Below are 81,207 nucleotides of genomic sequence, written 5' to 3' on the forward strand. Positions count from 1 at the left end.
AAACGCCCGGTTACATTCCGAACCCGGAAGCTAAGCCTTACAGCGCCGATGGTACTGCAGGGGGGACCCTGTGGGAGAGTAGGACGCCGCCGAACTCCTTTTAGAGCTCTGGCTCTTGGGCATGCAGCCCAAGAGCCAGAGCTTTTTTGCGTTGAGGTAAGGTCAGGGGGCATCGTTGGCACGTTTCCCACAGGAGGCCCCCGGGTGGAGGTTCAGGAGACTCGCGTCCAGACGGACCGTGTGCTCACCATCCCGAACATCCTCAGCATGGCTCGCCTCGTCGGCGTACCCGTTTTCCTGTGGCTGATCCTGTGGCCTGAGTTCGGTGGACCCAAGAGTGACGGCTGGGCCCTTCTGATCCTGGCCCTGAGCGGCATCAGCGACTATCTGGACGGCAAGCTGGCGCGTCGCTGGAATCAGATCAGCAGCCTCGGCCGACTCCTCGATCCCGCGGCCGACCGGCTCTACATTCTCTCGACCTTGGTCGGCCTCACCTGGCGTGAGATCCTGCCTCTCTGGTTGACCGCTGTACTTCTGGCGCGAGAGCTCGTCCTGCTGGTCATGGTGGGCATCCTCCGCCGGCACGGCTATCCGCCACCGCAGGTGAACTTCCTCGGTAAGGCCGCCACCTTCAACCTGATGTACGCCTTCCCCCTGCTTCTGCTCAGTGACGGAACTGGCTGGATCTCGTCACTGGCTGCTATTTTCGGATGGGCGTTCGCCGGATGGGGTACAACGCTGTACTGGTGGGCAGGAGTCCTCTACGTGGTACAAGTCCGCCGCCTGGTCCGTGCGGATGCCACGGCCGATTGAAGCCCCGGATGGTCCTGCTGCCACGGCGGAGCGATGGCCCGTGCTGGGTAAGTGCGGGACAATCCTGGCGGGGGAAGTCGGCTAGACCGTCTCTTCGAGGAGGACGCTTCCGACATGAAGGCCGTTGTGATGGCCGGAGGCGAAGGCACGCGCCTTCGCCCTATGACCTCAAGCATGCCCAAGCCGCTGCTGCCGGTGGCGAACCGGCCGATCATGGAGCATGTTCTGCGGCTGCTCAAAAGGCATGGGCTCAATGAAACAGTCGTGACTGTCCAGTTCCTGGCCTCACTGGTCAAGAATTACTTCGGTGACGGCGAAGAGCTTGGTATGGAGCTCACCTATGCCAATGAGGAGAAGCCACTCGGCACCGCCGGAAGCGTCAAGAACGCCGAAGAGGCGCTGAAGGACGATGCCTTCCTCGTCATCTCCGGCGATGCTCTGACGGACTTCGACCTCACCGAGCTCATCAATTTCCACAAGGAGAAGGGCGCGCTCGTCACCGTCTGCCTGACGCGTGTGCCCAACCCTCTGGAATTCGGTATCACCATTGTCGACGAGGAAGGCAAGGTGGAGCGCTTCCTCGAGAAGCCCACCTGGGGCCAGGTCTTCTCCGACACCGTGAACACCGGCATCTACGTGATGGAGCCGGAGGTCTTCGACTACGTCGAGCCCGACGTGCCCGTCGACTGGTCCGGCGATGTCTTCCCGCAGCTGATGAAGGAAGGCAAGCCGGTCTACGGCTACATCGCCGAGGGCTACTGGGAGGACGTCGGCACCCACGAAAGCTATGTCAAGGCGCAGGCCGACGTCCTCGAGGGCAAGGTCGACGTCGACATCGACGGTTTCGAGATCTCCCCGGGCGTATGGGTCGCCGAGGGGGCCGAGGTCCATCCGGACGCGGTGCTCCGCGGACCCGTCTACATCGGTGACTACGCCAAGGTCGAGGCCGGCTCGGAAATCCGTGAGCACACTGTCGTGGGCTCCAACGTGGTCGTCAAGAGCGGCGCGTTCCTGCACAAGGCCGTCGTCCACGACAACGTCTATGTGGGGCCCCACAGCAATCTGCGCGGCTGCGTGGTCGGCAAGAACACCGACATCATGCGCGCGGCGCGGATCGAGGACGGGGCGGTCATCGGCGATGAGTGCCTGATCGGTGAAGAATCGATCGTCCAGGGCAATGTCCGGGTCTACCCGTTCAAGACGATCGAGGCCGGCGCCTTCGTCAATACCTCGGTGATCTGGGAATCCAGGGGCCAGGCGCACCTCTTCGGTGCGCGCGGTGTCTCAGGCATCCTGAACGTGGAGATCACTCCGGAACTCGCGGTGCGTCTCGCCGGTGCGTACGCCACGACCCTGAAGAAGGGTTCGACCGTCACCACCGCCCGTGACCACTCGCGTGGTGCCCGTGCGCTGAAGCGGGCGGTGATCTCCGCGCTGCAGGCCAGCGCGATCGACGTGCGGGACCTGGAGAACGTGCCGCTGCCCGTGGCCCGGCAGCAGACCGCCCGAGGCAGTGCGGGCGGCATCATGATCCGCACCACTCCCGGAGTGCCGGACTCCGTCGACATCATGTTCTTCGACGGGCAGGGCGCCGACCTGTCGCAGGGCAGCCAGCGGAAGCTGGACCGCGTGTTCGCGCGGCAGGAGTACCGCCGTGCCTTCCCCGGGGAGATCGGCGACCTGCACTTCCCGGCCAGTGTCTTCGACTCGTACACCGGGTCGCTGCTGCGGAACGTCGACACGACCGGGATCGCCGAATCCGGGCTGAAGGTCGTCGTGGACGCGTCCAACGGAAGCGCCGGACTCGTGCTGCCGAGCCTGCTCGGCAAGCTCGGTGTCGACTCGCTGACGATCAATCCCGGTCTCGACGAGTCGAGGCCGACCGAGACCGCCGACATGCGGCGCTCGGGGATGGTGCGACTCGGTGAGATCGTGGCGTCCTCGGGGGCCGCGTTCGGCGTGCGGTTCGACCCCGTCGGTGAACGGCTGTCCCTCGTGGACGAGAAGGGCCGGATCATCGAGGACGACCGGGCGCTGCTCGTGATGCTGGACCTCATCGCCGCCGAGCGGCGCAGCGGCCGGGTCGCGCTGCCGGTGACCACGACCCGGATCGCCGAGCAGGTGGCGGCGTACCACGGGACTCAGGTCGAGTGGACGACCACCTCTCCCGACGACCTCACCCGCGTGGGCGGTGAGGAGGGGACGATCTTCGGCGGTGACGGCAAGGGCGGTTTCATCGTCCCGGAGTTCAGCAGCGTGTACGACGCCACCGCGGCGTTCGTGCGGCTCATCGGGCTCGTGGGGCGCACGCAGCTCACGCTCAGCCAGATCGACGCGCGGATCCCGCGGGCGCACGTCCTCAAGCGGGATCTGGCGACCCCGTGGGCCGTCAAGGGGCTTGTGATGCGGCGGGTCGTCGAAGCGGCCGGAGACCGCTTCGTGGACACCACGGACGGTGTGCGGGTGGTGGAGACCGACGGCCGCTGGGTGATGGTGCTGCCCGACCCGGCCGAGGCCGTCACTCACCTGTGGGCCGAGGGGCCGGACGACGCCTCCGCGCAGGCTCTGCTGGACGAATGGTCGGCGGTCGTGGACAGCGCCGGCCGGTAGAACGGGCCGCACGCGTGCGTGCTGGACAGGTGTCCCCAACGGGGCCTGTCCAGCACGCCGGTGGGCCCGTTCGGAGGTAGTGCTCGCGACATGCGACGATGTGCGGCATGCCGCAGCAACCCCCCATTCGGAGCACACCCGCGCGGCCCCGGCGCCCGGACGCGTCCATGTCATTGCTCACCAACGTCATGGACCACAGCCTCGACGACGGTTATGCCGAGGCCGCCGAGCGCAAGAAGGCCGCGGGCGACAGCGGCATGCCGAAGACGCTGAGGGCGAAGCTCGGGCTCGCCGCCGGCCTGGTGCTCGCGGCTCTCGTCGTCACCGTCGGAGCGGCGCAGGCGCGGGTCGCCGCTCCGGTCGTCGCCAAGGAACGGGGAGAGCTGGTCGACCGCATCGACCGGGAGACCGAGGCGGCGGACAAGCTGGAGGACTCCGTCGACGAACTGCGCGCGGACGTGAGCGCGCGCCAGCGCGAGGCACTGAAGGACAGCGGCGGCAGCGCGGACTCCGACCTGGCGGGCATCCTGTCCGGCGCGGTCGCGGTGCACGGCCCGGGCGTGAAACTCGTGGTGAACGACGCCAAGGAAGCCGGTTCGGGTGGTGACGGCAACCCGCGGGGGACCTCCGGGTTCTCCGACACCGGCCGGGTGCGTGACCGGGACATGCAGCGCGTGGTCAACGGGTTGTGGGAGTCGGGCGCCGAGGCCGTCTCCATCAACGGGCAGCGGCTGACGGCGCTGTCCGCGATCAGGGCCGCGGGGGACGCCATACTGGTCGACAACAAACCGCTGGTGCCGCCGTACACGGTGCTCGCGGTGGGGGACGGGCAGCGGCTGAGCACGCGGTTCCAGAACAGCGCGGACGGGTTGTATCTGAACGCGCTGCAGGAAAGCTACGGCATCAGGACAGGCATCTCCGTGGAGGACGACCTCCGGCTGCCTGCCGCGCCGAGTGTGACCGTACGTACAGCACAGCCGAGCATTGAGAAGAGCGAGAAGGGCACATCGTGATCGCCGTACTGGGCCTCGTCGTGGGAGTCGTGGCCGGCCTGTTGGTCCGGCCTGAGGTTCCGGCGGTGGTCGAGCCTTATCTGCCGATCGCTGTCGTGGCGGCGCTCGACGCCGTCTTCGGGGGCCTGCGGGCCATGCTCGACGGCATCTTCGACGACAAGGTCTTCGTGGTGTCGTTCCTGTCGAACGTGGTCGTGGCCGCGTTGATCGTGTTCCTGGGCGACAAGCTGGGCGTGGGTGCCCAGCTGTCCACCGGTGTGGTGGTCGTCCTGGGCATCCGGATCTTCTCCAACGCCGCGGCGATCCGCCGGCACGTGTTCCGGGCGTGAGGCCGATGAGCGACCACGACGAGACGCCCGCCGGGGAGCGGGACGACGCGCGCACGAGCCGGGGCGATGGGTCCGAATTCGGGAACAGGCTGCGCAAAGAGCTGCCCCAGGAGGTGCCTGCCGCCGAGGAGGTCCCGCAGGAGCCGGAGCCCGAGCCCGATCGGGCACCGGAACCGCAGCCGGACCCCGAACCCCGGCTGACCGGCCGGCAGCGGCTGGCGCAGGGACTGTGGCCGCCGCGTGTCACCCGGGCCCAACTCATCGTCGCGGTGCTGCTGTTCGGCCTCGGGTTCGGGCTGGCCGTGCAGGTGGCCTCGAACAGCGACAGCGACAGCGCCCTGCGTGGTGCGCGGCAGGAAGATCTTGTCCGCATCCTCGATGAACTGGATGACCGTACTCAGCGTCTAGAGGACGAGAAGCAAGGTCTCGAGAAGCAGCGCGACGAGCTGGAGAACAGCTCCGACCAGGCTGAGGAGGCCCGGAAGCAGACGATCGAGAAGGAGAGGCAACTCGGCATCCTCGCGGGCACGGTGGCCGCGCAGGGGCCCGGCGTCACCATGACGATCCAGGACACGAAGGGAACGGTCGAGGCGGACATGCTGCTCGACGCGATCCAGGAGCTGCGCGCGGCGGGTGCCGAGGCGATCCAGGTCAACGGCGTACGGGTCGTCGCCGGCACGTACCTGACGGATTCGGGCAAGGGCGTCGGCGTCGACGGGAACAAGATCAACGCGCCGTATCGTTTCAAGGTCATCGGCAAGCCGCAGGATCTCGAGCCGGCGCTCAACATCCCCGGAGGCGTGGTGCAGACTCTCGAGAAGGAACAGGCCACCGTGACGATCGAAAGGTCGACCAAGATCGTCGTGGACGCCTTGCGAGCAGCGAAGCGGCCTGACTACGCTCGGTCGTCCTCGCAGTGAACCGGGGGTGCATGGGCGGCGTCGGGCGAGGGCATGAGGTTGCGGGGGGTCGGCGCACCGAATGGGCGGTGCGTGGTGGAAACTGTCTGGTGCAGACGGACGTTGTCAGGATGTCCGGGTCCGCCAGAGTGTTCAGTCAGGGTTCGTCCTGCCCCACGGGCGGGTCTGTTTCGGTCAAGGGGAATCGCCCGTGAAGTTGTTTGCGAAGTTGTTCGGCAAGAGCGCGCGAGAAGGCAGCGACAACGCCACCGCTCGTCATCGCGCACAGCCTGACGCGGAAGGCCAGCGGCCGCTGTTCCGGGACCAGGTCGGCGGCCCGGGCGGCGATGTTTCCGGTGGTCAGGGCGCGCCGTCGGTTGACCCTGCGCAGCCCGGCGGCATAGGTTTCGGGCAGCCGTCAACCTCAGGTGCGGGTGGAGGGTTTTCCGGCCCGTACGCGTCCAACGCCCCCGGTGGGCAGCCGCGGCAGGAGGATCCGATGTCGGCCCTGGTGTGTACGAGGTGCGGTAACCGCAACGCGGAGAACAGCCGTTTCTGCTCCAACTGCGGCGCGCCGCTGCGGGCGGGTGCGGCGCCGGAGCGTCCCTCCGAGACGACCTCCACGATCTCCATTTCCGGTCTCGAGGCCTACGACAGCGAGACCACCGGCCAGACGCCGATGCCGACCCTGTCCCCGGAGGCGCAGGCGGCTGTGGACGCGCTGCCGCTGGGCTCCGCGCTCCTGGTCGTGCGCCGCGGTCCGAATTCGGGCAGTCGCTTCCTGCTGGACGGCGATCTGACCACGGCCGGCCGCCATCCGCAGAGCGACATCTTCCTGGACGACGTGACGGTGTCCCGGCGGCACGTGGAGTTCCGCCGTGGGCAGGACGGCTCGTTCACGGTGGCCGATGTGGGCAGCCTGAACGGCACGTACGTGAACCGGGAGCGGATCGACCAGGTCGCGCTGAGCAACGGCGACGAGGTGCAGATCGGCAAGTACCGGCTGGTCTTCTACGCCAACCAGCGGGGCTACTGACCGGGCTGGCCCCAGCGAAGGTCCGTCCGTCAGGGAAGGTCCATGCTTCAAACACCGAGCGGCGGTGCCGGGCACGGCGCCGCCGCCACGGACAGTGGGCTGATGAGCATCGGCACGGCGCTGAACGTGCTGCGCGACGAGTTCCCCGAAGTGACCATCTCCAAGATCCGTTTCCTGGAGTCGGAGGGGCTCATCGAGCCGCAGCGGACCCCGTCGGGGTACCGCAAGTTCAGCGCCCGCGACGTCGAGCGTCTCGGGCAGGTCCTGAGGATGCAGCGGGACCACTATCTGCCCCTGAAAGTGATCAGGGAGCACCTGGAGGCCATGGAGCGCGGCGACGCGGTCCCACTGCCGGTCGTGTGCCGTCAGCGGGACGGTGAAGCCGCGCGCGAGCCGTCCGGGGGGCCCACGGTGGCCAGGATCGGGCGTGCGGAGCTGCTCGCCGCCGCCGGCGTCGACGAGCAGGAGCTCAAGGAGTGGGAGTCCTACGGGCTGCTCACTCCACTGGAGGACGGGGCCTACGACGTGGAGGCGGTCACGGTCGCCTCACTCATCGGCGAACTCGGGCGGTTCGGGATCGAGCCGCGGCATCTGCGGGTGATGAAGGCCGCAGCCGACCGTGAGGCCGGCCTCGTGGAGCAGGTGGTGGCCCCGCTGAGGCGGCACCGGAATCCGCAGACCAGGGCTCACGCCGAGGACCGTACGAGGGAACTGGCGGGGCTCACGGTGAAGCTGCACGCCGCACTGGTGCAGACGGCGCTCGGGGTGCGGCAGCCCTGACGAGGCCGGGCGTTCGGGGGCCGGATCAGGCGCTCGGTCCGGGCCCGACTACCCAAACGTCCCGAGCACGGCCTAGGGTTGCTGTGTGAACGAGCTCGATGTCGTAGGTGTCCGGGTCGAAATGCCCTCCAACCAACCGATCGTGCTGCTGCGTGAAGTGGGAGGCGACCGTTACCTCCCCATCTGGATCGGACCGGGGGAGGCGACGGCGATCGCCTTCGCCCAGCAGGGCATGGCTCCCGCGCGGCCGCTGACCCACGACCTTTTCAAGGACGTGCTGCAGGCGGTAGGCCAGGAGCTCACGGAAGTGCGCATCACGGATTTGCGTGAGGGCGTCTTCTACGCGGAGCTGGTCTTCGCCAGCGGCGTCGAGGTGAGTGCCCGCCCGTCCGACGCCATAGCGCTCGCGCTGCGCACCGGGACGCCGATCTACGGCAGTGACACGGTGCTCGACGACGCGGGTATCGCGATCCCGGACGAGCAGGAGGACGAGGTGGAGAAGTTCCGCGAGTTCCTCGACCAGATCTCCCCGGAGGACTTCGGCAGCAGCAGTCAGTGAGCTCCGCGGTCGGCGGCAGCGGTCGGTGAGTCGTGTGGGGCGGCCCGGCGGACGACGTGGTCCGCGGCAGGGTCGCCCGCCGTGCGTGACGGGGTGAAATGCCCGCATGTGCAGGTGGAGAGTGAGAGCGTCACGCGGTCCGTGCCGACCGCATTCGGCTAGCCTTTCCCCGCAGTGGGGCACGGGAAACCACTCTCAGGGTGATTATCACTCGGCGTGGCGAGTGTGGCGATCGTTGACGCACCCCTGGTGACTGCCTACCGTCGAGAAGGCAGGTCAAGGACGGAGGTCGGCGTGAGAAGCAGCGGCGACGGTACGGCCGGGGGCGGCCCCGAGCGCAGTCTCAGGGCGAGCGGTCCGTACCCTCCCCCCGGCTCACGGCCCCTCCCGGGTGGGGGGTGCCCCCAGCCCGGTGGCGCGGCCGATCATGCTCCGCAGCGACCGACGGCGGTGCCGAGCAGCGGAGGGACGGCGTCCATGGCGTCCGAGCAGATCGGCTATCGCGGCCCCACGGCCTGTGCGGCCGCCGGTATCACCTACCGGCAACTGGACTACTGGGCCCGCACCGGGCTCGTCGAGCCGAGCGTGCGCCCCGCCTACGGCTCCGGGACGCAACGGCTGTACAGCTTCCGTGACGTGGTCGTCCTGAAGATCGTCAAGCGGTTCCTCGACACCGGGGTGTCGCTGCAGAACATCCGCACGGCCGTACAGCACCTCAGGGAACGCGGTTTCAGCGACCTGGAGCGCATGACGCTGATGAGCGACGGTGCGACGGTCTACGAATGCACCTCGCCCGACGAGGTTCACGCCCTCCTCCAGGGCGGTCAGGGCGTGTTCGGGATCGCCGTGGGCGTGGTGTGGCGTGACGTCGAGAGCGCGCTGTCCCAGCTGCACGGCGAGCGGATCGACACCGGCGAGACCCTGGTCGGGCCCAACCCGGCGGATGAGCTGGCGCGTCGCCGGAACCGGGCCGTCTGAGCCGTCGGGCAGAGGCCGGACGCATGGGGCGGGACGTTTCCGCACCGGGCCGTGAGCGGTCTCCCGCGGGGCGATCCGGGCGGTCGCGCGAGGTGTTGTCAGTGGCGTAGGGCAGCATCGGAAGTGTGAGAACCGCGCCCACGATTCTGCATCTGGACATGGATGCCTTCTTCGCCTCGGTGGAGCAGGCGTCCAAGCCGAGTCTGCGCGGGAAGGCCGTGGTCGTGGGCGGGCTAGGGCCGCGAGGCGTGGTGGCGACCGCGTCGTACGAGGCGCGGGTTTTCGGGGTGCATTCGGCGATGCCCATGGGGCAGGCCCGGCGGCTCGCGCCCCATGCCGCGTACCTGGTGCCGCGCTTCACCTTCTACCGGTCGATCAGCGAGCGCGTCATGGAGCTGCTGCGGGCGCTGTCGCCGCTGGTGGAGCCGCTGAGCCTGGACGAGGCTTTCGTCGACCTGGAGGCCGGCCAGGTGGCCTGGGACGAGCGGTCGGCGCGGCTGGCCGGGGTGAAGCTGCGCGCGGACATCCGGGCGGTCACAGGGCTCACGGGGTCGGTGGGGCTGGCCGCCTCCAAGATGCTCGCGAAGATCGCGTCGGAGGAAGCCAAGCCGGACGGGCTGGTGGTGATCGAGCCGGGGACCGAGCGGGCGATGCTCGCGCCGATGTCGGTGCGGACGCTGCCGGGGGTCGGGCCGGCTACGGGTGACCATCTGCGGCGGGCCGGGATCACCACGGTCGGCGAGATCGTCGAGGCAGGGGAGGACGAGCTGGTCCGGCTGCTGGGAAAGGCGCACGGGCACGGTCTGTACGCCATGGCGCTGGCGCGGGACGACCGGCCCGTGGTGGCGGAACGCGAGGCGAAATCGGTGTCCGTCGAGGACACCTACGACGTGGACATCCACGACCGGACGCGCGTCGGGCTGGAGGTGCAGCGACTGGCCGAGCGGTGCGTGCGGCGGCTGCGCGAGGCCCGGTTGTCCGGGCGGACCATCGTGCTGAAGGTGCGGCGCTACGACTTCTCGACGCTCACCCGGTCCGAGACACTGCGCGGCCCGACGGACGATCCCGCGGTGATCCGGGAGGCGGCGGCCAGATTGCTGGACTCGGTCGACACCACGGGCGGGGTGCGGCTGCTCGGGGTGGGGGTCAGCGGGCTCGCCGACTACACGCAGGAGGACCTCTTCGCGCAGGCGGCGGGGGAGCGGGCGATCGAGCAGGGCCCGGTCGAGGAGCACGTGGCGGCGCCGGCCGAGGAGCAGCCGGCGCTCGCCGAGCGCAGATGGCCCGCCGGGCACGACGTGCGCCACGCCGGATTCGGGCACGGCTGGGTGCAGGGCAGCGGCCTGGGACGGGTCACGGTGCGGTTCGAGACGCCCTCCTCGGAGCCTGGGCGCGTGCGGACCTTCCGGGTCGACGATCCGGATCTGGAGGCGGCGGATCCGTTGCCGTTGGTGTTACGGGAGCCGGATGGGGGAGGCGCGGCGCTCGGCACGGGGGGTCACGCCGTTTCGTCGGTGCCCGCCAGCTTGCCGAAGTCGTGGTCCGGGAGCGGGGGCGGGGCGGCGACGTCGAGACCGTAGTGGTGGTAGAGCTGCAGTTCCTGCTCCGGGGAGAGGTGGCGGCCCACGCCGAAGTCGGGGGCGTCCTTGATCAGGGCGCGCTCGAAGGGGACGTGGAGGGCGCCGTCGATCAGTTCACTGGGCTCCAGGGGGACGAAGGCGTCCCTGCTGAACAGGCCGGTCCGTATGGCCGCCCACTCCGGTTCGCCGGTGGCGTCGTCGAGGTAGACCTCGTCGATCGTGCCGATCCTGGTCCCGTTGCGGTCGAACGCCTTGCGGCCGATCAGGTTGCGCGGATCGATATCGGTTCGCACGGGCCCTCCACTGGTCGCACCTCATCAGTAAGCACTACAAAACGGTACAAGCGGGGATGCGGCCACTCGAAGGTTCGTGCGTTGACCGCGCTGGTACGCTGGCAGCGGCTGTTGACCCCGTGCGGGAGAGTCCTCCAGAGGTCATGGAGGCGCCGAAGGAGCAAATCCTCCCCGGAATCTCTCAGGCTCACGTACCGCACGGACGAGGTCACTCTGGAAAGCAGAGCGGGTGTCGACGGCTTCCGCTCTCACCGACGGTGAAAACCGGAGGCCTTCGGGCGATCCGGTGAAGCTCTCAGGTTGAGATGACAGAGGGGGAGGCCGTTCGGGTACCCGTGCCGTGGTGCCCCTCGAAGGTCGTGTCGACCAGGAGGCCTCCGTAATGACCGCCCACCGCATTCCGCTCTCCGAGCTCGAAGAGGCAGTCCCCTTCGAGCAGCGCCACATCGGCCCCGATCACGAGGCCTGCGCCAAGATGCTCGCGCACGTCGGCTACGGCTCGCTGGACGAGCTCACCGCCGCCGCGGTCCCGGCCGTGATCGCGAGCGCCGAGGCACTGGACCTGCCGGGCGCCCGCAGCGAGGCCGAGGTGATCGCCGAGCTGCGCTCCCTCGCCGACCGCAACCAGGTCCTCAACTCCATGATCGGCCTCGGCTACTACGGCACGTTCACCCCGCCGGTCATCCTGCGCAACGTCATGGAGAACCCGTCCTGGTACACGGCCTACACGCCGTACCAGCCGGAGATCTCGCAGGGCCGGCTCGAAGCACTGCTCAACTTCCAGACGATGGTCGCGGAGCTCACGGGGCTGCCGACCTCCGGTGCCTCGCTGCTCGACGAGGGCACCGCGGCCGCCGAGGCCATGGCGCTGTCGCGGCGCCTGGGCAAGAACAAGAAGGGCCTGTTCCTGGTCGACGCGGACGCGCTGCCGCAGACCATCGCCGTGATCCAGACCCGTGCGGAACCCACGGGCGTCGAGGTGGTCGTCGCCGACCTCAGCGACGGCATCCCCGCCGAGATCGCCGAGCGCGAGATCAACGGCGTGCTGATCCAGTACCCGGGCGCCTCCGGTGCCGTGCGTGACATCAAGCCGGTCATCGACCGGGCGCACGAGCTCGGCGCGCTCGTCACCGTCGCCGCCGATCTGCTGGCGCTGACGCTGCTGAAGTCGCCCGGTGAGCTCGGGGCGGACATCGCGGTCGGGACGACGCAGCGCTTCGGTGTGCCCATGGGGTTCGGCGGGCCGCACGCCGGTTACATGGCGGTCCAGGACAAGATGGCGCGCAGCCTGCCCGGGCGTCTCGTCGGCGTGTCCGTGGACGCCGACGGGAACAAGGCCTACCGGCTGGCGCTGCAGACGCGCGAGCAGCACATCCGTCGTGAGAAGGCCACCAGCAACATCTGCACCGCTCAGGTGCTGCTCGCCGTCATGGCCGGCATGTACGCCGTCTACCACGGCCCGGAGGGTCTGAAGGGCATCGCGCGGCGCACCCACCGGTACGCCGCGGTCCTCGCCGCCGGGCTGGCGAACGGCGGTGTCGAGGTCGTGCATGGCTCCTACTTCGACACCGTGACCGTGCGCGCCGAGGGCCTGGCCGCCGAGGTCGTGGCCGCCGCCCGGGACCACGGGGTCAATCTGCGCCTCGTCGACGCCGACCACGTCTCGATCGCTTGCGACGAGACCACGACGCGCGCCCAGGTGCGGGGCGTGTGGGCCGCCTTCGGCGTCGACGGCGTCATCGAGGCGCTGGACGCGGCCACGGACGAGCCCCTCCCGGACGCCCTGCTGCGGACCGACGACTACTTGACGCACCCCGTCTTCCACCAGCACCGCTCCGAGACCGCCATGCTGCGCTACCTGCGCAAGCTCGCCGACCGGGACTACGCGCTCGACCGCGGCATGATCCCGCTGGGCTCCTGCACCATGAAGCTCAACGCGACCACGGAGATGGAGCCGGTCACCTGGCCCGAGTTCGGGCAGATGCACCCCTTCGCTCCCGCCGAGCAGGCCGCGGGCTACCTCACCCTCATCCACGAGCTGGAGGACCGCCTCGCCGAGGTCACCGGCTACGACAAGGTGTCCCTCCAGCCGAACGCCGGGTCGCAGGGCGAGCTGGCCGGTCTGCTCGCCGTCCGCGGGTATCACCGGGCGAACGGGGACGAGCAGCGCACCGTGTGCCTGATCCCGTCGTCCGCGCACGGCACCAACGCCGCCAGCGCGGTGATGGCGGGCATGAAGGTCGTCGTCGTGAAGACCGCCGAGGACGGCGAGATCGACGTCGAGGACCTGCGGGCGAAGATCGAGCAGTACCGCGACGAGCTGTCCGTGCTGATGATCACCTACCCGTCCACCCACGGTGTGTTCGAGGAGCACGTCGCCGACATCTGCGCGCAGGTCCACGAGGCGGGCGGGCAGGTCTACGTCGACGGGGCCAACCTCAACGCGCTCGTCGGGCTGGCCAAGCCCGGGCACTTCGGCGGCGACGTCTCGCACCTGAACCTGCACAAGACCTTCTGCATCCCGCACGGCGGCGGCGGCCCCGGCGTCGGCCCGGTCGCGGTGCGCGAGCACCTCGCCCCCTATCTGCCGAACCATCCGCTGCAGCCCGAGGCGGGCCCCGAGACGGGCGTCGGTCCCGTCTCGGCGGCTCCCTGGGGCTCGGCCGGCATCCTGCCGATCTCGTGGGCGTACGTCCGGCTCATGGGCGGTGAGGGGCTGAGGCGGGCCACGCAGGTGGCCGTGCTCAGCGCCAACTACATCGCCAAGCGGCTGGAGCCGCACTACCCGGTGCTCTACACCGGCCCCGGCGATCTCGTGGCCCACGAGTGCATCATCGACCTGCGGCCCCTGACCAAGGCGACCGGAGTGAGCGTCGACGACGTCGCCAAGCGGCTGATCGACTATGGCTTCCACGCGCCGACCATGTCGTTCCCGGTGGCCGGGACGCTGATGATCGAGCCGACCGAGTCGGAGGACCTGGCCGAGCTGGACCGCTTCTGCGAGGCCATGATCGCCATTCGCGCGGAGATCGAGAAGGTCGGCTCCGGCGAGTGGCCCGCTCAGGACAACCCGCTGCGCGCCGCCCCGCACACCGCCGGCGCCCTCGCCGGGGCGTGGGAGCACGCCTACAGCCGCGAGGAGGCCGTCTTCCCGGCCGGGGTGTCGGCCGCCGACAAGTACTGGCCGCCGGTGCGCCGTATCGACCAGGCCTTCGGCGACCGGAACCTCGTCTGCTCCTGCCCGCCGCTGGACGCGTACGAGGACTGACCGGCCGACCGGTCACCGGGAGGGGCTCCGCGGTGCGGGGCCCCTCCCGCCGTTCACCGCCGCCTTCACGCGGAGGCGAGCGCCACTTCGGTCGCCTTGAACAGGGCGGCGACGGGGCTCCCGGGCGAGCGTGAGGTCGTCCGCGGCGCCCCTGGTGATCATGACGGTCGGCTCGCCCTCCTCGACCGTGACGCGGACGGACGCCATCGCGTCGCCGGCTGTGATGCCCGTGACCGTACCGGGGAGCCGGCTGCGGAGCGGCAGGCCCTCGACGGGGCCGTGGCCGGCGAGATCTCCGTGGACTTGGTCAGGGCGCCCACGGCGGTGCCCGGGGCGGGACGGAGGCCTGAGCCGCTACACGGGTGATCGCCGCGGTGAGGTCCCGGCGGACGGTGAGGCGGACCCTGACCGTCGCCATGGCCTGACCGGGGCCGACGGGTGACGGTACCGGTGAGCTGGTTGCGGATGCTCAGGCTCACGGGTGCACGCCAGTCCGGCGGTCCCGTCGAGCCGGGGACGCTCGGGCTTGCGTCGGCTGCGGTCACTCCCGGGCTCAGACGCGGTCGATGTGAACGTTCGTCGACTTCACGCGGGCCGTCGCCTCCATGCCGACCTCGAGGCCCAGTTCCTCCACCGCCTCGCGGGTGAGCAGCGAGACGAGCCGGTGCGGACCGGCCTGGATCTCCACCTGGGCGGCGACGTCACCGAGCTTGATCGCGGTGACGATGCCGGGGAAGGCGTTGCGGGCCGAGGTGTACGGGGTGTCCTCTTCGGCAGCGCCGGACCGGGCGAGTCCGGCCGAGAAGGCGGCCAGGTCCCGTCCGTCGATGACGCGTCGCCCGGCCTCGTCGCGGTGGGTCGTGATGCGGCCCGCGTCCGCCCAGCGCCGCGCGGTGTCCGGGCTCACGCCGAGCAGTCGTGCTGCCTGGCCGATCGTGTAGGACTGCATGCCGGTCACGATAGGGGTGAGGACAGGGAACGGCGGATGCGGGGTTGGCCGTTGGGTATAACGCGATATAGCGTTAGTGGTCGAGCGGGCGGGCCGGGCGGCGCGCCCGGGAGATCGGGGGTGGAGTGATGGCGGCCGAGATCGCGCGGTCCGGTGGATCGCCCGAGGTGAGGGCGTCGCACGCGGACCGGGACCGGACCGTGGACATGCTGCGTGTCGCCGCGGGCGACGGCCGCCTGACCCTGGAGGAGCTGGACGAGCGGCTGGAGGCCGCGCTGTCCGCCCGCACGATCGGCGAGCTCGTCGTGCTGACGGCGGATCTGCCCGCGCCGGCCGGCCAGGCGCCCGTAGGGGCGGAGGACGTCGACCGGATCCGGCAGGAAGGGGCCTCGACCCGGCGTGGCGACGGCTGGACGGTGCCGCGGCGGCTGGAGATCCGTTCGGCGTGGGGCGAGGTGACGCTCGACCTGACCGACGCGGTGATCACGCACGACACGCTGGACATCGACCTGGACCTGCGCGCCGGCGCCCTGAAGCTGCTGACCCGGCCGGGTGTCGTGGTGGACACGGGCGGTCTGGTGCTGCGCTACTCCGAGATCAAGGCCCGCCGGCCGGCCGACGCTCCCGTCCTGCTGCGAATACGGATCACGGGTGCGATCCACTACGGGCAGGTCGTGGTGCGCCCGCCGCGCAGGGTCCTCGGCCGCAGAGCGACCGCCTGACTCAGCCCACGTGCACCCTCGGCCGCCGCTTCCGGTCCGGCTCCGCCTCGCGCAGGACCTCACGGGTCACCGGGGCGACCTCGCCCTGGCCGAACAGGAAGAAGCGCAGCAGGTTGGCGAAGGGCCCGCCCTCGGTCCACTCGAAGTAGATGTGCGGGATGCGGCCCGTCGCGTCGCGGACATACAGCAGGAGCGCGGCCAGGGCGTTGGGAATGGAGGACGACTCCAGGGTGAGCACCCGATAGCGGCCGTGCAGCACCTCGCCGCGTACGGTCAGGCCCGCTTCGAACTCGGACGGGTCGGTGACCGTCACCTCGACGAAGACGAAGTCCTCCTGGCCGGGTACGTCGTTGTCGTGCCGGATCTGCTCGATCTTGTCGCGGTACTCCGTGAGGTCGCGCCGGTCGGGCTCGTTGGCGATGAACCGCATCCGGCGGCCGGACAGGTCCCGGACGAAACGCTCCGCCGTGTCGTCCAGCGTCACACCGGTCACGCGCAGTTCGAACGCCCGGGCCAGCCGTGACAGCAGGGACACCAGGATGATGCCGGCGATGAAGCAGGCGCCGATCTTCACACCGTCCGGGCGCTCGATGACGTTGAGCACGGTCGTGTAGAGGAACACCGCGGAAATCACGGCGAAGGCGATGGTCCAGTTCCGCTGGCGGGCCTTGCGGGCGGCGATGGTCACCGCGATCGCGGCGGAGCTGATGAGGATCAGCACACCGGTGGCGTATGCGCCGCCCTGGGCGTTGACGTCGGCGTCGAAGATCCACGTCACCAGAAAGGCGACCAGGGTGAAGACGATGACCATGGGCCGTACCGCGCGGGCCCAGTGCGGGGCCATGCCGTAGCGGGGGAGATAGCGCGGCATCAGGTTGAGTAGGCCGGCCATCGCGGAGGCGCCGGCGAACCACAGGATGGCGATCGTGGAGATGTCGTAGACGGTGCCGAAGGTGTTGCCCAGGTAGTCGTGCGCCAGGTAGGCGAGCGCACGGCCGTCGGCCTGGCCGCCCGCCTCGAATTCCCTCTCCGGAATGAGGAGGGTGGTGATGAAGCTGGTGCTGATCAGGAACACGCTCATGATCAGTGCGGCCGTGGTGAGCAGCTTCTTAGTGTCGCGGGTGCGGCCGGCCGGCCGTGCCTCCGTGTCGTCGGGGTCGCCCTTGACGTGCGGCATCACGGCGACGCCCGTCTCGAACCCGGAGAGACCGAGGGCCAGTTTCGGGAAGACCAGCAGGGCGACGCCGATCATCGCGAAGACGTTGCTGTGCTGGGCGGTGAGGGCGCTGGACCAGTCGGCGACCGCATGACCCGCGGTGACGACGTGACAGAGGCCGACGATCACCACGACCACGTTCAGCGCGAGGTAGGCGCCGACGAGGGCGACCGCCACGCCGACCGCCTCCAGGAAGCCCTTGAGGAACACGGCGCCCAGAAGGGCCACCAGGACCAGGGTGATCAGCATCTGCCGGTCGTGCAGGACGCCGGTCAGATGCGGGTTCTCCACGAGGTGGGTGGAGGCGTCGGCGGCCGACAGGGTGATGGTGATGAGGAAATCGGTGGCGGCGAAGCCGAGGAGGGTCAGGACGAACAGCTTGCCCTGCCAGAAGGAGAGCAGCCGTTCCAGCATCGCGATCGAGCCCTCGCCGTGGGGGCTCTCCTCGGCCACGCGGCGGTAGACGGGCAGGGCGCCGGCCAGCGTGACGACGACCAGGACGATGGTCGCGACCGGAGACAGCAGGCCGGCGGCGAGGGCCGCGATGCCGGGCTGGTATCCGAGGGTCGAGAAGTAGTCGACACCGGTCAGGCACATCACCCGCCACCAGGGCTGACCCCGGTGCGGGGACCCCGGTTCGGCGTGGGGCCCGGTGTGGCCGCCGCTCTTGCCCATGTCGGACAGCCCTTCCAGCATCCAGGCACGCAGGCGGCCGGGTGGCGTGGGCTCAGGGCGGCTCGGTGCCGGGTGCTCGGTGGTGGCCATCGACGTGCTCCCGATGTGCGGTTCAGCGTGTTTCCGGCCATCACTGGGCGGCCCGATCAGCGTAAGCGGAGCGTGATGCCGTGGCCCGAGGATGAGAGGGCTGGGAGCGTCAAGCTTCCGTTAAGTCTGCCCGCCGGGGCCGCCGCATCTGTGGAAAGGCGAGCTGAGAGTGGGGGACGGCCCTGCGCCGCGGAGGGCGGCGCCGATCCGGCGGCCAGTCGACGGCCACCGTGTGTGATGGCCATCACCCCGTCCGTAACGTTCGTCTGGAACTTCGAATGTTTCGCATCCTTCGTCCGGTGCATGCATCGGGTGAAAGATTCCCCCTGCCCAAGGGGTTGCCACCGTTTGGCTGCTGTCTCTAGGGTGCGGCATCAACGAAGCTTTCTGGATCTCATTCGAAACTTTCGAGGAGCGCATGATGGGCGACCCCGCACTGTCCCGCCGCGGCTTCCTGGCGGCCTCCGCCGCGGCCGGTCTGGGGATGACGGCACTGACCGCATGCGGCGGGGAGTCGGACGGAGGGGCGTCGGGGACGACCACGATCGAGTGGTGGAACATCTCCACCACTCAGCCCTCCAAGGATGTCTGGGCCGCCCTCGCCCGGAAGTTCGAGGCGCAGAACCCCAAGGTCAAGATAAAGATCGTCCAGATGGAGAACGACGCCTACAAGTCGAAGATGACGGCGCTGACCGCTTCCGGGAAGCTGCCCGACATCTTCCACACCTGGGGCGGCGGTGTGCTGAAGCAGCAGGTCGATGCCGGTCTCGTCGAGAACCTCACGGACCGCACCAAACCGTGGGGCGAGGCCCTGCTGCCGGTCGCCAGGGAGCCGTACCTGATCGACGACCAGGCCTACGGCGTCCCGTTCGATATCGGCATGATCGGCTTCTGGTACAACAAGGCGCTCTTCGAGAAGGCCGGCATAGCGGAGCCGCCGGCCACCTGGGACGGCTTCCTCGACGCCGTACGCAAGCTCAAGGCCGCCAAGGTCACCCCGCTGGCACTGGCCGGCAAGGAGAAGTGGCCCGGCATGTACTACTGGGCCTACCTGGCGATGCGCACCGCCGGCGCCGAGGCGCTCCAGAAAGCCTACGAGGCCAAGGACTTCACCGGTGCGCCCTTCGTCGAGGCAGGCGAGCACCTGAAGGAACTCGTCGGCCTCCAGCCGTTCCAGAAGGGATACCTGGGCGCCGCCTACTCCACCCCCACCGGCCAGGCCGCCACCGTCGGCAACGGCAAGGCGGCGATGGAGCTCATGGGCCAGTGGGCCCCGACGGTGCAGGCCGACGCGGGCAAGGGCCTCGGCAAGGACCTCGGATTCTTCCCGTTCCCCGCGGTCGAGGGCGGCAAGGGCGCCCTCACCGAAGTGTTCGGCGGAGGCGGTGGGCACGCACTGCGCCGGGGTGCCCCGCAGGAGGCCGTCGACTTCCTCAAGTTCTTCGCGTCCGAGGCCACCGACCTCGAACTGGTCAAGAAGACCGGTGTCCTTCCCGTGGTGCCCGCGGCCGAGAGCGCCATCGCCGACCCCAACATCAAGGCCGTCCAGGCCCAGTTGAAGGCGGCGACCGGCTTCCAGCTCTACCTGGACCAGGCGTACGCGCCCGCCGTCGGCCAAGAGGTCAACGACAGCGTGGCCGCGCTCATCGCCGGCTCCAAGTCGCCCGGGCAGGTCGCCCAGTCGATCACGAAGACCGCGAAGGAAGAGCAGTAACCGGCGATGACCTCCACGTTCCTGCCGGACAAACGGACCGGTACCGGCGTCGGTGTCCCGCCCCCGGCCGCGGACCCGCCCACCGGGCGGTCCCGGCGGCGCGCGCTGCACTGGCTCACCGCGGCCGGCTTCCAGCTCCCGGCCCTGGTGCTGTTCACAGGGCTCGTGCTGCTGCCGATGCTGTTCGCCCTGTACGCCGCGTTCTTCCGCTGGGGCGGCTTCGGCATGCCCTCCGACTACATCGGCGGCGAGAACTTCATCCGGCTCTTCCAGGACGACGTCTTCCTCGGCGACCTGTGGCGCTGCCTGGTCCTCGTGGTGCTGTCGATCGCCGTCCAACTGCCGTTCGCGCTCGCCATGGCCGTCCTGCTCAACCAGCGGATGCGCGGGCGGGCGGTGTACCGGATGCTGTTCTTCGCCCCGTACGTCCTGTCGGAGGCCATCACCGGAATCCTCTTCGGCATGATCTTCGCCCCGGACGACGGTTTCGCCGACCAGGTCCTCGGCAGGATCGGGCTGGAGGGGCTGGGCGGTGAGTGGTTCGCGGATCCGTCCACCGTCATGGCGACCCTGTTCCTGGTGATGACCTGGAAGTACTTCGGCTTCCACATGATGCTGTACCTGGCCGGACTCCAGGCCGTCCCCCGGGAACTGACCGAGGCGGCGCTCATCGACGGGGCGAGTGCCTGGCAGCGGTTCCGCAACGTCACCCTGCCACTGCTCGCGCCCACCCTGCGCATCAGCGTGTTCCTGTCGGTCATCGGGGCGATCCAGCTCTTCGACCTGGTGTGGGTCACCACCGCGGGCGGCCCCGACCACCACTCCGAGACCATGGCCGTGACCATGTTCCAGTACGGCTTCAAGCGCTACCAGGTCGGCTACGCCAGCGCGATCAGCGTGGTCATGTTCGGCATCAGCCTCGTCTTCGCCCTCGCCTACCAGCGGTTCGTCCTCCGGCGCGACCTGGAAGGAGCCACCACGACCATGCGGGGTGACGCAAAGTGACTACCCGTCAGAAGACCCGTCGGGGCGGCAGCACCTGGGGCCTGCACCTCGTGCTGACCGTCGTCGGAGCGGTCATGGCCGTCCCCCTGCTCTACGCCGTGCTCTCCGGCTTCAAGTCCACCGACGAGCTCTCCCGCAACCCGGTCGGTCTGCCCGAGTCGTGGGTGACCTCCAACTACACCCAGATCCTCGGCTCGGGGGACTTCTGGCGGCTGATCGGCAACAGCACGCTGATCGCGGTGGGCACGACCGTCTTGATCGTCGCGGTCTCCGCCCTGTCGGCCTTCTCCTTCGCGCGGTTCGCCTTCCGGGGGCGCGAGGCGCTGTTCACGCTGTTCACCATGGGGCTGATGTTCCCGTTCGCGGTGGCGGCCCTGCCGCTGTTCCTGCTGCTGCGCTCCCTGGACCTGCTGGACAACCCGCTCGGCGTGATCCTCCCGCAGGCCGCCTTCGGACTGCCGATGACGATCATCATCCTGCGGGGCTTCTTCCGGCAGATTCCCGGCGAGCTGGAGGAGGCGGCCACGCTCGACGGGTGCAGCTCGTTCGGCTTCTTCTGGCGGGTGCTGCTGCCCATGGCGCGGCCCGCGCTCGGCACCGTCTCCGTGCTGGCCGTCGTCACCAGCTGGAACAACTTCTTCCTGCCGCTGCTGGTGTTCACCGACGCGCAGTGGTGGACGCTGCCGATCGGCGTCCAGCAGTTCCAGGGGCAGTACTCCGCGGAGTACGCCAAGGTCTTCGCCTATCTGGTGCTGGCCATGGTCCCCGCCCTCGCGTTCTACTCCGTCGCCGAGCGCCAGCTCGTCGGCGGCCTCACCGCCGGCGCCACCAAGGGCTGACGCGCGCCGCGAATGTACGGCTCTGTTCTCCCCGTTCCTGTCGTGAGGAGTCGCACCATGCGCAAGAACCGTCTGAGACTCGTCGGCGCCGTCACGGCGCTCCTGGTCGCCGCAGGCATCGGCGCCGGCACGCCCGCCCAGGCGGGTCACCAGCAGCCCACGCTCGCCGACCTCGCCCAGCGGCACGGCCGCTACTTCGGCAGCGCCACCGACAATCCCGAACTCGTGGACGGGCCCTACAAGGCCCTGCTCGGCAGCGAGTTCGACCAGACCACACCCGGCAACGGCATGAAGTGGTACGCCACCGAGCCCCAGCAGGGCGTGTTCGACTTCTCCCAGGGCGACGAGATCGTGAATCTCGCACGGGCCAACCGGCAGAAGGTGCGCGGCCACACCCTGGTCTGGCACAGCCAGCTGCCCGAGTGGATCACGGGCAGGGAGTGGACGGCCCCGGAGCTGAGAGCCGTACTGAAGAAGCACATCCAGACCGAGGTACGGCACTACCGGGGCAAGGTGTTCGCCTGGGACGTCGTCAACGAGGCGTTCAACGAGGACGGCACGTACCGGGAGTCGGTCTTCTACAAGACGCTCGGGCCCGGCTACATCGCCGACGCGCTGCGCTGGGCGCACCAGGCCGATCCACGCGTCAAGCTGTACCTCAACGACTACAACATCGAGGGGATCGGCCCGAAGAGCGACGCCTACCACCGGCTGGCCAAGGAGCTGAAGGCCGCGGGCGTCCCGCTGCACGGCATCGGCCTGCAGGCCCATCTGGCCCTGCAGTACGGCTATCCGGACACCCTGGAGGACAACCTCCGCCGCTTCTCCCGGCTCGGCCTCGACACCGCCCTCACCGAGGTCGACATACGGATGCAACTGCCCGCCACCGAGGAGAAGCTGGCCCAGCAGGCCCGGTGGTACGCCGACCTGACCGAGGCGTGCCTGGCGGTCCGCCGGTGCGTCGGCATCACGCTGTGGGACTACACCGACAAGTACTCGTGGATCCCGGCGGTCTTCCCGGGCGAGGGCGCGGCCCTGCCGTGGGACGAGGAACTGCGGCCGAAGCCCGCGTACTTCGCGCTGCGTGAGGCGCTCGGGGGGCGGTAGCGGGGGTGGGCGGCGCCCTGCCGGACAGGGGGTGGCGGGGCGCCGTTCCTCGTACGGGAGCTCAGGCCGGTGGTGCGGTGCTCGCCCGTACCACCAGGTCGGTGCCCAGCTCCACGCGCGGTGAGTCCGGCTGCTCGTCGCGGGTCAGCCGGAGCACCGTGCGCACGGCCAGTTTGCCCATCTCGGCCAAGGGCTGGCGGATCGTCGTCAGGGGAGGGGCAGACCACCGGACTTCCGGGAGGTCGTCGAAGCCGACCACGCTCATGTCCTGCGGCACCCGCAGCCCGCGCCGGCGCAGTGCCTCGATCGCGCCGAGTGCCATCTGGTCGCTGGCCGCGAACAGGGCGGTCGGCGGCTCGGGCAGGCCGAGCAGGGTGGCGCAGGCGGTGAAACCGGACTCGGGGTGGAAGTCGCCGGTGACCACGAGGGACGCGTCCGGCGTGATGCCGGCGCGCTCCAGGGCCGCGCGGTAGCCGTCCAGCCGGGCCCGGGAGCACAGCAGGCGGGGCGGGCCTGCGATCAGGCCGATCCTGCGGTGGCCGAGGGACAGCAGGTGCTCGGTGGCCGCCAGGCCGCCCGACCAGTTCGCGGCGCCGATCGTGGGGGCGTCCAGGGAGGGCGACCCCGCCGGATCGACGACCACCAGGGGTACGCCGAGGATCCGCAGCTCTTCGTGCAGCGTCGGGTCCAGGGCGGAAGTGACGAGGATGACGCCGTCGGAGGCGCGGGCCCTCAGGTTGCGCATCCACTCGCGGGCGTCCCCCGACCGCCCGTGGATGGCCGACACCACCGTGCCGACCCCGGCCGCGTGCGCGACCTCCTCGACCCCCCGGATGATCTCCACGGCCCAGGGACTGTCGAGGTCGTCGAAGACCAGGTCGAGCAGGGCGGCACGGGTCCCGGGAGTCGCGGGGCGCTTGCGGTAGCCGTGCCGGCGCAGCAGGTCCTCGACGCGGGCCCGGGTCTGCGGCGACACGTCGGACCGGCCGTTGACGACCCGGGACACGGTCGGTACGGACACGCCGGCCTGCCGGGCGATCTCCGTGATCGTGACCTTGCTTCCGGCATCGGCCTCACGTGCTCCCACTTGCCCCACCTCCGTCGACGGATGACCGCGGAACTTCAGGAGTCTTCCGGAAGACGGGCACCTGTGGGAAGCGTACGAGCCGGAACGGGGCGTGGCCGCGGGTGACGGAAAGTGACGACTCCCGGACATGCGCCGGGGCCGGTGCGCGGGGTGTTCCGCGGCCGGCCCCTCCTTCTCTGCCGGCGGGGCGTCACCCCGCCCAACGGCCTCAGGCGGCCGTCATCACCTGGCCCGCGAGCGGACGGTGCGGGGCGATGGCCCGACCGTCCGGCAGGAGCTCGCCGGTGTCCTCGAAGAGCACCACGCCGTTGCACAGCAGGCTCCATCCCTGCTCCGGGTGGTGCGCCACGAGGCGGGCGGATTCCCGGTCGGCGGAGTCGGCTGAGGGGCACTGGGTCTGGTGCTGGCACATGGGTGGGATCTTTCGCTGGGTAGAGATGGACGATGAGGCTGCGTCGGCTGAGTCGGTCGTGTCTGTTCCGCGGCTAGAAGTGTCGTTCATGGCCGCCCCCCGTTGTGATAAGTCGTTGGAACCCAGTGTTGCCCCACGGGCGTCGATCCGCAGGGATTTCGCGGCACCGCTTCTCACAGGTTCATGACGCATCACCCGCGTGGACAGTTCATCCCAACTGAGCCGTCCCTTCGGGTGGTTCGCGGTGGCCGGATAGGGCTAGTCCGCTCGGGGTGTCGGCAATTCCGGCTCGTACGAGCCACGAAGTGCTCTTAAGAGCGATCGTGTGAGCGAAAAGACGTTCGTGTGAGCGGGCGAGTGCCAAAAGGACGACCCCGCCGCCGAAATGCGGCGACGGGGTACGGGCCACTCGTGGCTCTTCAGGCGGGCGAGCCGAGCAGTCTGGTGGGAGCCGCCCGGTGGGTCAGCACCGGAAGCAGTTCGTCGACGCGGTGCGGGCGGTGGGCCGCGATGCCGGGAGGCGCGGGCGCCAGCGGGACGAGCAGGTCGGTGGCGGCGGGGTGTCCGGCGGCACCGTCCGCGGTGCAGTCCTCGTGCAGCCAGAGCGTCAGCATGTACAGGCCGGGCACCGACAGCAGGCGGGGCTGGTACGGCTGCGGCAGCGTCTCCGCCTGCCGCAGGGCGCGCTCGGTGGAGGTGATGTACGGACCCTCGAAAAAGTGCGAGAAGGCCCAGCCGTCGGGAGTCAGCATGGTCTCCGCCGCGGCCACGGCGCGGTCGCCGCAGCGGATCAGGAAGCGCCACCCGGCCAGCCGGGTCGCGGAGACACCCTCGGCGGTGACGTGGTCGAGAACGTGCACGGGCAGCGGGAGCTCGGGTGTGGCGGGTCCCTGCGTGCCGAGCAGGGAGGGAGTTCGCGCCTCGCGGACCGCGGTGGGAGAGGAGAGCGCAGTCAGGACGGAACGGAGTGCGGGCGCGGGAGCCGGAGGGACATGCAGCGGCATGGTGGGTCGCCTCTCATTCAAAGGCACGGTGGCGCGAGGGCGGGGGCGGACGGCGCTGTCAGCTCACGAGGGTCAGAAGGGCGGGGGCCGGGTCTTGAACGAGAGGGGGGTGGGGTCCCGCGTCGCCTCGGCGGCAGGATCCATCGACCGTGGGCGCCAGCCTTCTGCCTTGTTCGCGGAGTTTATACGACACGGGTTCAGACTGTGTTTCGTCTAGCCGTTTCCGGTGAGTAGAACAAGGGTACATTCGGTCGGCGATACGCGAGAATCATCCCGATTCCAGTGAGGGTGCGCGGCGATGACCTCGGTGAATGTCCGCGAGCCGGTCGGCGTATTCTTGTCGGCGTTTTTCACGAGTTCGCGAGATCCGAAACCTGTCCGGTGCGCCATGCCGAGTGAATGTGCCACCGGTCACACATGGCCAGCGTAGCGGCCGACGGACCCGTCCGGGACGTTATCGATCGCTTTTGCTGGGCATCCTCCACCTGACCGGGACCCAGGCAGCCGGATCCCGGCCCGCACCACCGAGAAGGGACGCTTCGATGGGGGAGAAGGTCGTGGCAGGCCGGTTCGACCTGTCCGATCGCCAGCGCTACCGCGACAAGCTGCGTCAGTGTCTGACGGGCTTGGAGCGACTCCTGGCGGAGAAGCGGTTCGATCGCCCCCAGAACCTCATGGGGCTGGAGATCGAATTGAATCTCGCAGGCGCCGACGGCATGCCGAAAATGTTGAACGGGCAAGTCCTCGAACGCATCGCGAGTCGCGATTTCCAAACAGAACTCGCCATGTTCAACCTGGAAGTGAACATCCCCCCACACCGTCTGGGGGGCCGGGTATTCGATCGGCTCGCGGAGGAACTCCGTACGTCGCTGGCATATGCCGACCGAAAAGCGGGCGAGGTCGACGCCGGTATTGTGATGATCGGTATTCTGCCGACTCTGGACCGTGACGACCTGGTGTCGTCGAACCTCTCCGACGTCGACCGCTACACCCTCCTCAACGATCAGATCGTGGCCGCCCGCGGCGAGGAGTTCACCCTCGACATCGACGGGGTGGAGCACCTGAGCTGCACCTCGAAGTCCATCGCGCCCGAGGCCGCCTGCACCTCCGTGCAGCTGCACCTCCAGGTCACCCCGGCCCGCTTCGCCGACGTGTGGAACGCGGCCCAGGCGGTCGCCGCCGCGCAGATCGCCGTCGGCGCCAACTCGCCCTTCCTCTTCGGCCGCGAGCTGTGGCGTGAGTCGCGGCCTCCGCTGTTCCAGCAGTCCACCGACACCCGCCCGCCCGAGCTCCAGGCCCAGGGCGTGCGGCCGCGCACCTGGTTCGGGGAGCGCTGGGTCACCTCGGCGTACGACCTCTTCGAGGAGAACCTGCGCTACTACCCGGCCCTCCTGCCGATCTGCGACGACGAGGATCCGCTGAAGGTCCTCGACCAGGGCGGCACACCCTCGCTCAGCGAACTCGTCCTGCACAACGGCACGATCTACCGCTGGAACCGCCCCGTCTACGACATCGCCGACGGCGTCCCGCACCTGCGCGTGGAAAACCGCGTCCTGCCGGCCGGTCCCACCGTCGTCGACGTCATCGCCAACGCGGCCTTCTTCTACGGTGTCGTGCGCGCGCTCGCGGAGGAGTCCCGGCCGGTGTGGTCCCGGCTGCCCTTCGAGGCGGCCGCCGCCAACTTCGACGCCGCCTGCAAGGACGGCATCGACGCCCGCTTCACCTGGCCCCGGCGCGGCCGCTACAGCGGCACCGCCGAGGTCGACGCCGTGAGCCTGATCCGTGACGAGCTGCTGCCGCTCGCCGAGGCCGGGCTGGACGCCTGGGGTGTCGAGCCGGCCGACCGCGATCTGTACCTGGGCGTGATCGAGGAACGGTGCCGCCGCCGGGTGAACGGGGCGAGCTGGCAGGCGGCCACCTTCCACAAGGCACTGGACGCCGGCCTGTCCCGGGAGGACGCCCTGGCCGCCACGACCCGGCGCTACCGCGAGCTGATGCACAAGGGAGAGCCGGTGCACACCTGGCCGGTGGGGCTGCCGGAGCCGGTGTCGCTGGGATGACGCCGCCGCCGGGGTGACATTCCGCTGCCGCCATACTGATCCGACAGGTCGGTGAAGTGGAGGCGGGTGTGCAGGCGGAGGCGAGCCCGGTGGGCGATTCCATTCCCCAGCAGGGGCTCTCACGGCGGATGCTCCGCCACGAGACACTGCTCGTCCTCGCGCTCTCGCTGGGCGCGAGCGGAGTGTCCGCTCTGATCAGCTTCGTCGGGTCGGTCACCAAGCCGGGCGGGCTGAGGGACCAGGCGGCCACGATGAACGCCTCGGCCGCGCCCGGCCGGCCCTGGCTCGACCTCGCCTGGCAGCTCTTCGGCATCACCACGGCCCTCGTGCCCGTCGCGCTCGTCGCGCACTTCCTGCTGCGCGAGGGCGCGAGCCTGCGCACCATCGGCTTCGACCGCACACGCCCCTGGCCCGACCTCGGACGCGGAGCGGCGATCGCGGCCGTCATCGGCAGCACCGGCATCGCCTTCTACCTCGCCGCCCGCGGTCTCGGCTTCAACCTCACCGTGGTGCCCGAGGCGCTGCCCGAGGTGTGGTGGAAGTACCCGGTGCTGATCCTCTCCGCGATCCAGAACGCCGTGCTGGAGGAAGTGATCGTCGTCGGCTATCTGCTGCGCCGCATGGGTCAGCTGGGCTGGACTCCGACGGCGGCGCTGGCCGGCAGTGCCGTGCTGCGCGGCTCGTACCACCTCTATCAGGGCATCGGCGGCTTCATCGGGAACATGGTCATGGGCGTCGTCTTCGTCCACCTCTACCGCCGCTGGGGGCGCGTCGGCCCGCTCGTGGTGGCCCACTCGCTGCTCGACATCGGGGCGTTCGTCGGATACGGGCTGCTGGCGGGCAAGGTGGGCTGGCTGCCGACGGCCTGAGGCGGTGCGGGAGGGGGCGTACGACGGTGTCGTACGCCCCCTTACTCGTCTCAAGCCATCAGGTCGCCCTCGATGACGGTGACCGCCCTGCCCGTCAGCAGGGTGCGCTCGCCCCGCAGTTCCGTGCGGACGCGGCCGGAGCGGGGTGAGGCCTGGAGTCCGGTGAGGCCGGGACGGCCCAGGCGCTCGGACCAGAACGGGGCGAGTGCGGTGTGGGCGCTGCCGGTCACTGGGTCCTCGTCGATGCCGACGTTCGGGAAGAAGCAGCGCGAGACGAAGTCGTAGCCCCGGGCCGGGTCCTCGGCCTCGGCGGTGGCGATGACGCCGCGCTCGCAGTGGGCGGCGAGGGCCTTCAGGTCGGGGCGGAGGGCATGCACCGCCTTCTCGTCGGCGATCTCGACGAGCAGGTCGCCGACGTTCGGGCCGGTGTCGTAGACGGTGAGCGGCTCGGTGCCGAGGGCCTCGGCGATGCCGCGGGGCGGGTCGAGGCGGGTGAGCGGGGCTGTCGGGAAGTCCATGGTGACGGAGCCGTCCGCGGCGGGGGTGGCGACCAGGACGCCGCTGCGGGTGGCGAACCGCACCGGGCCCTCGTGGGCGCCGGTCGTGTGCAGGACGTGGGCGGTGGCGAGGGTCGCGTGGCCGCACATCGCGACTTCGGTGGCCGGCGTGAACCAGCGCAGCGCCCAGTCGGCCCCGGCGCTCTCGGGCAGCGGGTGGGCGAAGGCGGTCTCGGCGTGGTTGACCTCCAGGGCGACGTTCTGCAGCCAGGTGTCGTCCGGGAAGGCATCCGCGTCGGTCAGGAGCAGGACCCCGGCCGGGTTGCCGGCGAAGGGGCGATCGGTGAAGGCGTCGACGATTCGGATCCGCATGGCGCCGACGTTAGGGCTCCGCCGAAGCCGCAGGCCAAGGCCAATTCGCGAGTGGCGGCCTGGTTCCGTCGGCCGGGTTCCGCGAGCAGATCCTTGCCAGCCCAGCACTACCGATATATCGTTGAAGCATCGCGACAGATCAACGATGGAATGGAGAGTGGTTGCGATGCGTACCCACGGATTCGAGCGTGGACATGGAAACGGCGGCCCCCACCACGGCCGGGGCGGCTTCGCGGGGATGCGTGCGGCCTTCGGTCCCTTCGGGCCCGGCGGCCCGGGTGGACCCGGCTGGGGCGGACCCGGTGGGCCGGGCTTCGGCCCGGGCCCCTGGGGCGGACGGGGGCGCGGGGGACCGAGAGGAAGGGCGCGGCGCGGTGACGTACGCGCCTCGATCCTGACCCTGCTGAAGGACCGGCCGATGCACGGCTACGAGATGATCCAGGAGATCGCCGAGCGCAGCGGCGGAGCGTGGAAGCCCAGCCCCGGCTCGGTGTATCCCACCCTCCAGTTGCTGGAGGACGAAGGGCTGATCGTCAGCGCCTCCGAAGGCGGCAAGAAGCTGTTCTCGCTCACCGAGGCGGGTCGCGAGGCGGCCGGGGAGGGGCCCGAGGCCCCCTGGGAAGAGGCTTCCCGCGGGGTCGACTGGGAGGCCCTCGGTGAGATCCGCCAGGCCGGCTTCGGTCTGATGGAGGCCTTCGGCCAGGTCTGGAAGACCGGCAGCAAGGAGCAGCGCGAGAAGGCGCTCGGCGTCATCAACGAGGCCCGCAAGAAGCTGTACCTCATCCTCGCCGACGAGGACTGAACCGCGCGGGACACGAGGCACCCCCGGATCCCTCCGGGGGTGCCTCGGCGTGCCGGGGTGTCAGGTCGCCAGGCCGTCCAGCCTGCGCAGCGACTCGTGCAGGGCCGCCGTGGCCGAGTCCTTGAGCTTGCCCGCCATCAGGGACACCGTCGCGCCCGTGAACTCACCGTCGATGCGGACCGTCGTGGCGTCGCCGTCGGGCGTGAGGGTATAGCGCGTCGCGACCGTCACCGCCATCGGTCCCTTGCCGCGGATGGCGAGCACTCGGGCCGGTTCCAGCTCCTCCACGGTCCAGGCCACCTCGGCCGGGAAGTTCATCAGCCGCATGTTCTCCTGGAAGGTCGCACCCACTTCGAGAGGCTCCGGGCCGCCCGCCGGGAAACTCGTGTGGGTCGCGTTCCACTCGCCGTACGCGGACCAGTCCGTGAGTCTCGCCCACACCTTCTCGGCCGGGGCCCCGATGCGTGCCTGCGCGCTGACTTCGGCCATGCGACCACCTCTTCGTATCGGGCTGGGTGTCGCGGAACGTAGCCGTGGCGGCCGCGATGTTCAATACTGACGAACCGTCAGCGAGGTTGGGGCGCACCCCGGATCCGCCTGATCTCCTCCGCAAGGAGGAGATTCCGGCCTCCGGGGTCCACTTCCCGTGGGACGCGAAGATGCTTCCCTCCGGGGATGACCCGGGCCCGCGGCACTGATGGGGTAGGGGATGTGCAACCCCGTATCCCCCGGCAGTCGGCCCATGAGCACGGCATTCAGCGCGTGGACAACGATGCCAGGCTCAGTGACGAGCTGGCATCGGTGGTCGGCGGCGCCCGGCGGCGGGCGGTCCGGGACGGGGACCGGCAGATCGACACCGCCCATCTGCTCCACTCGCTGCTGGAGTCCGACCCGCAGGCGCGTGCCGTCATCGGTGAGGGACCGCAGATCGCACGGCTGCTCGGTTATCTCGTCCAGCGCAGCATCGGCTACGGCCTGCGCTGGCAGAGCGGTGTGGAGGACTCCGGCGCCGTCCCCCTGGCGACGGGAACGGCGGGCTTCTCCCCGCTCGCCGCCACGTCCATGGAGTACGCCTGCGAACGGGCGGCCGAGCGCGGCGGGCCGGCCCGTGGCACCGACCTGCTCGCGGCGATCGTCGTCGACCCGCAGGCCCGCGCCGTAGAAGTGCTCGAACGGGCCGGCATCGACCCGCGCGAGGTGTACGCCCGGCTCGACGGCCGGCCCGGCATCACCGAGGAGTGCGGCGAAGCCACGCACTGAGCCGCCGCGTGGCCCGGGGCCGTTCGTCCCGTCCAGGCTGTGAGACAGGTGTCATAGGGGATGACGCTCCTGTCAAGTCCTGCCATCATGTGCCGGTGCGTACCACTGACAGCAGCGCGAGCGGGCGCGGCAGGGGCGTGGGGCTCGGCCTCGCGCTCCTGTCCGCGGTGGCCTTCGGCGGATCCGGTGTCGCGGCCAAGCCGCTGATCGAGGCGGGCCTGGACCCGCTGCACGTGGTGTGGCTGCGCGTGACCGGGGCGGCCCTGGTCATGCTGCCGCTCGCGGTGCGGCACCGGGTGCTGCTGCGCAGGCGCCCCGGGCTGCTCGCCGGGTTCGGCCTGCTCGCCGTCGCCGGTGTCCAGGCCTGCTACTTCGCCGCGCTCTCCCGGATCCCCGTCGGGGTCGCGCTGCTCATCGAGTACCTGGCGCCCGCGTTCGTGCTGGGCTGGGTGCGGTTCGTACAGAAGCGGCCCGTGACGCGTGCCGCGGCCGTCGGTGTCGTCCTCGCGGTCGGCGGACTCGCCTGTGTCGTCGAGGTGTGGTCCGGCCTCGGCTTCGACGCCCTCGGACTGCTGCTCGCGCTCGGTGCGGCCTGCTGCCAGGTCGGCTACTTCGTGCTGTCCGACCAGGGCAGTGACGCCGGGGACGAGGCCCCCGACCCGCTCGGCGTCATCGCCTACGGGCTGCTCGTCGGCGCGGCCGTGCTGACCGTGGTCGCACGGCCCTGGAGCATGGACTGGTCGGTGCTCGGGGGCACCGCGAGCATGGACGGCAGGCCCGTCGCCGCCGTCGTCCTGCTGGCGTGGATCGTCCTCGTCGCCACCGTCGTCGCGTACATCACCGGTGTGCTCTCCGTGCGCCGGCTCTCCCCGCAGGTCGCGGGAGTCGTGGCCTGTCTCGAGGCGGTCATCGCCACCGTCCTGGCCTGGATCCTGCTCGGCGAGCACCTCTCGGCGCCGCAGATCGCCGGTGGGGTGATCGTGCTGGTGGGCGCGTTCATCGCGCAGTCCTCGACGCCTGCCAAGGGGTCCGGGCAGCCGGTGGCGAGCGGCGGCCCGAAAAGGGAATTGTCCCGGCCCGGGACCAGCGCCTAAGGTGCCGATCATGCCTTCGAACGCACTCGTTCTTCCGCCTCCGGCCGCCTGAGGCGGGCCCTCCGGAAACCGCGCCCGGCAATGAGCAGCCGGGCCGAACGGTGCTGCCCGCAGACGAAGTCCGCGGACCCCGCTGATCCCAACCGATCCGGGGCCCTTCCCGAACTTCCGCGCATCCGGCCGCCACCCGACGCGGGTGCGGCACGCGTGCGCGTCTGCGGAGAGAACACGTGTCGAACATCGCATCCGGCCTGCCCATCGGGCGAGGCCTCCTCTATCTGATCGTCGCCGGTGCCGCCTGGGGCACCGCGGGCGCTGCCGCCTCCCTGGTCTACCGGGCCAGTGACATGGGGCCCGTCGCCCTCTCCTTCTGGCGCTGCGCCGCCGGTCTCGTCCTGCTGCTCGCCGTCCGCCTGCTGCGGCGGCGGGCCTCGACGCCTGCGCGGGAGCCGTTCGGCCGCCGGGCGTTGCGGTCCGGGGTCATGGGGCTCGGGCTCGCCGTCTTCCAGACCGCGTACTTCGCGGCGGTCTCCGCCACCGGCCTGGCCGTGGCCACCGTCGTCACCCTGGGCGCGGGTCCCGTTCTCATCGCGCTCGGGGCCCGGCTGACCCTGGCCGAGCGCCTGGGCCGGGGTGGCGCCCTCGCCGTCGGGGGTGCCCTCGCCGGGCTCGCGGTTCTCGTCCTCGGGGGCGGCGGCGCGACCGTACGCCCGGTCGGCGTGCTGCTCGCGCTGCTGTCCGCGGCCGGGTACTGCGTGACGACGCTGCTCACCCGCCGGTGGGGCCGCGACGGCGAGGCCGACGCCTCCCGGACGACCACAGGGGCCTTCGCCGTCACGAGCCTGTGCCTGCTGCCCCTCGCCCTGACGGAGGGACTGCTGCCGCACACCGAGGAGCCCGGCCGGCTCCTGCTCCTGCTGGCCTACGTCGCCGCCGTCCCCACGGCACTCGCGTACGGCCTCTACTTCGCGGGCGCGGCCGTCGTACGGTCCGCCACCGTCTCGGTGGTCATGCTGCTGGAACCGGTGAGCGCGGCGGTGCTCGCCGTCGTCCTGCTCGGCGAGCACCTCACGGCGGCGACGCTGGCCGGGACCCTGCTGATGCTCGGCTCGGTGGCGGGCCTCGCGGTCGGGGAGGCGCGGGGTGCGCGGACGGACGAGGAGCCGGTGATGGCCGTGTAGGGCGAGCCCCCCGCGGCCTACGCCCGCTGTCTGCGCAGGAGGTGGTCGCGGGCCTTCGCGTCGCCCGGACCGCCGCGGGCCGCGAGGCCCGCGGCGATCCGCTCGCGGACCTCGTCCGTCCTGTGGTCGGCGTACTTGAACTTCGCCCGCACGTCCCTCACCTCGAGGCGCAGGCCACGGATCCCGGCGAGCATCCTGCCGTAGGGTGCCTCGCCCGCCGCGGCCCGTGCGGAACCGCCCCGTGGCTGGAAGTGGTCGACCTGGCGGTTGAGGAGTGCGGCCTTCTCCGCCGGGTCGTCCACGACTTGGGCGCGGCAGCGGAGCTGGACGGCCGCGTAGAAGCTTGTCGGGGTGCCGTGCTCGGGCGGGACGTCCGGGGCGGCCTGCCAGGGGCCGGGCACGTACACGTAGTCGTCGACCACGCTCAGCACCACCTCCGGGTCGGCCTCCAGCGCGGGCCAGAGCGGGTTCGGGCGGGCGAGGTGGGTGACGACGACGGCGTGCTCGGGGTCGTAGGCGAAGTGCAGGGGCTGGACGTGGGGCGGCTCGCCCGGCAGGCCGTTGACGGCGAGCTGACCGAAGTCGTGGTCGGCCAGCCACCGTTGCCATTCGGTGTCGTCGCGGGGCGCGTCCCAGGGGTGGATCAGCATCACAGGGCCTCGAGGTAGCCGGGCCGTTCGGTGCCCGGGACCAGACCCGGGTCGGGAACCGGTGTGCCGTAGGTGCGCCGCACCGGGACGACACCGGCCCAGTGCGGGAGGGCGAGGTCCTCCGGTTCGTCGTTCACGCCGCCGGTGCGCAGCTTCGCGGAGACCTCGTCCAGGTCAAGTCGGATCACGGCGGTGGCAGCCAGTTCCTTCTTGTTGGCGGGCCGCGAGTCGGCGGAGCGGCCGGGTACGACGTGGTCGACCAGCGCGTCCAGGGCCTGCCGCTTCTCCTCGGGGTCCGTCACGTCGTGGGCGACGCCGTGCACCACCACGGAGCGGTAGTTGATCGAGTGGTGGAAGGCCGAGCGGGCCAGGACCAAGCCGTCGACGTGCGTGACCGTCAGGCAGACCGCGAGGCCCGGGTCGGCCTGTCCGGCCGCCCGCAGCGGGCGCGAGCCCGTCGAGCCGTGCACGTACAGGCGCTCGCCGACCCGGGCGTACAGCGTGGGCAGGACCACCGGCGCCCCGTCGCGGACGAAACCGAGATGGCAGACGTAGGCCTCGTCGAGTATCGCGTGCACCAGTTCCCTGTCGTACGAGGCCCGGTCCGGGGAGCGGGTGGGGACGGTGCGGTCGGTCGGGGTGTAGCCGGTGTCGGGCTGCGACGGCGTCTGCGCGGTTCCCTGCATGGCGCTCTCCATTGCACTAGTGCATAATTGGCTTTGTGCTAGGAGAGTATCGGATCAGTGGGCGTCGCGCGGTGGACATTTCCGCGAGCATCGAGCGCGCGGTGGGGACCGGTGAGCTGCGGCCCGGTCAATCGCTGCCTCCCCTGCGGGAGTTGGCGGAGCAGCTGGGGGTGAACGCCAACACGGTCGCGGCCGCGTACCGGACCCTGCGCGAGCGCGGGGTCATCGAGACCGCGGGCCGGCGCGGCAGCCGGGTGCGGCCCGCACCGGCGACGACCGGGCGGGACCACATCAGGGTGGACGTTCCCGACGGCGTGCGGGACGTCGCGCAGGGCAATCCGGACCCGGCGCTGCTGCCGCCGCTCGCGGGCGCGTTCGCTGCGGCCGTCGCCGAAGGCGACCGGGCGCCCGTGCTCTACGGGGAGATGGCCGTGGAGCCGGAGCTGGCCCGGATCGCCCGGGCCGGACTCGACGCCGACGGGGTGCCGGACGGGCCGCTCGCCGTGGTCTCCGGGGCCCTCGACGGCGTCGAACGGGTGCTGGCGGCTCACCTCAAGCCCGGTGACACCGTCGCCGTCGAGGATCCCGGCTGGGGCCGCACCCTCGATCTCGTGCCCGCCCTCGGGCTGCGGACCGTCCCCGTCGGCGTCGACGACGAAGGGCCGCGCGCACAGGACGTGCGCCGGGCGCTGGAGGCCGGGGCACGGGCCCTGATCGTCACGGACCGGGCGCAGAACCCGACCGGCGCCGCGGTGAGCGCTCCACGCGCGCGTGCCCTGCGTGCCGTGCTCCGCGAGTTCCCGGAGGTCCTGCTGATCGAGGACGATCACGGTCACGGCATCGTCGACGTGCCCCTGCACCCTCTGGCCGGCACCACCCGGCACTGGGCGTTGGTGCGCTCGGCCGCCAAGGCCTACGGCCCGGATCTGCGGCTCGCCGTGCTCACCGGGGACGCCGTCACCGTCGACCGGGTCCGCGGAAGGCAGCGGCTCGGCCCGGGCTGGGTGAGCCGGCTGATGCAGCGGGCCCTTGTCCGGTTGTGGGCCGACGGCGCGGTGGACACGGCCGAGGTGGCGGCGTCGTACGGACGGCGGAGGGACGCGCTGATCGGCGCGCTCGACCGGCGCGGTGTCGCGTCGTACGGGCGCAGCGGCATGAACGTGTGGGTGCCCGTGCCGGACGAGACCGGCGCCGTCGCCCGGCTGTTGCACGCCGGCTGGGCGGTGGCCCCCGGCGCCCTCTTCCGGCTGAGCGCGCCGCCCGGCATCCGGGTCACCGTCTCGACGCTCGCCGGGCCCGAGATCGAGGCCCTGGCCGACGCGATCGCCTCGGCCGTCGGCCCCGCCCCCGCCCGCAGCTACGACTGAGACCGGCCGCGGCGCCCCGGTTCTGGACAGTGCCCCCGAGGCACCGGCCATCAGCCACTGAGGCCCGGCCGCGGCGCCTGGACTCGGCGCAGGTACGGCGGTGACACCGGCTTCGGCCCTGGAGCCGCCGCGAGGAAGTCGTGTGAGGCCTGGTCTCCGGCCCGTGCCCCCGGCGGTGACACGGCTGAGGCACCGGGTTCGGCCGTCGGGCCGCCGTGCGCGTGGGGCTGTGTCCAGGGAACTGTCGCGGCGCCTCGGCCCGGGGATGTGCGGCTGAGGCACCGGTCGGGTCCCCCGTGCGCGTGGGGCTGTGTCCGGGGAACAGGCGCGGCGCCTCGGCCCGGGGAGGCACGGCTGGGGCACCGGTTCGGGTCCCCCGTGCGCGTGGGGCTGTGTCCGGGGAACAGGCGCGGCGCCTCGGCTCGGCGGTGACACGGCTGAGGCACCGGGTTCGGCCGTCGGGCCGCCGTGCGCGTGGGGCTGTGTCCAGGGAACTGTCGCGGCGCCTCGGCTCGGGGAGGTGCGGCTGAGGCACTGGTTTCGGCCGTCGGGCCGCCGTGCGCGTGGGGCTGTGTCCGGGGAACAGTCGCGGCGCCTCGGCTCGGGGAGGTGCGGCTGAGGCACTGGTTTCGGCCGTCGGGCCGCCGTGCGCGTGGGGCTGTGTCTGGGGAACAGTCGCGGCGCCTCGGCTCGGGGAGGTGCGGTTGAGGCACCGGTTTCGGCCGTCGGGCCGCCGTGCGCGTGGGGCTGTGTCCGGGGAACGGCGACCCCGGCGCTCCGGGTCCGTGCGGTTACGGCCGAGGCGGCGCCTGCCGGGGCTTCGGCCGCACCTGAGTGAGTGCCGCGCCCGTCAGGACGATCAGCGCCCCGACCGGTGTCGACCAGCTGAGCGTCTCGCCGAGGAGGGCGACACCGGCGGCCGTGGCGATGACCGGGATGAAGTACGTGACCATCTGGGCGGTCGTAGGGCCGACCTCGGCGACCAGGCCGTACTGGAGGAGCACGGCCAGGCCCGTGCCCAGGGCGCCCAGGGCGGCGATCGCCAGCAACGGCACGACGGACACGCGGGTGGGCAGGGTCGTGAACAGCGGGGTGACGACGGCCAGCTGGACCGTCGCGAGCAGCAGCTGGGCGCCGGTCATCGACAGGTGCGAGTGGCCGGTGCCGGCCAGGGTGCGGCGGACGTAGATCCAGCCGATGGGGTAGCTGAGGGAGGCCAGCAGGGCCAGTGCCGTTCCGGTGGCGTCCAGGCCGTGGAAGCCCTGCCAGGCGCCCAGCACCGTGAGCACCCCGAGGAAGCCCAGCCCGAGCCCCGCCACCCGCACCCGGGTCGGGCGGTCCTCCGAGAGGGCGACCAGCGACAGCGCCATGCCCCACAGCGGTGAGGTCGCGTTGCAGATGCCCGCCAGCGTGGACGGGATGGTCAGCTCGGCGTACGCGAACAGGGAGAACGGCAGGGCGTTCAGCAGGAACGCGGCGACCGTCAGATGCTTCCAGACGCGTGCCCCGCGCGGCAGCCGCTCACGTCGTATGGCCATCGCGGCGGCCAGCACCACCGTGCCGAACACCAGCCTGCCGAGCGTCACCTGGAACGGCGCGTACCCCTCGGTGCCCACCTTGATGAGGAGGAAGCTGAAGCCCCAGATCAGGGACAGGGCGGCGAACCGCAGGCGCCAGTCGAGGCGGCGGCGGGCAGGTGCGGACGGGGCCGTGGCTACGCGCCCGGACGGGGTGGTGACGGTGCTCATGCCAGCCACGATGCGGCACCAGAACCTCGTAGCACAATCGAGATTTCGCACCCGGTATTGCGTAGCATTGCTTACATGTTGAACCTGGAGCGCCTGCGTACCCTCGACGCCCTCGCCCGGCACGGCTCGGTGAGCGGAGCGGCCGAGGGGCTGCACATCACCACCTCCGCCGTCTCGCAGCAGCTGGCCAAGCTGGAGCGCGAGGTCGGTCAGCAGCTCCTCGCCAAGAACGGCCGGGGCGTGCGGCTCACCGACGCGGGGAGGCTGCTCGCCGAGCACGCCGCGCGCATCCTGTCCCAGGTCGAACTCGCCCAGTCGGACCTGGAGGCACAGCGCGGGCAGGTCGTCGGCGAGCTCAGGCTCTCGGCGTTCCCGACGGCCGCACGGGGCCTGTTCCCGCAGGCGCTGGCCGCACTGCGCGAGCGGCATCCCGCGCTCCGGCTGCGTTCCTGCGAACTCGAACCGGAGCAGGGCATCGCCGGAGTCGTGCGCGGCGACCTCGACCTCGCCGTGGTGCTCGACTGGTACAACAAGCCCATGGCGCTGCCCGAGGGCCTGGTCAAGGCGTCGATTCTGGACGACCCGGCCGAGGTCGCCCTGCCGGCGGACCACCGGCTCGCAGGGCGCGAAGAGGTGGACCTCGGCGAGTTCGCCGACGACGAGTGGATCACCTGGGGCGACGGCGAGTTCTGCCACGAGTGGCTGATGTTCACGCTCCGCTCGAAGGGCATCGAGCCGATCGTCGGCCACCGCGCGGCGGAGACGCACACGCAGCTCGGCCTCGTCGCCGCGGGCCTAGGGGTGTGCATCGCCCCGTTGCTCGGCCGCCACCCGATGCCCGAAGGGGTCGTGACCGTCCCCGTCACCCAGCGGGTCCGCCGGCACGTGTACGTCGTCTGGCGCGCGGACGCGGACCGCCGCCCCTCGATCCGGGCGGCGGTGCAGGCCCTGCGGACGGCGGGGGAGAGCGTCGGCTGACGCTCCCGGGGGGAGCTACTGCCCGGCCAGCTTGCGGAAGTCCCAGGAGACGATCTTCCGCGGCGTCAGACGCAGCCACGCATGCCGGCCGTCGTGCGGCATCTCCTCCAGGCCGAAGTTCTTCCGCGCGAACAGCGTCTCCGGCACGTCGAGTTCGGCGCGCAGCTCGCCCGTGCGGGGTATCTCGCCCACGAACTCGACGGTGCCGGACAGCTCGGCGCCGCGCAGCTCGTCGTACTCCTCGCCGGTGTCGACCACGATCGCCACGCGGGGATCGCGCCGCAGGTCGGTCCACCGCTTGCTGCGGACGACGGAATACAGCCACATCGAGGCACCGTCCCAGGCGAACCACAACGTACTGACGTGCGGCGCGCCGTCGGCCGACACCGTGGCCACCCGGCAGGTGCGCTGCGTGGTCAGGAAATCGTCCAGCTCACCCGGCGTCATCATGATCTTCCGGCCCCTGCGCTGCTGAGTGACGGTCATGCGCCCCCTCTTTCTCCCACGTCGTGCCAGAGGAGATCCTCTGACATCACGTCAGAAAAGGATGGGTGCTCTTCCGTTCACGCGCAACGGTGGCTACGCTCACCCGCCCGGCGGCAGGCGACAGGGGGAGACGTGCCCTCGTACGAAGCGCTCAGCGAACTCCTCGAACCGCGCACCACCGTGCTGCTCACCGTCGAGTGCCAGGAGGGCGTCGTCGGGGCGGACAGCGCACTGCCCGACCTCGCCGCGCAGGCACGCGCAAGTGGCGCCCTCGCCAACGTCGCCCGTCTGGTGGCGGCCGCCCACGACGGCGGTGTCCAAGTCGTCCACGCCGTCGCCGAGCGCCGCCCAGACGGCCGTGGCGCCAACCGCAACGCCCGCCTCTTCCGCGCCGCGGCACGCCTGCCCGTCCAGCAGCTGACCGGCACGGCGGCGGTGCGGGTGGCCGCCCCGATCGAGGTCGCCGAGGAGGACCTCGTCGTACGGCGTCTGCACGGGCTGTCACCCCTGCACGGCACCGACGTCGATCCGCTGCTGCGCAACCTCGGCTGCCGCACCCTGATCGTCACCGGCGTCTCGGCCAACGTGGCCGTGCCCAACGCCGTGTTCGACGCCGTGAACCGCGGTTACAGCGTCGTCGTCCCGGCGGACGCCATCGCGGGAGTGCCCGCCGACTACACCCCCGCGATGATCCGCCACACCCTCGCGCTGGTCGCCACGGTCACGACCACGGACGAGGTGCTGGCGTGCCTGAAGCGTGCGGGTGGGGTCAGGCGAGCGTGATGGAGTCGCCGTTCACGCTGATCTGCTTCGCCTCCAGCGGCTGGACCGCCGGGCCCTTCTTCACGCTGCCGTCCAGGACGGAGAACTGACTGCCGTGGCAGGTGCAGGAGATGATGTCGTCCTTGAGGTCGACCATCGGACACTTCTGGTGGGTGCAGATCGTGGAGAAGGCCTTGTAGTCACCCGCGGCCGGCTGCGAGACCACCACCTTCTCGTCCTTGAAGATCTTGCCGCTGCCCTCCGGGATGTCGGCGGTCTTCGCGAGCGCCGCACCACCGGCCCCCGCTCCGTCGGACGGGCCGCCCCCTTCGTTCGTCGCGCCGCCACCCGTGGCGCCCTGTCCGGTGGACGGGTCGGACGCCTTGTCGTCCGACCCGCACGCCGTCAGCGCCACGGTGAGCCCCGCCGCGCCGACCGCCGCCACGACGGTGCGGCGGCTCGGTCCCGACATCGGCTGAACTGATTCGCTGGTCATGCTGACGTTCCTTCCGGGGAAGTTCGTGATCTGCCGAGAGGTACGGCCCCTGAGGACCGGCTGTTCAGACCTTGTCGAAATCCTGACCCGTTCGCGGAAGGACACGGGTAAAGCGGAGCTGTCGGTTCGCTGTCGGGTTCCGGCCCGCCGCCGCGAGGCCGTCGCCGAGACCGCCGCCGGCGTCAGTAACCTGGGGCGATGCTCAAGGAAGTGATCGCGACCCGTTTCATCGCGCCCCTGCGCGAGGGCGGTTCGCTGCCGGGCCTGGTCGAGGCCGACGACTCCGGCACCTACGTCGCAGATGGGGGAGAGGCGGTCAGCAGGTCGATGAGCTCCGTCCCTGTTCGCTCGGGCAGGAGAATCGTCGCTGCTTCCTGGTAGTTCGGGGCAGCCTGCCTCAGCCAGCCCTGCAGCGCGGAATCGGCGGCCAGTGGGCGTCCCTCGCGCAGCACGTCGATCTCGTCCTGGTGGGCAGCGAAGACCGACCGCACAACGCGGTCGTCGCCGAACGCCTGGTAGGGGAAACCGATACCGGTTGCCTGGTTGGACTTGTAGGTCCGCTCGTTGGACACCAGGCCCTGGGCGAGGAGCTGCCCGAGCATCGTGTTCGGCCACACCGTGGCTGCAGGAGCGTACGCGTCGGCAAGAGCGCGGGCTTCATCCCGCGGCAGCACAGAACGCCGTGCGTCGGCCATGAGCGAGGCCAGGGCGTCCACCGCACGGTGCACGGGCCGCTCCAGAGGATCGAGCCCGAGCCGGGAGCAGATGGTCTCTGCACGGTGGTCGATAAAGGCATCGAACACCGCGCTCCGGTCACGCGGATGGACGCCCGAGCCGCCACGCTCCAGGCTCTTGCTCAGACTGTCCGCATACAGCTTCACGAGCAAAGGGTTGATGAAGACCGAGGCCAGCAGGGGAGTGTTGGGAAGAACTGCCGCCGCACCCTGCAGATAGCTCTCCAGCCCCTCCATCTCCCGTCAGGCAAAGCCGGAGTGCACGGATGCCGGCACATCGAAACGATCAGGCACGACGATCGACTTGAAGGTCGAGCGGCAGGACACCAACAAAGCGATGTGCTGGTACCCGGCCAGACGCACCTGCAGCGCGAGCAGTTCGCTCTTCCAGTTCCCGGCGTCGTCGGAGTCATTGAGCGCATCAATGATCAACAGGAAGCGGCAAGCGCTGGCCGCGCCAGCGGCGTCCATCGCCTGGAGGAAGTCCCGCTTGGCAAGCGGCCCCAGGCCACGCTTCTGCGCGATCTCACTCAGCGTGTTGTGCCCGGTGAGCTCCTGCCCGAACACCACCAACGCCGGCCGGCCCTCGTCTACGGCCCGCCGCGCGGCGTCGACCAGCAAATGCGTCTTGCCCTGTCCTGCCTCCCCCAGGAGCAACCAGGTCTTCTTCTCCGCTGCCTGGGCAGCGGAACTCCGCAACAAGCCGTCCAGGCGTGCGCAGGCGTCGAAGGCACGAGCCAGAGCGCGCTCGCACAACCATTGCACGCTCTGCACCGCGGTCACCGGAGCGTTTACGCCCCGTCCGGCCGCAGGTGTGGCGTCGCTTTCACACTCTTCCTCGGTGAACCGGTCAGCCAGGTCCTTGAACTCACCCAGCCGCTCCAGCATGTCCTCCACCACAGCAGAACTCTGCTCGGCGGGGAAACCGGACGTTGCGGATGCAGCGGACAGGTCGTGGACCAAGGTGTGGGCGCCTTCCCGCAACGCGGGCGTCCACGCGTGCACCCACCGCGACAGCGCCTGATGGTCGGGGCTGCTGGCCGGCGCGGGATAGCTGTCGTACCAGCGTGTCATCTCGGAAAGGAGTGTCACCACAGCGGCCTGCAGATCCCGGGATCGCTGGACGTAGCGTTCATCGACGCCCACCGGCAGGTGTTCGGGGTCGAGCCGATCTGCACGAGCAGGCCGCTCCGGCGGTCTTCTACCTCCTAGGAGGCAGGCCCGATGGGAGTAGGGAGCCCTCAGGTGCCCTCGTCCGGGAACTGGGTGAGGAACCTCGGTGTCCGGCTCCTGGGAGCCCGTGTCCTGGGCGATGTCGAGGCCATGGCAGCGCTTGAGTGCGTGCCGATGAAGGTGGCGGTGTATCAGGCGCGCGTTGCCCAGGTGCCCAGACCAGCTGCCGAACTGGCGGATCTGAGGTGGATTTCCGGGGCCGAAGGCGACGTCGAGCTGGCTCCTGCTGTCAAGGACAATGTCCTGCCGTTATGGAACAGCGCGGTCTCCCGGCGGGCTGAAAGGGGCGGGCATGTTCAGCCTGACGGGTCAGGCCGGCGGCAGAAACAGGCGACGCCCGGTAGGGGGCCGTCAGCCGGTCGTGCGCCGTCCCCGCCCCCCCTCAGCCTCGCGGCGCAGCAGCCCGCGCTCGTAGGCATGGACCACATGCTGCGCTATGAGGTGCCGCACGACATCGACCGTGACCGGCACGCAGCTTCGGCATGGCGGCCTTCCGCTGGGCGCGGCGGTGACGGGTCGGGCCAAGAGCCAGTTGATGACGCCGTGCACATGGCCGTCCCGTGCAGTGCAATCTCGCACCACGACGTCCCCTGGCGCCGCCAGCCGGGGTGCTTGCTCCCTGCCGGCAGGGCAGTGGCGACGACGGTCTTCCCTGCTCTCGGACTTGACACTCCGTATGGAGTGGGGGAAGTTAGGCCTGCCTTACCTTAGTGTCGGGATTGGGGTCGTATGCGCGGCCCGGCCACTCGTAGATCCAACGGAAGGACCAGCATGTCGGTACACCGCGAGGACAGCGGTCAGGCTGTGGGCGACAGAGCCCACGACCTGGTCGGCATAGGCTTCGGCCCGTCCAATCTCGCTCTGGCCATCGCGGTCGCCGACCACAACCGTCGCGACACCAACCGCGCTCTGCGGGCGCGCTTCGTGGAACAGCAGGAGCGTTTCGGCTGGCACCGCGGCATGCTCCTGGAGGGGGCGACCATGCAGGTCTCCTTCCTCAAGGACCTCGTCACCATGCGCGACCCCAGCAGCCGCTTCTCCTTCCTGATGTACCTGCAGCACCGGGGACGACTCGCCGACTTCATCAACCAGAAGACGTTCTTCCCGACCCGGATCGAGTTCCACGACTACTTCGAGTGGTGTGCCACCCAGTTCGCCGGGAGCGTCGACTACGGACGCCGGGTCACCGAGATCCGCCCCGTGCGCACCGGAGGCCGGGTTGGGGCGGTCGATGTCGTCTCCAAGAGCGTGTCCGACCCCGCCGACCGGCAGGTGCTCAGGACCGTCAATGTCGCTGTCGGCACCGGCCTCAAGCCCCGCCTTCCCGAGGGCGTGACCCAGGGCGAGCACGTCTGGCACACCCGCGACCTGCTCTTCCGTGCGCCGGGACTGAAGAACCTCCGGCACCGCCGCTTCGTCGTCGTGGGCGCCGGCCAGTCCGCCGCCGAGGCGGTCGACTATCTGCACCGTACGTTCCCCGATGCGGAAGTCAACGCGGTCTTCACCCGCTACGGCTACAGCCCGGCCGACGACAGCCCGTTCGCCAACCGGATCTTCGACCCTTCCGCGGTCGACGACTTCTTCACCGCGCCGGAGCGGGTCAAGCAAGACCTCTACGGCTACCACCGCAACACCAACTACTCCGTGGTGGACGGCGACCTGATCGAGCAGCTGTACCGGACGCACTATCAGGAGAAGGTCAGCGGACGGGAACGGCTCCGCTTCCTCAACACGACCGAACTGTGCGGCGTCGAGCACCTGGCGGACGGCGCGCGCGTCGTCGTAAGTTCTCTGACCACGGGCCAGGAAGAGGCCCTGGACTGCGATGCCGTGGTCATGGCCACCGGTTACCGCCCCGTCGACCCCCGCGACCTCCTGGGCGAACTCGCCGATGACTGCCTCACCGACGAGCAGGGTCGGGTGCGGGTGGACCGCGGCTACCGCGTGCTGATGGCCGATCACGTCGACGTCGGTGTCTACCTCCAAGGCGGCACCGAGCACACCCACGGCCTCACGTCCTCGCTGCTCTCCACGCTCGCGATTCGATCCGGCGAGATCTGCGACTCCCTGCTGCTGCGCCAGACCGCGCAGGCGTTGCGCGCCGACCGCGGCCGGGAGATTGACACCGTGCTCGGCTGAGACACCGTGCTTGGCTGAGTGTCGGTGCCACGAACGACGCCGCCCTCCGCACCGGAAACGGTGCGGAGGGCGGCGTCGTGTCCCTGTCGGCTACCGCCACGCTCCGGTGTGCTCGGACAGTACGGTCGCGATCTTCCGCAGCGACGACGGGTCCAGCAGGCTGTCGTGGTCCTCGGCGACGGTGTGTACGACGACCTCCCCGTCGGTGTACGCCGCCCAGTCCTCCGCCGGGCGCGGCGCGTCCGATGCCCGGAAGTGCAGCAGCGTGCCCCGGTAATACGCAGGGGAGAAGGCCGACAACAGACCGGCGGCAGCAGCGCGGTTGGTACGCATCGCCGCCACCGTCGGCTCGTCCAGACCGAGGCCGTCGACCGCCGCGTTCACGGCAGCCGGGTCAGCCGGAGCGTCCCCGTCCCCGTCCTCGTCCGCGTCGCCGACGTAGGAGTCGAGCAGCGCCAGCAGCTCGACGGCCTCCCCGCGCGCCTGGAGACGGCAGGCGAGGGCCTGGGCCACGACACCGCCCAAGGACCATCCCAGCAGCCGGTAGGGGCCGTGCGGCTGAACCCGGGTCAGCTCCGCCAGATGGACGTCGACTAGCTGCTCCAGGACGTCCACCGCCGGGCCGCCGGCCAGGTTGGGGGCCTGCAGGGCGTGGATCGGCACCCCCTCCGGTACATGGGCCCGCAGGGCCGCGTAGCGCCAGCCCAGGCCGGTCGCGGGCGCCGGGCACCACAGCGGTGCGCGGTCACCCGCCGGGCGCAGCGTGAACAGCACGTCGAGGCCCGGCCCCGTATCCGCCGGGGACCGCAGCAGGCCCGCGAGCGCGGCCGCCGTCGGATGACGGAAGAGGTCCGCCACGGCCACCTGCCGCCCGGTGGCCTGCTGCAGCCGGTCCCGCAGCCGGACGAGGAGCATCGAGTGGCCGCCGAGATCGAAGAAGTCGTCGTCGATCCCGACCTCCGGAAGCTCCAGCACCTCCGCGAAGATCTCGCAGACCGTCGCCTCGGTGAGGTCGCGCGGTCCACGTCCCGTCCGGGTCTCCACCCCCTGCGGGGCGGGCAGGGCCCTCCGGTCCAGCTTGCCGTGGTCGGTGAGCGGCAGGGCGTCGAGCTCCACGAACGCCGACGGCACCATGTAGTCCGGCAGCATCCGCGTCAGCTGCGTCTTCAGCGCGGACGGGTCGAATACGGAGTCCGCCGCCGGGACGACGTACCCGACGATGTGCTTGCCCCGGGGGCCGTCCTCGCGGACGTCGACCGCCGCCTGGAGCACCGACGGGTCGGAGGCCAGGGCCGCGGTGATCTCGCCGAGCTCGATGCGGAAGCCACGGATCTTGACCTGGTCGTCGGTGCGGCCGAGATAGTCGATGGTGCCGTTCGGCATCCAGCGGACCAGGTCGCCCGTGCGGTACATCCGGGTGCCGGGCGGGCCGAACGGGTCGGCCACGAACCGCTCGGCCGTCAGAGACCGCCGGTCCAGATAGCCGCGGGCGAGGCCCGCCCCGGCCAGGTACAGCTCGCCGATCACGCCCGCGGGCACCGGCCGGAGCCGGGCGTCCAGGACGTACGCGGTGGTGTTCGCCGTCGGCCGTCCCACGAGCGGGCGTTCGCTGTCGGACACACGCGCGGCCAGGGCGTCGACCGTGCACTCCGTCGGCCCGTACAGGTTGTACCCGGCCGTGCCCGCCAGCTCCCGCATCTCCCGCCAGAGCGGGGAGGGCACCGCCTCGCCGCCGACGCCGAGTGCCAGCAGCGAGGAGCGGCCTTCCTCGATCAGGCCGGCGCCCGCCAGCTGCATCGCGTGCGACGGGGTGACCTCGATGAAGTCGATGCGGTGGTTGCGGATGAACGACACCAGCAGGTCCGGGTCGCGCAACGTGTCCTCTGTGACGACGTGCAGGGCGTTCCCGTCGAGCATCCACAGCTGCGGCTGCCACGAGGCGTCGAACGCGAACGACCAGCCGTGGGCAACCCGCAGGCTCCGTCCGCCCGCCGCCGCGACGGTGGGCCGGTACAGCAGTTCACGGTGACTGTGGAAGAGGTTGGCGATGCTCCGGTGCTCCACCACGACGCCCTTGGGCAGGCCCGTGGAACCGGAGGTGTAGATGACGTACGCCGGGTGGCCGGGCAGCGGGTGCGGCAGCACTCCCACCTCCAGGGTTTCGTCCGCCAACAGCGCCTGTATCTCCGGCGCGTCCAGGACCAGCGTCTCGGGTCCGCCGTCGCCGGCCAGCCCAGCCAGCGCCCCGGTGGTGACCAGCAGTCGGGGCCGGGAGTCGCCGAGGATGTGCGCGATCCGCCCCGCCGGGTAGCCCGGATCGATGGGCACGTAAGCGCCCTGCGCCCGCATCACGGCCAGCAGCGCGACCACGGTGTCGGCGGTGCGCGGCAGCAGCAGCGCCACCATCCGCTCGGGCCCGACATCCTTGTCCTTCAGCAGCCGGGCGAGCCGTGCCGTGCGCCGCTCCAGCTCCGCGAACGTGTACGACACCTCGCCGCAGACCAGGGCCGTGGCGTCCGGGGTGCGCTCCACCTGACGGGCGAACAGCTCGGTCAGCGTCGCCACCGGGGCGTCGACCAGGGCGCCCTTCCAGTCGACGAGCACCTGCCGGCGTTCGTCGGCGGACAGCAGCTCCAGGCTGCCGACCGGCCGGTCCGGGTCCTCGGTGACCGCCTCCAGCACCCGCAGGAAGCGGGTCGCCATGTTGGCGACGGTGTCGTGGTCGAACAGATCGGTGCTGTACTCCACGCCCAGCCGCATCCCGTCCCGGCCGTGCTCCTCGACGATCTCGAAGGCCAGGTCGAACTTGGCGGTCCCCATGTCCACCGGCTCCTGCCGGACCGCCACCTCGCCGAGTGCCAGGTCCATCGGAGGCCTCGCCTGGTGGCTCAGCATCACCTGGAACAGCGGGTGACGGGCCATGGACCGCGCCGGGTTGAGCAGTTCGACCAGACGCTCGAAGGGGATGTCCTGATGCGCGTACGCGGCCAGGTCGGTCTCCCGCACCCGGGCCACCAGCTCCCGGAAGCCCGGGTCGCCGGAGGTGTCCGTGCGCAGTACGAGCGTGTTGGCGAAGAAGCCCACCACCTCGTCCACGGCGTCGTCGCCTCGGCCCGCGATCGGCGTGCCGACGGGGATGTCCGATCCGGCCCCGAGGCGGGTGAGCAGGGTGCCCAGCGCCGCGTGCAGCACCATGAACACGCTCGCGTCGCAGCGGCGGGCCAGCGCCCGCACGGCACGGTGCAGCGAGCCCGGCACCGCCACGTCCACGGTCGCGCCGCGCAGGCTCGGCGCGGCCGGACGCGGTCGGTCGGTGGGCAGCGGCAGCTCCTCCGGCAGCCCGTCCAGCGTCTTGCGCCAGAACTCCGCCTGGCGGTGCAGCAGCCCGTCCGGGTCCGACTCGTCACCGAGCAGCGCCCGCTGCCACACGGCGTGGTCCGCGTACCCCACGGGGAGCGGGGTGAAGGACGGTGCCGCGCCACGGCTGCGCGCCGTGTAGGCGTCCGCGAGGTCCCGCAGCAGCGGCAGCGCCGACCAGCCGTCGGCCGCGATGTGGTGCAGCACCAGGATCAGTACGTGTTCGTCATGGCCGACGGCGAACAGCTCGGCGCGGAACGGCACTTCCTCGTCGATGCGGAAGGGGTGCGATGCCGCGTCCGCGAGCCTGCCGGGCAGCTCCTCCTCCGTGACCGGCGTGACCGGAAGCTCCGGTCGCGCGGACTCCGCGTCGAGGATCAGCTGCCGGGGCGTGCCCGCCTCGTCCGGGAGGACGGTGCGCAGCGCCTCATGGCGGTCCGTCAGATCACCGAGCGCCGTGCACAGCGCGGCCGAGTCCAGCGCGCCGGTGAGCCGGGCCGCGAACGCCATGTTGTACGCCGGGTTCGGCCCCTCCAGCCGGTACAGGAACCACATGCGGGCCTGCGCGAACGACAGCGGCAGCGGATCGGGGCGCTCCCCGGCCCGCAGCGGCGGGCGCGTGCTGCGCGTGTCCAGACGGTGCGCCAGAGCGGCGACCGTGGGTGCGTCGAAGACGGTCCGCAGCGGCAGTTCCACGCCCATCGTGGAGCGGACCCGGCTGGCGAGCCGCGTCGCGAGCAGCGAGTGCCCGCCCAGGGCGAAGAAGTCGTCGTCGATGCCGACCTCGGGCAGTCCCAGCACCTCGGCGAACAGATCGCAGAGGATCTCCTCCGACGGGTTGCGCGGGCGCCGGCCCGTCACGGCCGCGCCGAGCTCCGGCACGGGCAGGGCCCGGCGGTCCAGCTTGCCGCTGGGCGAGAGCGGCAGCGAGTCCAGCACGACGAAGGCGGACGGCACCAGGTGCTCCGGCAGGGACGCCGCCAGAGCGCGGCGCAGCTCCGCCGGATCGGGTGCCGAACCGGCCGTACCGGTGACGTAGGCGACCAGCACGGCGTCGTCGCCCATGCCGAGGTCGCGCCGGGCCACCACGGCGGCCTCGCGGACGCCGGGGAGCGCGGCGAGGGCCGCCTCGATCTCGCCGGGTTCGATGCGGAAGCCGCGTATCTTCACCTGGTCGTCGGTCCGGCCCAGGTACTCGATCACGCCGTCCGCGCCACGCCGGGCCAGGTCGCCCGTGCGGTACATCCGGGTGCCGGGCGGGCCGTACGGGTCGGCGACGAACCGTCCGGCAGTCAGGCCGGGGCGGCCCAGGTAGCCGTGGGCGAGCTGGGGGCCCGCCAGATACAGCTCGCCGGGCACGCCGGCCGGGACCGGGCGCAGGGCGGCGTCCAGGACGTACGCCGAGGTGTTCCACACCGGGCGGCCGATCGGCACCGTGTCGCGGCCGTCGCCGTCCGCCGGGCACGGCCAGGAGGTGACGTCCACGGCCGCCTCGGTGGGGCCGTACAAGTTGTGCAGCTCGACCGCGCCGCCGAACAGCCCGCGGAAGCCGCGCACCAGGTCGGGGGTGAGCGCCTCGCCGCTGCACAGCACCCGGGTGAGGCCCGTGCAGCCGGCGGCCTCCGGTTCGGCGAGGAAGGCGCGCAGCATCGACGGGACGAAGTGCGCGGTGGTGACGGCCTGTTCCTGGATCAGCCGCGCCAGGTACCGCGGGTCCAGGTGACCCTTGGGACGGGCCACCACCAGTGCCGCGCCGGTGATGAGGGGCCAGAAGAACTCCCACACCGATACGTCGAAGCTGGACGGGGTCTTCTGCAGCACCCGGTCGGCCGGGGTCAGGCCGTACTCGCCCTGCGTCCACAGCAGCCGGTTGACGATGGCCGAGTGCGGTACGACGACGCCCTTGGGGCGGCCGGTCGAGCCGGAGGTGTAGATGACGTACGCCGGGTCGGCCGGGGAGACGGCCGCCGCGGGGGTGCCCTCGGCGGGCGGGAGCGCCGCCGCCTCGGGGCCGTCCAGCGTGAGGACCGTGGTGGACGCCCCGGGCAGCAGGCCCAGTGTCGCGGTGTCCGTCAGGACGGCGACCGGGCGGGCGTCCTCGATCATGTAGGCGATACGGTCGGCCGGGTAGCCGGGGTCCACGGGCAGGTAGGCGGCGCCGGACCGCAGGACGGCGGCCAGTGCCACGAGCAGCTCGCTGGAGCGGGGCAGCGCGACGGCGACCGCCGCGCCGGGGCCCGCGCCCTGCCGGGTGAGCCAGGCGGCGACCCGCTCGGCCCGCGCGTCCAGCTCGGCGTAGGTCAGCTCGCTGCCCTCGAACACCATGGCGGTGGCCTCAGGGGTACGGGCCACCTGCTCGGCCAGGAGCGCGGTGAGGGTGGTGTCCGGGACGGGGTGGGCGGTGCCGGGCGCGGACAGCAGCCGTGCCTCGTCCTCGCCGAGCAGGTCGACGCGGCCCAGGGGGCTGTCCGGCGTGGTGGCGAAGGCGGTGAAGGCGCGGCGGAGCCGGTCCGCGACGGCCCGTACCTGTTCCTCGGTCAGCGCGTCGGGCCGGTAGCCCAGTTCGAGGCGCAGACGGGTGCCCGGCAGGACGGTCAGCGCGAGCGGGTAGTGCACGCCCTCGTCGCCGCCCGCGTCCTCCAGGCGCAGGCCGGGGGCGAGTTCGGCCAGCGAGTCGGGGTCGAACGGGTAGTTCTCCACGACGGCCAGGGTGTCGAACAGCTCGCGCCCGCCGACGGCCCGCTGCACCTCGGCCAGCCCCAGGTGCTGGTGCGCGACTAGCGCGGACTGCTCCTCCTGGAGGCGGGCCAGGGCCCCCGCGAACGGCTCGGCCGGGGGCAGGGTGGCCCGTACCGGCACGGTGTTGACGAAGACACCCACCATCGACTCGACGCCGGACAGTTCGGCAGGCCGCCCTGAGACGGTGGTGCCGAAGACGACGTCACCGCGGCCGAGGGTCCGCGCCAGCGTGAGCGCCCAGGCGCCCTGGACGACGGTGCCCAGCGTCAGGCCGCGCGCCCGGGCGACGACGGTCACGGAGGACGTCAGTGCCGGGTCGAGCTCGACGACGACCTTGCGTGGCGGCTCGGTGACCGACTCGGCGGCGCCGGGCGCGACCAGGGTCGGGCCGTCCAGGTCCACGAGCGCCACCCGCCACGCCCGCGCCGCGGCGTCGCGGTCCTGCGCGGCGAGCCAGTCCAGGTAGACCCGGGGGGAGGCCGCGGGCGGCAGCGGACGGCTTCCGTCGCCCGCGTAGTGGGCGAACAGCTCCTGCACCAGCAGCGGCTGCGACCAGCCGTCGAGCACGATGTGATGGTTGGTCAGCACGAGCCTGTGCAGCCCGTCCGCCAGCCGCAGCAGTCGGAACCGGAGCAGCGGCGGCTGCCCGAGGTCGAACCCGCGGTCGGCGTCCAGGGTGGTGAGCCGCCCGGCCTCCCGCTCCCGCTCCGCGTCCGGCAGCCCGGACAGATCGTCGAAGCTCCACGGCACGTCCACCCGGGACGGGATGAGCGCCGCCGCTTTGCCCTGGCGGTTGCGGCGGAAGGCGGCCCGCAGGCCGGGGCGGCGGTCCAGCAGGGCCTGGGCCGCGGCACGCAGCCGCGGTTCGTCCAGCGGTCCCCGCAGGGTGAGCGTGAGGTGCCCCGCGTAGACGTCGTGGCCGTCGCCGTCGAGCTCCGCCCGGAACAGCAGGCCCTCCTGGAGCGGGGTCAGCGGGAGGATGTCCTCCAACCGGGAACGGGCGTTCACGAAAGCCTCCAGTCGGCCTCGAAGTCGTCGATCTCGTCCTGGGTGAGCGAGATCAGGGAGAGGTCGGAGGGAGTCCAGCCCCCCGCGTCGGACGTGTCGGTGTGGGTCACCAGCGCCGACAGGTATGCCAGCCAGCTGTCGGCGAGGGACCGCACGTCCGCCGCGTCCAGTGCCTCGCCCGCGTACGACCAGGTGACGCTCAGTCGCGGGCCGTCAGGCGTGCCCGCCACATGGGCGTCGATCTCCAGCGCGTGTGCGAGGGGCAGCGCCGGATCCACGCCGTGGAACAGGCCGTCGTCCCCGGCGACCGGCTGCCACGGCTCTTCGGAGCCGCTCGTGCCGAACCGCCCGAGGTAGTTGAAGGAGATCTCGGGCACGGGCAGCCCGGCGAGTCCGGCGGAGGTGTCGGGGTTGAGGTGGCGCAGCGCCCCGAACCCGAGACCGCCGTCGGCCACGGCCCGCAGTTGCTCCTTGACGGCCTTCAGCGCCCGGCCCGCCGCCGGTCCGCCGGAGCGGGCCTCGGCGAGGTCGACGGCGCCCGGGTCGAGCCGCACCGGGTGGACGGTGGTGAACCAGCCGACGGTCCGGGCCAGATCGGTGCCCTCCGCGATCGACTCCTCGCGGCCGTGGCCCTCCAGCTGCACGCTGACGCCCTGGTCCGCGGCTCCCGCCGCCGGGGTGCCTCGGCGGCGCTCGGCGACCGCCAGGACCAGCGCCGTCAGCAGGACGTCCTCGACGTTCGCGTGGAAGGCCGCAGGCACCCGGGTCAGCAGCGCCTCGGTGTCCTCGGTGCTCACCGAAGCGGTGTGCCGACGGGACGTTGCGGCGGTGTCCCGGGCGGGATCCAGCGGACGGGCCGTCAGCGGTGCTGTGCGCCCGCCGAGGGCGCGCGCCCAATCACCGGCCTGGCGGACGGTTGTCTCGCGCCGGGCGTACGTGCGGAGCAGCTCGCTCCAGGCGCGCAGCGACGTGCCCGTGGGCGGCAGCGGCTCGCCACGCCACGCCGCGTCGAGGTCGGCGCACAGGACGCGCCAGGAGACTCCGTCGACCACCAGGTGGTGGATGACGAGCACGAGGCGGCCGGGCAGGCCGGCGCTGTCCGGCTCCCACCACACCGCCTGGACCATGACGCCGGACTCCGGCCGCAGCCGCTCTCTGGCGGCCGCCGCCTCGGTGGCCGGGTCCGCCCCGGCCCGCCGCAGCACGTCCTCGGCCCGCACCGAGCCGGGCGGCGTGGCGTCCAGCTGCCAGGTGCCGTCATCGGCGTGCACCAGCCGCGACCTCAGGGCCGGATGGTGGTCCAGGAGGGACTGGAGCACGGCGGTGAGCCGGTCCCACGTCAGGCCCGCGGGAGTGGTGAGGGTCATGCCCTGGCTGTAGCCGTCGACGGATGCCGCAGGGGCGGCCGACGTGGCGAGTTCCCGCAGCCACGCCATGATCGGCGTCTCCGGTATCCGCCCGACGCCGTCGTCCGCCGTCCGGTCGGGCGCGGACTGCGCCGGGCGGGCCACGGCGGCCAGGGCGGCCGGGGTCTGGTGGCGGAAGACGTCACGGGGACCGACGGTCCAGCCGGCCGCGCGGGCGCGGCTGACCAGTTGGAGGGAGATGATGCTGTCGCCGCCCAGCTCGAAGAAGTTGCCGTCGGCGTCCACCGTGTCCTGGCCGAGCAGCGTGGCGAACAGCTCGCAGAACAGCTTCTCCGTATCGGTGACGGGGGCGCGTCCGCCGCCCTGCTCGGGCAGTTCGGGAACCGGCAGCGCGGCGCGGTCCACCTTGCGGTTGGCCGACTGCGGCAGCCGCTCCATCGGCACCCACAGCGAGGGCACCATGTGCTCCGGCAGCAGGGCCGCCGCATGCGTGCGCCACACGTCGGCGTCGGCCGGGTGGCCCGGCGCGGGCACCACGTAGGCGACGAGGCGGCGCGATCCCGGCAGGTCGTCGCGGGCGATCACGGCGACCTCGGCGACGCTCTCGTGCCGCCCGAGGACGGCCTCGATCTCCCCGGGCTCGATGCGGAAGCCCCGGATCTTCACCTGGTGGTCGGCCCGGCCCAGGCACTCCAGTTCACCGTCGGCGGTCCAGCGGGCCAGGTCGCCCGTGCGGTACATACGGGATCCCGGCGGCCCGTACGGGTCGGCGGTGAACCGCTCGGCGGTCAGCGCCGCGCGGCCGAGGTAGCCGCGGGCGAGTCCCGCGCCCGCCAGGTACAACTCACCCGTGACGCCCGGAGGGACGGGGCGCAGCCGCTCGTCGAGGACATACGCGGTGGCGCCCCTGATGGGCCGTCCGATCCGGGGCGCGCCCTCGCCGGTGACCCGGGCGACGATCGAGTCCACGGTGCACTCGGTCGGACCGTAGAAGTTGTACGCCGTCGTGGCCGGGTGCGCGCCGAGCTCCCGCCACAGCGAGTCGGGCATGGCGTCGGCGCCGGGACCCAGCAGGGCGGGCCGGTGCCGGCCCTCGTCCAGCAGGCCGTGCTGGATGAGCTGCTGGAGGTGGGCCGGGGTGAGGTCGAGGTAATCGATCCGCTCCCGGGCGACGTACGCGGCCACGGCCTCGGCGTCCGGGTACGTCAGCTCGTCCAGGACGTGCAGCTCGTGCCCGCCCACCATCAGAACGACCGGGTCGAGCGAGGCGTCGAAGGCGAACGAGGCGATGTGCCCCACCCGCAGTCGGCGCCCGCCTACCTCGGGCACCTCGGGCGGGAACAGCGTGGAGGTGTGCGCCGCGTACAGGTTGACCAGGTTCGCGTGGGTCACCACCACACCCTTGGGGCGGCCGGTGGAGCCGGAGGTGTAGATGACGTACGCGGCGGCACCGGGCTCGGCCTGGCGAAGGGCGACAGGCTCAGTCGGCTCCTCCGCATCCACGAGGACGACGGGGAGGTCCGGCCGCTGCGGCAGGGCCCCGGCCAGCTCACGGGTGGTGAGCACACACACCGGCCGTGCGTCGTCCAGGGTCTGCGCCAGCCGCTCCGCCGGGTAGTTCGGGTCCAGCGGGAGGAACGCGGCCCCGGAGCGGAGCACGCCGAGCAGTGCGGGGACCATCTCGTGGCGGGGCAGCGCCAGCGCGACGAACCGCTCCGGTGTCGCGCCGTGCGCGGCGGCCAGCCGGGCGATCCGCTCCACCCGGGCGTCGAGGTCGGCGTACGTGAGCCGCTCCACGGCGCCGGAACCAGAGCTCAGGACCAGCGCGACCGCGTTCGGGGTCTCGCGGACCCGCCGGGCGAACGCCTCGTGCAGCGGGGGCGCGGCGGGCGTCGGCACGGGCGCGGCCACCAGCGCGGCCCGCTCCTGCCGCGTCAGCAGGTCGTGGTCGCCGAGCGGCACGTCGGGCCGGGCGACGGCGGCCGTGAGCAGCCGCAGCAGACGACTCGTCAGCTCCTGGACCGTCTCCGGGTCGAACAGGTCGGCGCTGTACTCGGCGAAACCGCTCACCTGGTCGGGGGCGCCGTCCGGGTCGAAGCCCTCGATGAACGTCAGGCTCAGATCGAACGTCGCCGTACCGGTGGACACGACCTGCGGCCGGGTCCGGACGCCCGCCACGGGCAGCTCCGAGGCCGTCCCGGTCTGGTGCACCACCATCACCTGGAACAGCGGATGACGGGCCGTGGACCGCGGTGGATTGAGGATCTCCACCAGCCGCTCGAACGGCAGGTCCTGGTGCTCGAACGCGGCCACGGCCGTGTCCCGCACGCGCCGCAGCAGCGCCTCGAACGACGGGGCCCCCGAGGTGTCGTTGCGCAGGACGAGCGTGTTGACGAAGAAGCCGACGAGGTCGTCGAGCGCCTCCTCACCGCGTCCGGCGACGGGCGTGCCGATCGGGATGTCGTCCCCGGCGCCGAGCCGGCTCAGCAGGGCCGCCACGGCCGCCTCGTAGACCATGAACGGCGTGACGCCGAGCGTGGCGGACAGCGTCCGCACCCGCCGGGCCACCTCCGGTTCCACGGTGAACCGCACCATGCCACCCCGGCCCGAGGACTCGGCCGGACGGGGTCGGTCCGCGGGCAGCCGCAACTCGTCGGGAGCGCCCCGCAGGGCCTCCTTCCAGAAAGCCGCCTGACGGGCCGTCAGGCTCGCCGGGTCCTCGGCGTCCCCGAGCAACTGCCGCTGCCAGACGGCGAAGTCGGCGTACCGGACGGGCAGCGCGGGCCACTGGGGCGCGCCTCCGGCCAGCCGGGCCCGGTAGGCGTCGGCCAGGTCCCGGACCAGGACCGGCAGGGACTGCCCGTCACCGGCGATGTGGTGCAGCAGGAGCAGCAGGACATGCTCCTCGGGGCCGGTTTCGAACAGGACGACGCGCAAAGGCGGTTCGTCGGCGAGGGCGAAGACGTGCGCGGCAGCCGAGGCCAGCTCGCCCTCCACGGCCTCGGGCGTCGTACGGCGCACCTCCAGCCGCGGTCCCCGCTCCGGCGGCAGGACGACCTGGCACGGCGAGCCGTCGCGCTCGGGGAAGACCGTGCGCAGGATGTCGTGCCGTTGCGCGACGTCGGCGACGGCGGACGCGAGGGCAGAGGCGTCCAGCGGACCGCTGACGCGGAGCGCGGTGGGGATGTTGTACGCCGCGCCCGGTTCCTCCAGCCGGTGCAGCAGCCACAGCCGCTGCTGCGCGAAGGACAGCGGCGCCGGGTCGCCGGCCGTCCCTCCGGTCAGCGCCGGGCGGCGAGGGACGTCTCGACCGTCGGCCCCCTCGACGATCCGCGCGAGTCCGGCGGGCGTCGGCGCGTCGAACAGCGCGCGCAGGACGGGCCGGGTGCCGAACTCGGCCTCGATCCGGGTGATCAGACGCGCGGCGAGCATGGAGTGGCCGCCGAGCAGGAAGAAGTCGTCGTCCGGGCCGACCGCCGGTATCTCCAGTACACCGGCGAAGAGTTCGCACAGCTTCGCCTCGGCGGCGGTGGCGGGCGCGCGCCCGGCCGACCGTTCGTACACCGGGGCGGGCAGCGCCCTGCGGTCCAGCTTGCCGTTGCTGGTCAGCGGCAGCCGCTCCAGCGCGACGATCGCGGCGGGCACCATGTGCGCGGGCAGGGTGGCGGCCAGGTCCTCCCGCAGCCGGTCCGTGTCCGGTGCGGCGGCTCCCTCGGCGGGCACCACATAGGCGACGAGGCGCAGGTCGCCGGGCTGGTCCTCGCGCGCGATGACGGCGGCCTGGGCGATCCCGGGGGCGCGGCGCAGCAGTTGCTCGATCTCGCCGGGTTCGATGCGGAAGCCGCGGATCTTGACCTGGTGGTCGACCCGGCCGAGGTACTCCAGCACTCCGTCGGCGGTCCACCGGGCCAGGTCGCCGGTGCGGTACATCCGGGTGCCGGGTGCGCCGAACGGGTCGGCGACGAACCGTTCCGCCGTCAGTGCGGGGCGGCCCCGATAGCCGCGGGCGAGACCGTCACCGGACACGTACAGCTCGCCGGGCGAGCCGGGCGGCACCGGTTGGAGCCGGTCGTCAAGAAGACGGGCGGCCGTGTTGTGCACGGGGTGGCCGATCGGCACGACCGTGCCGGAGTGGTCCGGGCGACAGGTCCACAGGGTGGCGTCGACCGTGGTCTCGGTGGGGCCGTAGGAGTTGAACATGCGGGTGGTGACCGACCAGCGCCGCATCAGCTCGGGCGGACAGGCCTCGCCCGCGACGATCAGCGTGGCACCGGCGGGCAGCGACCGCTCGTGCGGCAGCGTGGCCAGCACGCCCGGAGGCAGCGTCAGATGGGTGACCTGGTGCCGGTCGCAGAACTCGGCGAGCGGCGGGCCCAACCGCTTGTCGGTGGGGACGACGACGAGCGTGGCGCCCGTCAGCAGGGCCATGGTCCACTCCCACACCGAGGTGTCGAAGCTGAACGACGCGAACTGCAGCACCCGGCTGCCCGGGCCGGCGCCCAGTTCCTCCGCCATGGTGGACACCAGGCTGGGTATGCCCTCGTGCGTGACCACCACGCCCTTGGGGCGGCCGGTGGAGCCCGAGGTGTAGATGAGGTACGCGGCGTTGTCCGGCGCCGACGGGCGGAGCGGGGCCGTGACGCCGCGGGTGGCCCGCGACTCGTCATCGAGGAGGAGCACCGGCGTCCCGTCCTGCGGCAGTCGGTCGGTGGACGCCGAGTCGGTGACCAGGAGGTGCGGGCGGGCGTCCGCCAGCATGAGCGCGATGCGGTCGGCCGGGTACTCCGGATCGACGGGCAGGTAGGCGGCTCCGGCCTTCATCACGGCGAGAGCGGCCACCAGGAAGTCACCGGAGCGGGGCAGGGCCACGCCGACGACGGCCTCCGGACTGGCGCCGAGGGCCGCCAGTTCGCCGGCCAGCCGGTCGGAGCGCTCGTCCAGTTCGGCGTAGGTGAACCGGTTTTCGCGGCCACCGTCCGTCTCCCAGACGAGGGCGGTGGTGTCAGGGGTGCTCCGCACACGCGCCCGGAACAGCTCCGGCATGGTGGCGCGCTCCAGCGGACGCCGGTCGCTGCCCCATGTCGTCAGTACCCGCTCGCGTTCCGCGGCGTCGAGCAGGTCGAGGTCGCCGAGAGGGGTGTCAGGGGCGGCCAGCGCCGCCTCCAGGAGCCGTTCGAAGCGGCCGAGGAGCCGCTCGACCGTGTCCTGCGTGTACAGGTCGCGGCGGTAGGTGGTGTCCAGGGTGAGCGTGCCGGCGGTGTCCAGGACGGCGGACACGGCGAGGTCGAACGCGGCGGCGTTGCCCGGCACCGGACGCTCCGTCAGCCGTACGCCGGGCAGTTCGAAGCCCTCCCAGACGTCGCTGCGCAGCGAGAACATGACATCGAAGAAGACGTGGTGGCCCGCGGCGCGCTCGGGGCGCAGCTCCTGGACCAGCGTGTCGAACGGCACCGCCTGGTGCGCGTACGCGCCCAGGCAGACCTCGCGCACGTGCTGCAGGAAGGCACGGAAGGTGGTGTCCGGGGTGGCGTGGGTGCGCAGTACGAGCGTGTTGCCGAAGTTGCCCACCAGCCGCTCGGCATCGGAGTCCGTGCGCAGGACGGCGGGGGAGCCGACGAGGACGTCGGGTGCGCCGGCGGCTCGGTGCAGCAGGGTGGTGAAGGTGGCCAGCAGGGCCATGAAGGGGCTGACGCCCTCGGTGCGGCACAGCGCGTGCATCCGTTCGCGCAAGGACACGGGCAGCGTGCGCACCAGCCGCCCGCCCTCCTCGGCGCGGGCAGGGGAGCGGGGGAAGTCCGTGGGCAGCGGGAGCGGCGCCGGCGGATCCGCCAGCCGCTCGCGCCAGTGGTCGAGGTCGGCCGCGCTCCAAGGGGCGTGCCGCTGTTCGCGTACGGCGAGGTCGGCGTACTGGACGGGCAGTTCGGGCAGAGCATCACCCTTGTAGACGGCGGCGACCTCGCGCAGCAGGACCTGCCAGCTGCCGTCGTCCCAGGCGATGTGGTGGGCGACGAGCACGAGCACGTGCTCGTCCGCGGCGAGGCGCAGGATCTCCAGCCGGACGGGGGTGTCCGCCGACAGGTCGAAGGGGCGCCGGGCCAGCCGGGACGCGGCCGCGTCCACCGCGGCGTCCTGGTCCTCGGGTGCGAGCGCCGTCAGGTCTGTCTCGCCGATGACCGGCTCGGCCTCCGGGACGAGAACCTGCACCGGCTCACCGTCGTCACCGGGTCGGTAGACGGTGCGCAGTACGTGATGGCGCTGGATCACGGTGCGCAGCGCCTGCCGCAGCGCCGGAACGGACAGTTCACCGGAGAGGCGCACTGCCACACAGATGTTGTACGCGGTGCCGTGCGGCTCCAGCTGGTGCAGCAGCCACATCCGGCGCTGCGCAGAGGAGAGCGGGGCCGGGCCGTCTGCGCGGTTCACGGAAGCGTGGGGGGATTCGTCCTTGTTGTCCGGCCGTCGAGCGATACCGCGAGCAGCGAGTTGACGCCTCAGCAGCTCACGGCGTCTATCGTTCGCGTCATTACTGTGGCCGATGTTCGCACCCGACAAGAAGGCTCACGTCCCCTCAAGGCCTGACTATTGGGCCGAACCATAACTTAGGATAGCCTTATCTTGCTATCGTGATGCGCGCTCGCCGGGCAGCCCACCGGCGGGGACATAAACCCCAAGGTGGAGGACCCGGTTTGCGCATCAGAGAACTGGCCCTGGATCTGTCGCCTCTGCGGGACAAGGGTCCGCTGCGTCTGGTTCTGGCCACTCGTGTCCTCGCTCTGCTCTGCATAGGGCTGACCTCCGTCGGCGTGGTCGTGCAGGTCTACGAGCAGACCCGTTCGTCGACGCAGGTCGGTGCCGTCAGCCTCGTGCTGGGTACCGGCCTCCTGCTCGGTTTCATGGTGGGCGGTGTACTTGCCGACCGCAGGGACCGCAAGGGCCTGATCCTCGTCGGCAGCACCTGGGCCGTTGTCACCTTCACCGCGCTGGCGGTGAACTCGGCTGCCGACCATCCGGCTCTCTGGGTCGTCTATGTCTCCGGCGCCCTGTTCGGCTTCACCGAGGGCGTCGCCGAGACCGCGCTCACCGCCGTCGTGCCCGCCCTCGTGAGTGAAAATCACGTCCCCGCCACCGGCGCGCTCGTGACGGTGACCACCACCCTCGGCTCCATAGCCGGCCCCATGCTCGGCGGCGTGCTGATCGCCGGCCCGGGACTCGCCGCCACCTTCGCGATCGCGGCGGCCGGAACGGCGGCCACGACGCTGCTGCTGACCCGGCTCGGTCCCATGCCGCCGACAGGCAACCCCGGCGACGCCGGCGCCCAGGGGGAACCCGCGCTCTCGACGTGTCCTGAGCCCGGGTCGACGGCCCCGGAGCCGGTCACGGCCGTGTCCGTGGCCCAGGGCAGACCGGAGACGGGGGAGGCGTCCGCCGTCGGCTCGGTGGTGCCCACCCTCGCCAGTGGCCCTTCGAGCTCGGGCGCCACCCCCGCCGCCCCGCGGAACGACCGCCCGCAACCGGCGGATCCCGCGCCCTCGACGCCGTCTGAGCCGGGGGCGGCGACCCTGCGGGCGGAGTCCGGAATGTCGGAGCCGCAGCCAGGCGTACTCGCGTCGCTGCGCGAAGGGTTCGCCTTCATCCGGGGCAGCCGGGTCGTCGCCGCCGTCCTCGTCGTGGACCTGTGTGCCGCCCTCTTCGCCACCCCGACCGCCCTCTACCCCGAGTTCGCCGACGAACGCTTCGGCGGCGGCCCGGAGTTGGTGGGCCTGCTCACCACCGCGCCGATGATCGGCGCCGCCGTGGCCTCGCTGACCTCCGGATGGACCGGCCGAACCCGCCGTCAGTGGCGGGTGCTCTGCGCGGCGGTCGCCGTGTGGGGGCTTGCCTGCCTCGGGTTCGGTCTGAGCCCGCTCCTCGGGTTCGGACTGGTCTTCCTCGGCCTCGGCGGTGTGGCCGACATCGTCTCGGAGATCATGCGCCGCACGCTGCTGATGCGGCACACCCCGGACCCCCTCCAGGGACGGGTGAGCAGTCTCTGGCTCGCCCAGGCCATGACGGCACCGGCGCTGGGCGGTGTCCTGGCCGGACTCGCCTCGTCGGCCGTGGGCCCGGCAACTGCCGTCGCCGGAGGGGGAGTCCTGTGCCTCGTCACCCTCGCGCTCGTCGCCGTGGCCTACCGCGGCCTGTGGCGGGACGCCGACGAACCCGTCACACGGGAGAGCACGGAGAAAGGGCTGACAGGGGGGAGTAACGGAGAAGCAACGGCCACCCCTTAAGTCTTGTTAATTACTACTTAGGTATGGCTATCCTTTCCACCGTGCTTTCAGATTCTCCCCCTACGCCGCGGGGGCGTGGGGGGAACCCCCGCCGGACCGGGGTGCCCGCTCCACCACCCACGACGGCTCCGCGTCGGACCATCCCGCACAGTGTGGCCCTCCCCGCCTGCCTGATCGTGCTGGTGCTGCTCTGTGCCTGCTCCCTGGCACTCGGCACCAAGTGGATCGCACCCGACCGGGTCTTCGACCTCCTGCTGAACCCGGACGGATCCGAGGAGTCCGGAATCGTCCGTCAGATGCGACTGCCGCGAACCGAGTTCGGACTCGTCGTCGGGGCGGCGCTGGGCATGGCGGGAGCCCTGATGCAGGGCCTCACCCGCAACCCGCTCGCCGACCCTGGCCTCCTCGGCGTCAGCGCCGGAGCCGCCCTCGGTGTCGTCGTCACGACCGGACTGCTCGGCATCACGGTTGTGTACGGCTACGTCTGGTTCGCGTTCGCCGGAGCGCTGGCCGCGACCGCCCTGGTCTACGCGTTGGGCGGCGCGGGACGTGGCGGGGCGACCCCCGCCAAACTGGCCCTCGCCGGAGCCGCGGTCTCGGCGCTCCTGCAGTCCCTCGTCTTCGCTGTTCTGCTCTTCGATGCCGCCGCGCTCGGCGACTACCGCTTCTGGGCCGTGGGGTCGCTGACGGGCCAGCCCGCCGCGATCCTCGCCGACGTCCTCCCCTTCCTCGCGGTCGGCGCGCTGCTGGCGGCGTCCACCGCCCCGGCGCTCAACAGCCTCGCCCTCGGCGAGGGAGTCGCCACCGCCCTGGGCCAGAGAGTCGGTCTGGTGCGGCTGCGTGGCGCGGCCGCCGTCACCCTCCTCGCCGGAGGCGCGGTGGCGTTGTGCGGTCCGATAGCCTTCGTCGGCCTGGTCATCCCGCAGCTCGCCCGGCTCCTCACCGGCCCCGACCACCGCTGGATCCTCGCGTACTCGGCGCTGCTCGGCCCGATCCTGGTCCTCGCCGCCGACATCGCCGGGCGTCTGATCGCCCGCCCCGACGAACTCCACGTCGGCATCGTGGTCACGGCTCTCGGGGCGCCGTTCTTCATCGCGCTGGTGCGCAGCCGCCGGCTTCGGGAGCTGTGAACCATGTCCGTCACCGACACCACACGCGGTGCCGCCGCCGTCCGCAGCGCGGGCGGGATAGTGGTGCGGCTGCCCCGGACCAGGGCCTCCTGGATCGTCAGGCCGCGCAGCGTCCTCGTCAGCCTGCTGCTGGCCGCCGCGGTGGCCGCCGCGTTCGTCGTCGAACTCGCTTTCGGGGAACTGGACCTGCCCCTCACCGACGTCGTCGGCAGCCTCACCGGCGGCGGTGACTCGGCGACCGCCATGGTGGTGCACGAGCTTCGGCTGCCCCGTGCCCTTGTGGGGCTCCTGTGCGGTGCCGCCTTCGGTGTCGCAGGCGCCGTCTTCCAGACGCTGACCCGCAATCCGCTGGCCAGCCCCGACATCATCGGCGTCTCCGCGGGCGCCGGCACGGCCGCGACCGCCGGACTGCTGTTCGGGTTCGGTTCCGGCGCCGGCCTGCAGACGCTGGCACTGACGGGAGGTCTCGGCGCGGCGGCACTCATCTACGTACTCGCCTGGAAGTCGGGTACCACCGGCTACCGCATCGTGCTCGTCGGCATCGGGATCGCCGCCCTGTGCACCAGCGCCACCAGCTATCTGCTCCTCAAAGCCGGTGTCTACCAGGCCCAGCAGGCCCTGATGTGGCTCACCGGCAACCTCAACGCACGTGACTGGTCGCACGTCGGCCCGCTGGCCGTCGCGCTCGCCGCACTGCTGCCGTGCGTGGTGCTGCTCGCGCCCTGGCTGGCCGGCCTGCAGTTCGGCGACGACACCGCGAAGGCGCTGGGCCTGCCGGTGCAGACCGCGCGGATGGCCCTGCTGGTCGTTGGCGCAGCCCTGGTGTCCTTCGCCACGGCGGCGGCCGGGCCCATCGCCTTCGTCGCCCTGATCGCGCCTCAGATCGCCGTGCGCCTGGTCGGCGTACCCGGACCCGCGCTGCTGCCGTCCGCCCTGGTCGGGTCCCTCGTCGTTCTGCTGGGTGATGTGGCGGGACGCCAGTTGCTGCCGGGCACCGAACTTCCCGTGGGCGTCGTGACCGGTGTACTCGGCGCCCCGTGCCTGCTCTGGCTGCTCAGCAGGTCCAACCGCATCGGCTCAGGAGGCTGACCGTGGAAGAACGACCCCAGGGGCTCGCCGCCGAGGGCCTAACCCTGGCGTACGACGGCCGCCACGTGGTGGACGCCCTCGACGTCACGATCCCGGCCGGCCGCGTCACCGCCGTGGTCGGGTCGAACGCCTGCGGCAAATCGACGCTGCTGCGCGGCCTGTCACGGCTGCTGACGCCGAAACAGGGCGCCGTCTACCTGGACGGCACGCTCATCCACACGCTGCGGAGCAAGGAAGTCGCGCGCAGGCTCGGCATGCTGCCCCAGTCGCCGGTCGCCCCGGACGGCATCACCGTGCTCGACCTCGTCAAACGCGGCCGCAGCCCGCACCAGTCGTGGTGGCGGCAGTGGTCGCCCGAGGACGAGGAAGCCGTCCACGGTGCCCTGGAGGCGACCGGGCTGCTGGAGCAGGCCGAGCGCAGCGTGGACGAGTTGTCGGGCGGTCAGCGCCAGCGCGCCTGGATCGCCATGGCGCTCGCCCAGGGCACCCCTGTCCTGCTCCTCGACGAGCCCACCAACCACCTCGACCTCACGCACCAGATCGAGATCCTGGACCTGGTGGTCGACCTCAACCGCGAGCAGGGACGCACCGTCGTCCTGGTGCTGCACGACCTCAACCACGCGTGCCGGTACGCCGATCACGTCATCGCCATGAAGGACGGCCGGATCGTCGCGGAGGGAGCTCCCGCCGACGTGATCAGCCGCGAGCTCATCGCCGAAGTCTTCGGGCTGAGTTGCACCGTCATCGAGGACCCGGCCGGTGGCGGCCCGCACATCATCCCCTTCGGCCGTCACCACGGTGGCCGCGTGGAGCGAAAACAGGCAGCCTCCGTCTCCGACACCGCCGTCACCGCCCACTGACTCGCCGGCCACGGCCGGCGAACCCCACCCCCCCCGCACCACCCGTCCAGCACAACCCGCGGCGAACCGCCGCTCGGAAGGACAGCCATGCCCGTCTTCAATACCCCCGCCGGAGAGTCCGCTCAGGCCGCCCGCCTCGACCGCCGCCGCTTCCTCGCCCTGGGTGGCGCGCTGGCCGCCACCGGCCTGCTGGCCGCCTGTGGGGACTCGGACAGCGGCAACGACTCCGGGAAGGACGGATCCGCGAAGGACGCCGCCTCCTCGGGCCCGTGGACCTTCACCGACGACCGCGGTAAGAAGATCAAGCTGCCCAAGCGCCCCGAGCGGATCGTCGCCCAGTCCCACCCGGCCGCCGCGCTGTGGGACTTCGGCATCCAGCCGGTCGGCATCTTCGGCCCGCAGAAGACCCCGGACGGCGACCCCAGCCCTCAGATCGGCAACATCGACCTGTCGAAGACCACCTCGGTCGGCACCGCGTTCGGCGAGTTCCAGATGGAGAAGCTGATCTCCCTCAAGCCGGACCTGATCGTCACCATCGCCTACGGCCCGATGATCTGGTACATCCCGGAGGAGGTCATCAAGAAGGTCGAGGCGGTCGCCCCGATCGCGGTCATCCAGCTCATGGGCGTGGCCGTGCCGGACGCCGTCAAGCGCTTCGGTGAGCTGGCCGCCGCGCTCGGTGCCGACCCGGAGAGCGCCGAGATCAAGAAGGCCAAGGCGGACTTCGAGGCCGCCGCGGCCGCCGTGACCAAGGCGGCCAAGGCCAAGAAGGGCCTGTCTGTCGCGGTGGTCTCGGGCACCAAGGAGAACTTCTTCGTCGCCGACCCGTCCTTCCACGGCGATGTGAAGTACTTCCAGCAGCTGGGCCTGGACATCGTCAAGCCCGCCAAGCCGGACGCCGGCTTCGAGGCGCTCAGCTGGGAGGAGGCCGGCCGCTACAAGGCCGACCTGATCCTCGAGGACTCCCGCCCGGAGGGTGGGCTGACCCACAAGCAGATGGACGCCTACCCGACGTGGAAGGGCAGCCCCGCCGTCAAGGCCGGCCAGGTCACCGACTGGCAGACGGAGACGCCGTTCACGTACCAGCGCTTCACCAAGGTGCTGAACGACCTCGCCGCCGCCGTCGAAAAGGCCCGCGTCGACGTCGTCTGATGCCTGCGCAAAGGCCCCTGCCGTGTGGCAGGGGCCTTTCCTCGTGTTGTCCGGTCGGGGTTATCCGGCCGTGGAAGCGTCGATCAGGCTCTTCGGGCGCAGGTCGGTCCACTCGGCCTCGATGTGGGCGACGGCCTCGGCGCGGCCGACCGGGCCGAGGACGGACCGCCAGCCTTCCGGGACGGTCTGGAAGGACGGCCACAGCGAGTACTGGCCCTCGTCGTTGACCAGCACGAGGAAGGTGCCGTTCTCGTCGTCGAAGGGGTTGGTCATGGGGATGACGCCTTTCGTGGTGGGTCGTGCGGGGAGTGTGGTGGTCTCAGGCGCGGTCGCGCTCGTCCAGCATCCGACGGAGAGCTCGCTTGTCGATCTTCCCGATGGCCGTCAGCGGAAGGTCCGTCACCGTCTCCACTCGGTCGGGCAGTTTGAACGCGGCGACCCCACGCTCCAGCAGGAACGCCCGCAGCTCCTGGACCGTGGGCGCGGAGGGGCCGTCCGGGACGACCACCGCGCAGATCCGCTCCCCCTCCCCGGCGGGGTCCGGCACGCCGACGGCGGCGCAGCGCCGTACTCGCGGATGCGCGCTCACATGGCTCTCGACCTCCTCGGCGGAGACGCTTTCGCCGTTGCGGTCGATGGTGTCCTTGACCCGGCCCTCCACGATCAGGTGGCCGGAGGGCAGTTGGCGGACCAGGTCCCCGGAGCAGTAGTAGCCGTCGGGCGTGAACGCGGTGGCGTTGACCTCGGGGGCGCGGTAGTAGCCGCGCAGCGTGTAGGGGCCGCGCACCAGCAGCTCGCCGGCCTCACCGGGCGCGACGGGCCGGCCGTCCGCGTCCACGATGCGCAGCTCGTCGTCCGCGCTCAGCGGCCGGCCCTGAGTGAGGGCCACCGTCTCCGGATCGTCGTCGGAGCGGGTGTAGCTGAGCAGGCCCTCGGCCATGCCGAACACCTGCTGCACCGAGCAGCCGAGAGTGTCCGGGATGGTACGGGCCAGGTCGGCGGAGAGCTTCGACCCGCCGGCCTGGAGCACACGCAGGCTGGAGATGTCCGCGGGGTCCCACTCCGCCGCGTCGATCCACAGCGGGATCAGCGGCGGCACCAGAGCGGTGTGCGTGACCCGTTCGGCCTCGATCAGCGGGAAGGCGTCACCGGGTGCGGGGGATGGGGACAGCACCACGCGGCCGCCCACCGACAGCGTACCGAGCATGCCGGGGCAGGCCAGCGGGAAGTTGTGGGCGATGGGCAGGCAGGCGAGGTACACCGCCTCGTCCGACAGCTGGCACGCCTGCGCGCTGGCACGCGCGTTGAAGCCGTAGTCGTTGTGGGTGCGGGGGATCAGCTTGGGGACGCCGGTGGTGCCGCCGGACACCAGCAACAACGCGACGTCGGCCGGATCCGGGTCGGGGAAGTCCCTGGGGTCCGCGTCCGCCTTGGCGAGCGCCGTGTACGGGCCGGGGTCGCCCGCGACGAGCACATGCCGCAGGTCAGGCGCCTGAGCCTGCACGGCGGCGGCCAGCTCCCGGTAGTCGAATCCGGCGTACTCGTCGGCGATGACGTACGCCACGGCTCCCGACAGCCGGGCCAGGTGGCCGATCTCGGTGATGCGGTGCGCGGGCAGGGTGAGGGCGGGAATCGCCCCGAGCCGGGCCAGCGCGAAGAACAGGACGGGGAACGCGCCGTTGTTGGGCAACTGAACCAGGATCCGGTCACCGGCGCGTATGCCGAGATTCGCGAGGCCCGCGGCCATCCGATCCGCGCGTTCGTCCAGCTGACGGTATGTCAGTCTGTCCTTTTCTGCGACGATCGCGGTGCGATCACCGAATTCAGCCGTCCAATCGCGCAGCAGGGTTCCCAGGGTCCGGCCGTCCCAGTGACCGGCCGCGACGTAACGGGCCGCGGTCTTGGCGGGCCACGGGGTCAGCCCCGAGGACAAGGGCGTGGGAGGCACGGTGGCGTTTTCGGTCACGTTCGGCTCGACTCTCGTGGGCCGGAGGGCGGCTGGCGCTCCTCGCTGGTATCCGCTCGTCATGGGTGGTGGCCGCCTGTGCTGCTTTCGGGCATCCACAAACAGGTGTGGTTAGGTTAACCTAAGTCCCGTCATCGCACATCTCCTGTCGCGAAGGAGCCGGGAATGGCCATTTCTCCTGCCCAAGGGTGACTTGAGAAGGCTTCACCAACCTGCTCGAACGGTCCGAGTGGCCTTGCCCTGGCCGGAACGCGACTCTCATCACGACACGATGTCCTAGGAAGAAGCCGCTTCATGCTGTCGATCGACGACCTCCGGCGGGTGGTCACCGACCTCCTCGGCCCCGGCGCCGCGCCTCCCGGTGACCACGACAACCTCATCGAACTCGGCCTGGACTCGCTCAAGCTGATGAGGATCGCGGACCGATGCCGACGCACCGGGCTGGACGTGGGCTTCGCCGACCTGGCGCGCCGTCCCACCCTGGCGGGCTGGGGTGGCCTGCTCGCCGAAGCGGCGCCCGAGCCGTCCGCCGAGGCGACGCCCGCGCCTGAGAGCGCACAGATCGCCCAGCCGACGGTGTCCGGAGTGGCTGAGGTTCCTGCGGCCGACCAGGGTGAAGAACCGTTCCCTCTGGCCCTGATGCAGCACGCCTACTGGGTCGGCCGGGGCGGCTCCCATGCCCTCGGCGCGGTGGCGGCCCACCTCTACACCGAGTTCGACGGCTCCGGCGTTGACCCTTCCCGCCTCGGTGTCGCCGTCGCCGCCCTGGCGGAGCGTCACCCCATGCTGCGCGCCCGTGTCCTCGACGACGGCCGACAGGTGATCGGACCGTGGACCGGCGGCACCGAACTGCCCGTCCTCGACCTGCGCGACGCCTCCGCGCACGAGATCGAGGAACAGACCGCCCGCCTGCGGGACCAGCTCTCCCACCAGCTCCTCGACGTCGAGGCCGGACAGGTCTTCGACGTCCGCGTGACCCTGCTGCCCGAAGGCCGCACCCGCGTCCACGTGGACGTCGACATGATCGCCGCCGACGCCCGCAGCTACCGCGTGATGCTGGCCGACCTCGTCCACCTCTACGACCACCCCGAACGGCCCCTGCCACCCCTCGGTTACAGCTACTCCCAGTACCTGGCCGAACGACGCGCACAGCCCCCGCGCGAACAGGACGTGCGCTGGTGGCGCGACCGCCTCGGTGAACTGCCCGGCGCCCCCGTCCTGCCCACCCGGCCCGAGGCCGAGCGCGGCACCCCCAACCGCGTGACCCGGCTGCACCACTGGCTCAGCCCCGAGCAGCGTGCCCGCCTCACCGAGCAGGCCCGACGCCACGCCGTCACCCCCGCGGTCGCCGCCGCCACCGCCTTCGCCGAGGTCCTCGGTGCCTGGAGCGGCGAGCCGCGCTTTCTGCTCAACGTCCCGATGTTCGACCGTCGGCCGCTCCACCCCGATGTGGACCGTCTCGTCGGCGACTTCACCGGCTCCGTGATGCTGGACGTCGACCTCACCGAGACCCGCACCTTCGCCGAGCGGGCCAGGGACGCGCAGGACCGGATGCACCGGGCCGCCGTCCACTCCTCGTACTCGGGCGTCGAGGTCCTGCGCGACCTCTCTCGCGACCAGGGCTCTCAGGTCCTCGCGCCCGTCGTCTTCACCAGCGCCCTCGACCTAGGTGAACTGTTCGGCCAGGACGTGGAGAGCTGCCTCGGCGAGCCCGTGTGGATTGTCTCCCAGGGCCCCCAGGTGCTCCTCGACGCCCAGATCACCGAGCTGCATGACGGCCTCCTCGTCAACTGGGACGTGCGCGCCGACGCGTTCCCCGACGGCGTCCCGTCCGCCATGTTCGCCGCCTTCACCGACCTGATCGGCAAGGTCGCCGACGGCCGCGCCTGGGACGTCCCCGTGGGACCACTCGCCACCGAGGAGCAGCTCGCCGTCCGTGCGGACGCCAACCGCACCGACGGGCCGCTGCCCGAGCAGCCGCTCCACCACGCGTTCTTCGCCCGCGCCGCCACCACCCCCGACGCGCCCGCCGTCCTCGCCGCCGACACGGCCGTCCTCACCTACGGTCAACTGGCGGACAAGGCCCTGCGCGTGGCCGGAGCCCTGCACGAACGGGGCGTCCAGCCGGGCGATGCCGTGGCGATCCGCCTGCCCAAGGGCCCCGACCAGCTCGTGGCCGTCCTCGGCGTCCACGCCGCCGGCGCGCACTACGTGCCGATCGGCGTCGAACAGCCCGCCGCACGTGCCGAGTCCATCCGCACCCGCGCCGGGGTGACCGTGGTCCTCGGCCCCCCCGGCAGCGCGGACGACAGCGGAGCCCTCCCGCTCGACGAGGCGGCCGCCTGGCCCCGGCCCCTGCCCGAACCGGTGTTCGCCGACCCCGCCGCCGTGGCCTACGTCCTGTTCACTTCCGGCTCTACCGGCGAACCCAAGGGTGTCGAGGTCTCCCACCGCGCCGCCGCCAACACCGTCGACGACCTCGTCGAACGCCTCGGCATAGGGCCGGCCGACCGCACCCTGGCCCTGTCTGCCCTCGACTTCGATCTGTCCGTCTTCGACATCTTCGCCCCCCTGTCGGCCGGCGGAGCCGTCGTCACGGTCGACGAGCGCACCCGCAAGGACGCCTCCGCCTGGACCGGACTGGTCCGGCGGCACGCCGTCACCGTCCTCAACTGCGTGCCCGGCCTGCTCGACATGCTGCTCACCGCGGCCGAGGGCGATCCGATGGGCGACAGCCTGCGCGTGGTGCTTCTCGGCGGCGACTGGGTGGGCGTCGACCTCCCGGTCCGGCTGCACGCACAGGTCCCCGGCTGCCGCTTCCTCGGTCTCGGCGGCACCACCGAGACCGCCATCCACTCCACGATCCAGGAGGTCGTGGGCGGCCGGGTGCCCGCCCGGTGGACGAGCGTGCCGTACGGCACACCGCTGCGCAACGTCCGCTGCCGCGTCGTCGACCCGCAGGGCCGTGACTGCCCGGACTGGGTGGCGGGCGAGCTGTGGATCGGAGGCGCCGGAGTCGCGGACGGCTACCGGGGCGACCCCGAGCGGACCGCCGACCGCTTCGTCCAGATCGACGGCGTGCGCTGGTACCGCACCGGTGACCGCGCCCGCTACTGGCCCGACAGCACCCTGGAGTTCCTCGGCCGGGCCGACGACCAGGTGAAGATCCGCGGGTTCCGCATCGAACTCGGCGAGGTGGAGGCCGCGCTCGGCCGGCACCCGGCCGTCCGCCAGGCCACCGCTCTCGTGCTGCGCACCGGACCCACCCCGCGGCTGTGCGCTGTCGTCGCCACCGGCGACGGCGCCCGACCCACCGAGGAGGAGATCAGGGCCGGCGCCGCCGAGCGCGTGCCGGCCCACATGCTGCCGGACACCATCGCCGTCCTGCCCGAGATGCCGCTGACCGTCAACGGCAAGGTCGACCGGCGCGCGCTGCGCGAACTCCTCTCCGCTCAGGCGAAGGAGGGCGAGCACGAGGCGACCACGACCGCCCTGGAAGAAGTCGTCGCCCGCGTCTGGGCCCGCGTCCTCGGCGCGGAACGCGTGGGACGCCACGACGACTACTTCCAGCTCGGCGGCGACTCCATCCTCGCCACCCGGATCACCGCACAGCTGCGGGAGGCCCTCGACACCGACGACGTCTCCGTCCACGACGTCCTGTCCGCCCTCACCGTGGCGCAGCTCGCCCGGACCCTGACGGAACGGGACGCCGACGACCGGCTCGAACTCGTCGCCGAGGTCTTCCTGGAGATCGACTCCCTGTCCGAGGAGGAGATCGAGGCCCGGCTCGGCGACGGCACCGAGCAGCCGGAGCCCGCCGATGGCTGAGCAACTCCGCGGCCACGGCGCGCCCGACGCCTGGTTCCGCCGGTACGCGCCCCGGCCGGACGCCGCCGCGCGGATCGTGTGCTTCGGACCGGCTGGCGGCGCCCCCGCCTTCTACCGTGACTGGGCCCGGGCCGTGCCCGACGACATCGAGGTCCTGTCGACAGTGCTGCCCGGCCGTGAACGCCGCGCCGCCGAACCGACCCTGACCCGCATGGACGTTCTCGCGGACGCCGTCACCGCCGCGCTCGTGCCGTGGCTGGACCGCCCCACAGTCCTCTTCGGACATAGCATGGGCGCCTCAGTGGCCTTCGAGGTGACACGCCGTCTGGAGGCGTCCGGCGGACGACGCCCGGCCGGGCTGGTCGTCTCCGGCCGGCCCAGCCCGCGGCGTCTGCTGGAGGCCCCTTCGCCGGTGGCCGGTTACGACGACGACGCGATCGTCGGGTACCTGCGCCGCCTTGGCGGCACGCCCGACGAACTGCTCGACGACCCGGAAGCACGGGAGCTGATACTGCCGCCGTGCCGGGCCGACTTCCAGGTGATCGGCCGGTACACGCCCGAGTTCCACCCGCGGATCGACACGCCGCTGCGGGTCCTGCTCGGCGACGAGGACGCATCCGTACCCGCGTGGGACGCACCACGCTGGGAGGAGGTCGCCACCCGGCTTGATGGCGTCCACGTCCTGCCCGGCGGGCACTTCTATCTGCTGTCCGAGCGGCCCGCCGTCATCGACCACGTATTGCGCACACTGCGCGAGGCCGAAGCGACCCCCACCCGGACCCCCGGTTCGCCGACCTGCCCCACCCCCCACGGGACCATCCGCCACGCCGGACAAGCCGGACGAGCCGACCTTGGGAAAGAGTCCGGGAAAGAGAGAGAGAAGACGTGACCCTGGCCCCTGCCTACCACGAGCGCCGGATACCCCTGACCGGCGACGCGCTGAGCACCGCCGCGGCGCTGTCGGAGACCTCGGCCGACGCCTACGTGCTCTACGAGAACCGGGGTGCTGTCGGCTGGGCGGAAGGCGAGCACGGAAGGATCGTGGTCCACGCCGACCGGACCACGCTCGCCGTCGCGGGCGACGAGCCCGTCGTCTTCCCCGCCGACGAGGGCGTGCTTCAGGCCCTCGACAAGGCGCTGGCCGCCGTACGCGTCCAGGGCTGGCGCGCCTACGGATGGGCGGCCTTCGAGCTCAGCTACCCCCTGCACGGTCTGCCCGCCACGCCGGGTGACGCACCCCTCGCCCACCTCGCCGTCCCCGCGCGCGAGGTCAGACTGGAGGAGGGCGGCGCCCTGCTGCGCACGCTCGACCCCGACGACCTCGACGCGCTGGAGCAGCGCGTACGCTCCGCGGCCGCCCTCGGCGGCGCGGTCGGCAGCACCGAGCGGGTGGCCGCCGACGTCGAGTCGCACGATGCGGACGCCTACCGTGCCTCCGTAGCAGCGGCCGTGGACGAAATTCGCGCCGGCCACCTCACCAAGGTGATCCTGTCCCGCGCCGTTCCCGTCATGGTGCCCATCGACATGCCCGCCACCTACCTGGAGGGCCGCCGCGGCAACGACCCCGCCCGGTCCTTCCTGCTGCGCCTCGGCGGCTGGGAGACGGCCGGCTTCAGCCCCGAGATCGTCGCCCGGGTCAGCGGTCACGACCACCTCGTCACCGCCCAGCCGCTGGCCGGCACCCGCGCCCTGGAGGGCGACCCCGACGGGGACCGCGGCCGCCGCGCCGAGCTCTACCGCGACGAGAAGGAGGTCTTCGAACACGCTGTGTCCGTACGGCTCGTCGCCGAGGAGCTCGAGCGGGTCTGCACCCGGGACTCCGTGACGGTCGACGACTTCATGTCGATCAAGGAGCGGGGCAGCGTCCAGCACCTCGCGTCCCAGCTCTCCGGCTCCCTGGCGCCGGGTAGGACGGCCTGGGAGGCCGTCGGCGCGCTCTTCCCCGCGGTCACCGCCTCCGGCATACCGAAGGCCGAGGGCTGCGACCTCATCCGTCGCACCGAGAATGGGCCTCGCGGCCTCTACAGCGGCGCCGTGCTGACGGTCGACGCGGACGGTACCGTCGACGCCGCCCTGGTCCTGCGCAGTGTCTACCGTCATGAGGGCCGCACCTGGCTGCGGGCCGGCGCCGGCATCGTCGCCCACTCCCGGCCCGAGCGCGAGCTGGAGGAGACCCGCGAGAAGCTCCGCAGCGTCTCCCGATTCCTGGTCCCGGCCACCGTCGCCGAGACCGGGCAGCGCTCCGCGATCTCCGCCCCGGCCGAGCAGTCCGTTTCAGCGCTGGCCCGCTGAGCTCGACCAGGACGGACGGCGCAGGGCCGGCCGCCGCGCACCCGTGCGGCGGTCGGCCCGGCGCCCTGCGCAAGGACCAACAGGTGGACCACGACGATCACTTGACATTTCCTGCGGGACCGGGGCGTCCGCCCATCGGCGCCGCCGAGGTCTGGTGCCTCCACGCCACCACCGGCGAGGTGGAGGCGGCGACACGGATGGCAGGCGTCCTCAGCACGGAGGAGCGGCGGCGTGCCGCCGCGTTCCGTCGCCCCGCCGACCGGGACCTGTACCTGGTCGCCCATGTGGGCCTGCGGGGCCTCCTCGGCGCCCTGCTGGCCCTGCCGCCCGGCGAGGTGGAACTGCGCCGGGCCGCCTGCCCATTGTGCGGCGACCCGCACGGGCGACCGGAGACGACTGCCGACCCGCCCCTCCACTTCTCCCTCTCGCACGCCCGCGGCATGGCCCTGTGCGCCCTCGCCTCGTCCCCCGTGGGCGTCGACGTGGAGGCTTCCGCCTCCGTGCCGGATACGAGTCTGGTGCCGCACCTGCATCCGGCCGAGCGGACCGCCCTGGAACGGCTACCGGAAGAGCGGCAGGCGGAGGCGTTCCTGGACTGCTGGGTCCGCAAGGAGGCGTACCTCAAGGGCATCGGAACCGGCCTGGGCGTCGACCCGGCAACGGTGGACGTCGGCCTGGGCCCCCGTCACGGCGATGAGGAGTCTCCGGATCTAGGCAGCTGGTCACTGTCTCCGGTGCCCGTGCCGCCGACTCACAGCGCCGCCGTCGCGTTGCTGTACCCGGCGCCCCCGGTGGTCCATACGCGTCAGGCGTCGCTCGCGTCGCTCACCGCGGTCGGCCGCCTGTAGGTGGCGCGCCTTTTTGAGGAGGACACAAGCCGCGCGGATCACCCGATCCGCGCGGCTTACTCACCTCGTAGGGTTGCGATCGGGCCGAACGCAGCTCCAGCGTGCAGCACTTCACGCTGCCGCCCGCCTTGAGGAGTTCCGACAAGTCCACCCCGGTCGGGCGGAATCCTCGGTCGCGTAGCTGTTTGGTCACGCCGGTCGCGTTGTGCGGCAGGACGACGTTGAGGCCGTCGGAGGTGGCGTTGAGGCCGAACACCGCGGCGTCGGCGTCACCGGCGATCACGGCGTCCGGGAACAGCCCCTCCAGGACGGCCCGGCTGCCGGGCGAGAAGGCGGGCGGATAGTAGGCGATGGTCTCCTCGTCGAGGACCGTCAGCGCCGTGTCCAGGTGGTAGTAGTTCGGATCGACCAGTGTCAGGCTGATCACCGGACGTCCGAAGAACTCCTGGGCCTCGCCCTGCGAGCGCGGGTCGCTGCGGAAGCCCGTCCCCGCGAGCAGCAGGTCGCCCACCAGGAGGTAGTCACCCTCGCCTTCGTTGATCAGCTCTGCCATGCGCAGGTCGGTGAATCCGTGGCCGAGCAGCCAGTCCCGGTACGCCGGCGCCTCGTCGACGCGTTCGGCGTCACGGAAGCGTGCCACCAGGGCGCGGCCGTCCACGACCGTGGCCCCGTTGGCGGCGAAGACCATGTCGGGAAGGCCCGGTACGGGATCGATCAACTCGACCGTGTGCCCCAGGTCCAGGTAGACCTGACGCAGCCGCTCCCACTGCGCGATGGCCAGGGCGGTGTCGACGGGTTTCCGCGGGTCCATCCACGGGTTGATGGAGTAGACCACATCGAAATACGTGGGTCTGCACATGAGGTAGTGCCGGGGTCTGGCAGTGCGCATGGTGTGCGTTCCTGGTCGTCGTGGTGGCGGGAGTCGGCCGCCTGGCGTGGTGAGTCGGTTGCGGGGATGGCCGAAACCTCTGTCCCGAGACAGCCTTGGATGGTTTCTCGGACGGCCATGATGAACGGCGGCCTAGTAAAGCAAGCCTTACCTAATGTCGCAACGTCGCGCTATCCTGTGCGCGTTGATGGCCCACAAGGCCACTGCCACCCGCCGCTATGGTGCGCCGCGTCGGCGTGCGGGATCGGTGATTCCTCCCCACCGGGACGCGTACGAAAGGCGGCCGGCATGCCCACGACCACGGACGGATTCGTCGAGGACGGCCACCGCCGTGTCGCGGAACTGGACGAGGCGATCATCGACCTCGTCCGCCGGCGTACCGAGGTCTGCGCCCAGTTGGTGGCGGTGCGGCGCGCCGCGGGAGGCCCGGTCATCGAACTTGCCCGGGAGAACGAGGTGCTGAGGAGCTACGGCGACGCTCTGGGTGGCGACGGTGCCTCTCTGGCGCTGCTCCTGATCGAGCGTGGGCGGCGGGCTGCCGTGTGCGCGGACGGTCTCGTACCGCTGGAGCAACGCTGCGCCGGGCTTTCACGCCGGGGCGATCTTCCGGTCTCCGATGTGGGGACCTCCGGTAAGGATGAGGAAGACCGGAGTACGGCTGTCACGACATAGGGGAAGCGTGGGCATCCCGCATCTGTGCGCGTCAGGCGCTGCACGATTGGCCTTCGCGCAAGGCCGTAACGTCGCAAGGGAGGGGGTGGGCAGATCGAGGTCGAGCGGCACCGCTCCCAGGGCGCCGGCAACTCCTTCTTCGTCCCTCAGGCCGTGTCCTGGGGCGAACGACAGGGTTCGGGCACCCAGGCGGGCACAGGAGGGTGCGAGGCTGAGTGCCGAGTGCGGCTGGTCGGATGGCCCTGTCATGAGGCTCGTGCCTTGGGCAGAGTGAGGTCGGATGGAAGGATAGCCCCTTTTAGGGCGGAGCCAGGTAGCGAGGGCGCGGGCAACGATGTCGCAGTGAGGATGTCGTTGTCGGCGTTCTGATACGCCGTTGCAGCTGCAGGAGTTCGGGGACTGAGTAGTGGAGCTGTCCGCGCTTGGTGGGGGCGGCTGTTGATGACATCCAGGGTTTCCGTGCGGCGTGAGCGGGTCGTGGGTTCGGTCCTGGGCGGGTGGGCGCGCTGGTGCGGGCGCAGATCAGAAGGTCCGCGCTCTGGGCGGCGCGGCCGGGGACACGAGCCGGCGCTTGCGCTGCACCTGCCAACGTGTCGTCGTGGACGTGCGGCAGCCGGAACGGTCACCAGGCCGAGCAGGGTGAAGTGGCCGAGTTCGGCACGGGTGTCGTGGGCGTGCAGGACGCGCCGTCACAGCAGGGTGGCCGGCGGGCCGACGCGGTGGGATCGGGTCCGGGGTTCACGCCGATCTCTCGGTCGCCGGCCACGCTGATGAACACCGGCACCAGCGCCTCGCCCGCCCGATGACCGGTCTCCGGCGCCGCGCCGCGCCGAGCGCGACGTCGCGGGGCTGCTCTCCGAGCGCGCGCCGCAGGGCGTTACGTCCCGGCAGTTCCGCCTTTCTCACGCATTCCTCTGGAGCGGGATTTTCACAGCACCCAGACACCATGCGCGCACACTCAGGTAGGGACAACTCCCCCTGTCCGGTCACCCTCTTAAGGGCTTGACGGAGTGTCCGATTGAAGGTGGGAAGGAGTCTGCGAAAAGGTGTCGTCGACACGGACGAGCCGGTAGCCGTGCTCGTACGCCGAAACGCCGCGCCGGTCTGCCCGCTTCGGCCGGGCGCGTCGCGCCGCGAGGATCAACGCGTCCACCTCCGGGCGTTTTCTGCGCAGCCCGTTGAGGGTTTTCAGGGGAACGCCGGCAACTGCGGCGGCGACCGTGTGCCTGGCGCCCGCGCGAATCGCCTTGAGTATGACGCGCAAGGCCGCGGGGGACGGGTGGGACGGCTTGTCGGTGCCGTCAGGGATCTGCGACTGGGCCAGGGTGCTCGCGCACGCCATGGCCGCCGCGAACGAGGGGTTCCGCAACTGCCAATGCTGCAGTAGCCGTTCTGGAATCCCCGCTGCCAGGGCGCAGCCGTCCGGGCCGAGGCCGAGTGCCGCCGCCCGCACGGCCTCGGCCATGCGGGCCAGTGTCTCCTCGCTGAGACTCGGACTTCGCCCCATGGCTGCGAGGAGGTCGCCGTCGAGCTCTTCTTGCGCGCCGAGTTGGTCCAGCATGCCGTCGGCCCAGTCCGCCAACTGGCGAGCAGAGTCTTCCCTTTCGTCCACCATCACCTCCATTAGGGTAGCCATACCTAATCATATCGGTGTTCGGGGTAACAGATGTCCGCCGAAAAAACCGCAGGAAGCTGCCCTCACTCACTATGAGGATGGCCAACGCCCGCACATCACCTGGACCCGGCCAGGCTCGACCGAATGGCGTTCGCGGAGAAGATGCCGCAGACGGTCAGTGAACTCGGCATCCGGCATAACCAGCATCGTCGGCCTGCACGAGGATGTGGCGGGGCTGTCGGCGCGGCGGACCCGGGGTCCTTGTGGTGCCGTCGTGCTGCCGGGCTTCATTGACCGCCACGTGCACCTGATGGGCGGTCGGAGTTGCCGAAGACGACCAGGCCCGGGTGGCTTCGTTCATGAGAACGGACAGCAGATGTTCACGACTTCGGGAGGCACGACAGCCCACCGAGAATTCGAACCTACTTGAGCTTCGGCCCGAGAGGCGGCTGCCGAGGTCTGGCAGGCGCCGTGCGGCGGCCTACCCGCCGGCACCCATCCGAACGTCGCCACGATGTTCCCTGCGTTTTCGTGTGTGCGGCGCCAGCTGCTTCAGCGCCGCACAGGCGGCCTGGACGTGCTCAGTGGTCGCCCGCTTACGGGCACACGGGGCGTGGCAGTGGCTGACGCCAGTCGCCCAGCGCCGTGAGGAGAAAGTGTCGGGCGAGAGCACGGATGTCGTCCCACGCCGGATCTGTGGCCAGGGCGTGGGCCCAGAGGCCGACGCGGCAGGCGGCATCGATTTCGCCGAGGCGACGGCCGATGGCCCGAAGACGGCGCAGATCCTCGGGCTCGAAGGCCCCGCGGTCCGCGAGTCCTTCGCAGACGCGGCAGAGGAGCTCCACCTCTTCAACGACGTCCTTCGTCTCCAGCTCGCGCCCGCCCAACCAGGCAAGCTGATCACGGGTGTCGGCTGCGAGAAGGGCCATAAAGCGCAGCGTCCAGGTGCGCAGGTGCGCGTCGCCGAGATGGTTCATGCATGCAGGATCGCACCCAGCTCCCGCAACCTTGTTCGATGGCCGGAAGGGCTGCAATGGTTCGCGGAGGTTGAAGCGCGAGTACTGCTGCCGCAGTCGAACGGGGCCGGACAGCGGTGCCTCCCGAAGTCGTGAACATCTGCTGTCCGCTCTCATGAACGAAGCCATCAGCGAACGGCCCGCGAGCTGCTGCGCCAGTCGTACTACTGCTACGAGTTCTCCACCGTGGCGGTCATGCACTCCCTGATCGCGGTGGAGATCGTGCTGCGCGACCCGGACGCGGGCAAGAAGCCGCTGCACCAGTTCATGAAGCAGGGCGCCGCGACGGGATCCTGACGGCACGGCAGGCGGAGTACCTCGACTATGGCCGGCAGATCCGCCACGGCATGGCGCACGGCCAGACCCCGCACGCGGTGATGCCGCCGGCCATGGCGGTGCCGTTGGTGACGATCTCGTTCACGATCGTCTCCGAACTCTGCGCCGCCGCTGTCCTCTGACATTGATGCTGGATCGTTTGCTATCGGAGTTGGACCGCTGGTGCCGGGCGATGAGGAGCCGGAGGCTATGCGCGGTGCCCGGTGGCGAAGCGGACGAAGCCGGCGATGCGCGGGCTGAACGTCCGCGCGCACTGCTCGCTGAGAGCCGAACGCACGCCCGCCACCACATCAGCGTCCGGCGCACCAAACACCTCGAAGCGCTCCACCTGGCAGTGCTTCATCACCTCTTGGATGTACGGATCCGCCAGCTTCCAGTGGAGGCGGACCGCGTCGGAGTCCTGATAGAGCTGGAAGCTGTGGGCGACCATCCGCTCCTCGTCCACGAAGGTCTCCACCATCAGCTGAGGACCGTGCTGCTCTGCGAACGCAACTGCCCTGGTGACGGCGTCGCGGAAGCCCTCCAGGTGACCTTCGGTGATGCGCATGGTGTTCCGGAAGAGGAGACTCGTCGAGTCGTGAGTAGTCATGACTCGACACTCGCCCCTCAACCTGGGTTGAGGTCAAGCATGGATTTCCCCAGTACCCTCCTCGACCTAGTAGGCATCGCTCAGGTCAGGCAAGGTGCCGACAGTGACGCCACCGCTGTGGCCTCTCAGCTCCCGGTCCAACTTCGCTGTCACGCACCGAGTGGCGGTCCAACTTCGGTGGCGACCAATCCAGGTTCGGGGTCAGAGGACAGCCGCACCTGCCTGGCGATCACGGCTCGGTAACGGCACTCAGCGGAATGTCACACCGTCGACTTTCGCCACACCTCTTCGACCAGCTCTTCCCGCGCGGTCACTCGCCGGTCCAGCTCGATCTCGGTGGCCTCCAATTCCCAGCCATCCGGGCGACTTCCTCCCGCAGCCCTTCCATCCGAACCCCGGGCCGCTGCCTCTCGCCCCTCCAGCATTCCCAGCACCGACGCCAGCGTGCACCCCTCAACCACGAAGCGGAAACAAGACGCCGCATGTCTCCCTCACCCCGGGCGAAACCATTCCTCACCAGAAGAACTGAGCGATCACGTTCGGTTGAGATGCGGCTTCTAGGAATCTTGTGCTGTCCGCTCTCAACTCCTAGGATCCATGACGTTCGAATGGTCGGTTTACGTTCGCAGTGTCGAACATGACCCGGCCGAAGCGGCTTGCGCATGGTGTACATGCCGGGCATGACAGCACCCGCATCCGTCCCGGTAAGACTCTCCCCCACACGCCGTATGCCGGACTTGGAAGGGTGCACCTGGCATTAGTGCGGCAAGCCCCGATCGCCTCCTGGAGCTTCGTGTGACGTCACCCGCACAATGCCCACGCCCGCGCCTGTGCCGCGCGGCCGTGCTCCTCCTGTCAGGCCTGGCGCGGCCGACCCGTCATCCAACTCGTAGGCGGTGCCCGGAACACGCCGTATCCCAGCCCCGTCCTGCCGCCCCCACCCCGCCAGGTCACCCCACTGACCGGCGTCGGCACCTTCGACGGAACGACCGTGAAACCGAAGCGGGAATGGAACCACAATTCGGACAACGGCCAGTGCTCCGTCAACAACGGCCTGACCCTGCGCACCGCGGCGGTCGCCAACGACCTGTACCGCGCCCGCAAGACCCTCACCGACCGGCTTCAGGGACCCACCTCCACCGCGACCGTCCAGCTGGACTACGCGACGATGCGCGACGGCGACCGGGCCGGACTCGCCCTGCTGCGCGATCTTTCCGCGTGGATCGGCATCGAACGAGACGGCGGCACGACACGGTAGTGATGGTCAACGGCTTGACCCTGGACAGCAATTGGGACGCCACCGGCACCGGCACCGAAGTCGCGAGCGCCAACGTCACGGGCGGTCGCATCTGGCTGCGCGCGGCCGCCGACATCCGCCCCGGCGCCTCCCGTCCGGGAACCTTCTCCACAGCACCGACGGCACCAACTTCACCCGCCTGGGGCCCGCGTTCACCATGGGCGACACCTGGCAGTTCTTCATGGGCTGTCGCTTCGCCCTTTCCAACTACGCCACGCAGACACTCGGCGGCTCCGTCCGCATCGCACGGTTCGCGCTGACCACGCCCCGAGCGCGGCAACGTCCCTCTCCCCGCATCTGACCGGCTACTCAGTCCCCGAGCCGCAGCACCAGGAAGGACCACACCATGTCCAGTACCGACGTCCACAGGCCAATGGCTCCCCCGACCGCAGTGAGATCACCCGCTACCGGTACGAGACTCGCCCGGGCGACCTGGGTGCTGATCCTCATGTTGGCGTTCGCCGTCCTTCCTGCCGCGGTGCATCCCACGGCGGC

General features: G+C 71.2%; 60 protein-coding genes, 1 rRNA gene, 2 pseudogenes and 1 riboswitch. Of the genes and pseudogenes, 38 read left to right on the forward strand and 25 right to left on the reverse strand.

Annotated features, from left to right (window positions below):
• From rrf to ACIQHQ_RS36655, 11 genes are all read left to right on the forward strand, one after another.
• Positions 1-95 (forward strand): 5S ribosomal RNA (gene rrf / locus ACIQHQ_RS36605); the annotation flags it as partial.
• A gap of 109 nt (positions 96-204) precedes the next feature.
• A complete protein-coding gene (locus ACIQHQ_RS36610) occupies positions 205-813 on the forward strand; it encodes a CDP-alcohol phosphatidyltransferase family protein (protein ID WP_390986572.1) in 609 nt (202 codons plus the stop codon).
• Positions 814-927: 114 nt separating this feature from the next.
• Positions 928-3,423: a sugar phosphate nucleotidyltransferase gene (locus tag ACIQHQ_RS36615; protein WP_402620916.1), complete on the forward strand. Its 2,496-nt coding sequence runs from the start codon at positions 928-930 to the stop codon at positions 3,421-3,423.
• A 98-nt stretch (positions 3,424-3,521) separates the two neighbouring features.
• On the forward strand, positions 3,522-4,436 hold the full coding sequence (locus ACIQHQ_RS36620; protein WP_402620918.1) for a DUF881 domain-containing protein: 915 nt from the start codon (positions 3,522-3,524) through the stop codon (positions 4,434-4,436).
• Positions 4,433-4,765, forward strand: coding sequence for a small basic family protein (locus ACIQHQ_RS36625; RefSeq protein WP_003988855.1), 333 nt, complete (start codon positions 4,433-4,435; stop codon positions 4,763-4,765). Before ACIQHQ_RS36620 ends, ACIQHQ_RS36625 begins: the two co-directional genes overlap by 4 nt.
• 5 nt (positions 4,766-4,770) lie before the next feature.
• On the forward strand, positions 4,771-5,685 hold the full coding sequence (locus tag ACIQHQ_RS36630) for a DUF881 domain-containing protein (protein ID WP_402620920.1): 915 nt from the start codon (positions 4,771-4,773) through the stop codon (positions 5,683-5,685).
• A 61-nt stretch (positions 5,686-5,746) separates the two neighbouring features.
• Positions 5,747-6,700 (forward strand): FHA domain-containing protein, encoded by a 954-nt coding sequence (locus tag ACIQHQ_RS36635; RefSeq protein WP_402620923.1) that lies wholly within the window; start codon positions 5,747-5,749, stop codon positions 6,698-6,700.
• A 42-nt stretch (positions 6,701-6,742) separates the two neighbouring features.
• Positions 6,743-7,480 (forward strand): MerR family transcriptional regulator, encoded by a 738-nt coding sequence (locus tag ACIQHQ_RS36640; protein ID WP_402620926.1) that lies wholly within the window; start codon positions 6,743-6,745, stop codon positions 7,478-7,480.
• 85 nt (positions 7,481-7,565) lie between these two features.
• Positions 7,566-8,039, forward strand: coding sequence for a bifunctional nuclease family protein (locus ACIQHQ_RS36645; RefSeq protein WP_402620929.1), 474 nt, complete (start codon positions 7,566-7,568; stop codon positions 8,037-8,039).
• A gap of 294 nt (positions 8,040-8,333) precedes the next feature.
• Positions 8,334-9,017 (forward strand): MerR family transcriptional regulator, encoded by a 684-nt coding sequence (locus tag ACIQHQ_RS36650; protein ID WP_402620932.1) that lies wholly within the window; start codon positions 8,334-8,336, stop codon positions 9,015-9,017.
• 125 nt (positions 9,018-9,142) lie between these two features.
• Positions 9,143-10,597: a DNA polymerase IV gene (locus ACIQHQ_RS36655; RefSeq protein ID WP_402620935.1), complete on the forward strand. Its 1,455-nt coding sequence runs from the start codon at positions 9,143-9,145 to the stop codon at positions 10,595-10,597.
• Here ACIQHQ_RS36655 and ACIQHQ_RS36660 read toward each other — a convergent pair.
• Positions 10,516-10,890, reverse strand: a complete 375-nt coding sequence (locus tag ACIQHQ_RS36660) for a PRC-barrel domain-containing protein (protein WP_352119682.1) — start codon at positions 10,888-10,890, stop codon at positions 10,516-10,518. The two genes, ACIQHQ_RS36655 and ACIQHQ_RS36660, sit on opposite strands and share 82 nt — an antisense overlap.
• Positions 10,891-11,002: 112 nt before the next feature.
• Positions 11,003-11,097, forward strand: a riboswitch (glycine riboswitch).
• 175 nt (positions 11,098-11,272) lie between these two features.
• On the opposite strand from ACIQHQ_RS36660, the gene gcvP reads away from it, so the two are divergent.
• Positions 11,273-14,158, forward strand: coding sequence for an aminomethyl-transferring glycine dehydrogenase (gene gcvP / locus ACIQHQ_RS36665; protein ID WP_402620939.1), 2,886 nt, complete (start codon positions 11,273-11,275; stop codon positions 14,156-14,158).
• A 65-nt stretch (positions 14,159-14,223) separates the two neighbouring features.
• Here gcvP and ACIQHQ_RS36670 read toward each other — a convergent pair.
• Together ACIQHQ_RS36670 and ACIQHQ_RS36675 are read right to left on the reverse strand one after the other, a co-directional pair.
• Positions 14,224-14,637 (reverse strand): annotated as a pseudogene (locus tag ACIQHQ_RS36670) (molybdopterin-binding protein).
• Positions 14,638-14,711: 74 nt separating this feature from the next.
• Positions 14,712-15,107, reverse strand: coding sequence for a molybdopterin-binding protein (locus ACIQHQ_RS36675; protein WP_402620942.1), 396 nt, complete (start codon positions 15,105-15,107; stop codon positions 14,712-14,714).
• 128 nt (positions 15,108-15,235) lie between these two features.
• Here ACIQHQ_RS36675 and ACIQHQ_RS36680 point away from each other — a divergent pair, with 128 nt between their 5' ends.
• Complete coding sequence (locus ACIQHQ_RS36680; protein ID WP_402620945.1) at positions 15,236-15,829, forward strand: DUF1707 domain-containing protein; 594 nt, start codon at positions 15,236-15,238, stop codon at positions 15,827-15,829.
• A 1-nt stretch (position 15,830) separates the two neighbouring features.
• Here the strand turns inward: ACIQHQ_RS36680 and ACIQHQ_RS36685 are convergent, their stop codons facing one another.
• A complete protein-coding gene (locus ACIQHQ_RS36685) occupies positions 15,831-17,810 on the reverse strand; it encodes an amino acid transporter (protein WP_402620948.1) in 1,980 nt (659 codons plus the stop codon).
• Positions 17,811-18,231: 421 nt separating this feature from the next.
• Here ACIQHQ_RS36685 and ACIQHQ_RS36690 point away from each other — a divergent pair, with 421 nt between their 5' ends.
• The 4 genes from ACIQHQ_RS36690 (at position 18,232) to ACIQHQ_RS36705 (ending at position 22,475) form a co-directional block, all read left to right on the forward strand.
• Positions 18,232-19,524, forward strand: a complete 1,293-nt coding sequence (locus tag ACIQHQ_RS36690) for an extracellular solute-binding protein (protein WP_402620951.1) — start codon at positions 18,232-18,234, stop codon at positions 19,522-19,524.
• Positions 19,525-19,530: 6 nt separating this feature from the next.
• On the forward strand, positions 19,531-20,529 hold the full coding sequence (locus ACIQHQ_RS36695; protein ID WP_402620953.1) for a carbohydrate ABC transporter permease: 999 nt from the start codon (positions 19,531-19,533) through the stop codon (positions 20,527-20,529).
• Between the two features lie 74 nt (positions 20,530-20,603).
• Complete coding sequence (locus ACIQHQ_RS36700) at positions 20,604-21,368, forward strand: carbohydrate ABC transporter permease (protein ID WP_237524362.1); 765 nt, start codon at positions 20,604-20,606, stop codon at positions 21,366-21,368.
• 57 nt (positions 21,369-21,425) lie between these two features.
• Positions 21,426-22,475 (forward strand): endo-1,4-beta-xylanase, encoded by a 1,050-nt coding sequence (locus ACIQHQ_RS36705; protein WP_402620956.1) that lies wholly within the window; start codon positions 21,426-21,428, stop codon positions 22,473-22,475.
• A gap of 61 nt (positions 22,476-22,536) precedes the next feature.
• On the opposite strand, the gene ACIQHQ_RS36710 is transcribed toward ACIQHQ_RS36705, so the two are convergent.
• The 3 genes from ACIQHQ_RS36710 to ACIQHQ_RS36720 form a co-directional block, all read right to left on the reverse strand.
• Positions 22,537-23,562, reverse strand: a complete 1,026-nt coding sequence (locus ACIQHQ_RS36710; RefSeq protein WP_402620959.1) for a LacI family DNA-binding transcriptional regulator — start codon at positions 23,560-23,562, stop codon at positions 22,537-22,539.
• Positions 23,563-23,770: 208 nt separating this feature from the next.
• Positions 23,771-23,974, reverse strand: a complete 204-nt coding sequence (locus ACIQHQ_RS36715; RefSeq protein ID WP_030835828.1) for a DUF5999 family protein — start codon at positions 23,972-23,974, stop codon at positions 23,771-23,773.
• A 419-nt stretch (positions 23,975-24,393) separates the two neighbouring features.
• A complete protein-coding gene (locus ACIQHQ_RS36720; RefSeq protein ID WP_402620962.1) occupies positions 24,394-24,978 on the reverse strand; it encodes a hypothetical protein in 585 nt (194 codons plus the stop codon).
• 542 nt (positions 24,979-25,520) lie between these two features.
• On the opposite strand from ACIQHQ_RS36720, the gene ACIQHQ_RS36725 reads away from it, so the two are divergent.
• Both ACIQHQ_RS36725 and ACIQHQ_RS36730 read left to right on the forward strand, forming a co-directional pair.
• Positions 25,521-27,038, forward strand: a complete 1,518-nt coding sequence (locus ACIQHQ_RS36725) for a glutamate-cysteine ligase family protein (RefSeq protein WP_402620965.1) — start codon at positions 25,521-25,523, stop codon at positions 27,036-27,038.
• A 68-nt stretch (positions 27,039-27,106) separates the two neighbouring features.
• Complete coding sequence (locus ACIQHQ_RS36730; protein WP_402620968.1) at positions 27,107-27,907, forward strand: CPBP family intramembrane glutamic endopeptidase; 801 nt, start codon at positions 27,107-27,109, stop codon at positions 27,905-27,907.
• 50 nt (positions 27,908-27,957) lie between these two features.
• Here the strand turns inward: ACIQHQ_RS36730 and ACIQHQ_RS36735 are convergent, their stop codons facing one another.
• Complete coding sequence (locus ACIQHQ_RS36735; RefSeq protein ID WP_402620971.1) at positions 27,958-28,776, reverse strand: PhzF family phenazine biosynthesis protein; 819 nt, start codon at positions 28,774-28,776, stop codon at positions 27,958-27,960.
• Positions 28,777-28,942: 166 nt separating this feature from the next.
• Between ACIQHQ_RS36735 and ACIQHQ_RS36740 the strand changes: the two genes are divergently transcribed.
• Positions 28,943-29,578, forward strand: a complete 636-nt coding sequence (locus ACIQHQ_RS36740) for a PadR family transcriptional regulator (protein WP_402620974.1) — start codon at positions 28,943-28,945, stop codon at positions 29,576-29,578.
• Positions 29,579-29,638: 60 nt separating this feature from the next.
• Here the strand turns inward: ACIQHQ_RS36740 and ACIQHQ_RS36745 are convergent, their stop codons facing one another.
• A complete protein-coding gene (locus ACIQHQ_RS36745) occupies positions 29,639-30,067 on the reverse strand; it encodes an SRPBCC family protein (protein ID WP_402620977.1) in 429 nt (142 codons plus the stop codon).
• Between the two features lie 222 nt (positions 30,068-30,289).
• On the opposite strand from ACIQHQ_RS36745, the gene ACIQHQ_RS36750 reads away from it, so the two are divergent.
• From ACIQHQ_RS36750 to ACIQHQ_RS36760, 3 genes are all read left to right on the forward strand, one after another.
• On the forward strand, positions 30,290-30,838 hold the full coding sequence (locus ACIQHQ_RS36750) for a Clp protease N-terminal domain-containing protein (RefSeq protein WP_402620980.1): 549 nt from the start codon (positions 30,290-30,292) through the stop codon (positions 30,836-30,838).
• Positions 30,839-30,927: 89 nt separating this feature from the next.
• Positions 30,928-31,932, forward strand: a complete 1,005-nt coding sequence (locus tag ACIQHQ_RS36755; protein ID WP_402620982.1) for an EamA family transporter — start codon at positions 30,928-30,930, stop codon at positions 31,930-31,932.
• 230 nt (positions 31,933-32,162) lie between these two features.
• On the forward strand, positions 32,163-33,113 hold the full coding sequence (locus ACIQHQ_RS36760; protein WP_402620984.1) for a DMT family transporter: 951 nt from the start codon (positions 32,163-32,165) through the stop codon (positions 33,111-33,113).
• 17 nt (positions 33,114-33,130) lie between these two features.
• On the opposite strand, the gene ACIQHQ_RS36765 is transcribed toward ACIQHQ_RS36760, so the two are convergent.
• Both ACIQHQ_RS36765 and ACIQHQ_RS36770 read right to left on the reverse strand, forming a co-directional pair.
• Positions 33,131-33,763 (reverse strand): FMN-binding negative transcriptional regulator, encoded by a 633-nt coding sequence (locus tag ACIQHQ_RS36765; protein ID WP_402620987.1) that lies wholly within the window; start codon positions 33,761-33,763, stop codon positions 33,131-33,133.
• On the reverse strand, positions 33,763-34,449 hold the full coding sequence (locus ACIQHQ_RS36770) for a pyridoxamine 5'-phosphate oxidase family protein (protein ID WP_402620990.1): 687 nt from the start codon (positions 34,447-34,449) through the stop codon (positions 33,763-33,765). Before ACIQHQ_RS36770 ends, ACIQHQ_RS36765 begins: the two co-directional genes overlap by 1 nt.
• Before the next feature lie 35 nt (positions 34,450-34,484).
• On the opposite strand from ACIQHQ_RS36770, the gene ACIQHQ_RS36775 reads away from it, so the two are divergent.
• On the forward strand, positions 34,485-35,816 hold the full coding sequence (locus ACIQHQ_RS36775) for an aminotransferase class I/II-fold pyridoxal phosphate-dependent enzyme (protein WP_402620993.1): 1,332 nt from the start codon (positions 34,485-34,487) through the stop codon (positions 35,814-35,816).
• Between the two features lie 791 nt (positions 35,817-36,607).
• Here the strand turns inward: ACIQHQ_RS36775 and ACIQHQ_RS36780 are convergent.
• On the reverse strand, positions 36,608-37,564 hold the full coding sequence (locus ACIQHQ_RS36780; RefSeq protein ID WP_402620996.1) for a DMT family transporter: 957 nt from the start codon (positions 37,562-37,564) through the stop codon (positions 36,608-36,610).
• Positions 37,565-37,639: 75 nt separating this feature from the next.
• Between ACIQHQ_RS36780 and ACIQHQ_RS36785 the strand changes: the two genes are divergently transcribed.
• Positions 37,640-38,542 (forward strand): LysR family transcriptional regulator, encoded by a 903-nt coding sequence (locus ACIQHQ_RS36785; protein WP_402620999.1) that lies wholly within the window; start codon positions 37,640-37,642, stop codon positions 38,540-38,542.
• Between the two features lie 15 nt (positions 38,543-38,557).
• Here ACIQHQ_RS36785 and ACIQHQ_RS36790 read toward each other — a convergent pair whose 3' ends face one another.
• Positions 38,558-39,028, reverse strand: coding sequence for a pyridoxamine 5'-phosphate oxidase family protein (locus ACIQHQ_RS36790; protein WP_402621002.1), 471 nt, complete (start codon positions 39,026-39,028; stop codon positions 38,558-38,560).
• Positions 39,029-39,160: 132 nt separating this feature from the next.
• Between ACIQHQ_RS36790 and ACIQHQ_RS36795 the strand changes: the two genes are divergently transcribed.
• Positions 39,161-39,811 carry a cysteine hydrolase gene (locus ACIQHQ_RS36795; RefSeq protein WP_402621004.1) on the forward strand — a complete coding sequence of 217 codons (651 nt, stop codon included), beginning with the start codon at positions 39,161-39,163 and terminating at the stop codon, positions 39,809-39,811.
• Here ACIQHQ_RS36795 and ACIQHQ_RS36800 read toward each other — a convergent pair.
• The 3 genes from ACIQHQ_RS36800 to ACIQHQ_RS36810 all read right to left on the reverse strand — a co-directional run bounded on the left by ACIQHQ_RS36800 (position 39,798) and on the right by ACIQHQ_RS36810 (position 42,166).
• Positions 39,798-40,286, reverse strand: coding sequence for a Rieske (2Fe-2S) protein (locus tag ACIQHQ_RS36800; protein WP_402621007.1), 489 nt, complete (start codon positions 40,284-40,286; stop codon positions 39,798-39,800). The two genes, ACIQHQ_RS36795 and ACIQHQ_RS36800, sit on opposite strands and share 14 nt — an antisense overlap.
• Positions 40,287-40,576: 290 nt before the next feature.
• The gene (locus tag ACIQHQ_RS36805) at positions 40,577-41,257 is read right to left on the reverse strand and encodes a hypothetical protein (protein ID WP_402621010.1); all 681 of its coding nucleotides are present in this window, start codon (positions 41,255-41,257) and stop codon (positions 40,577-40,579) included.
• 6 nt (positions 41,258-41,263) lie between these two features.
• Positions 41,264-42,166, reverse strand: coding sequence for a hypothetical protein (locus ACIQHQ_RS36810; RefSeq protein ID WP_402621013.1), 903 nt, complete (start codon positions 42,164-42,166; stop codon positions 41,264-41,266).
• 858 nt (positions 42,167-43,024) lie between these two features.
• Between ACIQHQ_RS36810 and ACIQHQ_RS36815 the strand changes: the two genes are divergently transcribed.
• Positions 43,025-44,392: a lysine N(6)-hydroxylase/L-ornithine N(5)-oxygenase family protein gene (locus tag ACIQHQ_RS36815; RefSeq protein WP_402621015.1), complete on the forward strand. Its 1,368-nt coding sequence runs from the start codon at positions 43,025-43,027 to the stop codon at positions 44,390-44,392.
• A 90-nt stretch (positions 44,393-44,482) separates the two neighbouring features.
• Here ACIQHQ_RS36815 and ACIQHQ_RS36820 read toward each other — a convergent pair whose 3' ends face one another.
• Entirely contained in the window at positions 44,483-51,496 is a 7,014-nt protein-coding gene (locus ACIQHQ_RS36820) for an amino acid adenylation domain-containing protein (protein ID WP_402621018.1), read from the reverse strand.
• A complete protein-coding gene (locus ACIQHQ_RS36825; protein WP_402621020.1) occupies positions 51,493-59,286 on the reverse strand; it encodes an amino acid adenylation domain-containing protein in 7,794 nt (2,597 codons plus the stop codon). The genes ACIQHQ_RS36820 and ACIQHQ_RS36825 overlap by 4 nt, the downstream gene beginning before the upstream one ends.
• 263 nt (positions 59,287-59,549) lie before the next feature.
• Between ACIQHQ_RS36825 and ACIQHQ_RS36830 the strand changes: the two genes are divergently transcribed.
• The 5 genes from ACIQHQ_RS36830 (at position 59,550) to ACIQHQ_RS36850 (ending at position 65,364) form a co-directional block, all read left to right on the forward strand.
• Complete coding sequence (locus ACIQHQ_RS36830) at positions 59,550-61,133, forward strand: MFS transporter (protein ID WP_402621022.1); 1,584 nt, start codon at positions 59,550-59,552, stop codon at positions 61,131-61,133.
• A gap of 152 nt (positions 61,134-61,285) precedes the next feature.
• A complete protein-coding gene (locus tag ACIQHQ_RS36835; RefSeq protein ID WP_402621025.1) occupies positions 61,286-62,263 on the forward strand; it encodes a FecCD family ABC transporter permease in 978 nt (325 codons plus the stop codon).
• Between the two features lie 3 nt (positions 62,264-62,266).
• Positions 62,267-63,352: a FecCD family ABC transporter permease gene (locus ACIQHQ_RS36840; protein WP_402621028.1), complete on the forward strand. Its 1,086-nt coding sequence runs from the start codon at positions 62,267-62,269 to the stop codon at positions 63,350-63,352.
• A gap of 2 nt (positions 63,353-63,354) precedes the next feature.
• Entirely contained in the window at positions 63,355-64,212 is an 858-nt protein-coding gene (locus ACIQHQ_RS36845; RefSeq protein WP_402621031.1) for an ABC transporter ATP-binding protein, read from the forward strand.
• Positions 64,213-64,299: 87 nt separating this feature from the next.
• Positions 64,300-65,364, forward strand: a complete 1,065-nt coding sequence (locus ACIQHQ_RS36850) for an ABC transporter substrate-binding protein (RefSeq protein ID WP_402621034.1) — start codon at positions 64,300-64,302, stop codon at positions 65,362-65,364.
• 60 nt (positions 65,365-65,424) lie between these two features.
• On the opposite strand, the gene ACIQHQ_RS36855 is transcribed toward ACIQHQ_RS36850, so the two are convergent.
• Together ACIQHQ_RS36855 and ACIQHQ_RS36860 are read right to left on the reverse strand one after the other, a co-directional pair.
• Positions 65,425-65,637, reverse strand: a complete 213-nt coding sequence (locus ACIQHQ_RS36855) for an MbtH family protein (protein ID WP_402621037.1) — start codon at positions 65,635-65,637, stop codon at positions 65,425-65,427.
• 46 nt (positions 65,638-65,683) lie between these two features.
• Positions 65,684-67,330: a (2,3-dihydroxybenzoyl)adenylate synthase gene (locus tag ACIQHQ_RS36860; RefSeq protein WP_402621039.1), complete on the reverse strand. Its 1,647-nt coding sequence runs from the start codon at positions 67,328-67,330 to the stop codon at positions 65,684-65,686.
• Positions 67,331-67,624: 294 nt separating this feature from the next.
• Here ACIQHQ_RS36860 and ACIQHQ_RS36865 point away from each other — a divergent pair, with 294 nt between their 5' ends.
• From ACIQHQ_RS36865 to ACIQHQ_RS36880, 4 genes are all read left to right on the forward strand, one after another.
• Complete coding sequence (locus ACIQHQ_RS36865; protein WP_402621042.1) at positions 67,625-71,158, forward strand: amino acid adenylation domain-containing protein; 3,534 nt, start codon at positions 67,625-67,627, stop codon at positions 71,156-71,158.
• Positions 71,151-72,047: a thioesterase II family protein gene (locus ACIQHQ_RS36870; protein ID WP_402621044.1), complete on the forward strand. Its 897-nt coding sequence runs from the start codon at positions 71,151-71,153 to the stop codon at positions 72,045-72,047. The genes ACIQHQ_RS36865 and ACIQHQ_RS36870 overlap by 8 nt, the downstream gene beginning before the upstream one ends.
• Positions 72,044-73,450, forward strand: coding sequence for a salicylate synthase (locus tag ACIQHQ_RS36875; protein ID WP_402621047.1), 1,407 nt, complete (start codon positions 72,044-72,046; stop codon positions 73,448-73,450). The genes ACIQHQ_RS36870 and ACIQHQ_RS36875 overlap by 4 nt, the downstream gene beginning before the upstream one ends.
• 101 nt (positions 73,451-73,551) lie before the next feature.
• Positions 73,552-74,298 carry a 4'-phosphopantetheinyl transferase family protein gene (locus ACIQHQ_RS36880; RefSeq protein ID WP_402621050.1) on the forward strand — a complete coding sequence of 249 codons (747 nt, stop codon included), beginning with the start codon at positions 73,552-73,554 and terminating at the stop codon, positions 74,296-74,298.
• Here the strand turns inward: ACIQHQ_RS36880 and ddaH are convergent.
• Positions 74,276-75,187: a dimethylargininase gene (gene ddaH / locus ACIQHQ_RS36885; protein WP_402621053.1), complete on the reverse strand. Its 912-nt coding sequence runs from the start codon at positions 75,185-75,187 to the stop codon at positions 74,276-74,278. The two genes, ACIQHQ_RS36880 and ddaH, sit on opposite strands and share 23 nt — an antisense overlap.
• Positions 75,188-75,475: 288 nt before the next feature.
• Between ddaH and ACIQHQ_RS36890 the strand changes: the two genes are divergently transcribed.
• Entirely contained in the window at positions 75,476-75,859 is a 384-nt protein-coding gene (locus ACIQHQ_RS36890) for a chorismate mutase (RefSeq protein WP_402621056.1), read from the forward strand.
• A 994-nt stretch (positions 75,860-76,853) separates the two neighbouring features.
• Here the strand turns inward: ACIQHQ_RS36890 and ACIQHQ_RS36895 are convergent.
• The 3 genes from ACIQHQ_RS36895 to ACIQHQ_RS36905 all read right to left on the reverse strand — a co-directional run bounded on the left by ACIQHQ_RS36895 (position 76,854) and on the right by ACIQHQ_RS36905 (position 79,415).
• Complete coding sequence (locus ACIQHQ_RS36895; RefSeq protein ID WP_402621058.1) at positions 76,854-77,477, reverse strand: hypothetical protein; 624 nt, start codon at positions 77,475-77,477, stop codon at positions 76,854-76,856.
• Positions 77,478-78,070: 593 nt separating this feature from the next.
• Entirely contained in the window at positions 78,071-78,451 is a 381-nt protein-coding gene (locus ACIQHQ_RS36900; RefSeq protein WP_402621060.1) for a hypothetical protein, read from the reverse strand.
• A 562-nt stretch (positions 78,452-79,013) separates the two neighbouring features.
• A complete protein-coding gene (locus tag ACIQHQ_RS36905; protein ID WP_402621063.1) occupies positions 79,014-79,415 on the reverse strand; it encodes a hypothetical protein in 402 nt (133 codons plus the stop codon).
• 868 nt (positions 79,416-80,283) lie between these two features.
• Here ACIQHQ_RS36905 and ACIQHQ_RS36910 point away from each other — a divergent pair.
• Positions 80,284-81,013 (forward strand): annotated as a pseudogene (locus ACIQHQ_RS36910) (xylosidase); the annotation flags it as partial.
• Positions 81,014-81,021: 8 nt separating this feature from the next.
• On the opposite strand, the gene ACIQHQ_RS36915 reads toward ACIQHQ_RS36910, so the two are convergent.
• The coding region (locus ACIQHQ_RS36915) for a hypothetical protein (RefSeq protein WP_402621066.1) at positions 81,022-81,207 on the reverse strand (186 nt) is incomplete at its 5' end.

Origin of the sequence: Streptomyces sp. NPDC092370 (genome assembly GCF_044755265.1) — a bacterium.
Taxonomy (GTDB): domain Bacteria; phylum Actinomycetota; class Actinomycetes; order Streptomycetales; family Streptomycetaceae; genus Streptomyces.

Excerpts from the sequence above, each read along its gene's own strand:
- ACIQHQ_RS36615 (WP_402620916.1), top strand. The coding sequence starts at position 928 with ATGAAGGCCGTTGTGATGGCCGGAGGCGAAGGCACGCGCCTTCGCCCT.
- ACIQHQ_RS36620 (WP_402620918.1), top strand. The coding sequence starts at position 3,522 with ATGTGCGGCATGCCGCAGCAACCCCCCATTCGGAGCACACCCGCGCGG.
- ACIQHQ_RS36630 (WP_402620920.1), top strand. The coding sequence starts at position 4,771 with ATGAGCGACCACGACGAGACGCCCGCCGGGGAGCGGGACGACGCGCGC.
- ACIQHQ_RS36635 (WP_402620923.1), top strand. The coding sequence starts at position 5,747 with ATGGGCGGTGCGTGGTGGAAACTGTCTGGTGCAGACGGACGTTGTCAG.
- ACIQHQ_RS36640 (WP_402620926.1), top strand. The coding sequence starts at position 6,743 with ATGCTTCAAACACCGAGCGGCGGTGCCGGGCACGGCGCCGCCGCCACG.
- gcvP (WP_402620939.1), top strand. The coding sequence starts at position 11,273 with ATGACCGCCCACCGCATTCCGCTCTCCGAGCTCGAAGAGGCAGTCCCC.
- ACIQHQ_RS36675 (WP_402620942.1), bottom strand. The coding sequence starts at position 15,107 with ATGCAGTCCTACACGATCGGCCAGGCAGCACGACTGCTCGGCGTGAGC.
- ACIQHQ_RS36680 (WP_402620945.1), top strand. The coding sequence starts at position 15,236 with ATGGCGGCCGAGATCGCGCGGTCCGGTGGATCGCCCGAGGTGAGGGCG.
- ACIQHQ_RS36685 (WP_402620948.1), bottom strand. The coding sequence starts at position 17,810 with ATGGCCACCACCGAGCACCCGGCACCGAGCCGCCCTGAGCCCACGCCA.
- ACIQHQ_RS36690 (WP_402620951.1), top strand. The coding sequence starts at position 18,232 with ATGGGCGACCCCGCACTGTCCCGCCGCGGCTTCCTGGCGGCCTCCGCC.
- ACIQHQ_RS36695 (WP_402620953.1), top strand. The coding sequence starts at position 19,531 with ATGACCTCCACGTTCCTGCCGGACAAACGGACCGGTACCGGCGTCGGT.
- ACIQHQ_RS36700 (WP_237524362.1), top strand. The coding sequence starts at position 20,604 with ATGGCCGTCCCCCTGCTCTACGCCGTGCTCTCCGGCTTCAAGTCCACC.
- ACIQHQ_RS36705 (WP_402620956.1), top strand. The coding sequence starts at position 21,426 with ATGCGCAAGAACCGTCTGAGACTCGTCGGCGCCGTCACGGCGCTCCTG.
- ACIQHQ_RS36715 (WP_030835828.1), bottom strand. The coding sequence starts at position 23,974 with ATGTGCCAGCACCAGACCCAGTGCCCCTCAGCCGACTCCGCCGACCGG.
- ACIQHQ_RS36720 (WP_402620962.1), bottom strand. The coding sequence starts at position 24,978 with ATGCCGCTGCATGTCCCTCCGGCTCCCGCGCCCGCACTCCGTTCCGTC.
- ACIQHQ_RS36725 (WP_402620965.1), top strand. The coding sequence starts at position 25,521 with ATGGGGGAGAAGGTCGTGGCAGGCCGGTTCGACCTGTCCGATCGCCAG.
- ACIQHQ_RS36735 (WP_402620971.1), bottom strand. The coding sequence starts at position 28,776 with ATGCGGATCCGAATCGTCGACGCCTTCACCGATCGCCCCTTCGCCGGC.
- ACIQHQ_RS36740 (WP_402620974.1), top strand. The coding sequence starts at position 28,943 with ATGCGTACCCACGGATTCGAGCGTGGACATGGAAACGGCGGCCCCCAC.
- ACIQHQ_RS36745 (WP_402620977.1), bottom strand. The coding sequence starts at position 30,067 with ATGGCCGAAGTCAGCGCGCAGGCACGCATCGGGGCCCCGGCCGAGAAG.
- ACIQHQ_RS36765 (WP_402620987.1), bottom strand. The coding sequence starts at position 33,763 with ATGCTGATCCACCCCTGGGACGCGCCCCGCGACGACACCGAATGGCAA.
- ACIQHQ_RS36770 (WP_402620990.1), bottom strand. The coding sequence starts at position 34,449 with ATGCAGGGAACCGCGCAGACGCCGTCGCAGCCCGACACCGGCTACACC.
- ACIQHQ_RS36780 (WP_402620996.1), bottom strand. The coding sequence starts at position 37,564 with ATGAGCACCGTCACCACCCCGTCCGGGCGCGTAGCCACGGCCCCGTCC.
- ACIQHQ_RS36785 (WP_402620999.1), top strand. The coding sequence starts at position 37,640 with ATGTTGAACCTGGAGCGCCTGCGTACCCTCGACGCCCTCGCCCGGCAC.
- ACIQHQ_RS36790 (WP_402621002.1), bottom strand. The coding sequence starts at position 39,028 with ATGACCGTCACTCAGCAGCGCAGGGGCCGGAAGATCATGATGACGCCG.
- ACIQHQ_RS36800 (WP_402621007.1), bottom strand. The coding sequence starts at position 40,286 with ATGACCAGCGAATCAGTTCAGCCGATGTCGGGACCGAGCCGCCGCACC.
- ACIQHQ_RS36805 (WP_402621010.1), bottom strand. The coding sequence starts at position 41,257 with ATGGAGGGGCTGGAGAGCTATCTGCAGGGTGCGGCGGCAGTTCTTCCC.
- ACIQHQ_RS36815 (WP_402621015.1), top strand. The coding sequence starts at position 43,025 with ATGTCGGTACACCGCGAGGACAGCGGTCAGGCTGTGGGCGACAGAGCC.
- ACIQHQ_RS36840 (WP_402621028.1), top strand. The coding sequence starts at position 62,267 with ATGTCCGTCACCGACACCACACGCGGTGCCGCCGCCGTCCGCAGCGCG.
- ACIQHQ_RS36850 (WP_402621034.1), top strand. The coding sequence starts at position 64,300 with ATGCCCGTCTTCAATACCCCCGCCGGAGAGTCCGCTCAGGCCGCCCGC.
- ACIQHQ_RS36855 (WP_402621037.1), bottom strand. The coding sequence starts at position 65,637 with ATGACCAACCCCTTCGACGACGAGAACGGCACCTTCCTCGTGCTGGTC.
- ACIQHQ_RS36865 (WP_402621042.1), top strand. The coding sequence starts at position 67,625 with ATGCTGTCGATCGACGACCTCCGGCGGGTGGTCACCGACCTCCTCGGC.
- ACIQHQ_RS36870 (WP_402621044.1), top strand. The coding sequence starts at position 71,151 with ATGGCTGAGCAACTCCGCGGCCACGGCGCGCCCGACGCCTGGTTCCGC.
- ddaH (WP_402621053.1), bottom strand. The coding sequence starts at position 75,187 with ATGCGCACTGCCAGACCCCGGCACTACCTCATGTGCAGACCCACGTAT.
- ACIQHQ_RS36890 (WP_402621056.1), top strand. The coding sequence starts at position 75,476 with ATGCCCACGACCACGGACGGATTCGTCGAGGACGGCCACCGCCGTGTC.
- ACIQHQ_RS36900 (WP_402621060.1), bottom strand. The coding sequence starts at position 78,451 with ATGAACCATCTCGGCGACGCGCACCTGCGCACCTGGACGCTGCGCTTT.
- ACIQHQ_RS36905 (WP_402621063.1), bottom strand. The coding sequence starts at position 79,415 with ATGACTACTCACGACTCGACGAGTCTCCTCTTCCGGAACACCATGCGC.